Raw genomic sequence first — 91,058 nt, forward strand, 5'->3', positions numbered from 1 at the left:
AGGGTCAGGCGCAGACGGCCGGGGACACCCGCTCTCGCCGCCGCGTCGGCCGCGTTCTGGGCGAGCTCGACGACGAGGCGGTCACGGTAGCCGCCGAGGACGAGATCCTCCTCGGCGTTGGCGTCCTCACGGAAACGGGCCGGGCTCGTGGCCCAGGCGTCCAGGACCCCTCGGCGCAGGCGTGCCGTGCCGAAGGGATCCGCGCCCTCGGGTGCCGGCCGCACGAACTTGCTCACGTTCACTCTCCTCATCGGCGTGAGGACGAAGGTACCGCCGCGAGCCCCTTGCCCACCCACCCGCCCGACCCGGGAGGCCGAGCGGGGCCACGCCCCTGAGTCCCGGGCCCCCGCGCGCGGATTGCCGGCCTTCGGGGCCGGGCTACGAATGCCCCAGTTCCGCCGTGTCCTCGTCGGAGGCGGCCGGGACCGAGCCCGCGTCCGCGGACGGGCGGAGGGGGAAGGGATCCACCTGGGTCTCGTCGATCACCGGCGGGGACGGCTGGGGCGGCTTCGGCATGACCGCCGCCTCCGAATGGCCGCCGCAGCCGTACGCCAGGGACACCACCCTGCCGTCCGCCGGGGCGAACTCGTTGGCGCAGACACCGAAGGCCTGACCGAGGGAACCGCCGATGGGCTGGAGGAAGCCGCAGCTGACGCAGGTCGCGGGGGCCGCCTGGGCCATGGGGGTCTTGGCGCCGAAGGCGTCCTCCCAGCGGTCGGCCGCGGTGTGCAGGCCGTAGCGGGAGAGGACCCGGGCGCGGCGCAGACCCAGTTCCTCCGCGACCGCGGCGATCGTGCCGCGGAGAGGGGCCTTGGGCAGGGCGGTGGTCAGGTCCGCGTCCTCCGCCTCGGCCAGCTCCGCCATCTCCCGCGAGACCAGGGAGTTCGGCGGCGGCTCCTCCTCGCCCGTGTAGCCGGGTTCCAGGCGGAGATCCTCGGCGTCGGTGGGAAGAAGGTCGCCGGGGCCCATGTCGCCGGGGCGCAGGCGCTCGCTCCACGGGACCCATTCCGGGGCGAGGACCGCGTCCGCGCCCGGGAGGAGGACCACCTCGTCGAGGGTGACGACCTTCGCACGGGAGGCCCGGGCCACCGTCGCCGCCCAGCGCCAGCCCCGGTAGCCGAGTTCCCTGCACTCGAAGTAGTGCGTGACCACCCGGTCACCCTCGGAGACGAGCCCCACATGTTCGCCGACCACGCCGGGCGCGGCGGCCTCCTCTGCTGCGGCGCGTGCGAGGTCGACGGCCTCGGCGCACAGGCGGTCGGGGGTGCGGCTTCGCGTGGTCGCTGCGCTCACAGGTATCGCTTCTCTCCTACGCCGTCTCTCGGGTGCGCCGACCTGAAGGCGGCGGGTGCGGACGGAGCGGACCACAGGACCGCGTCGACGTCCGCGCCCGATCGCGCTCGGGCGCACCTGCTGTCATCCATTCTGCGGGATGGCCGGGAGGCGCGCGGCCGAGAACGATCGCCACGGCGCGCTACGCACGCTACCTGCTCTCGGACGCTCGGCCTACACCGACGGGACGTTTCCCCACACCCGAAGGTGCCGGAAAGCGTCTCCGGCAGTCGCCGGAAAGCCCCTGCAGACCCACTCGTAGCCCTCCATCCGTGCGGTAAGCGCACTACGCACGGCCTTCTCGGGGCACTATGACGGAGTGGCAGCCGCGAAAGCATCTCAAGGTGCCACCGGGATCGGTGGGACGAAGGGCTTGAAGGGGAGGAGCCGGATCAGCGGTTCGGGCCGGGTCGGCGGTTCCGTCCGCGCGGTCGGCCGTGCCCTGCACTTCCCGTTCACCGGCACCGCCCGCGGCATCAGAAAAGCCACACACGCGCACGGCGCCGGGGAGTCCGGGCTCGGCAAGCTGATCGAACTGCACGCCGTGAACGGCGCGGGTGACGTCATGATCACCGTCGCGCTCGCCTCCACCGTGTTCTTCTCCGTGCCGACGGACGAGGCCCGCGGCCGGGTCGCGCTCTACCTCGCCATCACCATGGCACCCTTCACCGTCCTCGCCCCCGTGATCGGCCCGCTGCTGGACCGGCTGCCGCACGGACGGCGGGCCGCCATGGCCGCCTCGATGCTCGCCCGGGCCCTGCTCGCGCTGATCATCTCCGGGGCGGTCGCCACCGGCAGCCTCGAGCTGTATCCGGCCGCGCTGGGCGTCCTGGTCGCGTCGAAGGCGTACGGGGTGGTGCGCAGCGCCGTCGTCCCCCGGCTCCTCCCGCCCCGCTTCTCCCTCGTGAAGGCCAACTCGCGGGTCACCCTCGGCGGACTCCTCGCCACCGGTGTGGCGGCACCCGTGGGCGCGGGACTACAGGCGATCGGGCCGCGCTATCCGCTCTACGGCGCCTTCGTGATCTTCATGGCGGGGATGTTCCTGTCCTTCTCGCTGCCCGGCAAGGTCGACTCCGCCAAGGGCGAGGACATCGCGCTGCTCGCCGCGGACGAGGGCCATCTGCACGGGCCGCACCGGCAGCCGGTCAAACGCCCCGGTCTCAGGACGGTCGGCATCGCCGTGACCCACGCGCTCGGAGCCAACGCGGCGCTGCGCTGGCTGTCCGGTTTCCTCACCTTCTTCCTCGCGTTCCTGCTGCGCGAGCACCCGCTGACCGGTTCGAGCGCCGCGTGGTCGCTGGGCATGGTGGCCGTCGCGGCGGGCGTGGGCAACGCGCTCGGCACGGCGGTGGGAGCGTGGCTGCGGTCCCGCGCCCCGGAGATCATCATCGTGACGGTCCTCGCGGCCGTGCTGGGCGCGGCGATCACGGCGGCGGTGTTCTTCGGCGCGTTCCTGGTGGCCTGCCTCGCGGCAATGGCCGGATTCTGCCAGGCGCTGGCGAAGCTGTCGCTGGACGCGCTGATCCAGCGGGACGTGCCGGAGCAGGTGCGGACCTCCGCGTTCGCCCGCTCGGAGACGATGCTGCAGATGGCCTGGGTGCTGGGCGGCGCGATCGGGATCGTGATGCCCCTCAACGGCACGCTGGGCCTGTGCGTGGCCGCCGGCGTGATCGCGCTCGGCTGGGTGACCACGGCCAAGGGGCTGCTCACCTCGGCCCGGCAGGGCGGCACCGCCAAGCCTCGCGTGGCGTAACGCACAGCCACGCCGCACCCCGCGTAGAGAGACCGTACGACGTGCCCGATAGCCTTCGCCCCATGACCTCGATGCAAGCCGCCCTGCGACGCCGCCGCGCCGTCGCCGCCGCCGGCGCCGTTTCCGCCGGACTGCTCGTCCTGTCGGCCTGTGACAAGCCGACGCCCCTGTCGACGATCACCGTCGGCCGCGCCTCGGTCAGCTCCGAGGCCACCTGCGGCGGCGAGGGCGAGTCCCTCAAGACCGCGGCCCTGACCAAGTGCCTGGGCGACAAGGACATCAAGTCCATCAAGGTCGACCCGGACGAGACGGTCCGCTTCGGCGTCGACCCCGACGTCGCGGACAAGCGCTGGACGATCCTGATGAACGGCCAGCCGCTCACCGAGGACAGCGACAAGACGTACCGCACCATCCCGGGCAGCGTGTTCTTCAACGCCCAGTACGGCGCCCAGGGCAACTCCACGCTCGTCACCATCAAGGCGGGCGACGGCAAGAAGGACAGCCAGTCGGCGACCGGCCTGTGGTCGTTCAAGCTGGAGAAGGACGACTAGTCACGTCCGCCGCCGCCCGCATCCTCGTGGCCACCGCGGTCCCCGCAGAACGGGACGCGGTGGCACGGGCGTTCCCGGAGCCCGGCCGGGAGGTCCGCCGACCGGGCGTGAGCCTGCACCGCGTCGGTGAGACCTGCGACCTCCTGGCCGCCGGGGTCGGGCCCGCCCTCGCCGCCGCTTCCGTCTCCGCCGCGCTGACCGCCGCCGCCCTGGAAGGGGCGCCGTACCGCCTGGTCGTCTCGGCGGGTATCGCGGGCGGGTTCCTGCCCGGGGCGCCCGTCGGCTCCCTGGTACTGGCCGACGAGATCATCGCCGCCGACCTGGGCGCGGAAGGCCCCGACGGTTTCCTTCCCGTGACCGAGCTGGGCTTCGGCACCGTCACCCACCGTCCGCCGCCGACCCTCGTGCGGGACGCCGCGGCCGCCACCGGGGCCCGCGCGGGGGCCGTCCTGACCGTCTCCACGGTCACCGGCACCGCCACCCGGGCCGCCGCCCTGCGCGAGCGCCACCCCCGGGCCCTGGCCGAGGCCATGGAGGGCTTCGGGGTCGCCGAGGCGGCCGCCGCGCACGGCACGGCCGTCCTGGAGCTCCGCGCGGTCTCCAACCCGGTGGGCCCCCGCGACCGCGCCGCCTGGCGCGTCGGCGACGCGCTGACCGCCCTCACGACCGGCTTCGGGAAGCTCGCACCCGTCCTGGAGAGTTGGAACCCACATGACCGGTGACCCGGTGAAGATCGCGTACTCCCCCTGCCCCAACGACACCTTCGTCTTCGACGCCCTCGCGCACGGCCGGGTGCCGGGCGCGCCCGCGCTCGACGTGACCTTCGCCGACATCGACGTCACCAACGGCATGGCCGAGCGCGGCGAGTACGACGCCCTGAAGGTGTCGTACGCCGTGCTGCCGTACGTCCTCGGCGAGTACGCGCTGCTGCCCTGCGGGGGCGCGCTGGGGCGGGGCTGCGGGCCGCTGGTCCTGACGAAGGAGCCCGTGGCCGACCTGACCGGCCGTACCGTCGCCGTGCCCTCCGAGAGGTCGACGGCGTACCTGCTGTTCCGCCTCTGGGCGGCGGACACGTTCCCGGGAGGGGTCGGCGAGATCGTGGTCCTGCCGTTCCACGAGATCATGCCGGCCGTCCGGGACGGGAAGGTCGACGCGGGCCTGGTCATCCACGAGGCCCGTTTCACGTACCAGAACTACGGGCTGCACAGGCTCGCGGACATGGGCGAGCACTGGGAGTCCACCACCGGTCTGCCCATCCCCCTCGGCGCGATCATCGCCAAGCGCTCACTGGGAGCCGGCAGGCTGACCCAGCTCGCCGACGCGATCCGCACCTCCGTACGCGCCGCCTGGGACGCCCCCGAGGTCTCCCGTCCGTACGTCATGGAACACGCCCAGGAAATGGACCCGTCCGTCGCCGACCAGCACATCGGTCTGTACGTCAACGAGTTCACGGCGGACCTCGGCGAGGACGGCTATGCGGCCGTCCGCGGACTGCTGACCCGCGCGGCGGCCGAGGGGCTGGTGCCGCCCCTCGGCCCGGACGCGTTGGCCTTTCCCTGAATCACACGTCCAGCTGGTCGGCGACGGCGCGCAGCAGACCCGCGATCTTCTTGCCGGAGACCTTGTCGGGATAGCGGCCCTTCTCGAGCATCGGCGTGATGTTCTCGAGGAGGGTCGTCAGATCCTGGACGATGGAGGCCAGTTCGTCGGGCTTCTTGCGCTGGGCGGCCGCGACCGAGGGGGTCGGGTCGAGGAGGACGACGGAGAGCGCCTGGTCACCGCGCTGTCCGGCGACGACGCCGAACTCCACTCGCTGGCCCGGCTTCAGTGTCTCGACTCCGGCGGGGAGGACCGAGGAATGGACGAAGACGTCACCGCCGTCGTCACGGGAGAGAAAGCCGAAGCCTTTCTCACTGTTGAACCACTTGACCTTGCCGGTAGGCACGTCTGTCCTCGTCCTCGTACTCGTCGGAAAACTGCTTCTGACTTCTGACTACTGCGAACTGCTTCTGAAAACCGCGTCGGAACGGCTCTTGACAGCACTTGGGCGGGTCGACCACGACCCGCCGGTACCAAGGCTAATGGTCTTGGGGCGGCTGACAAGACGTCGCCCGGTTGTTCCTTCGCGGTGGGAACTACCCTGGTCGGGTGCGTGACAAAACCCAAACGAATTCCGCCGCTCCCGGTGACCGACTGATCCGAGCCGGTGCGATCGTGTTCTTCGCCGGCGCCGTGGCCACCCTCGTCACGGTCGCCCCGCTGTTCCTCGGTACGACGCCTTTGCCGACGTACATGTTCGCTCTGAGCATGCTCATGGGCGTCGGCTTCCTCATCGCGGGCGCCGGTGTGCTGCGTTCCGTCGCGGCGGGCCGGCGTCAGGCGCGCGGCGACGCCAGGTAGCCGGCCAGCCAGCCGGGGAACGCGGTCAGGTCGGCGAGCACGACGTCCGCACCCGCCGTGCGCAGTTCCTCCGCGCCGCAGGGCCCGGTGGGCACGGTGACGGAGAGCGCCTCGGCGACCCGTGCGCCGCGCACGTCACCCACGTGGTCGCCGACGTAGACGCTCGCGCCGTGCTCGCGCAGGGCCTGCGCCTTCTGTTCGGCCCAGAGGTTGCCCACGACCAGGTCGGCGTCGATGCCGAGGTGCTCCAGGTGCAGCCGGGCGTTGGGCTCCCACTTCGCGGTGACCACGATCGCCCGGCCGCCGGCCTCCCGGACGGCGGCGACGGAGTCATGGGCGCCGGGCATCGCGAGGGTGCCGGTCACGGCGTACGCCGGGTAGATCCCCCGATAGAGATCGGCCATGGCCGCGACCTCCCCGGCCGGGAACCAGTGCGCGAGTTCCTCCTCCAGCGGCGGCCCGAGCCGGGTGACCACGAGATCGGCGTCGACGTACACGCCCGTCCGCTCGGAGATCTCCACCCAGCAGGCGTGAATGCCGGGCCGTGAGTCGATGAGGGTCATGTCGAGATCGAAGCCGACGGTGAGGGCGGGTGCGGGAGTGGTGGTCATGGGGGCCATTCTGCCCAGTCGGGTCCCCCGGTCTTCCGCCGCCCGCCTCGCTCTTCCCGCGGGCCTACCTGGGTTTCTGCGACCGCCAGATGAGGAACAGGGCCGATGCCACGGCCGCGCCCCGGACCACCCACGGCCAGGTCTGCGCGATCGCGTCGTTCATGTGCCCCTCGGCGATGGGATCGCCCCAGCGGCCCTCGCTGCGGCCCCACAGCCACACCAGCCCCGCGGTGACCGACAGCCCCGGCAGCCACATGACCGCCAGCTTCGTCTCCCGTTCGGTCAGCCGGCGCGAGGCGTAGGCGATGGCCCAGCCCACGATCAGCGCGAACCAGTTGCCGAGCACCGCACCGGCGACGAGCGCGGCGGCGGCGAGCAGCAGGAGGGGGTTGCTCCAGCTGCCGCCGCCGCGGACGGAGGGCAGCAGGCGGCGACGGCGGCGCTCTTCAGGCGCCGCGGTCTCCCCGGTCTCCCCGGCCGCCCCGGCGACCGCCGGTCCGTCCGCCTCGGGCTCCTTCTCCTCCTCCCGCGGCGGCGGTTTCAGCACCGCCGGGATCTCGACCCCGCCGACGAACCCCGGCACCTCCTCGCCGCCCCCGAAGGGATCCGGCTCACGCCGCCACCAGTCGGGCGCCTCCACCCCGCGGTCGAAGCCGTCGGAGGGGGGCGCGGGGTCCGCGGCGGCAGGAGGCCTGCTCGGGCGGGGGCCGGGAATCCGCCTGCGGAGCCCCTTCGGCTTCGGCGGGTCCGCCTCGTCGCCGCGTCGGACGGGCGCGGGCTGCAGGGGCACGGAGGGCGTCGGCGGCTGGGGCGCGCCCCCGCCGCCGTCGGCCGCCGCGGCGACGACGTCGTCGGGACTGCCGATGCGGTCGATGATGCGGCGGACGGCGGCGGGCGAGTCGACGACCGCCTTGGACCGGCGCCGGTCGATCTCGTTGCGCAGCTCGGAGACGAGCCGCATCCGTGTCGCCGACGACAACTGCCGTTGCTGGGCGATGTCACCGACGCGGCTCAGATACTCGTAGACGACCTGGTCGCTCTCGATCCCCACGAGGGCACGTTATCGCGCACGGTGTCCGAAGGCCGGGGGTCCGAGGGCGCGGCCCCCAGGACCCGCACCCGCTAACGTGGGCAAGATGAGCACCGAGGACCACCCGGCCCCCCGGTCCCTCGCGGAATCGCTCCGCGGCAGGGACGACTCCTCCCTTGCCGCCCTTCTGCGCAGTCGCCCCGACCTCGTCAACCCGGTCCCCACCGACCTCACCCAGCTCGCCACCCGCGCGGGTACCCGAGCCTCCGTCGTGCGGGCCCTGGAGCGCCTGGACCGGTTCGCGCTGCAGACCGCGGAGGCGCTGGCGGTGGCCGGCGACCCGGCGGCCTACGACGAGCTGCTCGCGCTCATGGCCGGGGACGAGCGCGACGCCGGGGTCACCGCCGCGCTCCCCGCCGCTCTGACGGCGCTGCGCACGCAGGCCCTGGTGTGGGGCGCCGACGACCGGCTGCGGCTGGTGCGCACGGCGCGTGAGCTGCTCGCGCCGTCGCCGCAGCACCCGTCCCCGACCGGGCTGGGGCCGAGTGTGCGGGAGGCGACGGCGGGGATGTCGCCGGGGCGGATCCAGGAGATCGTGGCGGCGGCCGGGCTGCCCTCCACGCACGACTCGGTCACCGCGGTGGACGCGCTGACCTCGCTCTTCACGCACCGCCGGAAGATGGCCCGGCTGCTCAAGGCCGCGCCGGCGGAGTCCGTCGAGGTCCTGGAGCGGCTGGTGTGGGGGCCGCCGTACGGCCAGGTCACCCATGATCCCGCCCCGCGGCTGCGCTGGCTGCTGGACCGCGGCCTGCTGCTGCCGACGACGCCCGGCACGGTCGTACTCCCCCGCGAGGTGGCTCTGCATCTGCGCGGCGGGCGGGCGCACCGGACGCCGGAGCCGGTGCCGCCCGCCGTTGAGCCGGCCGTGACCCATCGTCCACAGGTTGTGGACAGTACGGCGGCCGGGCAGGCGTACACGGCGCTGGCGACCGTGGAGGAGCTGCTGAAGGACTGGGACGAGGGCGGGCCCTCGGTGCTGCGGGCGGGCGGCCTGAGCGTCCGGGACCTGAAGCGGACCGCCGTCGCCCTCGACGTGCCGGAACCGGTGGCGGCGTTCTGGGTGGAGCTGGCGTACGCGGCCGGGCTGATCGCCTCCGACGGCGAGGCCGACGAGCGGTACGCGGCGACCCCGGCCTATGACGAGTGGCTGGAGCGGCCGGCGGCCGAGCGGTGGGCGCGGCTGGTGGAGGCGTGGCTCCCGGCGACCCGGACGTCGGGGGTGGTCGGCGGGCGGGACGCGAAGGAGCGCGCGCTGTCGGCGCTCGGCCCGGGCCTCGACCGCTCCGCCGCGCCCGAGGTGCGGCACCGGGTGCTGGCGTTGCTGGCGGCGCTGCCGGAGGGTGCGGCGCCCGGCCCCGACGCGGTGCTGGCCCGGCTGCGGTGGGAGCGGCCGCTGCGGGGACCTCAGGGCCAGGACGATCTGCGGGCGCGGCTGGCCCGCTGGACGCTGACGGAGGCCGAGTTGCTGGGGGTGACCGGCCGGGGCGCGCTGTCCGCGCAGGGGCGGGCGCTGCTCGGCGCACCGGCTGCATCGACCAGGCCCCCGAAGGAGTCGGCGGGGCCGGCGGGGCCCGGCGACAAGCTGCCCGTGCACCATCACCGGTCGCCCGCTCCCGTCCTGGAGCCGCTGTCCCCGCCCGAGCAGACCGTCGCCTGTGCGGCCGCGGCCCGGCTGCTGGCCCCCCTCCTGCCCGAGCCTCTCGATCACGTCCTTCTCCAGGCGGACCTGACCGCGGTGGCGCCCGGCCCGCTGCGCCGCCCGCTCGCCGATGTGCTGGACGTCCTCGCGGACGTGGAGTCCAAGGGTGGCGCGACCGTCTACCGCTTCACGCCGGCCTCCGTACGGCGGGCTCTGGACGCCGGCCGCAGCGCCTCCGACCTGCACGCCTTCCTCACCGAGCACTCCCGTACGCCGGTGCCGCAGCCGCTGGCCTACCTGATCGACGACGTGGCGCGCAGACACGGCCATCTGCGGGTCGGCGCGGCTTCGGCGTACGTCCGCTGCGACGACGACACCGTGCTGAACGAGATCCTCGCCGACAAGCGGGCGGCCGCCCTGCGGCTGCGACGCCTCGCGCCCACCGTGCTGGCGGCCCAGGCGGACCCTGCGACGCTGCTCGAGGGACTGCGCGCGATGGGCTACGCGCCCGCGGCGGAGTCCGCCGAGGGCGATGTCCTGATCACCCGTGCCCACGCCCACCGCACCCCGCCCCGCACGGCTCCCGAGCCGGTGCCGGAGGGTCCGCCGGTCCCCGACACGACCCTGCTGACGGCGGCTGTCCGCGCGATCCGGGCGGGCGACCTGGCCTCGACGACGCCCCGCAAGCCGGCCGACCCGGCGGTCCCGGCGGCCCCGGGCGAACTCCCCCGTACCGGCTCCGCCGAGACCCTCGCCACCATGCAGGCCGCCGTCCTCACCGGCGAGGCGCTGTGGATCGGCTACGTCAACGCCGAGGGCGCCGCGAGTCAGCGCGTCATCGCCCCGGTACGGGTGGAGGGCGGCTTCGTGACGGCGTACGACCACACGGCGGACGAGGTACGGACCTACCCGCTGCACCGGATCACGGGCGTGGCGGAACTGGCCGACGACTAGTGCCGCGGCAGGCAACGTTTGCCCGTCAAGGAGCGGCGTCCGGCGCGTGCTCTCGGCGTGCCGGGTGCAAGCCCTCGTACTGGACGTACTTGGGCTTGTGCCCGGTGCGGCGGTGGGGGCCCCTCCCGCTCGAGCGAAGTCGAGAGTGGGGGAGCGTGCCGGGCGTCGCGACGGGGCGAACGTTGCCTGCCGCGGCACTAGTAGCCAGGGCCCTAGCAGTCCTTCACCGGGGACCCGGCCGGCAGGCTGAAGTAGGTTCGGGCCCGGGACTCCAGGCGGGACGAGTCGACGGCGTCGCCGAGCCGGGAGGCCGTGGAGGAGCCGAAGTGGTCCTCCGCCCATTCGGCGGAGCCGGCGCCGTCCGGCGCCTCCTCCTGCGCCACGACGCGATAGCGGCTCCCCGTCTCCCGCTCCAGACGCATCACCTGCGGGACGTCCGCGCCGCTGCACTCCACGAGGGCGCCCTCGCGCACCCCGTACTCCATGCACAGGGTGTCGACGCCCGCCCGCACCAGGCCGTCGCTCTCCTGGAGGTCCAGTGCCTCCGCCTCGCAGAACCACTTCGCTCTGAGCGCGGGCTCACTCTCGCCGTACCCGTCGCCCTGGGCCTGTGCCACGAGCCGGGCCTCGATCGCGGGCCGTACGTCGGCCCACAGTCCGGCGTCCACCCCGGTCGACCCGCGCGCCCACGCCCCGGTCGCCACCAGCACCACCACGGCCCCCACGCCGGGCCCCCAGACGCGTACCGAAGTCACCGCGAGCTCCTCACCGAGCCGCGCGCGCTGCGCGGCTTCCCCCGGACAAGACAGTCGAGACGGGCTCGGGGTTGCCTGCGGGATGGGGCACACTGGACGTTTGGCCACGACGTCTGGCCGTGCGGAAAGGATGTGCGTACCACGTGAACGGACCGCTGATCGTACAGTCGGACAAGACCCTGCTCCTCGAGGTCGACCACGAGCGGGCCGACGACTGCCGTCGGGCCATCGCGCCGTTCGCCGAGCTGGAGCGGGCGCCTGAGCACATCCACACCTACCGGGTGACTCCGCTGGGACTGTGGAACGCGCGGGCGGCGGGACATGACGCCGAGCAGGTGGTGGACGCGCTCGTGGAGTACAGCCGCTACCCGGTTCCGCACGCTCTGCTCGTCGACATCGCGGAGACGATGGACCGCTACGGCCGGCTGACGCTCAGCAAGCACCCCGCGCACGGGCTCGTGCTCACCACCACCGACCGGCCGGTCCTGGAGGAGATCCTGCGCTCGAAGCGGATCATCCCGCTCGTCGGGGCCCGGATCGACCCGGACTCGGTGGTCGTGCACCCCTCCGAGCGCGGGCAGATCAAGCAGACCCTGCTGAAGCTGGGCTGGCCGGCCGAGGACCTCGCCGGGTACGTGGACGGCGAGGCGCACCCGATCGAGCTGGCCGAGGACGGCTGGGCGCTGCGGCCCTATCAGAAGCAGGCGGTGGAGAACTTCTGGCACGGCGGCAGCGGGGTCGTGGTCCTGCCCTGCGGTGCGGGCAAGACGCTGGTCGGGGCGGGGTCCATGGCCCAGGCGAAGTCGACGACCCTGATCCTCGTCACGAACACGGTCTCGGCGCGGCAGTGGAAGCACGAGCTGGTGAAGCGGACCTCGCTGACCGAGGACGAGATCGGTGAGTACAGCGGGACGAGGAAGGAGATCCGCCCGGTCACCATCGCCACGTACCAGGTGCTGACGACGAAGCGGAAGGGCGTCTATCCCCATCTGGAGCTGTTCGACTCCCGGGACTGGGGCCTGATCGTCTACGACGAGGTGCACCTGCTGCCGGCGCCGGTCTTCAAGTTCACCGCCGATCTCCAGGCGCGGCGGCGCCTGGGGCTGACGGCGACCCTCGTCCGCGAGGACGGCCGGGAGTCGGACGTGTTCTCGCTCATCGGGCCCAAGCGGTTCGACGCGCCATGGAAGGAGATCGAGGCGCAGGGGTACATCGCACCCGCCGACTGTGTCGAGGTCCGGGTGAACCTGACCGACTCCGAGCGGCTGGCGTACGCGACCGCCGAGGCGGAGGAGAAGTACCGCTTCTGCGCGACGACCGCGACGAAGCGGAAGGTGACGGAGGCGATCGTGCGGCGGTTCGCCGGGCAGCAGATCCTCGTCATCGGGCAGTACATCGACCAGCTCGACGAGCTCGGTGAACACCTGAACGCGCCCGTGATCAAGGGGGAGACCTCCAACGCCCAGCGCGAGAAGCTCTTCGACGCCTTCCGGGAGGGCGAGATCAGCGTCCTCGTGGTGTCGAAGGTCGCCAACTTCTCCATCGACCTGCCCGAGGCGACGGTCGCCGTGCAGGTGTCGGGCACCTTCGGCTCCCGCCAGGAGGAGGCCCAGCGTCTCGGCCGGGTCCTGCGGCCCAAGGCGGACGGCCACCAGGCGCACTTCTACTCGGTCGTCGCCCGCGACACCATCGACCAGGACTTCGCCGCGCACCGCCAGCGCTTCCTGGCGGAACAGGGCTACGCCTACCGCATCATGGACGCGGACGAACTCCTCGCGGAGGGCTGAGCGGCCGCCTACCTGCGGCGGACGCCAGCCTCCTCGCCGTACTCGCCGAGGATGACCACGTCGAAGGCGGCGCCGGCGAAGACCTTGATCGCGCGCAGGGCGTCGCCGAGGCGGTGGTGGTGTATGTCGGTCAGGGGGGTCGCGCCGGACGGGCGACCGGGGGCTGGGGTGATGGTCGCTGCACTCATGTGTCCATGATGGGATCCGAGGCGTAAAGGGGGCATCGGTCCAGGGTCCCGACCTTGTGTACTACTTGGGTACCCCCTGGGGTACCGACCTCCCCCACCGGGGGTACCGGTCTCCCCTAGGGGGAGGAGCGCGGCGGCTCGGGGGGCCGCGGGCGCCGGGAAAACCGTTCGCGCCCGTCTCCCCCGCTCACCTACAATCTCCGCTCTTGCCCGCCTCCCTCGACGGAGTGCCGTCGTCCGGACGGAAACCGGACGGCATCGCCGTAGCCACACCTTCAGCAGGCCCGGAGGCACCTCCTTGTCCACGTCCGTGCACGACGACGACCCCCTCGCGCGCGAACGCGCCCACCTCGTCTCCTCCCGGTCCGCGCTGCGGGCCATGCGGGAGGACGTCCAGTCGCTGGACATCAGCGATGTCACCGCGAACTGGGTGAACGCCCAGATCCTGGAGCGCCAGATCGAGGACCGCATCAAGGCGCTCGCCGACCTCAGCGACACCCCGCTGTTCTTCGGCCGGCTCGACTACCTGCACGCGCCGGGCGCCGAGCAGGCGGAGGGCGCGGAGGGGGAGCGCTTCTACATCGGGCGCCGTCATGTGCACGATGGCGGGGGCGATCCGATGGTGATCGACTGGCGTGCGCCGGTCTCCCAGCCGTTCTACCGGGCGTCGAAGAAGGACCCGATGGACGTCGGGCTCAGACGCCGCTTCGGCTACACCGGCGGGGACCTCACCGCGTACGAGGACGAGCACCTCTCCGACCCGCGGGAGAGCGCCCGCGCCAGCAAGCTGCTCCAGCGGGAGATCGAGCGGCCGCGTGTCGGTCCGATGCGGGACATCGTCGCCACCATCCAGCCGGAGCAGGACGAGATCGTCAGGTCGGGGCTCGGCGGGACCGTGTGCGTGCAGGGCGGGCCGGGGACCGGGAAGACCGCGGTGGGCCTGCACCGCGTCGCCTACCTGCTGTACGCGCACCGGGAGCGCCTCGCCCGTACCGGCACCCTCGTCATCGGCCCGAACCGGTCCTTCCTCCACTACATCGAGCAGGTGCTGCCCGCGCTGGGCGAGTTGGCGGTCCGCCAGGCCACGGTGGACGACCTCGTCGCGCATGTCGAGGTGCGCGGCACGGACGACGCGGCGGCCGCGGTGGTCAAGGGCGACGCGCGGATGGCGGAGGTGCTGCGCAGGGCCGTCTACTCGCATGTGGCCTTGCCCACCGAGCCCGTCGTCGTGGTGCGCGGGTCCCGGCGGTGGCGGGTCCCGGCGTATGAACTCGAGGAAATGGTGCGGGAGTTGCTCGACCGGGACATCCGCTACGGCGCCGCCCGCGAGGCCCTGCCGCAGCGCATCGCGCACGCCGTGCTGGTGCAGATGGAGCGCTCCGGCGAGGCCCCCGACGACCGGGTGCAGGACGCGGTGGCCCGCAACGTGGCGGTGAAGGCGGCCGTGAAGGAGATCTGGCCGCCCGTCGACCCGGCGAAGCTGGTCCTGCGGCTGCTCACGGACGCGGACTTCCTGGCCGTCCACGCGGAGGGCGTCCTCGACGAGGACGAGCGGAAGACGATCCTGTGGGCGAAGCCCGTCCGGAGCGTGAAGTCGGCCAAGTGGTCCGCGGCGGACGCGGTGTTGATCGACGAGGCGACGGACATCGTCGCGCGCACGCACTCGCTCGGGCATGTCGTGCTCGACGAGGCGCAGGACCTCTCCCCCATGCAGTACCGCGCCGTGGGGCGCCGCTGCACGACCGGCTCGGCGACCGTCCTCGGCGATCTGGCGCAGGGCACCACGCCCTGGGCGACCCGGAGCTGGGCCGAGGCACTCGCCCACCTGGGCAAGTCGGACGGTGTGATCGAGGAGCTCACGGCCGGTTTCCGGGTCCCCACGGACGTCATCAGCTACGCCTCGCGGCTGCTCCCGCACATCGCGCCCGGTCTCACCCCGGTCGCGTCGGTCCGGGAGAACCCCGGCTTCTTCGACCTCCGCCCGGTCACCGGCACCGCCGAAGTGGTGGCGGCCTGCGAGGAGTTGCTGTCGAACGAGGGCTCGACGGGTCTGATCGCCGCCGACGCCCGCGTCCCGGCGCTGGCCGAGGCCCTGACGGCGGCGGGGATCCCGTATCTGGCCCCCGGCGAGGAGACCACCGCCGAGACCCGCCTCACCCTGGTCCCGGCGTCCCTCGCCAAGGGCCTGGAGTACGACTACGTCGCCCTGGACGAGCCGCGTGCCGTGGTCGACGGCGAACCCGACGAGCGCACGGGCCTGCGGCGCCTGTACGTGGCCCTGACCCGGGCGGTCTCGGGCCTGATCGTCACCCACACGGCGCCGCTGCCGCCCCAGCTCGGGTAGGTCACCCGCCGTCCAGCGCCCCCCGCCACTCCGCCACCGCGTCGGCCGACACCGGCTCGGTCCAGCCGTCCGGGCGGGCCGCGCCGCCGATGTGGAAGGCGTCCACCCCGGCGGCCCGCAGGCGGGGGACATGGTCGAGGCGGAGGCCGCCGCCGACGAGGAGTCGCTGCTCGTAGCCCGGTTGTCCGGTACGGGCCGCCTCGGTGAGCAGGGTGAGGAGCCCCTCGTCGACGCCCGCCGCCGAGCCGGCGGTGAGGTAGGTGTCCAGGCCGGGCAGGCCGTCGAGCTGTTTGCGCAGGGCGTCGCGGTCGGCGGCGTGGTCGAGGGCGCGGTGGAAGGTCCAGCGGCAGCCGTCCAGCTCGGCCACGACCCGCTCCACGGCGGCGAGGTCCACCCCGCCCTCCGCGTCGAGGAAGCCCAGCACGAACTCGTCGGCGCCGGCCAGCCGCAGCTCACGGGCGACGCGCACGAGCCGTTCGACGTCCCCCGCCGCGAAGCCGTCCGCCAGCCGCAGCATCACGCGCAGGGGGAGGTCGACGGCGGCCCGGATCCCGGCGAAGGTCGCGACGGGTGGGGTGAGGCCGTCCGCGGCCATGTCGGTGACCAGCTCCAGCCGGTCCGCACCCCCGGCCCGGGCTGCGATCGCGTCCTCGGCGTCGAGGGCGATCACCTCCAGCACTGCACGCTCGCTCATGGGACCCCATCCATCGAAGACAACAGGTCTAAACCAATTTTAGGGTACGCGCGCACACGGGAGAATGGGGCCATGGCCGACCTCGACGCCCTGCGCACCCGCTTCACCCACGCCCTGGAGGCAGCCCGGGGCCCCGGCGGCCACGGCGACCGCCCCGACCCCGCGCGCTACGCCGACGACCTCATCGCCCGCTGGCGGGAACCGCAGCGCCGCTACCACACGCTCACCCACCTCACCGCGGTCCTCGACCACATCGACGTCCTCCGGGAGCACGCCGACGACCCGGCCGCAGTACGCCTCGCCGCCTGGTTCCACGACGCCGTCTACGCCCCCGACCGCTCCGAGAACGAGGAGCGCTCCGCCCGGCTCGCCGAACGCGCCCTGGCCGAGGCGGGGGTGCCCGGGGAGCGGACCGCCGAGGTGGCCCGGCTGGTCCGGCTCACGGTCACCCACGACCCGGCCGACGACGACCGCGACGGCCAGGTCCTGTGCGACGCCGACCTCGCGATCCTCGCCGCGCCGCCCTCCGTGTACGCCGCCTACACCGCCGCCGTCCGCGAGGAGTACCACTTCGTCCCGAGCGACGCCTTCCGCGCCGGCCGCGCCGCGATCCTGCGCCGGCTCCTCGACCTGCCGAGACTGTTCAGAACGCCCTACGGGCAGGCGGAGTGGGAGGCGACCGCACGGTTCAACCTGCGGGGCGAGCTGGAGCTGCTGGCCTCGTGAAGCCTTCCGGCATCCCCACCGACCGCCTCACCCTCGAAGCCGCCGGCCCCCAGGCCCTCGCCGCGCTGCGGACCGGCGACGGCGGGTTCGACTGGCTCGGCGACGGCCCGTACGCGGGCACCCGGGAGGCCGCCGGGATGGTGCTGCGGGCCCACGAAAAGGGCGTACTGCGGCCGCGGTTCGGCCTCTACGTGCTCGTCCGGCGGGAGGACCGGCGGGCGATCGGCAGCATGGGCTTCCACTCCGCCCCCGACGAGGACGGCCGCACCGAGATCGGCTACGACCTGGTCCCGGCCGCCCGCGGCCACGGCTACGCGACCGAGGCGCTGCGCGCGCTGGCCGGCTGGGCCCTCGCCCGGGACGACGTGCGACGCCTGTTCGCCACCGTCGCCCACGACAACGCCGCCTCCCGGGCCGTACTCGAGCGGACCGGGTTCGTCCGGGTCTGGGACGGCGAGGGCGAGTACGCCTACGAGCTGCGCGGCTGAGCCCGCGCTCACCGGCCGGGCTCGACGCTCCCCTTGCGTCTGCGCAGACCGGCGCCCAGCAGCAGCCGCACCACCTCACGGCTGCTGACCTCGACCGCTCCGGCGGCCACCACCTCGCCGTAACGATGCGAGGGGACGTCGTAGTGGTCCCGTTCGAAGGCCCGCCGGGGCACCCCCAACTCCTCGGCGAACCGGTGCAGTTCCTCGTACGAGACATCGCTGACGAGGTGGGACCAGAGCCGGCCGTGGCCCGGCCAGTCCGGCGGATCGATGTAGATCGTCACGGCTGCCTCACGACGACGGGGTCCCGCCCGTGGCGGAGCCCAGCGTGCCCACCGCCGCGACCTTCACGCCCGCCTTGTGGCACACCCAGTGCGGGTCGGGGCCGAGCTCGGGCTCGACGTCCAGGGCGTGCGGATCGCCCGAGCCGCAGACCGGGCACAGCGGCCAGCGCCCGTGGCGTTCGAGGAGCGCGTCCTGCACGTCCTGCGCCACCAGCCCGGCCACGTAGGGCGCGCCCTCCGGCCACTGTTCCACCCACCAGCGGCGCTGCACGACGGAGTCCTCCACCATCGACACCACGTCCGCCACGGCCACGTCACCCGCGGCGAGATCGGCGAGCACGAGGGCGCGCGCGGCGTGCAACGCCTGTTCCAGAGGGCTGACGGAGCGGCCCGGGGACGCGTCGGAGAGGTCGCTGGACGGGCTGTGGGAGGAGTCGTCGGAAGGGTCGTGGGAGGGGTCGTGGGAGGGATCCATGCACCCATTGTGCGCATCCTTGACCGCGGTCCGAGCCGAAAATACCTTTCGTACGTGCCCCGTGACGTGAAGGAAAGTTTCAGCCCGGGCCCCGGCCCCGGCCCCGCGCCCGCCGCCCTCGCCGCCAAGGTCCGCACCCTCGCCCCCTCCATGACCCGCTCCATGCAGCGCGTCGCCGAGGCCGTCGCGCACGACCCCGCGGGCTGCGCCGCACTCACCGTCACCGGCCTCGCCGAACGCACCGGCACGAGCGAGGCGACCGTCGTGCGCACCGCCCGTCTCCTCGGCTATCCCGGCTACCGGGGCCTGCGGCTCGCCCTCGCCGGGCTCGCCGCCCAGCAGCAGTCCGGCCGCGCGCCCGCCCTGACCACCGACATCGCCGTCGACGACTCCCTCGCGGACGTCGTCGCCAAGCTCGCCCACGACGAGCGGCAGACCCTCGCCGACACCGCCGCCGGTCTCGACACCGCGGCGCTCGATGCGGCGGTCACCGCGGCGGCGGCCGCGCGCCGGGTCGACGTGTACGGCGTCGGCGCGTCCGGTCTTGTCGCCCAGGACCTCGTCCAGAAGCTGCTGCGGATCGGGCTCACGGCGCACGCCCACAGCGACACCCACCTGGCGGTGACCAACGCGGTGCAACTGCGGGCGGGGGACGTGGCGGTCGCGATCACCCACTCGGGGTCAACGGGTGACGTCATCGAGCCGCTGCGGGTGGCGTTCGAGCGGGGGGCGACGACGGTGGCGATCACCGGCCGCCCTGCGAGTGCGGTGACCCAGTACGCCGATCACGTGCTGACGACGTCGAGCGCGCGGGAGAGCGAGCTGCGGCCGGCGGCGATGTCCTCGCGGACCGGGCAGTTGCTGGTGGTGGACTGTCTGTTCGTGGGGGTGGCCCAGCGTACGTACGAGCGGGCCGGGCCGGCGCTGGCCGCGTCGTACGAGGCGTTGGCGCACCGGCACAGGTAAAGGTGTCGCACCGGCCCGTCGCAGAAAGACCGGTATCGGAAAGACCCGCATCAGAAAGAACCGTCTCCCATGGCCTCCACCTCCCCTTCCGACGATCTGCGTGCCCAGCTGGACTCGCTCACCACCGAAGCCTTCCGGCCCGAACTCGCCGACATCGACCGGCTGCCCACGCTCGATCTCGCCCGGCTCATGAACGGCGAGGACGCCGGTGTGCCCGCCGCCGTCGCCGCGCAGCTGCCCCGGATCGCCGCCGCCATCGACGCCGTCGCGGAGCGGATGGCGCGCGGTGGGCGGCTGGTCTACGCGGGGGCCGGGACCGCCGGGCGGCTCGGGGTGCTCGACGCCTCGGAGTGTCCGCCGACCTTCAACACCACCCCCGGGCAGGTCGTCGGGGTCATCGCGGGCGGGCCGGAGGCGATGGTCACCTCCGTCGAGGGTGCCGAGGACTCCCCGGAACTGGCCGTCCGCGATCTGGAGGGCCTCGCCCTCACCGCTGACGACTCGGTGGTCGGCGTCTCCGCGTCCGGGCGCACACCGTACGCGGTCGGCGCGGTGGAGTACGCCCGTGCCCGGGGTGCTCTGACCGTGGGGCTGGCCTGCAACCGGGGCAGCGCGCTGGCGGCCGCCGCCGAGCACGGCATCGAGGTCGTGGTCGGCCCGGAGCTGCTCACCGGCTCGACCCGGCTGAAGGCGGGCACCGCGCAGAAGCTGGTGCTGAACATGCTGTCGACGATCACTATGGTCCGGCTGGGCAAAACGTACGGAAACCTGATGGTCGACGTCCGTGCCTCGAACGAGAAGCTGCGGGCCCGGTCCCGGCGGATCGTCTCGCTGGCGACCGGGGCGGACGAGGAGGAGATCGAGGCGGCGCTCGCGGCCACCGACGGCGAGGTCAAGCACGCCATCCTGGTGCTGCTGGCCGGGGTGGACGGGCTGTCGGCCGCCCGCCTTCTGGAGGAGTCCGGCGGTCATCTGCGTGCCGCGCTCGCCGCGGCGGCCCGCTGAGCCGCACGCTCGGCGGGTGGACACCTCTCCCCCGAACGGCACCTCGCCCGCGAACGCTCTGGCCGCCGCACTCCTCCCCCTGGTCGGCGGCCCCGCCAACGTCACCTCCGTCGCGCACTGCATGACCCGGCTGCGGCTGGGCCTGGCCGATCCCTCCCGGGTCGACGAGCGGCCACTGCGGGCGCTGCCCGGCGTGCTCGGGCTCGTCCTGGACGGCGGCACCTGTCAGGTGGTGCTGGGACCGGGCGTGGTCGGGCGGGTGACGGAGGAGTTCGGGAAGCTGACGGCCGCGGACCCGCTCGCCGCACCGGGCGCCGAGGAGCGGGAGGCGCGCGGCCGGCGCGACGCGGGCCCGGCCAGGGCCGCCCTGCGGCGGCTCGCCGCGGTCTTCGTCCCGCTGATCCCCGCGCTCATCGGCTGCGGCATCCTCGCCGGTGTCAACGGCCTGCTCCTCAACGCCGGCCTGCTGCCCGGTCTGACCCCGGCGCTGACGGCCGTCGCCGCGGCCTTCATGGCGCTGATCGCGGTGTTCGTCGGATACAACACGGCCGGAGAGTTCGGCGGTACGCCGGTGCTGGGCGGTGCGGTCGCGGCGATCGTCGTGTATCCCGGGGTCGCGAAGGTGACCGCGTTCGGGGTGCACCTCTCCCCCGGCCAGGGCGGGGTGCTCGGCGCGCTGACGGCGGCGCTGCTGGCGGCGCGGGTGGAGCGGTGGTGCCGGGGCAGGGTGCCGGACGCCCTGGACGTCCTGTTCACCCCGGCCGTGACCGTCCTCGTCGCGGGCCTGGGCACGCTGTACGGGATCATGTACGCGGCCGGCGCGGTGTCCGCCGCGATCGGTACGGCGGCGAACTGGCTGCTGGCGACGACGGGCGCCTTCGCCGGACTGGTCCTGGGCGGTCTCTTCCTGCCGCTGGTGATGCTGGGGCTGCATCAGGCCCTGATCCCCGTCCACGCCACGCTCATCGAGCAACAGGGCTACACGGTCCTGCTGCCGGTCCTGGCCATGGCGGGCGCGGGCCAGGTGGGTGCGGCGGTCGCGGTCTACGTCCGGCTGCGCCACCACACCTCGCTCCGTACGACGATCAGATCGGCGCTCCCGGCCGGTCTGCTCGGCGTCGGCGAACCCCTCGTGTACGGCGTCTCGCTGCCGCTCGGCCGCCCCTTCCTCACCGCCTGCGCGGGAGGCGCGGCCGGCGGAGCGTTCGTCGGGTTCTTCGCGATGCTCGGCGACCGGGTGGGCGCGACGGCGATCGGGCCGTCCGGCTGGGCCCTGTTCCCCCTGCTGGCGGGCAACAGGGGGCTGGGCACGACGGCGGCGATCTACGCGGGCGGGCTGCTGACGGGGTACGCGGTGGGCTTCGCGGCGACGTACGCCTTCGGCGTCACCGACCGTGTGAAGGCCGCAGCCGCCGCTGTCCCGGCCGCCGCCGCTCCTTCCGCCTCCGGCGCCCCGGCACCTTCGCGATCCAGCTGACGAAGTCGCCCGGGTCCGGACCGGCACCGTGGCCGGCGTCCCAGTCCGGTGCCTGGCGCGGCGCGGGTCGGGCTAGTCCTGGTTGACCGAGAGCCACCGTCCGCGGCGCGCGCCCCTACCCTGGGTCCCATGAACCACGCCCAGCTCACCGCTCTGGGCCGTGCTCTCCGGCTGGTCGGGGAGCACGGCGAGGCACTCGACGCCGACACGCCCGACGCGCGGCTGCACGAGGTCAAGGCCGATCTGCGGCGGGCGCTGGAGCTGCTCGACGAGGGCGTGACCAGCGCCGCGCCCACCACCCGCTGCGCCGAGCATCCGAACGGACCGGTCGACGAGGCCGCCCCCGACCTGTGCCTGCTGTGCGAGACACGGCGCCGGGCGGCCCGGCGGGCCGAGTTCAACGGCCCGCCCCCGCAGGGCCCGCACACCTCCCCCGCCCCTTCCCGCTACGGCACCCGCGGCGACCGGCCTCAGCCCCAGCAGCGCTGGCTGCCGGAGCTGTGGAACGGCCAGGAGTGGCAGCTGTGCGGCACCCCGAGGCGGGACCGCCGCGAGGCCGAGCTCTACCTCGCCGCCCTGCGCCGGGGCTCCCGCCCCGCCATGGCCTACCGCCTGGTGCACGAGTTCACCGACTACGAGGTCCTGCGCATCTGGGGCACCCCCGTGAAGGTCGACATCGAGCCCCTCGGGAATCTCTGAGGGCTGTGACCGGAAAGGTTCAGGCGATCACCTGCCGGCGGTGTCGTCCCCGAGCAGCGGCAGCGGCGGGAACTCCCGGCCCTCCCAGAGGCGGCGGGAGCTCTCCTCCGGGTACGGGGCCGTCTTCGGCTCCGTGTCCAGTACCCGTACGAGACGCCGGTCCGCGTCGTACACCGGCCAGCCCGGGTCGCCGGTGCGGGCGAAGGACGTCCACGCCGTCTGGAACTGCGCGGTCAGCGACCGGGCCTCGGCGGTCACCTCGGCGCCCGCGAACAGCAGGTTCCCCAGGTCCGCCTGGTAGGTGCCGAACAGCAGGGGGATGTCCAGGCCGTGGCAGGCGCCCAGGGCGCCGCCCATGCCGGGGGCGGGCCAGGTCAGTTCGTAGACATGGGCCCGGCCGCCGCCCGCAACCTGGGCCTCCGCCAGGCGCAGGGACGGTATGTGGAACAGCCAGTCCGACTGGACCTGTTCGAACAGGTCGGCCGGTCCCGCGTCCGGGAAGGCCTGCCGGTAGGCGCGCTCGCCGGCCTCCCCGCCCGGGGCGAACAGCCGCAGGACCGCCGAGGCCTGTTCCTCCGTCACCTTGGGCCGCAGGTCGCCCAGGGTCATGAACAGCCGGAACTCCTGGGCGTTGTGCCCCACGACCAGGTCGATGTCCCGGGCCGCGCCCGCCGCCAGCGCCTGCCAGGGTGTCGTCGGCAGCACCTCGCCGTCGACCACGGGTGAGAACGGGGTGACCGTCGGCGCCACCCGGCCCCAGCGGTCCACCCGCTGCCCCATCTTCGCGCCCAGCGCGGCCCCCGCCTCGGGCAGGGTCCGCGGATCCACCGTCGCCAGGTCCGCGGCCGTGGGGCGCAGTCCCGCCTCCGCGGCCATCGCGGCGGCGAGGTCACGGGCCAGTTCGTCGGAGAAGAAGGTGCCGGGCACGCTCTGCGCGATCGCCCGCCCGAACAGCCCGCGCGCGGCCGGCATCGCCAGCAGCGACGCCACTGAACCGGCGCCCGCCGACTCGCCGAAGACCGTGACCTGGCCGGGGTCGCCGCCGAACGCGGCGATGTTGTCCCGCACCCACTCCAGGGCCGCCACCTGGTCCAGCAGCCCCCGGTTCGCGGGCGCCCCCTCGATCCGGGCGAAACCCTCCATCCCGACGCGGTAGTTGAGCGTGACGACGACGAGGTCCCCGGCGCGGGCCAGGTGCTGCGCGTCGTAGCCCGGGCTGCCGGAGTGGCCGAGTTTGTAGGCACCGCCGTAGATCCACACCATCACGGGGCGGGCGGACCGGCTGTCGGCCTCGGGGGTCCAGACGTTCACCGTCAGCCAGTCGTCGCCGGCCGGGGCGTCGACGATGCCTGTGCGGCCCTGGATGCCGGCTTCCTGCGGGGGCGGGGGGCCGAAGGCGTACGCCTCCCGTGTGCCGTCCCACGAGTGGGGCGGGCGCGGCGCCTGGAAGCGGGCCTCGCCCACCGGGGGTGCGGCGAACGGGATGCCCCGAAAGACCGTCAGACCGCTTTCGCGGCGGCCGCGGACGGCTCCGGCGGCGGTGCGTACGACGAGGCCGGCGTCATCTGCTGTCGTCATCGATCACTCCTGAAGTGGGGGGCTGTCCGTGGAACGGGCGGTGCCCGGGGAAAGTGCCGGAGGCGGCCGTCACCCCTCGTGTGGGTGACGGCCGCCTCCGACGGCTGTGGATCGGCCGCTCACGCCTTGACCGGCGTGGTCTCCTCGGCCTCTTCGGCGACCGACGGCTGGACCGCGGTCTGCTTGTTCTTCGGGATGAAGCCGGCGAGCAGGAAGGCCACGAGGGCCGCGCCCGCGCCGATCGCCATGACGACCTTGAAGCCGTTCTCCGAGGGGAGGGCGTAGCCGCCGAAGTCGGTGGTCATCTGGGCGAGGATGACGCCCGCGATGGCGCTGGCGAAGGAGGTGCCCAGGGACCGCATCAGGGTGTTGAGGCTGTTCGCGGCGCCGGTCTGGGAGGGGTCGACCGCGCCCATGATCAGGGCGGGCATCGCGCCGTAGGTGAAGCCGACGCCGGCGCCGATGACGCAGGACACCAGGACGAGGTGCCAGACCTCGCTCATCAGCAGGATGTTCAGCCCGTAGCCGGCGGCGACGATCAGCGCGCCGATCATCAGGGTGACCTTGGGGCCCTTGGCCTTGGTGATCTGGGCGGACACGGCCGACATGACCATCATCACGAAGCCCTGCGGGGCCAGCACCAGGCCGACGGTCATCATCGACTTGCCCAGGCCGTAGCCGGTCTGCTCGGGCAGCTGCATCAGCTGGGGCAGGACCAGGGACATCGCGAACATCGAGAAGCCGAGGGCGATCGAGGCGAGGTTGGTGAACAGGACCTGCGCCTTCGCGGTGGTGCGCAGGTCGACCAGCGGCTGCTCGGCCTTCAGCTCCCACCAGCCCCACGCGGCCAGGATCACGACGGCGGCGGCACCGAGACCGAGCGTCGTACCGGAGGTCCAGCCCCAGTCGGCGCCCTTGGACACGGCGAGCAGCAGGGCGACCAGACCGGCGGAGAGGCCGAGCGAACCCACGAGGTCGAAGCGGCCGCCGGTGCGGGTCTTCGACTCGGGGACGACCACGAGGACGAGGAGGAGGGAGACGACGCCGAGGGCGGCGGAGGTCCAGAAGAGGACGTGCCAGTCCCAGTTGTCCGCGATGAACGCGGCGGTGGGCAGACCGAGCGCGCCGCCGACACCGAGGGAGGCGCTCATGACCGCGGTCGAACCGGCGAGCTTGTCGGCGGGGACGGTGTCACGCAGGATGCTGATGCCCAACGGCACCACGGCGGCCGCGAGGCCCTGCAGGGCGCGGCCGGCGATCATCGGGACGAGGGAGTCGGCGAGGGCGCAGACCAGTGAGCCGGCGATCAGCATCACGATGCTGACCAACAGCATCCGCCGCTTGCCGACCATGTCACCGAGCCGGCCGACCACCGGGGTGGCGACGGCCGCGGCGAGCAGCGTGGCGGTGACCGCCCAGGCGGTGTCGGAGGCGGGCGCGTCCAGGAGCTTGGGCAGTTCGGGGACGATCGGGATGACCAGGGTCTGCATCAGAGCGACGACGATCCCGGCCAGGGCCAGCACCGCCACCACGGCGTTCGACCTCGGCGGGGCGGATGTTCCCGCCGCGGCGGGTCGGGCAAGGGCGTCGGACATGACAGGGCCTCCGTCGGTTGCACAGGGAGTGAACTGCTTGACTCAAGCAAGCTTATGCAGATTGATTGAGTTAAGCAAGTGAAATCTGGACACAACCTGCCCCTACCTGCCCTGACCAGGGGAAAGAGCGAAATCCGACTCAGCCGTGCCGCTCGATGAGCTCCCGGGTCCGCTCCTCGTCCAGCTGGTAGACCGTCTCGTGGGCTCGCGGATCGCGCGCATGGAAGGTGTGGAACATCGGCCCTCCCGCCCCGCCCAGCTCCACCAGCGACGCCGACGCCCCCCGCACCGCCCGCTCGGTGCCGGGCGCGGTGGTCAGATCGATGCGGTTGACGACCCCGGGCGTCACCCACACCGGCACCTCCGCCAGGAAGCCGCACAGCTGGAGATGGAAGTGCCCGGTCAGCAGGACCCGGACGTCACTCCCGCGGATCACCTCCGCCAGCGCACCGGGGTCGCGGAGCCCGAAGACCTGCTGGGTGGCGGACACCCCGAGGCTGATCGGGGGGTGGTGGAAGGCGAGGACGGTGCCGTGTTCGGCGGGGGTGCTCAACACCTCGCGCAGCCATTGGAGCTGGCCCGCTTCCAGCCGGCCGTACACCTTCCCCGGCACGAGCGAGTCGAGGGTGACGAACCGCAGGCCGCCGAGGACGCTGACGGCGGCCCGCTCCGCACCGGGGAACTCGAGAACGGCCTCCGCGTGCCCGCTGCCCAGCACCTTCGCGAACGCGTCCCGCTCGTCGTGGTTGCCGGTGGTGTAGAGGACGGGCGCGTCGAGGGAGCGCGCGAAGTCGCCGATCAGCTCCCGTACGGTCGTGTACGCCTCCACCGACCCGTCGTCGGCGAGATCACCGGTGACGACCACGACGTCCACGTCCCGCAGATGACGCAGCTCGCGGAGGATGAGCCGCAGGGAGTCGGTGGCGTCGACACCGTGCCGGTCGGGGCCGTCGGTCCGCCGGACATGGGTGTCCGAGAGATGAAGGATCCTCATCTCCCGGACGATACCCGTGCCGTGCCCGGGAATGCGGGCTCAGCTGAGACTGCCGAGCGCGGCGGCGTCGAACGGCCTCAGCTCATGGGTGCGGCCGGCGAGGACCTTCGCGGCCCACTCGGGGTCCTGGAGCAGCGCACGCCCGACGGCGACCAGGTCGAACTCGTCGCGCTCCAGGCGGTCGAGGAGCTCGTCGATGCCCTTGAGCGGGGAGCCCTCCCCCTTGAAGCCCTTGATGAAGTCGCCGTCCAGTCCGACCGAGCCGACGGTGATGGTGGGCCTGCCGGTCAGCTTCTTCGTCCAGCCCGCGAGGTTGAGGTCGGAGCCGTCGAACTCCGGGAGCCAGTAACGGCGGGTGGAGGCGTGGAAGGCGTCGACACCGGCCGCGGCGATCGGGGCGAGGACGGCATCCAGCTCCTCGGGCGACTCGGCGAGCCGGGCGCCGTACGCCTCCTGCTTCCACTGCGAGTAGCGGAAGATGACCGGGAACTCCGGGGAGACGGTCTCGCGCACGGCGGCGACGATCTCGGCGGCGAACTTGGTACGGGCCACCGGGTCGCCCCCGTAGGCGTCGGTGCGGCGGTTGGTGCCCGCCCAGAGGAACTGGTCGACCAGATACCCGTGGGCGCCGTGGATCTCCACGCCGTCGAAGCCGATGCGCTCGGCGGCGGCCGCGGCCTCGGCGAACGCGCCGATGACGTCGTCCAGATCACGCTGGGTCATGGCGTGACCCTCGCCCTCGGTGCCGTCCAGGCGGATCCCGGAGGGTCCCACGGCGGGCGCGTCGGCGAAGGGCGGCTCCCCCGCCTTGCGCACCATCCCGATGTGCCACAGCTGCGGCACGATCGTGCCGCCCGCCGCGTGCACCCCTTCGGCGACCTTCGCCCACCCGGCGAGCTGCTCCGCCCCGTGGAACCGCGGCACCCGGTCGCTCTGCCCGGCGGAGTCGTGGCCGACATAGGTCCCCTCGGTGACGATGAGGCCGACCCCGGCGGCCGCGCGCCGCGAGTAGTACGAGACGACGTCCTCGCCGGGGATCCCGTCCGGCGAGAACATGCGCGTCATCGGCGCCATCGCGATGCGGTTCGGCACGGTCAGACCGTTGATGGCGACGGGCCGGGAGAGGATGTCGGCGGCGCGGGAGGCGGTGGGCGGGGTGACGCTCACGAAGGAACTCCTTGCGAAGGGGACCAAGCGGTATGTGCACATGCATTCAGTACGCGTGATCCGTTCAACCCGCGCGCGCACGCCGGACATTCCGGCTCCGGCCGGCCCGCCCTGTGATCCCGCACACGCCGGAGCCATGACGCCGGGTCGGACAATGACCGCATGAAGAAGCAGCGGGCGCTGGTCACGGCCGTCGACCTGGAACGGTCCCCCGTAGTCGCCAACAACACGATGAACCGCGAACGCGGCCTCACCGGGGTGAACAGCTACGCCCGTGAACTGGGCATCGACCCGCTGACCCACCTCGCGGGCCGCCCCGCCCCCTCGTGGCTGGACCTGTGCAGCGGCGAGGGCCGCGCCCTGCGGGAGGCCGCCCCGGCCCTGCCCGACGACGCGGTCCTCACCGCCGTCGACCTGGTGGGCCCCCTCGCTCCCCTGCCGGCCCCCGCCTCGATGCAGGAGGTGATCACCTCCGTCTCCTCCTGGACCCCGGCCCGGACCTACGACCTGATCACCTGCGTCCACGGCCTGCACTACGTCGGCGACCAGCTCGGGCTCCTCGCCCGCGCCGCCGCCTGGCTGACCGCGGACGGTCTGCTCGCCGCGCACTTCGACCCCGACTCGGTGCGGTGGGCCGACGGATCGGCGGCGGGGAGGGCGGCGGTGTCGGCCCTGCGCGCGGCGGGGTACGAGTACAGCCCCCGGCACCATCGGCTCACCCTCCGGGGCGGACGGGGCATGGGGCTGCCCTTCCGGTACCTCGGCGCGGACCCCGACGCCGGCCCCAACTACACGGGCCAGCCCGCGGTTGGCTCCTACTACACCCGCCGCGCGCTGTAACGTACGCCCCGTCAGGAACGAACTGCCCTGCCAGTCACGCAAGTTGATCGTGGCCGGCATTTCACAGGAACACCAAAGGGGCCGCCTTGATCGGGGCACGTATCGGGGACTACGCGATAGAGCGTGAGCTGGGCAGCGGAGGCATGGGCTCCGTCTATCTCGCGCGCTCACGCTCCGGGCGGGCCGTCGCCATCAAGGTGATCCGCCCCGAGTACGCGGCCGACCCCCGGTACAGGGACCGCTTCCGCAAGGAGGTCGAGGCCGCCCGCAGGGTCGGCGGTTTCCATACGGCCGCGATCGTGGACGCCGATCCCGACGCGCCGCTGCCGTGGATGGCCAGCGCCTACATCAAGGGTCCGACGCTCGCCGACGAGATCGACAAGAGCGGCGGACTGGACGAACCCCGGCTGTGGACGCTGGCCGCTGCCCTCGCGGAGGCACTGGTGGCGATCCACTCGTGCGGGCTGGTGCACCGCGACCTGAAACCGGGCAACATCGTGCTCGCCGACGACGGCCCGCGCGTCCTGGACTTCGGGATCGCCCGCATCACGGACGGGCAGATGCTGACCAGCGCGGGCCTGATGATCGGAACCCTCGGTTTCCTCTCGCCGGAGCAGGTGCGGGGCACGACGGTCACCGGGGCGTCGGACGTCTTCAACCTCGGTGCCGTGCTGGTCGCGGCGGCCGGGGGCAGCGCGTTCGGGCAGGGCACGCTGGACACGATGACGTACCGCGCGCTGCACGAGGAGGCGGACCTGTCCGCCGTACCCGAGACGCTGCGCCCCGTCGTCGAGGCGTGTCTGCGCAAGGATCCGGAGCAACGGCCCACGGCACGACAGTTGCTGGACCGGTGCGCGGACGCCGCCGTCCCCGCGGCGCCCTATACGCCGACCATGGCCGACACGGCCGGCTTCGCCCCGTACTCCGCCACCACCACACCGGAACCCCAGACCGGCACAACGCCCACGGCCACTCCCACGGCCACGCCCTCGACCTCGACCCCGAGTCCGACGTCGGCCCCGACCTCCGCCCCGGCCCCGACTCCGGCCCCGGTCGGATACCGGCACAATCCCTGGCACGTCGCCCTCCTGGTCCTGCGGAACGGGCTGATCCTGTCCGTGTCCGGCGTGGCGGCCCTGGCGACCGTGTTCGTCGGGAGCTATCCGCCCATGGTCACACTGGTGGCCGCGGTCTGCGCGGTCGCCGCACTCCTGCGGCTCGTCGCCGTGTTCGGCACCGTCCGGCACAGACTCACGTTCGGCGACGCGGGCATCGGGCTGGGCGCCCCGGACAACGCTGTCGTCCTGCCCTGGACCGCCGTCAGGTCCCTGGCGATCGAAGCACGCGGCAAGGAGACCTTCGTGGCCGTGCTGCTCGCCGAGGGCCGGACCCTCCCCACCGGCTTCAGGAAACCCCCGTGGGTCCGCACCCGGCGCAAGGGCCTCGTCCGCATCCGCACGACACGACTCGCCCCGGTCACCGACACGCCCCCGCTCCCGCTCCCGGAGGCGGTGCGCACGTACGCCGCCCAGCACGGCGTCCCCCTCACACAGACGACTCGTCCCTGACCTCCCGGGCTCGGGGAACGGACCGCGGGACGGTCGCAGGCCTCCGGAAACGCCCGAGGGCGGTACCCCTGTCGGAACAGGGGTACCGCCCTCGGTGTGAAGGACAGTCGATCGACCGGGGTCGATCAGAAGTCCATGTCACCGCCCGGCATGCCGCCGCCGGCCGGGGCCGCGGCCTTCTCCGGCTTGTCGGCGATGACGGCCTCGGTGGTGAGGAAGAGCGCGGCGATGGAGGCGGCGTTCTGCAGGGCAGAGCGGGTCACCTTCGCCGGGTCGATGATGCCTTCCTTGACCAGGTCGACGTACTCGCCGGTCGCGGCGTTCAGGCCGTGGCCCGGGGTCAGGTTGCGCACCTTCTCCACCACGACACCGCCCTCGAGGCCGGCGTTGACGGCGATCTGCTTCAGCGGGGCCTCGAGCGCGATGCGCACGGCGTTGGCGCCGGTCGCCTCGTCACCCTCGAGCTCCAGCTTCTCGAAGACCTGGGAGGCCTGCAGCAGGGCCACGCCACCACCGGCGACGATGCCCTCCTCGACGGCCGCCTTCGCGTTGCGGACGGCGTCCTCGATGCGGTGCTTGCGCTCCTTGAGCTCCACCTCGGTGGCGGCACCGGCCTTGATGACGGCCACGCCGCCCGCGAGCTTGGCCAGGCGCTCCTGGAGCTTCTCGCGGTCGTAGTCCGAGTCGCTGTTCTCGATCTCGGCGCGGATCTGGTTCACGCGGCCCGCGACCTGCTCCGAGGAGCCGGCGCCGTCGACGATGGTGGTCTCGTCCTTGGTGATGACGACCTTGCGGGCCTTGCCCAGCAGGTCGAGGGTCGTGTTCTCGAGCTTGAGACCGACCTCCTCGGAGATGACCTCGCCGCCGGTGAGGATGGCGATGTCGTTCAGCATCGCCTTGCGGCGGTCGCCGAAGCCCGGGGCCTTGACCGCGACGGACTTGAAGGTGCCGCGGATCTTGTTGACGACCAGGGTCGACAGGGCCTCGCCCTCGACGTCCTCGGCGATGATCAGCAGCGGCTTGCCCGACTGCATGACCTTCTCGAGGAGCGGGAGCAGGTCCTTGACGTTGCCGATCTTGGAGTTGGCGATGAGGATGTACGGGTCGTCGAGCGACGCCTCCATCCGCTCCATGTCGGTGGCGAAGTACGCCGAGATGTAGCCCTTGTCGAAGCGCATACCCTCGGTGAGCTCCAGCTCCAGACCGAAGGTCTGGGACTCCTCGACGGTGATGACGCCTTCCTTGCCGACCTTGTCCATGGCCTCGGCGATGAGCTCGCCGATCTGGGTGTCGGCGGCGGAGATGGAGGCCGTGGAAGCGATCTGCTCCTTGGTCTCGACGTCCTTCGCCTGCTCGAGCAGGGCACCGGAGACGGCCTCGACGGCCTTCTCGATACCGCGCTTGAGGGCCATCGGGTTGGCGCCGGCGGCTACGTTGCGCAGGCCTTCCTTGACCAGGGCCTGGGCGAGAACGGTCGCCGTGGTCGTACCGTCACCGGCGACGTCGTCCGTCTTCTTGGCGACTTCCTTGACCAGCTCGGCGCCGATCTTCTCGTACGGGTCCTCGAGCTCGATCTCCTTGGCGATGGAAACACCGTCGTTGGTGATCGTGGGGGCGCCCCACTTCTTCTCGAGGACGACGTTGCGGCCCTTGGGGCCGAGCGTCACCTTCACGGCGTCCGCGAGCTGGTTCATGCCGCGCTCGAGGCCGCGCCGCGCCTCCTCGTCGAACGCGATGATCTTGGCCATGTGAAGTGGTCCCTCCAGGACTGGGGGTGATTCCTTCGGACCGCGCCCGCGCCCGCGACGGACGGCTCGCATGCCCCGTGGTTCCTTGCCCCACCTGGCCTGCGGGCCTCACCGACCCGGTCCATCTTTGTCACTCTCACCTTCAGAGTGCTAACGCCAATGATTAGCACTCGGCATGCCCGAGTGCAAGGTGCGCCCGCGAAGCGGGCTCGATGAGGGGTCCGGGGCGTGGGCCGTCCGGGCGTGCCGAAGGGCCCGTACCCCGGGAGGTACGAGCCCTTCGAAGATGAAACAGAAGAACGTCGCTGTCAGTCGGCGCGTGCTTCAGCCGGTCGCCAGCCGGACCATGTCCGCCTGCGGCCCCTTCTGGCCCTGCGAGATCTCGAAATCGACCCGCTGACCCTCTTCCAGGGTGCGGTACCCGTCCATCTGGATCGCGCTGTAGTGGACGAAAACATCCGCACCACCGTCGACCGCGATGAAGCCGTACCCCTTCTCCGCGTTGAACCACTTGACGGTGCCCTGAGCCATGCCTAACTCCCCTATTACTGGCCCTTGCACAGATCCACACTTCGCGGATCCGGGTCAGACCTCACCCCCCAGTTGGTTGGGGGCGTGCGCCGGAACGCGTCGACCGCGGCTGAATGTATCTGTCCAACTGCCGTCTGCAACAGGTCAGTCGGACGAGAATTCTGGACGCACGCGATCCGGAATGTGGCGAGAATTCGCCTGAATTCAGGGCAAGTCGGGCCCCGTAAAAGCCACAAATGCCACGCAAGAGACACACACTTTGGCTACTTCTTGTCGGGCCAGGGCAGAAATCAAAGGCTCCGGATCAAGGGCGCGCGACCCGGTTCCCCAACTGTACCGCGCTCAACCACACTGAATTGCCCCCTCCACTTCTCTCACGGAGGGGGCAATTCGATGAACACTCGGTAATCACTGTTACCGACGGTTACTACCAATGAGTACTACTCGCCGGTACTGAACGTGGGTCAGCATCCGCCGGCGACGGCCGGAATGATGGAGACACCCGCGCCGTCCGGGGTGGCCGTCTCCAGTCCCTGTTCGAAGCGGACGTCGTCGTCGTTGACGTACACGTTGACGAACCGGCGCAGCTTGCCCTGGTCGTCGAGAACGCGGGCGGCGATACCGGTGTGGTTCTTCTCCAGATCGGAGATGACCTCCCCGAGGGTCGCGCCCTCGGCGGTCACCTCGGCCTGGCCGCCGGTGTAGGTGCGCAGGATGGTGGGGATGCGAACGGTCACGCTCATGCGAGGCCAGCCTCTCGGAAAGAGTCCAGGTTGGGGCGGATGGTCGCGGTGAGGCCGGTGCCTGCCACCGCGTCCAGGGTCTTCAGGCCGTCGCCCGTGTTGAGGACGACCGTGGTCTTCGTCGGGTCCAGCAGACCGTTCTCGATCAGCTTGCGGGTCACGCCCACGGTCACGCCACCCGCCGTCTCGGCGAAGATGCCCTCCGTCCGCGCCAGCAGCTTGATCGCGTCGACGACCTGCTCGTCCGTCACGTCCTCCACCGCGCCGCCCGTGCGGCGCGCGATGTCCAGGACGTACGGTCCGTCGGCCGGGTTGCCGATCGCCAGCGACTTGGCGATGGTGTTCGGCTTCTGCGGGCGGACCACGTCGTGACCGGCCTTGAAGGCCACCGACACCGGGGAGCAGCCCTCCGCCTGCGCACCGAAGATCTTGTACGGCTTGTCCTCGACGAGCCCCAGCTTGATCAGCTCCTGCAGACCCTTGTCGATCTTCGTGAGCTGGGAGCCGGAGGCGATCGGGACGACCAGCTGGTCGGGAAGCCGCCAGCCGAGCTGCTCGCAGATCTCGTACGCGAGGGTCTTGGACCCCTCCGCGTAGTACGGCCGCAGGTTGACGTTGACGAAGCCCCAGCCCTCGCCCGCCGGGTCGCCGATGAGCTCCGAGCAGAAGCGGTTGACGTCGTCGTAGTTGCCCTCGATGCCGACGAGCTCTCCGCCGTAGATCGCGGCCATGACGACCTTGCCCTGCTCCAGGTCGTGCGGGATGAACACGCAGGAGCGGAAGCCGGCGCGGGCCGCCGCGGCGCCCACCGCGCCGGCCAGGTTGCCGGTGGAGGAGCAGGACAGGGTGGTGAAGCCGAAGGCGCGCGCCGCCTCGATGGCCTGGGCGACGACCCGGTCCTTGAAGGAGTGGGTCGGGTTGCCGGAGTCGTCCTTCACGAAGAGGTTGCCGGCCTCGACGCCGAGCTCGCGCGCCAGGTTGTCGGCCTGGACCAGCTGGGTCCAGCCCGGGTTGATGTTCGGCTTGTCCGCCACGTCGGCCGGGACGGGCAGCAGCGGCGCGTAGCGCCAGATGTTCGCGGGTCCCGCCTCGATGCGCTTGCGGAGCTCCTCCGTCTCGTAGGCGGAGAAGTCGTACGCGATCTCGAGCGGGCCGAAACACTCCTCGCAGGCGAAGACCGGCCCGAGCGGGACGCGGTGACCGCATTCGCGGCAGGAAAGAGCAGCGGCGGGACCAAGGTCCACGGTGGAGTCGGTGGTGCTTGCAACAGTCTGCGCAGCCATGTGAGGCGAGGCCCTTTCTCCTCATCTTCCTCACGACGCATCTCGCCGTGAGACGGATTTGGCACCTTCCCTAGCCGGGAGCCTCACCACATCGACGTGGTCAGACCGGCTGGAGGGTTGCCGGGGCTTCATCGGGCCGTATCCCTCTGCCCCTCTGGATGAGCGGTATGCGGTTGTTGATCTGAAATGAACGCCGATGACCCCGGACATGCGATGGTCATCCGCGTTGTTCAAGACTGTAACCGAAGGCCAGGACAGTTGAGATAGTCGTCCGAACCGCGAGATGGATCACACGGTCACCTGCCGTGCACCCGGTGTGATCACGACAGTGAGGAGCCGCAGACTGTGCTTCAAGAAACTGAGCGCTGGCTGGCCACCCGCTCCTGGTCCGTGACCGATCGCCCGCTCCACCGGATACTCGCGGCCAAGCGTGCCACGGGCCAGTCGGTGTCGGTGGTCCTGCCCGCACTGAACGAGGAGGATACGGTCGGCGACATCGTCGCGATCATCCGTCACGACCTCATGCACCAGGTCCCGCTCGTCGACGAGATCGTCGTCGTCGACTCGGGATCGACCGACCGTACGGGTGAGGTCGCGGCGGCCGCGGGCGCCCGGGTCGTCCACCGCGACGCGATCCTGCCCCGGATACCCGCCGTGCCCGGCAAGGGCGAGGTCCTGTGGCGCTCCCTGCTCGTCACGACCGGGGACGTCGTCTGTTTCATCGACGCCGATCTGAAGGAGTTCTCCTCCGACTTCGTCTCGGGCATCGTCGGCCCCCTGCTCACCGACCCGGGCGTGGACCTGGTCAAGGGCATGTACGACCGTCCGCTCGGCGGCGCGGCCGGCCAGGGCGGGCGGGTCACCGAGCTCATGGCCCGGCCCCTGCTCAACCTGCACTGGCCGCAGCTGGCCGGTTTCGTGCAGCCGCTCGGCGGTGAGTACGCGGCCCGCCGCAGCCTGCTGGAACAGCTGCCCTTCCCCGTCGGATACGGCGTCGAACTGGGCATGCTGGTCGACGCCCTGCACCTGGTGGGCCTCGACGCCCTCGCCCAGGTCGACGTCGGCGTGCGCAAGCACCGCCACCAGGACGGCCAGGCCCTGGGCCGGATGGCCGCGGCAATCTACCGCACCGCCCAGCTCCGCCTGGCCCGCGGCCACCTCGTGCGCCCCTCCCTCACCCAGTTCGAGCGGGGCGCGGACGGTTTCGAACCGCGCACCTACTCGGTGGACACGGAGGAGCGGCCGCCGATGGCGGAGATCTCGGAGTACCAGTCCCGCAAGGTCGCGTGATCCGTCGCGTAACACCGGGGGCGGGCCGTATACGGCTGGATACGGCTGGATACGGCCCGTCCACGGGGAGCGACCGTACGTTTGAGCGTTTCCCGACCGGGCTAGGTTGAGGCGTATGGCTTCCATGCACGACGCTGTTGCTGCTCGGGGTGCTCAGGTGCTGGTCGCGTCGAACCGGGGCCCGGTCTCCTACACGGTGGGTGAGGACGGCTCGCTGCACGCGAAACGCGGGGGCGGCGGGCTGGTCTCCGGCCTGTCGGCCATCGGCCCCGAAGCGGGCGCCCTCTGGGTGTGCTCGGCACTGTCCGAGGGCGACCGGGAGGCGGTCTCGCGCGGCGTCGGCGAGGAGGGCGTGCGCATGCTGCCCATCGCCGCCGACGTGCACGAGGACGCCTACAACGGCATCGCGAACTCGGTCCTGTGGTTCATCCACCACCTCCTCTACCAGACCCCGCTGGAACCCGTCTTCGACACGGAGTTCCGCCGCCAGTGGGCGTCGTACGAGACCTACAACCGCGCCTTCGCCGAGGCGCTCGCCGAGGAGGCGGCCGAGGGCGCGGCGGTCCTGGTGCAGGACTACCACCTGTGCCTGGTTCCCGGGATGCTCCGCGAACTCCGCCCCGACCTGCGCATCGGGCACTTCTCGCACACGCCGTGGGCGCCGGCGGACTACTTCGGGCTGCTGCCCCGGGACATCCGGGAGCAGTTGCTCGGCGGCATGCTCGGCGCGGACCGCCTGGGCTTCCTCACCCGGCGGTGGGCGGACGCGTTCGGCGCGTGCTGCGCGGAGTTCGTCGGCGGCACCGGAAAGACCCTGATCGGCGTGCACGGTCTCGGCGCCGACGCCGACTTCCTGCGGGAGCGCTCGCACCGGCCGGACGTCGAGGAGCGCATGGCCGCCCTCCGGGAGGAGATCGGCGGTGCGGGCCGGAAGACGATCGTCCGGGTCGACCGCACCGAGCTGTCGAAGAACATCGTGCGCGGCCTGCTGGCCTACCGGCAGCTGCTCGAGGACCACCCCGAGTGGCACGAGCGGGTCGTGCACGTGGCCTTCGCCTACCCGTCCCGCCAGGACCTCGCGGTCTACCGCGACTACATGGCGGAGGTGCGGCGGCTGTCGGACGAGATCAACGAACGGTTCGCCACCCCGGGCTGGACACCGGTCCTGCTGAACCTCAAGGACGACTTCGCCCGCTCCCTCGCCGCCTACCGCCTCGCGGACGTCGCCCTGGTCAACCCCGTCCGGGATGGCATGAACCTGGTCGCCAAGGAGGTCCCGGTCGTCTCCGACGAGGGGTGCGCGCTGGTGCTGTCGCGGGAGGCGGGGGCGTACTGGGAGCTGGGCGAGGACGCGATCGTCGTCAACCCGTACGACATCCTGGAGACCGCCCGTGCCCTGCACGAGGGCCTGTCGATGAAGCCGGAGGAGCGCGCCGACCGCGCCAAACGGCTGGCGGCGGCCGCGACCGCGCTGCCTCCGGCCCAGTGGTTCCTGGAACAGCTGACCGCCCTGCGGGAGCTTCAGCCGAGCTGACCGGCCAGCTCCCGCAGCAGCCCCACGACCCCGGCGGGGCCGTCGACGACGAGGTCCGCGCGTTCGGCCAGTTCGCCGACCTCCGCGCTGCCGCTGCACACCAGCAGGCCGGGCACTCCGTCGGAACGGAGTTTCCCGACGGCGGCGAACGCGGGGAGGTCGCCGAGGTCGTCGCCCGCGTAGAGGACGGAGCGGGCGCCGGTCTCGCGGACGTGCTCCAGCAGGGCGGCGCCCTTGTCCATGCCGGGCGGACGCAGCTCCAGGACCAGCCGGCCGGGTTCGACGATCAGGCCGTGCCGGGCGGCGAGGCCGGTGAGGGGCTCGCGGAGGGCGTCGAGGGCGGCCTGCGGTTCGGTGGCGCGGCGGGTGTGGACGGCGACGGCCCGGCCGCCCTTCTCCTCCACCCAGATGCCGGGGTCCCGGCCTTCGAGCAGGGTGGTCAGCTCGGTGCGGGCGGTGGCGACGCCGGGGTGCGGGGGCGGTGCGGTGACCTTGCCCGTGCGGGCGTCCCAGCGCTCGGCACCGTAGTGCCCGAGGACGGCGAGATGCTCGAGGCCCTCGGCTCCCGCGAAGCCGCCGTGGTGGACGGCCACCTCGGCGGGGCGGCCCGTGATCACGGCGACGGCGGCGACCTTCGGGGCGAGGGCCCTGAGGGCGGGGAGGGCCTCGGGGTGGGCCCGGGCGTCCTCGGGGTTCTCGACGATCGGGGCGAGGGTGCCGTCGAAGTCGAGGGCGACGAGGGTGCGGGAGGGTTGGTCGATGATGGCTTCGAGTGCGGCGCGTCCGGCTGCGGTGGTCGGTACGTGGTTGCCCATAGGGCGACGATAACCACGCCTCACCGATCCGCTCGCCGTGTCTCCCGCACCCTTCTCAGCCTGTTCACCGTCACCGGATCATGGGCCAGGGCCCTCGGGTCGTCCAGGAGGGCGTTCAGGAGCTGGTAGTAGCGGACCGGGGAGAGGTGGAGTTCCTCGCGAATGGCGCGTTCCTTCGCGCCGGGGCCGGTGAAGCCCCGGCGCTCCAGCGCCAGTATGTTCCGCTCGCGTGCGGCCAGCTGTTCCTCCATTCCCGCACCGTACCGCCGGGCACCGACAGAGCCTCAGCTCCTGGCGGCGATCTCCGCGGTGGTGGCTGTCGACTGCAGGTTCTCCAGGACCGTGGCGGGGTTGCCGGACGGGGCCACGGCGGCGCCGATCCGTTTCTTGATGGCCGCGCTGACCTGCGCCCACGAGGTCCGGCCCACGGGATACAGCTCGGAGAGCGTGAGTTCGTCGAGGAACGGCCGCAGCCCGGCGTCCGCCTTGTCCTCGCTCATGGCCTGGGAGGCGGAGCTGGTGACGGGCAGCAGGTCGTACTCGCGGGAGAAGGCGAGGACGTTCTTCTCGCTGTAGACGAAGTCGAGGAACCGGCCGATCTCCTTGGCGTGCCCGCCGCGCCGGAAGGCGGTCATCCAGTCGGCGACGCCCATGGCGACCTTGCTGGGCCCGTCGATGCCGGGCATGGGCACCATGCCGAACTTCACGCCCTTCTCCTCCGCCGCCTTCATCAGGGACGGATGGCCGTTGAGCATGCCCACCTCACCGGCGGTGAACGCGGCGAAGGCGTCGGCCCGGTTCAGCCTGCCCGGCGCGACCGGCCCGGTGAGGCCCTTGCCGACCAGCTTGTCCTTCAGCCAGGTGAACGTCTCGACGTTCTGGACGGAGTCGATGCTGTAGCTGCTGACGGTCTGGTTGTAGCCGCCCCCGCCGCTGATCAGCCACTGCATGGTCTCGGCCTGCGCCTCCTCGGGCCCGAGCGGCAGCGCGTAGGGGTACTTCACCCCTTCGGCCTTGAGCGCCCGGGCGTCCTCGGCGAGCTCGGCCCAGGTGCTGGGCGGGGTGATGCCCGCCTTGGCGAAGAGGGTCTTGTTGTAGAAGAGCAGCCGGGTGGAGGAGGCGAACGGCATGCCGTACTGCACGCCCCGCACCTTGCCCGCCTCGGCGAGCTGCCGTACGAAGTCGGCCTCGACGGGGATGGAGAGGAGGTCGCTCGTCCGGTACAGCTGGTCGGCGGCCGCGTAGTCGGCGTACGAGCCGATCTGCGCCATGTCGGGCGCGTTTCCGGCGTCGACCATCTCCTTGACCTTGGCGTCGACGTCGTTCCAGGAGAGGACGGTGACGTCGACGGTGACGTCCGGATGTTTCTTCTCGTAGGCGTCGACGACGTCCGCCCAGTACTTCTTGGAACTGTTGGCCGCGCTGTCGCCGTAGTCGGCCGCGACCAGTCTCAGGGTGACGTCGTCGGAGCCCCCGGTGAGTCCGCAGCCGGTGAGGACCGCGGTCATGCCCAGTACGGCCACCCCCGCGATCGTTCCCGTCCTCGTCCCTGACCTGACTGCCCGCCGCTGCACCGTGCTTCGTCTCCTGTACTGGCTGTCCGGATGATGGACAACTGATTGTTCATACCAATGGGTCCGTATTCCGCCATAAGGTCTACACCACACAAGAGGACTAGACCTTTTGTGGGTCTCTGGGGCGGCACCGTACCCCCAAGACGCGGCAGTGGACTAGACCTCTTGCGGGTCATGGGGCCACACTGTTCCCGTGAGACATGTCATCGCCCTCGACGTGGGCGGCACCGGGATGAAGGCCGCCCTGGTCGGTGCGGACGGCACCTTGCTGCACCAGGCCCGCCGGGCCACGGGCCGCGAGCGCGGCCCCGACGCCGTGGTCGCCGCCATCCTCGACTTCGCCGCCGAACTGCGCGCCTACGGCACCGAGTACCTCGGCGCACCCGCGGCCGCCGCCGGGGTCGCCGTACCCGGCATCGTGGACGAGACACACGGCATCGCCGCCTACGCCGCCAACCTGGGCTGGCGGGACGTACCCCTGCGCGACCTGCTCACCGCCTCGCTCGGCCTGCCGGTGGCACTCGGCCACGACGTGCGCACCGGCGGGCTCGCCGAGGGCCGGATCGGCGCGGCCGCCGGTGCCGACCGGTTCCTCTTCGTCGCCCTGGGCACCGGCATCGCCGGCGCGATCGGCCTCGACGGCCGGGTGGAGGCGGGCGCGCACGGCTTCGCGGGCGAGATCGGCCACATCGTCGTACGGCCCGGCGGGACCCCGTGTCCCTGCGGGCAGCACGGCTGTCTGGAGCGGTTCGCCTCGGCGGCGGCGGTCAGCGAGGCGTGGGCGGCGGAGTGCGGGGACCCGGAGGCGGACGCCGCGGACTGCGCGAAGGCCGTCGCGTCCGGCGACCCGAACGCCGTCCGGGTCTGGCAACGGGCCGTGGACGCCCTCGCCGACGGTCTGGTCACCGCCCTCACCCTGCTGGACCCGCGCACGCTCGTCATCGGCGGCGGGCTCGCGGAGGCGGGGGAAACGTTGTTCACACCGCTGCGGGACGCCGTCCGGCGGCGGATCACCTTCCAGAAACTCCCGGAGATCGTCCCGGCGGCCCTGGGCGACGAGGCAGGTTGCCTCGGCGCCGGACTGCTGGCCTGGGATCTCCTCAACCAAACCGACCGTACGGAGGTAACCGCGTGACGGCAACGCCCCTAGGGGCGCGGGACAGCGCTGATCTGCGGCTTCGCCGCGGGGCGCGACAGGGCACACACCGCCCGCAGCCCGCGACCGGCAAAGCGCCCATGATCCTTTCCGGCGCGCACGTGGTCCTGCCCAACGGAACCGTCCCCGGCGGAAAGGTGTTCGTCGACGGCACCCGCATCACCGCCGAGGCTCCGGCCGACGCCCAGGTGGTCGACCTCTCCGGCTGGCTCCTCCCCGGCTTCGTCGACCTGCACAACCACGGCGGCGGCGGAGCCTCCTTCTCCGGCCCGCCCGAGGACGTGCAGAAAGCGATCCACACCCACCGCGCGCACGGCACCACCACCCTCGTCGCCTCCACCGTCACCAACGACATGGACGTCCTGGTCCGCCAGGCCGGCCTGCTCAGCGAGTTCACCGAGCAGGGCGACCTGGCCGGCATCCACTTCGAAGGCCCCTTCATCTCGCCGTGCCGCAAGGGCGCGCACTCCGAGGCGCTGCTGCGCGCCCCGGACCCGGCGGACGTGCGCAAGCTGATCGACGCGGCGCGCGGCCAGGCGCGGATGGTCACCCTGGCGACGGAACTCCCCGGCGGCCTGGACTCCGTACGGCTGCTCGTGGAGCACGGCGTGATCGCCGCCGTGGGGCACACGGACGCGACGTACGAGCAGACGGTTTCGGCCATCGACGCGGGCGCCACGGTCGCCACCCACCTCTTCAACGCGATGCCGCAGCTCGGCCACCGCGCCCCCGGCCCGATCGCCGCCCTCCTGGAGGACGAGCGGATCACGGTGGAGCTCATCAACGACGGCATTCATCTGCACCCCGCCGCGCTGGAGCTGGCGTTCCGTCACGCGGGCGCGGCGCGGGTGGCGTTCATCACGGACGCGATGGACGCGGCCGGCATCGGCGACGGCCGCTATCTGCTCGGCCCGCTGGAGGTCGAGGTCCTGGAGGGGGTGGCCCGCCTGGTGGAGGGCGGTTCGATCGCGGGTTCGACGCTCACTCAGGACCGTGCCTTCAAGCGCGCGGTGACCGTCGACGGCCTCCCGGTCGAGGACGCCGTCGCCGCCCTGTCCGCCAACCCGGCCCGGGTACTGGGCCTGTACGACCAGGTGGGGTCCCTGGAGCCCGGCAAGGACGCCGACCTCGTTCTGCTGGACGAGAACTTCGACCTCAAGGGCGTGATGCGCAAGGGGGAGTGGATCGTGGAGCCCGACCGGTCTGATCCCCGGCCGGCCTGAAATACCGCCCTCCCGAGGCACGGTGACCGATCCGAGGTCTGGGCCGGTCACCGTCCTTTTGGCATGATCGGACCTCCGGACATGGGGGAGGTCGGACGAGGTGATCCTCACGGTCACACTGAACATCGCGCTCGACGTGACGTACCGTGTCCCGGCCCTGCGCCCGCACACCACCCACCGCGTGACCGACGTGTGGGAACGCCCCGGCGGCAAGGGGCTGAACGTGGCCCGGGTACTGACGGCCCTCGGCCACGAGGTGACGGTCACCGGCTTCGCGGGCGGCGCGACCGGCCGGATCGTACGGGAGCGCCTCACCGGCGTCACCGACGCGCTCGTACCGGTCTCGGGGGCCACCCGCCGCACGCTCGCCGTCGTCGACGCCAGTTCCGGCGACACCACCCAGCTCAACGAACCGGGCCCGCTGATCACCCCCGCCGAGTGGTCCGCCTTCCTGAAGGTCTACGGCGAACTGGTCGCCGGCGCCGACGCGGTGGCCCTGTGCGGCAGCCTGCCGCCGGGGGTCCCGGTGGGGGCGTACGCGGGCCTGGTCCGTACGGCGCGCGCCGCGGACGTACCCGTACTGCTGGACACGAGCGGTGAGGCGCTGCGCCGGGGCGTCGCCGCCCGCCCGGACGTCATCAAACCGAACTCCGACGAACTGGCCGAACTGACCGGCTCCCACGAGCCGCTGAGGGCGACTCAGGACGCCCGCAGGCGCGGCGCCCAGTCGGTGGTGGCCTCCCTCGGCCCCGAGGGACTGATCGCCGCGACCCCTGAGGGCCGCTGGCGTGCCGCCCCGCCCGCCCGGATCCACGGCAATCCGACCGGCGCCGGCGACTCGGTCTCGGCCGGTCTGCTCTCGGCCCTGGTCGAGGGCCGCCCCTGGCCGGACCGCCTGGCCCGCGCGGTCGCCCTGGCAGCGGCGACGGTCCGGTCCGAGGTGGCGGGCGAGTTCGACCGGACGGTGTACGAGGAACTACTGGGCCGGATCACGGTGACGGGGGACGCCACCGCGGCCTGAGACCCGAGGTCAGCTCGTGACCCGCCCCTCCTTCAGGTACAGCTGGTCGAGCAGGACGTTGCACTTGTCGCCGTCCTGGCAGGAGATCGACAGCGTGTTCGTGCCCTTGGTGAGAGTGGGCCAGGAGTAGGTCGTGGTCCAGCCCTTGGTGAAGTCGCCGTCCTTGGCGTGCGCGTAGTTGTCCAGGCCGATCTTGCTGCCGAAGACCTTGCCGTTGACGGTGAGCGTCATGGCCTGGTCCTCACCCGCCGTGCTGTAGTGCGCGAAGAGGGTGTACGTGCCGTCCTCGGGGATGCTGTTGACCGTCCAGGTCACCGACGCGCCCGTGTTGTTCAGGTTGTTGACGTAGATGCCGCCGTCCGCCTGCGCCCCCGTGACGTCGGAGGCCAGCGAGGCGCCGCCGTCCAGTTTCAGGGCCTTCGCGTCGACCGTCTGCTGTTCGAACTCGGTCGCCTCGCCCGTGGACGACGCGCTCGGCGAGGCGCTCGCGGAGGTGGAGGGCGCGGCGGAGGTCTGGCCGCCGGCCTGCTTGTCGTCGTCGGTGCCGGAGTCGCCGTTCGCCATGGCCACCGCGATGCCGATCACGACGGCGGCGACCACGGCGACCGCGCCGATCAGCAGCCCCTTGGTGTTGGGCCCGCGGCCACGGCCGCCGCCACCGCGCTGGACCGGCTGACGGCCGGTGGGGCCCCCGCCGCCGGGGAAGGTCTCCGGGGCCGCGTAGTTCGCGTTCGGCTGGCCGAAGGTGCCCTGCTGCTGCGGCACCTGGCCGTAGGGAGCCGTGGGAGCCTGCTGGGCGGCCTGCTGGCCGCCGTAGGTGCGCTCACCGACGGCACGCACTCTGCTGACCGAGTTCGGGTAGCCGTAGCCACCGCCGGAGGGCGGCTGGGCGCCGTTGGCCTGGCCGTCGGCGTAGAGGTAGCCGAACGGGTCGTCGTCCTCGGGCGTACTCGCGCCGTTGTTGCCGGGCGTCATCGGCGTCGTACTCCTCAACAGGTGCGGGGCTGATGCAATACGGGATCGGAGTGTCGAGCCTACCCGCTCCGGCTGCCCCAAACAGGTGACTCGGATCGCATCAGGCGGCTGAGCAGGCCCTCATCCCGCACGTCTGTGCTGTTTGGGACGAGATCGTTTCTCGACGTACATGCGTTCGTCGGCGGACTTCAGCACCTCGTCGGCGGTCATCCCGCAGTGCGCCCATCCGATGCCGAAGCTGGCGCCCACCCGGACGGCCCGGCCCTCGGCGCGGATCGGCTGGATGATCTCGTTGCGCAGCCGTACGGCGAGGTCGGCGGCGTCGGCGCGGCCGAGCCCGTCGGCGAGGATCACGAACTCGTCGCCGCCGAGCCGGGCGACCGTGTCGCCGTCCCGGACGGCCCGCGACAGGCGCCGGGCGACCTCGATGAGGACCGCGTCGCCCGCGTTGTGCCCGAACCGGTCGTTGATCGACTTGAAGCCGTCGAGGTCGCAGAAGAGGACCGCCAGCCCCTTGGCTCCGTCGTCGCGGGCGCCGTCCTCGGGGGCGACGGTGTGCACATGGTGGTCGTAGGCGTCGTAGACCTCGGCGCCGGGGGGCCGGTAGTCGAAGCCGTGGCCGTTGGCGTCGAACGCGGCGTGACCGTACGTCTGGTCCATGGCGTCGACGGCGGCGGGGTGGGCCGACTGCGGGCGCGGGCAGATCCGGGCGGACAGGCGCGAGCGCAGTTCCGCGGAGTTCGGCAGGCCGGTGAGGGAGTCGTGCGAGGCGCGGTGGGCGAGCTGGAGCTCGCGGCGCTTGCGCTCCTCGATGTCCTCGACGTGGGTGAGGAGGAAGCGGGGCCCGTCGGCGGCGTCGGCGACGACGGAGTTGCGCAGGGAGACCCAGACGTACGTCCCGTCCCGGCGGCCGAGGCGGAGCTCGGCGCGGCCGCCCTCCGCCGACGTGCGGAGCAGGGTGCCTATGTCCTCGGGGTGGACGAGGTCGGAGAAGGAGTAGCGGCGCATCGCGGACGCGGGCCGGCCGAGGAGGCGGCACAGCGCGTCGTTGGTCCTGAGGATCCGCCCGTGCTGGTCGCCGCCCATCTCGGCTATCGCCATGCCGGAGGGGGCGTACTCGAAGGCCTGCCGGAAGGATTCCTCGCTGGCGCGCAGTGCCTGCTGGTCGCGCTCGAGCCGGACCAGTGCCCGCTGCATGTTCGCACGTAGACGCGCGTTGCTGATCGCGATGGCGGCCTGGAACGCGTACATCTGGAGCGCCTCGCGTCCCCACGCGCCGGGCCGTCGGCCGTTGCGCGGCCGGTCCACGGACAGGACGCCTATCAGCTCGCCGCAGACGCCTCCGCTGCCGGGCGTGGCGGGGGTGTACATGGGGGCGAAGAGCCGGTCCGAGGGGTGCCACTCGTCCTCGAAGCGGGGCGCGGGCCCGTCGGTGTACCACTGCGGGACGTCGTCGTCGTCGAGGATCCAGCCCTCGGTGTGGGGTATGAAGATCAGGTCGCCCCAGGTCTCGCCCATGCTCAGGCGCCGCTCCCAGGACTCGCGGGAGCCGACCCGGCCGGTGATCAGGGCCTCGGCGGCCGGGTTCCCGGAGAAGGCGGCGACGACGAGATCCCCGTCGGGGCGCACCAGGTTGACGCACGCGAGCTCATAGCCCAGTGCGGTGACGACACCATCGGCGACGGTCTGCAGTGTGTCGGCCAGGCTGCGGGCCGTGTTCATGTCGGCCATGACCTGGTGCAGCTGTCGCAGGGACGCAAGGCGGACGTACGGCTCCGACTCGGTCTCCATGCTTCGCCCTCCCCCCGAGACTTCGCAGCGAATCAAGGGTTGTCTTCGGCGTAACGTTCGTTTCTGTCGTTCCAGTCGTTGCGTATGTCCTAGTGACACCTCCGCCACTGAATCACAGCGCGCTGCCCACTCGGTACACAGGGTCAACAATTAATGCGTCTTGTGACTCAAGTCACAGATAAACGTGAACATCGGAGTGGGGTTTCTGCGTTTCTCCTGTGCGGTCGCGGAACACAGCAGACATACAGAAAATCGGCCGACGATCCCGCGCCCGGCCCTAGGCACGGTCCTACTCCGGGTCCTAAGACCCTACTCGGACCGGAGCCCGATGCGGTGCGCCCGAGGTCGCCACTAGCGTTTCGGGCGTGGCTTCCGACGTACTGAACACCTCCCCCTTCCCCTCCCCCTCCCCCGCCTCTTCCGCCGCGTCCGGGCATGCTGTGGGCGTGAGCAACGACGAGTTCCGCGCGGTCATGTCCCGGCTGGCCGGCGGTGTGGTCCTGGTGACCGCGCAGGAGCCGCCACTGGACCCGGACGACCCCACGGCACCGGCCGGCGAGTACGCCGGCATGACGGCGACGGCCTTCCTCTCGGTCTCCCTGAACCCGCCTCTGGTGCTGGTCAGCCTGCGCACGGGCTCCCGCATGGACGACGTGCTCGACGAGCAGCCCCTGTGGGCGGTGTCCGTGCTCGCCGAGAGCCAGCGGCACATCGCGGGCCGCTTCTCGATGAAGGGCCGGCTCAGCGACCGGCTGCTGTTCGAGGACATCCCGTACGTCCGCGGCGAGGCGACCGGCGCGCCGCTGGTGGGCGGCGCGCTGGGCACCCTGGAGTGCCGGACCGAGCAGCGGATCGAGGCGGGCGACCACGCGCTGGTGATCGGCCGGGTGCTGACGGCGCGGATGCCGAGCGAGGAAGGCGGCCCGCTGGTCTATTTCCGCGGCAGGTACCGGCAGTTGGGCTGAACTTCGGACCGGCAAGTCGGATTGACGGAAATTCAGTGGCTCCCGGCCGACCGCCCGCCTTACTTTGCGCGGATGGCGACGACATCGACTTCGGCGTCGGGGACTTCTCTCAGGCTCGAAGAAATCACCCCGGCGAATATTGACGCGGCCCTTGCCGTCAAGGTCCACCCCGAGCAGGAATTCGCAGTCGCACCGGTCGTGAAGTCTCTCGCGGAGGCGTACGTGCACCCGGGTGTCGCCTGGCCCCGTCTGATCGTGAAAGGCGACCGTCCCGTCGGTTTTCTCATGGCCTTTTTCGACATCGACTGGAACCTCGACGGCACCGTGATCCGCTCCGGCCTGTGGCGGCTGAACATCGCGGCCGGGGAGCAGGGCCGCGGTTACGGCCGTTTCGCGGTGGAATCGGTCGCGGCCGAACTGCGCGACCGGGGCGGCAGAGAACTGTGGGTCACCTGGCACGAGGGGGAACAGGGCCCCGAGAACTTCTATCTGGGGCTCGGTTTCCGGAAGACCGAGGAGCGGGTGGAGGGCGAGGCGGTGGGCGTACTGGCGCTGGACTGACCGTCAGGCCTCCGCCCGGGCCCGGCACTCCTCCAGGAAGTCCAGCAGCCGCAGGTGGTGGCGGCGGGCGGTGCGGCCGAGGCTGATGTTGTGGCCGGCCCCCGGCTCGTGGTCGACCCGGACCAGCGGGGCGGTGAGGGCGCTCGTCAGCTCCCGCAGGGCCGGGGGGTCCCAGGCCCACAGCCGCTCGTACTCGGCGAAGGTGAACCGCACCGGGACCCGGATCCGGCCGGCCACCTCGGCGTACCGGCCGGGCCAGTCGGGGATCTCCTCGGCCTCCCGGCGCGGGACCGGCGTGACGAAACCGCGCGCGAGCCGGAAGGTGTCCGGCGGGTACAGCGTCAGCGGCCCCCAGTGCAGCCTGGGATCGGGCCGGCGGCCGAGCGCGGCGAGCTGTTCGACCGGCACGGCCCAGCGCGCGCCCACCCCCGAGACGTCCACCCCGAGGAGCCTCTCCTCCCCGACCGAGACCGCCGAGACGGCCGAGACGGAGGAGACCGCCGACACGGACGAGACTGCCGAGACGCTCGAGACGGCCGACACCGCCGAGACGGTCGACACAGCCGACACCGCCGATTCGGTCGATACGGTCGATACGGTCGAGAACGCCGACACGGTCGATTCGGTCGATTCGGTGGAATCGGTTGATTCGGTCGATTCGGTCCAGGCGGCCGCCGTGCTGAGCGCCACCTTGCCGCCCATGGAGTGGCCCACGAGGAGGAACCCGGCCCCCGTCTCCCGTTCGGCGGCGTACGTGCGCAGTGCCGCCCCCACGCACCGGGCCTGCTCGGCGACGCCCAGCCCGTGCGGCAGCAGGCGCGCGGAGACGCCGTAGCCGGGGCGGTCCAGGGCGAGGGCGGCGTACCCGGCCCGGGCGGCGAGGGAGAGCAGCGAGACGGACGGCTCGGCCTGCCCGTGGAAGTACCCGGCGGCCATCCCGCTCCCGTGCAGGGCGACGACGACGGCACGCGGCGTGACGTCGGGGCCCGGCGGCAGGGCGAGCAGCCCGGAGAGCCGTACGTCCCCGGCGGCGAGCTCGACGCGCCGGACCTGCTGCTGCACCTGCTGAACGGCCATGGGGCGTCTCCTCGCTCGCGGGCTCTGCCGTCCAATGTCACATCCGGGTGGGTGACGTGCGAGGCGACGGGGTCCGCCGGGGAAGGGCCGTCGTCAGGACCAGTCGCGTCCGGTCCTGCCGCGCTTGGTCTCGGACCTCTGCTTCTTCTCCCGCAGCCGCCGTTCGTTGATCCCGCGGGGGATCCGGGTCGGCCGGCGGGGCTTGGGCGGCGGTGCGGTGGCCTCCGCGAGGAGCGCGGCGAGGCGTACGGCGGCGGCCTCGCGGTTGCGCCACTGGGAGCGGTGCTCGGAGGCGCGGACGCTGACGACGCCGTCGACGAGGCGGCCCGCGAGGCGCTCGAGGGCCCGCGCCTTCCACACCTCGGGCAGTGCCTCGGTGCGGGCGAGGTCGAAGCGCAGCTCCACCTGGGAATCACTGGTGTTGACGTGCTGCCCGCCGGGCCCCGAGGACCGCGAGAAACGCCAGACGAGCTCCGCCTCGGGCAGGGCGACGGAACCGCGGATGAGATGGGGACCGGACATGCCGTACATGTTCCCGCCCCTGACCGGTCCACGTCACCCCAATATCGCCGACCAGCCCTTCCCGTTCGGTAAAGAAAGTAAAGAAACGGGGAGTCGAAGGGAACCTTGGACACCCTTGCCTGCGTTCATAGGGATAGCTGTAGCTTCGTGCCCGCAGGAAGCTACGTACGTCTCCGTACGCACCGAGGGAAGGACTCCCAACCATGGCTGTAAGCCTGTCCAAGGGTGGCAACGTCTCGCTCACCAAGGAGGCTCCGGGCCTGACCGCCGTCACCGTGGGCCTCGGCTGGGACGTCCGCACCACCACCGGCACGGACTTCGACCTCGACGCCTCGGCCATCGCGGTCAACCTCCAGGGCAAGGTCTACTCCGACGCCCACTTCGTGTTCTTCAACAACAAGCAGACCCCGGACAGCACGATCGTCCACACCGGCGACAACCGCACCGGCGAGGGCGCGGGCGACGACGAGGCGATCAACGTCAACCTGGCGGGCCTCCCGGCCGACATCGACAAGATCGTCTTCCCGGTCTCGATCTACGACGCGGAGAACCGCTCGCAGAACTTCGGCCAGGTCCGCAACGCCTACATCCGCATCATCAACCAGGCCGGCGGCGCCGAGATCGCCCGCTACGACCTCTCGGAGGACGCGGCCACCGAGACGGCCATGGTCTTCGGCGAGCTCTACCGCAACGGCGCGGAGTGGAAGTTCCGCGCGGTGGGCCAGGGCTACGCCTCGGGTCTGGTGGGCATCGCCCAGGACTTCGGCGTCAACGTCTGACCGACGCCCGTTCCGCACCGGAGCCCCCGGTTCCCCTTGGGGAGCCCTGGGGGCTCCGCGCGAGCTCAGTCGGACGCCTACCGCGACATTCTCTGGACGACTGGTCTACTCGACTGGGCCGACCCGGGCGGGACGCGCGGGTCACGTGTGGATCGGCTCCTCGGTGAACACCTCGCGCAGCCAGCGTGCGGCCCCCTCTGCGGAGTCGTCCGGGCCGCCGCCCGCCCCCGGGAAGGACCGCCCCCAGGCCGCCGCCCGGCCGACCGCGCCGAGGCGGGTGGCCAGGACGACCGCCCGGCGCAGCTCGGCCGCCGACAGTCCGGTGTCCGTCCAGGGTTCGAGGTAGGCGTCCCGCAGCCGCGGCAGCACGTCGGCGCCGAACCGCCGCGCGGCGATCCGGCTGGTGACCAGCAGGCTCGTGAAGGGGTGGGCGACGGACGCGTCCCCCCAGTCGAAGAACAGGAACCGCTCCAGCGGCTCGCGCGCGAAGATCTGGCCGTCGTGCAGGTCGGAGTGGTCGAGCGAGTCGGGGATCCCGGTGGCGGCCAGTTCCGCACACCAGTCCACCAGCCGGGGCCGCAGCGCCCGCAGTTCGGCGCGCCCCCGGGCACCGAGCACGCCGTTGCCGTCGAGGAGCCGGTCGAAGAGGGCGGGGAGATCGGCCGTACGCCCACTCGGCACTCCGAGCGCCTCGATCGCGTCGACGTGCGGCACCAGCATCCGCTGCACCGCGGCGTACTGGCGCAGCATGTTCTCCCAGTCGCGCGCGTCGGCGGCACCGCGGTCGAGCAGTTCACGGAAGAGCGGGCCCCCGTCGGGCAGCAGGGCCCAGCCGCGGTCGGCCCGCACGGCGAGGGGACCCTGGACATGTTCCGGCACCCACGCGGCCAAGGCCTCGCCGAGGCTCGCCTCGAACCGGCTGTCCGGCGGATTGGCCTTGAACCACACCGGGCCCGCCCCGTCGACAGCCCCGTCGACCGGTCCGTCGACCGGGAGCCGGACGAGCACGGACCACGGCCGCAGCCGCACCGCCCGCTCACCCGACACCCGCAGGCCCAGAGCGGCGAGCTCCCGCTCCGCCCAGCCGAGCGCCGCCGCCCGCCAGTCCTCGTCCTCCCAGGGGGTGACCGCGTCCGGGTAGTCCCCGCGGTCCACCGTCACCGGCACATCAGTCCACATCACGCCATCAGAGCATCCGGCCGGTCCTCACCTCCACCGAATTCCGGAGAGTCCCCCGCAGCCGCCGGGCTAACCTGCGCCCCATGATCCTGACCCCCCTCCCCCTCACCCCCGACCACGACATCCCCGGCCCCCTCCTCACCGAACTCACCGCACTCTACGCCTCCAACCGCGAGTTCCAGGCGCTCAGCGGTGACTTCCCGGACCCGGACGACATCCGGCCGGAGCAGGTGGCGACGGCGCTGGCGGAGGAGCTCGCGAACCCCGGGGTCGAGGTGCTGCTCGCGCGCAGCCAGGGGCGGCTCGTCGGGGTGGTGATCACGCTGGCCCGCCATCCCGACCCCGCCGACCCCGACCCGTGGATCGGGCTGCTGATGGTCGACGCGGGTCAGCACGGGCAGGGGCACGGCCGGCGGATCGCCGAGAGCGTCGAGGACCGGTTCCAGGACAGCGGTCGTGCGGGTGTACGGCTCGCCGTTCTCGACGCCAACCCGAAGGGGCTCGCCTTCTGGACCGCCCTCGGGTACGAGGTCGTCGGCCACCGGCCGGATCTCCGACTCGGCCGTCCCTGCGCCGTGTTGCGCAAGCCGCTGCCGAGACTCCGCCTCGCCGGCCGCGTCGCCGTCCTCGACCCCGACGGCGCGGTCTTCCTCTTCCGGTACGACAGCGACGACACCGGCCCGCACTGGGCGCTGCCCGGCGGCGGCCTGGAGGAGGGCGAGACTTCGCGCGAGGGGGCCCGGCGTGAGCTGCGCGAGGAAACGGGGTGGGCGGATCTGACGCCCGGCCCGTTCCTCACCCTGTGGGACCACGACTTCACCCGCTTCGGACACGTCATCCGCCAGCACGACTACATCTACGTCTCCCCCGGCCCGCACCGCGAACCCACGGGTCCGCATCTCGCCGCCGAACACGCCTCGGACGGCATCCTCGGCTGGCGCTGGTGGAGCCGGGAGGAGCTGCGCACGACCACCGAGCTCGTATGGCCGCCGCACCTGGGCCGGCTGCTCGACGAGTTCGACCGGCGCGGCGAGGAGGGCTGAGCCCGCCATGGAGTGGACCACACTGGCCGCCACCGGCCTCGGCGCCCTCGTCGGCGTGGGCTCCACCCTCCTCGCCGACCGGGTCCGCTGGCGCCGCGACCTCGCCGAACGCACCCGGCAGGAACGCAAGGAGATCTATGTGACCTGCCTGACGAAGTACCGGCAGGCGTACGAGGACATGTACGCGGCCGCCCGCCACCCCCCGGCCGGTGCCGGGCGGGAGGCCGCCGTGCGGGAGGCCTTCCGCGCCTCGGGGTGCGACGAGGTCCGCGAGTCGGCGCTGATATGCGCCCCGCAGGAGCTGTCCGACGTCATCGAGGGCGTGTACGAGACCCTGCGGGAGCTGCTCGAGATCCTCGCACTCGGCGAGCCTCCCCTCGACTCCCCCGCGTTCCAGGAGCACCGGCTCCGGCACGGGCAGGCCGTGTGGGCGGCCCGCGCGGCGATGCGCAGCGACCTCGGCCTGCGGGCCTGAGCCCGGACGGCGCCCCTACGGCCGCCGCGGTCTTCCCTTCCCGTACAGCCAGTCGTCCCAGAGGGACGTGAAGTCCTTGTCCGGGGCCATCCGCTCCACGTACGCCGTGAAGTCGTCGGTGCTCGCGTTGCCGTGGCGGTGCTCCGCCGTCCAGCCCCGGACGATGTCGTGGAAGAGGTCGTCGCCGACCGTCCGGCGGATGCGGTGGATCACCATCGCGCCACGCTGGTAGACGGGGGAGTCGGAGATGTGCGCGGCGGAGGTGGGCCGGCCCGGTGGGAAGGACCACAGGTCGTCGTACGTCTCCTCGCCGTGGTCGTACACCTCGGTGAACGTCTGCTCCGCCGTGTCGCCGCCCTCGTCCTCCGTCCACAGCCATTCGGCGTATGTCGCGAAGCCCTCGTTCAGCCACATGTCCCGCCAGGTCTTCGGCGTGACGGAGTCGCCGAACCACTGGTGGGCCAGTTCGTGGACGAGGGTGACCGTGTCGGGGGCGCCGGGGTACACCGGGCGGTTCTGGGTCTCCAGGGCGTAGCCGGAGTCCTCCGGGCGGTCGACGATCGCGCCGGTGGAGGCGAAGGGGTACCGGCCGAAGTTGTGCTGCGCCCACTCCATCACCTCGGGGAGCCGGGCCAGTGCCTCGCGGCCCGGCGCGGCCTGCGTGGGGTCGACCGCCGTGTACACCGGCAGGCCGGACCGCAGGGTCGAGCGGGTGACCTCGTACCGGCCGATCGCCAGGGTCGCGGCGTGGCTCGCCATCGGCTCGGCGGTGTGCCAGGTGAAGGTCGTGCGGTCTCCCGTCGTCCGCTCGCCGCGCAGCTCGCCGTTCGAGACCGCCGTCAGGCCCTTCGGGACGGTCACCGCGATGTCGTACGACGCCTTGTCGGAGGGGTGGTGGCTGCCGGGGAACCAGGCCATGGAACCGGTCGGTTCACCGAGCGCCAGCGCGCCGTCCGCCGTGCGCAGCCAGCCCTCCTCCGAGCCGTCCGGGTCGGTGATCGTCCGCGGGGTGCCGGAGTAGGCGACGGTGACGTGGAAGGTCTCTCCCGGGCGGAGGGCTTCGCTCGGTTCGACCTTCAGTTCCTGGCCGCCGCGGCTCCATCGGGCCCGGCGGCCGTCGACGGTGACCCGCGTGACGTCGAGGCCCTCGAGGTCCAGGTGGAAGGAGGTCAGGGCCTGTTCGGCGCGGGCGGTGACCGTCGCCTGTCCGGTGAGGCGGTTGCCCGCGGGGGTGTAGGCGAGGGTCAGGCCGTAGTGCGAGACGTCGTAGCCGCCGTTGCCCGACTTCGGGAAGTACGGGTCGCCGGCGCCGGCCGGTCCTCCGGTCTCCCGTACGCCGGTGCCCGAGCAGGCCGCGAGGAAAAACGCCAGACAGCAGACGGAACGTGCGAATCGGGACACGTCCACGATCCTACGAGGGCATGACACCATCACCCTCGTGCTCGACATCGGTTACGCCCTCTCCAACCGCTTCCCGGACCCACCGCAGACGGACTACCGCCGGGCCGACTCCCGCGCCCTGCGCCACGACCTGTTCTGTGGTGACGTCTACCTCGCCGACACCAAGGCGGACCGGGAGCTGTCCACAGCCTGGGGATGGGTGCCGGTGCTGGACTTCGCGTGGGCGCTGTGCGACATCGTGGAGCGCATCGACCAGGACCCGGCGGGCTCCCGCGCCTCCCGCCCCCAGTACGCCGAACTCGACTTCACCGAGTCCACCGACCGCATGCTCTTCGAGCGCCGCTTCGGCTGGGTGGACATCGAGGCCGACTGGATGCAGGCCGAGGAGCCCCCGCTCACCTTCTCCCACGCCGAACTGCGCCGCGAGTCCCGCGACTTCCTCCACGACCTCCTCGCCGACCTGACCGACCTGCACGAGGACCTGGGCGAGAACCCGACGATCTGGACCCTCCAGGCCCGCTTCCCGAGACTCGGTTAGGGCGCCTCAGCCCTCCACCCTGATCCCGAGCTGTGCCGCCAGCACCGGTGCCAGGTCCAGTAGTTGCCCGGTGCTGATCACCGCGCCCGCCAGCCGGTCGAGGCCCGCCGCGATGCCGAGCTCCGCCGCTCCGCGCAGATCGACGTCCGTCAGGGTCGCCGCGGTGAAGTCCGCCGCCTTCACCGCGCTGTCCACGAACTCCACCCGCTCCAGCCGGGCCCCGCCGAAGTCTGGTTCGACCAGCACGCAGCCCTGGAACACGACGTCCCGCAGCTTCGCCTGCCGGAGATTCAGGAAGTCGATCTTCCCGCCGCGGATCAGCACCCGCTCCAGTACGGCGCCGAACATCTGCGTACCACCGAGCCGGGCGTCGAGCAGCTGGACATCGCGCAGGTTCGCGTCCGCGAGGTCGGTGCCGACGCCGCGGACGCCGGTGAGCACCGAGTCGAGGACGCGGGCGCCTCTGAGTCTCGTGCCGTCCAGCACGCACTCCGTCAGGGCGCAGTCCATGAAGCGGGCGCCCCCGCCGTCCTGCCCGGCCAGGTCGGCCTCCCGGAACTCCACCCCGTCGTAGTCCCCGTCGGGCTCCAGCTCCCCGCCGGTGTACGGCTCGAGCGGCGGAAGTCTCACCTCGGGCCGCCGCGCCCCCTTCACACCCTTCCCGACACCCGTCCCGCCGCTCGCTCTTCTCGCCATGCCCCCATCCTGCACCCCACCACTGACAGCGCCCCGATCGTGGTGCTGGAGCCATGGCCGGCCACCGGCCGCCGAACTTCACACAAGGGGATGCAATACGTCAGGATCCATGGTCTTCTGGGCGAATGAGTGTCACCCGGACAGGTGAACCCTCGACGACAGCGGACGAGCCCGACCCCCGCCGCTGGTGGGGCCTGGTGATCATCGCGCTCGCCCAGCTGATGGTCGTCCTGGACGCGACGATCGTGAACATCGCGCTCCCCTCCGCCCAGCATGACCTGGGCATGTCGGACGCCAACCGCTGGGGGCACCTCCCACGCCCTTAAGGCAGTGGGGGAGGGTCATCACCGCCTACACCCTCGCCTTCGGCGGCCTGCTGCTGCTCGGCGGCCGGATCGCCGACCTGGTGGGCCGCAAACGCACCTTCGTGATCGGGCTGATCGGCTTCGCCGCGGCCTCCGCGCTCGGCGGCGCCGCCGTCAACCCGGGGATGCTGTTCGGCGCCCGCGCCCTCCAGGGCGCCTTCGCCGCCCTCCTCGCGCCCTCCGCCCTGTCCCTGCTGACGACGACGTTCACCGACCCCAAGGAACGCGGCAAGGCCTTCGGCATCTACGGCGCCCTGGCCGGCAGCGGCGCCGCGATCGGGTTCATCGTGGGCGGGCTGCTCACCGAGTACCTGGGCTGGCGCTGGTGCCTGTACGTGAACGTGCCGATCGCGATCGTCGCCGTCTTCGGCGCGCTGTCGCTGCTGCACGCCCGCCCGGGCCACGCCGGCGTACGCCTCGACGTGCCCGGTGCGGTGCTGGGCTGCGGCGGCCTGGTCGCGATCGTCTACGGCTTCAGCGAGGCCCAGCCGCGCGGCTGGACCGACCCGCTGGTACTGACCCTCTTCGCGGGCGGCCTCGCCCTGCTCACCGCGTTCGTGTGGTGGCAGACCAGGGCGCCGAGCCCCCTCCTGCCCCTGCACATCGTCAAGGACCGCAACCGGGCCGGCTGCTTCCTGACCATGGCTCTGGCCGTCATCGGCATGTTCGGCCTGTTCCTGTTCATGACCTACTACCTGCAGGTCATCCTCGGCTACTCCCCCGTGAAGACGGGCCTCGCCTTCCTCCCCCTCACCCTCGCGATCATCATCGGCTCCACGCAGATCTCCGCGCGGCTGATGAACCGGGTGCCGCCACGCGGTCTGATGGTCCCCGGCATGGTCCTCGCCGCCGGCGGCATGGTGATCCTCACCCGGCTGACGGTGGACTCCTCCTACCCCACCGAGATCCTGCCCGCGCTGCTCCTGATGGGTCTCGGCATGGGCCTGACCTTCATGCCGGTGTTCTCCACGGCCACCGCCGGAGTCGCCCCGTGGGACGCCGGTGTCACCTCGGCCACCGTCAACACCTCGCAGCAGGTCGGCGGTTCCATCGGTACGGCGCTGCTCAACACCATCGCCACCACCAGCAGCACCGCCTACATCGCGGCCCATCTCACCAACCCCGCCGACCGGGCGGAGATCACGCGTGCGGGCGTCGTCCACGGCTACACGGTCGCCATCTGGTGGGCCGCCGGGATCATGCTCCTGGCGGGCCTGATCGCGGGCCTGATGGTGACGACCAGGCCCCCGAAGCGCGAGGCGCAGGCGGAGACGGCCGTGCCGGAGCCGGTGGGCTGATAGCCCCCCAGGCCCCGGCACGCCGCCCGCCCGGTGCTCTACCGGGCGACCGCCTTGGTCGCCTTGCTCACCGCCGACCCGTCCTTGTGCCCGGTGCGGTGCGCGACCACCTTCACGGTGATCTTCTTGCCCTTCTGTACCGCCTTCAGCACCAGCGAGGACTTGGTCGCCCCGCTGATCGCACGGCCGTTCGCGTACCACTGGTAGGCGTACGACGTGGCCGCCGGGCTCCAGGTGCCCTTGGTGGTCTTCAGCGTCTTCCCGACCTTGGCGGTCCCGCTGATCACCGGTGCCCTGGTCGCCTTCGGCGCGTCCCCCTTGGCGACGGTCACCGCCGCCGAGGTCGCCGACGCGCTCGTCCAGCCGCTCCGGACCGCGGTGACGGTCACGGTGAGCTTCTTGCCGACCAGCGCGGCGGGGACGGTGTAGGTCGTCGCCGTCGCGCCGGAGATCGCCTTGCCGTCCGCCTGCCACCGGTACGTGTACGAGGACGGGGTCGCCGACCAACCACCCGGCGTCGCCGTGACCTTGGCGCCCGCCTTGGCCGTGCCGGTCACCTTCGGAAGCGCCACGCCCGTCAGCTGGGGCTGGGTCACGGTGAAGGTGCCGCGCGGGTACTCGCAGCACGTGGTGAACACGCTGACGTTCCAGCTGCCGGTGGCCGCGCCCGTCAGGTCGAGGGTCGCGGTCAGGGTCCGGTTGTCCGCGGAGACCGAGTCCACCGTGGCGGTCAGGGTCCTGCCGCTCTGTGTGAGCCGGACCGTGGCGTTCGGGGGCAGCGCGGTGCCGGTGACGGTGAGCTCGACCTTGCCGCCGGCGACACCGGTGGTGGGGCTCACCGAGGCGACACTCACCTTGTCCGGGCCGCACAACGTGGAGGTGCAGGTCAGCTTGGCGCTGTAGGAGGTGGTGGACGCCTTCTCCGGCAGGCCGAGCACGAACACGGTCGGCGCGGCCGCCGAGGAGGAGCCGCCCGCCGCGCACTGGTAGCCGCTCGGGATGTACAGCACACAGCCGTTGTTCCAGGCGCTGTTGTAGAGGGCGGGCACCGCCGTGGTGGTGGCGCCGGTGGTGTCGGTGATCTCGGCGTTGAAGCGGTCGAACCCGGCGGTGGGCAGGACCGCGCACACCGCGCTGTGCGCCTCGTCGAGTGTGCCGGTGACCGGGCCGTAGCCGTAGGACACCGACGGGACCCGGGTGCACTCCGGTGCCGGACCGGCCGCGGTCGCCACCCGCAGGGCGTCCAGGTGGTACGCGGGGGCCGCCTTGAGGGTGGCCGGGGTCTGCACCAGGACCTGGTGGCTGGTGGACCCGGTGACCGCGCAGGAACGGTTGCGGAAGGAGCACTCCGTGGTGCCGTCGCCGCCGAACACGGCGATGTTGGCGGTGCCCAGCGCGTCCCGGACGTCGACGTGCAGGACGTCGGTGGCCGCGTCGGTGGTGATCCGGTGACAGTTCAGGGTGCCGGGCTCGCCGTAGGCGCCGGGCACGGAGGGGCCGCCGACCTTCGACGCGGCGGCCGTGGTGCAGCCCGCCGAGGAGGCGGTGGAGGTGACGTCCCGCCGGGCCAGGGTGTAGCCGGCGGTCTGGTCGCGGCCGGTGAACAGCACGGTGTGGGCCAGGCCCGGCGTCAGCGGACACAGCGTCCAGCCGTTGGTGGTGGCGGTGCGGTCGCAGACCTTCTTCCCGGTGGCGTCCAGCACCGAGAACTTCGCCGCCACACCGCCGGACGTGGCGATCAGCTGGAAGACCTCCCCGGTGGTGTGCGCGTCGGCCGGGATGCCCAGGCAGTGCGAGAAGACACCGTCACCCGTGGCCAGCGTGGCCTTGGCGCCGTCGGCGGCGAAACTGCCGGCCGGCAGGACCGGGCAGTCGGCGGCGGCGTCGGTGCGGTGCAGGGCGACCGAGTACGGGCCCGTCGCGTCCTCACCGCCGTCCTCGGTGTGCACCAGCGCCCGGAAGGGGGCCGTACCGGTCAGCGCGCAGTCGCCGTCGGCCAGGTCGGAGGAGTCGCACTGCGCCACGCCGTCCCGGTCGAGGACCTCCACCTCGGCGTCCACGCCGGAGGAGACGAGCGGGGTCAGCGCGGCGATCCGGGCGCCCTGCGGGGCGTCCAGCGTCAGACAGTCGTACTGCCCGGCCGTGCTCAGCTCGCCCCGGTGCAGCCCGGTCCCGGTCGCCACGCATCCGGCGTCCGAGGCCCGGTCCAGGACGACCAGCCCGGCGCGGGTGTCGCGGAACGGGTATGTGCCGTCGTCGAGGACGGCGGTGTAGGTGCCGGGCGTCTCGATCCGGCACGGGTCGGCGCCGTAGCGGCACACGCTCAGCCCGGCCGCGTCGTACACCCGGGCCACCCCTGCCTCCTGCTCCTCGCTCACGGAGTGCACGGTGTACGGGCCCGCCGCGGTGGCGGTGAAGGTGAAGCAGGGGTTGGTGGTGAGGTCCTGCGGCTCCAGCGCGCCGTAGGGGCGGACCGGGGCGGTGGTGCAGCCCTGCGGGTCGTTGAGCCGGCGCACCTTCACGGCGTACTCGGCGGGGAAGCCGCTCTCCGCGCGCGAGACGGTGGAGATCACCCGGTAGGGGCCGTCACCGGGCAGGACGCAGCTGTCCTCGTCGTCCTCCGGGAACCGCTCGCAGATCCGGGCACCGCTCGCGTCGGTGATCCAGGCGAGGGAGTCGCCGTAGGTCTTCGAGCCGTGGGTGAGCCGGACGCGGTCGCCGCGCTCGCCCTCGAAGGGCTGGCAGTCGACCTCCACCCGGCTCGCGGTCGTGCGGGTGATGTCGGGCTGGTCCCAGTTCGTGCCGACCGGGTCGGCGCAGCCCCGGCCCGTGCCGAGCGGCACGAAGGTGACGGAGGTGTCCTTCGCCGCCCAGTAGTCGGTGTTGAGGACCTTGAGCGTGTAGATGCCGGCGGCGGGCACCGCGCACATGCCGTTGGTGGCGTACCCGTCGCCGTAGCAGTCGACCTCGCTGCCGTCCGCGGCGAGCAGCTGCCTGGTCACGGTGTTGCCGCCGTCGTCCAGCGCGGGCGCCAGGTACAGGCCGGGCGTGTCGACGGTGACGGTGTAGCAGACGCTGGAGTCGGGCGGGACGGTCGCCCTGCCGACCGCGTCGCCCGGATCGCCGAACGGCGCGAGCGCGAGCGACGCGCACGCCGGGTCGGCCGGGTCGTCGGCGCGGGCGGTGCCCGCGGTGGTGAGGCCGAGCAGCGAGGCGAGCAGCGGCACCGCGGCGAGCAGTGCGGCCGCCCGCCGGCGTCTCGCGGGCGGGCGGGATTCCGCGTCGGTCATCCGAGTTCCCCCTGGTTCAACTTAACTCCCCCTGTATCAACGGTTGTTGCCGTGATGGTCGCACACAGGTACGACACAGCACCCGTTGGTTTCCAGGGGTCGTCGGGGTGTCAGTGCCGCCCGGCCACCCGGTCCGCGAGCCGCGCCAGCCGCGACGACCCGGCGCTGTGCGACGCGCTCTCCCGCCGGTCGGCGGCCCGGTAGGTCGCGTACATGCCCTGCACGCCCAGCCAGCGCAGCGGCTCGGGCTCCCACCTGCGGACCTTGTGGCCGACCCAGGGCAGCACGGTCAGCCCGGTGTTCCCGCCCCGGCCGGAGTCGAGCAGCACGAGGTCGCGCAGGGTCCGCCCGGCGAGGTTGGCGGTGGCGACCCCCGATCCGACGTACCCGCCCGCCCAGCCGAGCCCGCTCCCCCGGTCCAGGGTCACCGTGGCGCACCAGTCGCGCGGCACCCCCAGCACCCCCGACCAGGCGTGCGCCACCCGGACCCCCGCCAGCGCGGGAAAGAAGCCGACCAGGATCTCCCGGAGCGCCGCCACCGTCTCGCGCTGGGTCCGCCCGTCGTTGTCCGTCCGCGACCCGAAGCGGTACGGCACTCCGCGCCCGCCGAGCGCGATCCGCCCGTCTGCCGTGCGCTGGGCGTACATGTAGGCGTGCGCCATGTCGCCGAGCGCCTCGCGCCCCTCCCAGCCGACGGCCGCCCACTGCCCGGCGCTCAGCGGCTCGGTGGCGATCATCGAGGAGTTCATCGGCAGCCAGGTCCGTTTCTCGCCCTTCAGCGCGGCCGTGAACCCTTCCGTGCAGCGCAGCACGTACGGCGCCCGCACGGTCCCGTACGGCGTCACGGCCCGCCCGGCGAGGACCTCCGTCACCGGCGTCGACTCGTGCACCCGCACCCCCAGCGCCTCGACGGCCGCCGCGAGCCCCTTCACCAGCTTCACCGGGTGCACGCGCGCCCCGTGCGGGGTCCACGTCGACCCGACGGCCCCGGCGACCCGCACCCGCTCGGCCGTCTCCCGGGCGCCGTACAGCTCGCGGTCCCGCTCGCCGTACGACAGCTCGTGCGCGTGGAAGTCCTTCAGCCGGGCCAGCTGCGCGGGCGTCCGGGCCACCTCGAGCACTCCGCCCGCCACGACATCGGCGTCGATGCCCTCCTCCTCCGTCACCCGCACCACCTCGGCGACCGTGTCGTTCATCGCGCGCTGGAGCCGTACGGCGGCCTCATGGCCGTGCAGGGCTGCGTACCGGTCGCGGCCGGCGATCCCGTTGTAGAGCCAGCCGCCGTTGCGCCCCGAGGCCCCGTACCCGCAGAACCGCTGCTCCAGGAGGGTGACCCGCAGGTCCGGGGCCGCCTTCTTCAGGTAGTACGCGGTCCACAGCCCGGTGTACCCGCCCCCGACGATCACCACGTCGGCGGTCCCGTCCCCGGCGAGCGGCTCCCGCACGGCCGGAAGGCCGTCGTCCGCGTACCAGAAGGAGACCCCGCCGTTCACGAAACCGCTGCTCATGCGGGCGACGCTAACCCGGCCGGACGGCCGCTGTCTCCTTCGGATTCCGTTGTCCTCCCCGCCCCCGGGCCAGCGGAAAGCAGGCGAACCCGATGAGGACGGCGACGAAGTGGCCGAAGTCGGTGAAGGTCGGACCGGCGGCCAGCGGCACGGTGTAGACGGCGAGCACGACCGCCAGATACCCGTACCGCCACGGCGAGCGGATCCGGTACACGAGGACGGCCACGGCGCCCGCCAGCGCGTAGCTCACCCCGACGTCGAGGGTGTTGACCGCCGACTCGGGCGCCATCCCGTCCCGGATCGCCTTCAGCAGCGCGCCCTCGCTGATCAGCGTCGCCAGGACGTGCGCCGCCCCGCACACCACCAGCCAGCGCAGGGTCCCGAGCCACCGCTCCACCTGGGCGTGGAACACGGAGTACAGCACCGCGTACGGCGCCCAGTACCCGCCGTCGATCCACATCGCGCTCGAGATCAGCACCCGCACGGGATGCCGGGACAGCTCGTGGAGATTGGTCGACCGCTGCCGCAGGAACTCCTGTTCGAACTCCGGGGACATGTGGTGCAGGGCGACCGTGGTGAAGAACAGGATCGCCAGCCACACGTAGGTGCCGGGCGCGCTGCGGACGTACGCCCACACCGCCCGCCGGGCACCGGAAATTCGCGGGAGCGGATTCACACGCGCAAGTATCGTCCGGAAGGTGATCGACATTCCGCCCGCACTCGTGACAGAACAGGTAAAGATCAACGGCACGGCCGGGCGGGAGTTCATCGCCGCTCTGCCCGCGCTGGCGGAGGGCTTCCTCGATCGCTGGGAGCTGCGGATCGACGGCCGGTCCATGCACGGCGTGTGTGCGCTGGTCCTGCCGGTGACGGCCGCCGACGGCACCCGGGCGGTGCTCAAGCTCCAGATCCTCGACGAGGAGACCGAGGGCGAACCCCTCGCCCTGCGGGCCTGGGGCGGCGACCACGCCGTACGACTGCTGCGGCACGACGAGCCGACGGGCGCCCTGCTCCTCGAACGGCTCGACCCGGACCGGATGCTGTCGTCCGTCGCGGACATCCACGAGGCGGTGCTCGTCATCGCCGGTCTGCTGGCGCGGCTGACGTCCGTCGCCGCCCCGGCCGGGCTGCGCGGGCTCGGCGACATGGCGCGGGACATGCTGGCCCGGACCCCCGGGGCGCTCGCCAGGATCCCCAACCCCGCCGAGCGGCGGCTGATCGCCGACTGCGCGGCCGCCGTCCGGGAGGTGGTGGCCGAGCCGGGCGACCGGCTGCTGCACTGGGACCTGCACTACGAGAACGTCCTCGCCGCGGAGCGCGCCCCCTGGCTGGCCATCGACCCCAAGCCCCTCACGGGCGACCCCGGCTTCGAGCTCTGGCCGGCCCTCGACAACCGCTTCGACCCGGACGACGTCCACTGGCGCTTCGACGCGATGACCGACGTGCTGGGGCTGGACCGGGAGCGGGCCCGGGCCTGGACCCTGGGCCGGATGCTGCAGAACTGCCTGTGGGTGATCGAGGGCGGCCGCTCTCCGGCCCCGCACCACCTGGAGATCGGCCGCCTGCTACGGGACCGGTGAGCCGGTCTCCGCGAGGGCGAGGCCGATGTCCAACGGGTCGCACCGGCCGTTGCGTTCTTCGTGCAGGGCCATCGCCAGTTCCGGGGCGGCGAGCAGCGGCGGGCCCGCCGGGTGGCCCGTGGCGCGGGCGGCGAGCGCCAGGCCGACCCAGCTCTCGGGATCGCCCTCACCCCGGGCGATACGGGCCCGGAACGCGGCGAGTGCCTCGTCCCAGCGGCCCGTGACCAGGGCGACGTCCTCGGGACGGGCCCCTTCGACGACGGCGCCGGGATCGTCGCGCAGGCCGGTGAGACCACCGGGACCGGCCAGCATCCGGCGCAGCAGCACCGCCCGGGTGTCCAGGCCGCGGACCGGACTGCCGGGGAGGAGTCGGGGTGCGGGGGCACCGGCGGGCGGCGCGGTCCCCTGGGTCAGGGCACGGGCGTGGGCGCGGACCGTGCCCGGGTCGGGCCGCAGGTGGTACGCGCGCCAGGTGGCGCGGTGGTCGGCGGCGGCGAGGCCGGCGGCGGCCAGACAACGGGCGTCCACCGGCTCCCCCAGCCAGGGTTCCAGCCGTCCGGCGAGCTCGGCCACCAGGCGCCGGCCGAGGTCGGTGAGCTCCTCGGCACCGGCGATCGAACGCAGCGCGTGGGCCGTCTGGTCCCGCCACAGCGCGAACTCGAACCGGCCGAGCGGGTGGGCGCGCCGCCGCCAGAAACCGGTGACCCCGTGGAAGGCGTACACCCCTTGCAGCAGCCCGCCGAGGGGGCGCGGGTCGTCCCGCCAGGGCGCGTAGTGGAGACGGGCGCCCTGCTGCTCACGGGGGGCCGCGTAGAGGGTGAACAGGTGCATGAACGCGCTGAGTTTGTTGTGCTGGAACTCGTGCACCAGGGTGGCGGCGAACTGTTCCGCGTCGTCCGGGACCGAGGCCAGCGCCGCCCCGAAGGCGTCACCGGAGGAGGCGCTGTGCGGGCGGAACGGCTCGGCGCGCGGCCGGGGCACGACCGCGATCAGCCCGCCGACCAGCGCCCGGGCCTCCTCGGCGCCGGTCTCGCACAGCACCTCCCAGGCCCCGGCGAACAGTTCGCGCCAGTCGTCGGCGCAAGCGAGCGGCTCGGGGGCCGCGGGGGTGCGCAGGGTGCGGTAGGGGTCGAGATCGTCCAGGACGAGGACGCATCCGTCGGCGGTCAGCTCCGTGAGGGCGTGCCAGCCGGGTCCGGGCACGGGCATGCCGCCGACCGTGACTTGGCCTCCGTCGCGGGCCACCTCCGTGGTGGCCCATTCGGCTCCGCCGTCCACCCGCATCGCCCCGACGAGGGGCAGGACCGCCCAGCCCCGCCGGACGGGAACCTCGGTGCGGAACTCCAGCCCGGCGAGGATCGCCGCGCTCGCCGCGAGGGCGTGGAGATGGCCGGTGTGCACCCACAGCGGCGCGTCGTCGCGGGCGCTGCCGCGCAGCCGGCGCAGGGTGTGCGCGGCCCAGACGCCGACCGCGGGGTACGCCAGCACCCGTTCGGCGGCCGCCGGGTCCGCGGCGCCGGCCCGGGCCAGCAGACGCCAGGCGTCGGCGGGCGGGGGGAGCGGTCCGGTGGGGGCCGTCGCGGCCGCGTCCAGCAGGGCCCGTACGACGAGCAGCCGCCAGCTGCGCTCACTCGCGCACAGGTCGTCCACGGCCGCCGTCCCGCCCCCGCCGCCGAGCAGTTCCTCGAAGGAGCGGGAAGGGAGGACGTGGGATCGGGAGGTGGTCTGCCGCACGGGTCTACGCGTCGTCGCGCTGCGGGTTGTAGCCGCCGAGACTGCTCGCGGAGTCGTCGATGCGGCCGAGGAGGCGGCGCATGGAGGGTCCGGCCGACGGAAGGTCCAGGGTGGGCCAGGCGTCCAGCGGAACCCCACCGAGGTCGACGAGCTCGGACTCGACTCCTGACTTCTCCATGGCGCCATCCCTAAGGGTGAAAGACATGACGGAAAACCACCTTTTCGGCGGTTTTCTCACTACTTGATCGACTCTAGTGCATCGCCGACGGCACCCGAGCCCCACACGTCCCGGCCGCACGGAATCTTCCTGAATTGGGTCCTCCGGCGGTCGGAACGGGTAAGAACGTGTGCGTGACTGAACTGGAAGGACTGGACCCGATCCGCGCGGCGGAGGTGATGGTCCGGCCGTCCACGGGCGCGCGAGGTTCCGGCCGACGCGGCTCCGGTTACCGGGTGGGGCCGCGCTGGGTACTGACCGCCGCCCATGTCGTGCGCGACGTCGAGGACGGCGACACCCGGGTCCGGTTCGAGGCGGACCGCGCCGACGAGTGGACCGCCCGCGCGACACTCGTCCTGGCCTCCGACAAGGCGGACGTGGCGCTCCTGGAGATCACCGACGCCCCGCCTCCCGGCCCGCATTCCGCCCCGGCCGCTCCGCCCGTCTACGCCGACCTGCCGGACGCCGACGTCCATCTGCCGTGCAGCGCGCTGGGCTTCCCCCGTTTCAAGCTGCGCACGGACCGGATGCGCACCCTCGACGACGGCTCGCCCGCCCAGTACCGCGACTCCTGCCATGCCACGGGGCTGACCTCCGTGCTGTCCAACCGCCGCGAGGGCACGCTGGAACTGGCGGTCACCCCGCCCGCCGCCGACCCCGACCCGGCCCGCTCCCCCTGGGAGGGCATGTCGGGCGCGGCCGTCTGGCACGGCGGCACCCTCGTCGGCCTGGTCAGCGCCCACCACCGGTCCGACGGCCTCGGCCGGCTCGCCGCGGTCCGGGTCCGCCGCTGGTACAGCCTCCTCAGCCCCGGCGAACTGGCCACCCTGCACACCCACGCCGGGCTTCCGCCGGCCCCGGACGGCCTGGACCGTCCCGCCGCCCCGCCGGGAACACCGGCCTCCCCCACCCTCCTCGCCCACTTGCCCTCCGACCTTCCGCTCGGCGAACTCGCGGGCCTGGCGGGTGCGTTGGTCGCCCTGCCCACCGTCGCCCGGCGCACCACCCTCGACCTGGTCCTGTCCGGCATCGACCCGTCGGTCGCCGCGATGAGCCCCCGCTCGGACTCACTGCGCCCCGATGTGTTCGGGATCCTGCGGACCTGTCTGCGCTACCGGGGCACACTCGACCAACTCCTGGAAGCGGTACGGCTGCTGGAGGGCAACTCGGCCGGAGTGGCCCGGATGGACCGGGAGGCCGCGGCACTGTCCCGGCGGCATCCCGGCACCGGGGACGGCGTGACCTGATATCGCGCGCCCCGGCGGGCTCGGGGTTTCATCCTCCGTACGGTGGGTCATCATCAGGAAGATGTGAGCAGCCAGCATCCAAACACAGCCGGGGGGAAGGGGTTTGGCCGCCATGGAGCCGACTGTGTCCGCCGTCGAGTCCAGCCTGGTCGATCTCGCGGGGGTATCTCTTGAAACGCTGCGCTCCATTGACGATCGGGTTCTCGCCGCGTCGCTTCAGGAACTGTTGCCGGGAATCGACCACCAACTGGCCACGGTGGCCGGTGTCGACGGCGGCGCCATGCGCTTCGACTGACACGGCCGGGGCCGCTCGTGAGTGCTGAGCCGTCCCTGCCGCATCATCGCCTGCCCGTCGGCGGCGTGACGGAGCTGATGCGGGGCGAGGGGGGCGCCGACACCCTCGACCACCTGCTGAGGGCCGAGCGCAGCCGCCGTCTGCTGCTGTTGCGGATGCTCGACGACACCACGGACCTGGGGCCCGCCTGGGACCTGCTCAGCCGGGCCCAGCGGCACGCCCCCCAGGTCGTCGAGGACCTGCTCATGTACCCGCAGACCGGGATGTGGCTGGCCGCCACCCTGCGCAGGCTGCGCGGCTCCGCACCGGAGGACGAGCCGCCGCTGTGGGTGATGCTCGGTCACGCCTCCGCCCTCGCCGCCGTCGCGGGACTGCGCGCCGGACTGGACTTCGCCGTCGACGTACCGGTGCGGCACGGCCGGGTGCCGCTGCCGACGCTCGGCTGCGCGGTGCTGCCCGTGACCGAGCCGTGGACGACGGCCACCGTACGGGCCGAGGGCGGAAAGGCCGCGCTGGAGGCGCCCGGGGCTACGGTCCCCGTGCCGTTCCCGCTCGGCTCGTCCGGACCCGGGTGGCATCCCCTGCGCCGGCTCGCCGTCGGCCCCGGGGACCGCCGGCTCGAGATCGTCCTCGACGACACGGACCCCTATCGGACGTATCCGCTGCCGACCGAGCCCCACCCGCTGTCCGCCGAGGCGGCGGCGCTCTGGCGGCAGTTGCTGGAGCAAGCCTGGGCCGTGCTCCTCGAGGAACAGCCCGAGACGGCCGACGCGATGCGCCGGAGCCTGTTCTCGCTGACTCCGACCGCCCCAAGGGAAAGGTTTCGGCCACGTAGTGTGACGTCCGGGGACGCGTTCGGCGGCATCGAGGCCTCGGAACCGGACGACGCCGTACAACTGGCCGTCACGCTCGTGCACGAGTTCCAGCACACCAAACTCGGCAGCCTGCTGCACCTGGCACCCCTGCTGACCCGCGACACCAGCGCCGCGCCGGAACTGTGGTACGCGCCCTGGCGGGACGATCCACGGCCCCTCGAAGGTTTGCTCCAGGGCATCTACGCGTTCGTGGGCATCGCCGCGTTCTGGCGCCGGCACCGCACGGCCACAGCGGACCGGAACGCCCTGGCGCACTTCGAGTTCGCACTGTGGCGCACCCATGTCACGACGACGATGGAGCAGATCCGGCACCATCCCCGTTTCACCCCGCTCGGCGCGGCCCTGCTGAGCACGCTGCGCGACCACACCGGGCGGTGGCCGGCGGAACCGGTGCCCGACGAGTGCCTGGCCCTGGCCCGGCTGTGCGCCGACGACCGCCGCGCCCGCTGGCGGGCACACCACCTCCAGCCGCCCGCACCGGCCGTCGACGCAGCCGTACACGCCTGGCTGGACGGGGCGGGCGGGCCGCCCGCCGCGCTGGCGGCCGACCCCGAGGTCGTACCCGACCCCTCGGCGCGCTGGCTGGACAGTCTGGCCGTCCTCGTCCGCCACCGCCTCGCCGGCCCGGACGACGACCGGATCCCACCCGACGCCCCCGAGAAGACGGCGGCCCGGGTCGGCGGCGCGCTGACCGCGGACGCCCTCCTCGCCTGGGGCGACGCCAAGGCCGCCCGGCACGCGTACCTGACGCACCTCGCCGCGGAGGCCGGTCCGGCCGGCGCCTGGGCGGGCCTCGGCAGCGCGCTCACCCTGGCGGGCACCGACCCGGAAGCGGCCCGCCTGCTCCGTCACCACCCGGAACGAGCCCGGGCCGTGCACGACGCCCTGCTCCGCGCCACGGGCACCGCCCCCGACCCGCTCCACCTCGCCACCTGGCTCGCCTCCACCGAGCCGTGACGGGCCGTGAAAGGGGCCGGAGAAAGCCGCGGGACGGCTGGGCGAGGGCCGAGGCCCTGAGAGGGCCGGAAGACGGCCGCCGGCCCCGCCCTACATCGGCATCGGGTCGATGTCGCAGTCGCTGCGGCGCCTGGCTCGGGCCTGCGCCGTGGCCGGGTGGGGGATGGACTCCGCGGAGGTGAGGCGCGGCTCGTCGAGGGCCCGCTCCATACGCGTCAAGGTGTCCTCGCGCAGCTCCTCGCCCTCCGCCTCCTCACCCAGGGCGACCAGATCCAGGGAGAGGTTCGCCGCGCACACCAGGGTCGTCGGGTGGTTCTCGCCCAGCCGCGTCCGGCACAGCCCCAGCGTCCGCTCCCCCAGTTCACGCGCCTCGGCCACCAGCCCCAGCGCGCTCAGATCGCTCGCCAGGTTGATCGCGCAGGCCAGCACGATCGGATGGTCCTCCCCGAGACGGCCGGTCAGAGCAGCGAGCGCCGCCTCGTCCAGCTCCCGGGCCTCCTCCGCCCGCCCCACCAGCCGCAGTGTCACCGCGAGGTCGACATCCGCGGCCATGACGTGCGGGTGGTCCGGCTGGAAGATGGTGCGGAAGCCCTCCACGGCCTTCTCGCCGCGCTCCAGGGCCCCGTCCAGGTCGCCGTTGTGGCGCAGCGCCACCGACAGGGCGAGCGCGGCCGTCAGGGACTCCGGATGGGTGTCGCCGTACCGGCGGGTGAACTGGTCGTAGGTCTCACGGGCCAGCGCCAGCGCGGTGACCTGGTCGCCCTCCTTGCGGCAGGCCTCGCTCAGCTGCCGCATGCTCTTCAGCGTCGTGGGGTTCTCCGGCCCGAACGTCGTCCGGTAGCCGTCGACGACGGCCTGCTGGAGCGAGCGGGCACCGACGTAGTTGCCCGTCTCCCGCACGTCCACGGCCACGCTCGCCTCGGTCACCAGCGCCTGCTGGTGGTCACGGCCGAACAGTCGCACCTTCATCGCGTGCGTGCTGCGGTCGAGCTCCAGCGCCCGCTGGAACTCGCCGACCACCCGCAGACTCACCCCGAGGTTGTGGGCGGTGACGAGCGTGGTGGGGTCGTCCTCGCCGAAGGCGCGCCGGGCGCGCTGATAGGCCGTCTCGTCGAGTTCGGCACCGGCCAGGAAGTCGCCCTGGTGGCGGCGCACCGCGGCCTCGAGGTTCAGCGCCACCAACGCGTCCTCGCGCGTGTCCTCCTGGTTGGCGGGCGCCGTGCGCGCGTACACCGCCTGGAACGCGCCGACGACCTGCGACGCGTCGTCGTGCCGGCCCACCATCAGGTACAGGAACCCCAGCCACCAGCCCATCAGCAGGGTCTGCTGGTCCTCCTCGCCGAAGAGCCGCCGCCAGGTCTCCCAGGCCTGCTCGGAGAACTCGATGGCGACCCGGTGGTCACCCCAGTACCAGAGGTACTTGGCGACGTTCATCACCAGTTCCCGCACCCACGGCTGGTCGGACTCGACCGCGGTGGACGCGATCACATGACCGTAGAGCTCCGCGTAGCGAGGCCAGTTGGCCGCCTGGTTCGGTCCCTTCGGGTCAGCGGCGGCGAGCAGTGTGTGAGCCCCATTGCGCATGCGTTCCTGTTCCTCGGGGGTCATCCGGTGGATCAGCACGGCCTGGACCAGGCGGTGCATCTCGATCGAGTTGGTGCGGTGGTCGATACGGGCGAGGGAGTAGCGGTTGATCTCCCTTATGGCGCGAGCCAGCCGCATCGGGTCGTTCAGGGCCCGGTCCAGATCGGGGTCGATCCTGGAGCCGCCCAGGCCGGAGAAGATCGACCGCGAGATGGGGTCGGGCGCGAAGAAGGAGCACAGCTGGAGCAGACGGAGGGCGGTGCGGCTGCGGGTCTCGAGGTGGTCCAGGGAGACGTTCCACGCGGCCGCGACGGGAAGCTGGTAGTCCGGAGGCGGGGAGACCTCGAGGAGCTCACTGCGCTTGTGCTCGAACAGCCGCAGGTACTCCGAGACCGGCATCCCGGTCTCCGCGCGCCAGGCCGCGGCCTGCTCCAGGGCGAGCGGCAGGTCCCCGAGCGCCTCGGCGAGCAGATCCGCGTCGGCGTCCGTGAGTTCCTCGCCGTAGGCGCTGGACCGGCGCAGCAGCTGCTTGCTCTCCTCCCGGGTGAAGACGTCGACCTCGAGCGAGGGGCCCACCACGCTCCAGCGCCGGTTGCGGGAGGTGACCAGGATCGTGCCGCTCCCCCCGGTGGGGAAGTAGTCGCGCACCCGCTCCGGACTGTCCGCGTTGTCGAAGATCAGCAGCCAGCGGGAGTACGGCCGCCCCTCGCGCAGCGCCTCCCGCACCGCCGGTCCGGCGATGTTCGCCTCGCCGGTGTTGACCAGCCCGAGCCGCTGGGCGAGTTCCACCAGGGCCTGGCCGATCTGGCCGGGGCGTTCGGCGGGGATCCACCACACGACGTCGTACTCGGACTGGTGGCGGTAGGCGTACTCGATGGCCAGCTGGGTCTTGCCCACGCCGCCCATGCCGTGGATCGCCTCGGGCAGCACGGTGGTCGTGCCCTCCCGCAGCCGCTCGCCCAGACGTTCGAGGAGGTCCACGCGGCCGGTGAAGTTCGGGTTGCGCGGGGGGATGTTGCCCCAGACGCGCGGTGTCGTGTGCCCCGTCTCCACCGTGGGCTGCTGCGTGGTCGCCATGACCGTGGCTCCTTCTGAAGTTGTCCCGGACCCCCTGGGGGCTGGTGCGGATTCGTCGTGCGCCCATGCGTCGCCCGCCGGTCCGGAGGCGTCTGGATCCGCCGTCCCGGCCGGCCGGCGGCCCTCGCCCTTGCGCAGGCTCACGGTGTTCTGACGGTCGTACTCGCGCAGTGCCCGGCCCAGTTCCCCGGCGCGGGTCAGGAAGCGGCCCGACAGCGCGCGCAGCGCCATGCGCTCGATGCGCAGGAAGGTGACGTTCCGTTCGGTGACGGGCGGCACCGCGGCGGTGTCGAACGGTTCACCGGTGTCGGGCAGCGCCGGCTCCTCGCCCTCCCGTGCGGCGGCCGCCACCAGTGCCCGCACGTCGTGCAGCACACGGACGGTGTCCCGCCGCCGGGACAGGGCCAGTAACTCCTGCCGGATGTTCGGGCCGAAGGTGAAGACCACACCGGCCGCCCGGTCGGCGTCCGTCCCGGCGGGCCGCACCAGTCCGCTCATCAGCAGTTCGGTGACATGGGCGGGCCCGGCCCCCGGCACGGAGGCGGTGACGGCCGTCATCACCGGCAGCGTCAGCGGGGCCGCCGCCAGCCGGGTGGCGAGCGCGAACGCGGTCGGCGACGCCGCCGCCCGGAACTCCGAGACCCGGTCCTTCGGCGGTACGGCGCTCGCGGGATCCGGTACGTCGTCGATCCACGGCACGGCCCGCGCCGCGTCCCTGCGCCGCTTCCACTCCCGGGCCCGGACACCGGAGGTCTCCGTCCACTGCGGCGCCCGCCCGGTGACCAGCTCCACCCAGGAGGCGAGGGAACGCTCGGTGGCCTCCAGCACGGGCACCGGCACCACACCGGCCCGGGCGGCTGGAGCGTCGTCGACCGACTCCAGCGGCGAGGTCTGCAGCTCCCAGACCAGCTCACCGTTGGGCGCCCACGGGCGCGGCGTGCTCAGCCGCATCCGGTGGACGTCGAGACCGGTCCTGAACCACAGCCGCTGCGGCGGCAGTTGGAGCACCGCGAGCGGCTGGGTCCGGCCTAGTTCACGCAGCAGGGGCAGCACCGCGTCCGACCGCCAGCCCCCGGCGAGGCCGTCGGTCAGCACCAGCACTGCCCGCCGGCCGGCCCCGTCCGCCGGCAGATCGGCCAGCCGGATCCGGGCCGGCTCGGTGTCGTCCGAACACAGCAGCCGCGTGCCGGACACCGGTCCCAGCATGTCGAGACCGGTGAGGCCGTCGACGAGTCGGTCGATCAGCTCGTCCCACACCCGCATGGTGACGTGGTCGTCCACGACGATCAGCACACCGCGGCGGCCGGCCGGGTCCGGGGTGCCGAGTCCGCTCAGGGCCCGCAGCGCCGCCTCGATCGACGCGTCGTCAGAAGTCGGTGCCATGGCTGATCGTGAGTCATCGTCACACCGCATAAGCACTCTCTGAGCGTCCCGGGCTGCTGGCGGCCGCGGAAAACGGGAGGAGGCCCCGCATCGCGCGGGCATGCGTGACATCCACGTGCCCAGACTGGCAGCGGTCTGCCCGGGGTGCAAGGCGGCAGGCCACGAGGGGTGAGACATCGGAACACAGACACGCGGCCGTACCAGCGTGGCACCGCCCTCAGCACCGCGCAAGGGTGCCTCCGGCGGCCCGCCGTCCGACCGTGTGCGGGGCTCGCCGCCCGACCGCACGAGGGGTGAAACCTCGCCTGACGCGCAGGCCGGTGCGGGCGCCGGTCCGGGTAACGGACCGGTGCCGGCCTCCGACCGCGTCCCTCCGCCCGGCACCATGGCGGCCTACACCGGGCCCGGCGGAGTCGGCTTGCGTTCCGGATCGTCCAGCAGGATGGCCAGATGCCGTCCCACGTGCCCGTCCCAACGCCCGGGCCCGAGCTTCAGCGCGTCACCCCGCCACTTGCGGACCTGGTCCTCCAGGCTGCCCAGCCCCCGGTCCTGGAGGATCTGCTCGATGGCCTCCTGGAAGGACGGGTCGGAGCAGTCGCTGCGGTGCCAGATCATCGCCGGCACCCCCGCCCGCAGCCCGGCCAGCACCTCGCGCCGCCCCGCCCCCGAGTCGTCGCCGGGCGGCTCGCTGAGCACCAGGCACACCGCCTGCGGGTCCTCCTTCAGCTCACGCTCCAGCTGGAAGAAGGACGCCCCGTCCTGCGCCGGGCGGCTCCAGTGCGGGTGACTGTCCGCCGGACGCTCCCGCAACTGCCGCCACTTGGAGTGCCAGGGCCGGTGCCAGGCGGCACGCTGCAGCCGCTCGAGACTGCGCACCACCACCGGGTAGTCCAGGGCGAGCGGCGTCGGATCGGGGGAGTCGGACTCCCTCCACCACCACTCCACCGGCTCGTTGAGCAGCTCCCAGGGCAGCACGAACTCGAGGATGACCGGCTGGCGCAGGTTCGCCCATCTCGCCTCGGTCTCCTCGATCAGCTTCTCCACCGCGCCCGGCAGCTCCTCCCGCCGCAGATGAACGGTCTCGCCGCGCACCGGGTGCCAGCCCTCGGAGTCGGACTGCCGCCAGTGCGAGAGGTAGTAGCGGTCGGCCTCGACCCGGTCCGGCTCGAACTGGATCAGCAGATACGCGGGCACGAGCGAGGGCTCCGGCTGCAGGAACTCCGCGTGCTGCCAGTCCGCCAGCGCCGCCTCCAGCCCCAGCAGCCCGGCCTGGTCGCGGTTGAAGCGGCGCAGCCGCTCCGCGACCTCCGGACGGCCGTCCTCCACCAGCCACTCCGCGCACAGCGACAGGAACGCCATGCTCGGCGGCAGTTCGTCGGGCGGGGTGTTCTCCCCCGCGAGCCGCAGGAACACCTGCCAGGCCGTCCGGCACCAGGAGGGCAGCTCCTGCACCCGGGACCGGCTGGCCCGGCGCGCCATGGCCGGCAGATCCACGGAACCCACCGACTCCAGTACGGGGCGCAGACCGCGCAGGTCGGCCGGGCTGAAGAAGTCGACCGCCTCCCACTCGTCGACCAGCGGCCACAGCTCCACGACGGACGCGGACTCCTCCTCCACGTACTCCAGGGAGCGCACCAGACAGGCCAGCCCGTCACCGACGCCGGTGCACGACTTCACGACCATGAGCAGCCAGGGCCGCAGCCGGTCCCCGGTCAGCGGTTCCACGGGCGCGCCCAGCTCACCGGAGAGCAGGTCGCGCCAGACTTCACGGCCGGCCGCCTGGCTCACCGTGCCCGAACGCTGGAGCGCGTCCACGATGGAGACGACCAGCTCGTTGCGGACCCGTTCCAGACTCCGCTCTCCCACCCCGTTGCCTCCAGACAAGCCTGCGCGGTTCTCTGACGGTGCCGACCAGAGTAAGGCCGGGGGCGGGGAAAGGGCAGGAAAGTACGGGTCACCGGCGCGACCGACCGGAGACCCGTACCATGCGAGCCCCCTGTCGGACTCGAACCGACGACCTTCGCTTTACAAGAGCGGTGCTCTACCAGCTGAGCTAAGGAGGCCTGCACGGACGTGCGTGACGTACGTGCCCGTGCAGTGTACCCAGGTCGCCGGGTGTGCCCGGCGAGAATTTCCCCGAAGTTCACAGCCCTCCGGGTACTGACAGATCAGGCGAACGCGAGGTAGCGTCCTGAGCCAGTTCACCTGTGTGGACTACACCAGCTCGTGGACCGCACCTGTACGCGGACCACGCTCACCACCTTCCTACAACGGATCGTCCGGCACGTTCCTGCCGGTAGAAGGGGGCCCATCACCATGGCCACTGTCACGTTCGACAAGGCGACCCGGATCTACCCGGGTTCCACGAAGCCCGCCGTCGACGGCCTCGACATCGAGATCGCGGACGGCGAGTTCCTCGTCCTGGTCGGCCCGTCCGGCTGCGGCAAGTCCACCTCCCTGCGGATGCTCGCGGGTCTCGAGGACGTCAACGGCGGCGCCATCCGCATCGGTGACCGCGACGTCACCCACCTGCCGCCCAAGGACCGGGACATCGCCATGGTGTTCCAGAACTACGCGCTCTACCCGCACATGACGGTCGCCGACAACATGGGCTTCGCGCTCAAGATCGCCGGCGTCAACAAGGCGGAGATCCGGCAGAAGGTCGAGGAGGCCGCGAAGATCCTCGACCTCACCGAGTACCTGGACCGCAAGCCGAAGGCCCTCTCCGGCGGTCAGCGCCAGCGTGTCGCGATGGGCCGCGCCATCGTGCGTGAGCCGCAGGTCTTCCTCATGGACGAGCCGCTGTCCAACCTGGACGCCAAGCTCCGTGTGTCGACGCGTACGCAGATCGCGTCCCTGCAGCGCCGTCTCGGCATCACCACCGTCTACGTCACCCACGACCAGGTCGAGGCCCTGACGATGGGCGACCGCGTGGCGGTCCTCAAGGACGGTCTGCTCCAGCAGGTCGACACCCCGCGCAACATGTACGACAAGCCCGCCAACCTGTTCGTGGCCGGCTTCATCGGCTCCCCGGCGATGAACCTCGTCGAGGTCCCGATCACCGACGGCGGCGTGAAGTTCGGCAACGCGGTGGTGCCGGTGCAGCGTGACGCGCTCTCCGCCGCGACCGACAAGACGGTCACCGTCGGCGTCCGCCCCGAGCACTTCGACGTGGCCACCGGCGTCGAGAAGGGCCTCGCGGTCGTCGTGAACGTGGTCGAGGAGCTCGGCTCGGACGCCTTCGTCTACGGCACCGCCAAGGTCGGCGACGAGTCGAAGGACCTCGTGGTCCGCGTCGGCGGCCGTGACGTCCCGGAGAAGGGCAGCACGCTGCACGTCGTCCCGCGCGCGGGCGAGACCCACGTGTTCTCCACGTCGACGGGCGAGCGCCTCTCCGACTGACCCGCACTGACCCGCACATCGCGCGAAAAGGGCCCCGCAGCAGGCTGCGGGGCCCTTTTCGATGTCCTCCGGACCGCGTCCGTCAACGCCCTACCCAAAAAGAGGCACACCTTCATCCCCCGTCCGGGTGACTTAATGTCGCCAATTCATTACCGGGCGCTACCCTCTCACGCGTGAAGCACTCCGCGAACCACTCCACCACCCAGCGCACGCGAAGCGGCCGGGGCGGCCCAGCCCGCCGGATCGGCCGCTCGCTCGCCCTCGTCCTGCCCGTCGTCATGGTGCTCTCGGGGACCCTCGCGGTCACCCGGGTCAACTGGTCGGGGAACCCCTCGGACTCGGTGCTCACCGCCTCCGACGTGTCCGCCGCCCACGGGTCCTCGCAAGGCGCCGCCCAGGCCCCGCAGGACGTCCTGCGCGACCGGCTGCTGGCCGAGCTCCAGGAGAAGGACCCGGCCACCGCCCTGACCCATCTCCAGGCGGCCGTGAACGGCAGGCCGTCGCTGGCGAGGCACTGCACCTCCATCGCCCGCGCCCTCGGCCGCGCCGCGGTCCGTATCTACGGTCCCTCCCGCGCCCAGTCCTACGCCCGCCCGGTCTGCGACACCTCGTTCGCCTCGGGCGTCCTGGCCGCCCACAGCTGAGCCCCACGCGTCCCGACACGCACTCCTGGTGACCTGCGGCTCCCCTTCCCGACGGGGGAGCCGCACCTCAGGCGACCCATGCCGCGTACAGTGCGCGCATGACCCATCCGCACGCCGCGTCCCGCCCCACGCAAGCCGTCATCCTGGCCGGTGGCCAGGGATCCCGGCTGCGTCCGTACACCGATGACCGGCCCAAGCCCATGGTCGAGATCCCCGGCACGGGGACGCCGATCATCGGCCACCAGCTCAACTGGCTCGCCGAGGAGGGCGTGACCGACGTCGTCGTGTCCTGCGGGCATCTCGCCGAGGTCCTCCAGGACTGGCTGAAGGCGACCGACCTGCCGGTGCACGTCACCACGGTCGTCGAGACCGAGCCCCTCGGCCGCGGCGGCGGCCTGAAGTACGCGGCCGCCCACCTCCCGCACCCCGACGGGCCCTGGTACGCCACCAACGGCGACATCTGGACGCGTTTCTCGCTGCGCGAGATGGCCGATTTCCACACCGAACGTGACGCCGTGGCGACCCTGGCGCTCGCGCGGCCGCGCATTCCCTGGGGCGCCGTGAAGACCGACGGCTTCGGCCACATCACCGACTTCATCGAGGCCCCGCCGACGACGTACGAGATCAACGCCGGCGTCTACGTCTTCTCACCCGAGTTCGCCGGGCTGCTGCCCGAGCGCGGGGACCACGAGCGGACCACGTTCCCGCACCTGGCCCGGGAGCGGCGCCTGGCCGGGTTCCCGATTCCGCAGGGCGCGTACTGGCGGGCCATCGACACGGCGAAGGACCTGACGGAGGCGGCGAAGGAACTGGCGGCGCAGTCGCTCCGCGGGTAGGGCAGTGGTTCGGCCGCGGGCCGGTGGGGCTGGTCGCCCCACCGGCCCGCGGCCGAAACCGGGCGGGCTACCCGAGCAGCCCGCCCACCAGTCCCGGCTGGCCGGAGGACGAGGACGAGCCGCCGCCGTCCGAGCCGCCGGTCGTCGCCGTGCCGCCGCCGCCGCTCGTGCCGCCGCCCGTCGACGGGCCGGCGCTGGTCGCCGGGGCCTGCTCCACCGGGGCGGACTGCTGAGGCGGAACCTCGCCCCCTGTGCCCTGGGTCTGGCTGGGCGCGCCCGTCGTGGCGCTGCCGGTGTCCCGGGCGGCCGGCGAGCTGTCCGTACCGGCCGTCGGGGCCGCCGCGGTCGCGCTCTGGGTCGGCGAGGCGGACGCGGCGGGCTTGCTGGAGGCCTTGTGGGTGCCGGACTCCTCCGGGAGCGGCGAGCCGGGCAGCTCGTTGCGCGGGGCCTCGCCGGGGCCCGGCACGACCACCCGGTCGGCGTCGCGCACGGCTCCGCCGAGCAGGGAGCCGACCAGCAGGGTCAGGCCGACGGCGATCGTGGTGACCAGGGCGCCGCGGCGCAGGACGTACCGGCGCAGCTCCCACAGGTCGGTGCGGGGGCCGAGGCGCCGCCAGGCTCCCGCGGCGAGCCGGCCGTCGACGGAGTAGACGGGGGCGCCGGCGATGATCAGCGGGGACCAGGCGGCGAGGTAGATGATGTCGGGGGTGTCGTAGGCCGGGACGGTCTTCCAGCTGACGGTGACGATGAGCGCGGCCGAGAGACCGGCGCCGACCACCGCGGCGACCCGCTGCCAGCAGCCCAGGACGGTGAGGACGCCCACGACGACCTGGAGGAAGGCGATGACGAGCCCGGAGCCGACGGGGTGGTGCAGGGCGAACTGGCGGAGCGGCTCGGCGACTTCCCAGGGGTGCAGGGTGTTGAGCCACTTCACCATGGAGCCGCGCTTGCCGCCGTCGAAGTAGACGGGGTCGCACAGCTTGCCCATGCCGGCGTAGATGGAGATGGAGCCGAGGAAGACGCGAAGCGGGAGGAAGACCACTCCGAGGTTCATCCTGCGGCCGGGGAAGTAGGCGTGCCGGGCGGCGTCGGTGTCGCCCTGCCGTCTGCCGCGTGACTCGGCGGCCTCCGCGAGCGTCTCCCCGAAGTCCTCGAACTCGGCGTCGCCGTAAGGGGGTTCGTCGTAGGGGGGTTCGTCGTAGGCGCTGCCGACGGTGCGCATGGCCGGCAGGAGGCGGTGCTCGCCGGCTGCCGGGGAGCGCTGGGCGCCGACCACGGGTGTCTCGAGGGTCTGCGTGGTGAGGTCGCCGTCGTAGGCGTCGCTGACGCGGGGGATGACCTGGGTGGCTCCGGCGTCGGCCACGGGCGAGTCGCCGTGTCCCACGCTGCCTGCCCGCACCGCCTGCAACAGCCGATGGGCGCCGGTGTCGTCCGGCGCGGTCTGACCGCTCCAGACGACGGGCCGGCGGCGGGCACCGGAAGCGGCGCCCGCTCTGCCCGCCGCCTGGACGACGGGGATGCGCGCGGTGTCCTCGGCGGCGCTGAAGTGCCGGGCGATCCGCGGGTTCGGGTTACGCCGCGCCGACGCGCCCAGCTGCACGCGGAAACTCGCGTGATTGACGATGATCTGCGCCGGGTCGCTCGGCACCTTCACCATGCTCAGCGCGGGAGCGTCGTCGAATCCCGACGAGCGGTCCCCCGTGGGTGTGCGGGGTGTTCTGGTGTCCACACTCATCTAACCGAGTGACGTGTGGTTAGGACACTGCTTTGACCCGCCTGATCTGTCCGGACTCCGTCAAGGTTGCCCGGCCCTCTCGCCCACCGCCGGAATCGACCCGTCGGGGTGATGAAGCGGAAACCCGTTCAGGCCCGGCGCCGCGCCGCCTCGTACAACACGATCCCCGCCGCCACACCGGCGTTGAGCGACTCCGCGCCACCGGGCATGGGGATCCGCACCCGGTAGTCGCAGGTTTCGCCGACCAGTCGGGACAGGCCCTTGCCCTCGCTGCCGACGACGATGACGACCGGGCCGTCCAGGGCCTCGAGTTCGCCGATCTCGGCCTCTCCGTCGGCGGCCAGGCCGACCACCGCGACACCGGCCTTCTTGTACGCCTCCAGGGCGCGGGTGAGGTTGGTGGCGCGGGCGACGGGTGTACGGGCCGCCGTACCGGCGGACGTCTTCCAGGCACCGGCGGTCATGCCGGCCGCGCGGCGCTCGGGGACGACGACGCCGTGGCCGCCGAAGGCGGAGACGGAGCGGACGACCGCGCCGAGGTTGCGCGGGTCGGTGACGCCGTCGAGCGCGACGATCAGCGGGTCCTCGCCCTCGTCGTGCGCCGCCGCGACCAGGTCCTCGGGGTGCGCGTACTCGTACGGCGGGACCTGGAGGACGAGGCCCTGGTGGTTGAGGCCGTTGGTCATCCGGTCCAGCTCGGGGCGGGGCGCCTCCATGAGGTTGATGCCGCCGCGTTCGGCCGCGAGCTGGAGCGCCTCGCGCACCCGCTCGTCGTTGTCGATGAACTGCTGGACGTAGAGGGTGGACGCCGGCACGCCCTCGCGCAGCGCCTCGACGACCGGGTTGCGGCCGACGACCATCTCGGAGGTGCCCCTGCCGCCCCGGCCGCGCGCGACCGGACGGCGCTGGACCTGCTTGGTCTTGGCGGTGGCGATGCGGTTCTTCTTGTGCCCCTTGCGCATCTCGGCGGGCGGGGTCGGCCCCTTGCCCTCGAGGCCCCGGCGCCGCTGGCCGCCACTGCCGACCTGCGCGCCCTTCTTGCCGGACATGCGGCGGTTGTTGGCTGCCATGACCTACCTGTTCTCTGCTGAGGTTTTCGTGACGGAGGTACGCGTACGTCTGTGCAGTGTGCCGCCCGGAGGGCCGGGCGGCACAATCGATCAAGAACGATCCGCCGGGACCCGGGGAACTACCGGGGTCCCAGCGTCCAGCGCGGTCCCTGCGGGCCGTCCTCGATGGTCAGTCCGGACTGGCCCAGCTGGTCGCGGATCGCGTCCGCGGTCCCCCAGTCCTTGCGCGCGCGGGCCGACTCCCGCTGGTCCAGGACCAGGCGTACGAGGCTGTCGACCACGCCGTGCAGATCCTCACCGCGGTCGGACTCGCCGGCCCAGTGCGGGGCGAGCGGGTCGAGACCGAGGACGCCGAGCATGGCGCGGACCTCGGCGAGGCGGGCCACCGCGGCGTCCTTGTCGTCGGCGGCGAGGGCGGAGTTGCCCTGCCGGACGGTGGTGTGCACGACGGCGAGGGCCTGCGGGACGCCCAGGTCGTCGTCCATCGCCTCGGCGAAGGCCGGCGGCACCTCGGCGGCGGGCTCGACGACGCCCCCCGCCTTCTCGACGACGCGCTGCACGAACCCCTCGATCCGCGCGAACGCCGACTCGGCCTCGCGCAGCGACTCCTCGCTGTACTCGATCATCGAGCGGTAGTGCGGGGTGCCGAGGTAGTAGCGCAGCACGATCGGGCGCCACTGCTTGACCATCTCGGAGACGAGGACCGAGTTCCCGAGCGACTTCGACATCTTCTCGCCGCTCATGGTGACCCAGGCGTTGTGCACCCAGTACGAGGCGAAGTCGTCGCCGTAGGCCTTGGCCTGCGCGATCTCGTTCTCGTGGTGCGGGAAGATCAGGTCGAGGCCGCCGCCGTGGATGTCGAAGGCGGAGCCCAGGTACTTGTGCGCCATGGCCGAGCACTCCAGGTGCCAGCCGGGGCGGCCGCGGCCCCACGGGGTCTCCCAGTCGGGCTCGCCGGGCTTGGTCGCCTTCCACATGGCGAAGTCGCGCGGGTCGCGCTTGCCGGTGATGCCCTCCTCGGCGGGCTGGCGCAGATCGTCGATGTCCTGGTTGGACAGCGCCAGATAGCCGGGGAAGGAGCGCACGTCGAAGTAGACGCTGCCGTCCGCCTCGTAGGCGTGACCGCGCTCGATGAGGCCGCGCATCATCTCGATCATCTCGGGGACGTGCCCGGTCGCGCGCGGTTCGTACGTCGGCGGCAGGCAGCCGAGGGCCCGGTAGCCGTCGTTGAACGCCTGCTCGTTGTCGTAGCCGATGGACCACCAGGGGCGGCCCTGGTCGTGCGACTTCGCGATGATCTTGTCGTCGATGTCGGTGACGTTGCGGATGAACGTGACGTCGTAGCCGCGGTACTCGAACCAGCGGCGCATGATGTCGAAGTTCAGGCCCGACCGGATGTGCCCGATGTGGGGGGCCGCCTGCACCGTGGCGCCACACAGGTAGATCGAGACACAACCCGGCGTGAGCGGGGTGAAGTCACGGATCTGCCGGGCGCTGGTGTCGTACAGGCGAATAGTCACGACACCAGGGTAGTGGGCGGCACGGCGTGTCCTCACCCCTGTCTGACCACCAACGCCGTCGCCACCGCCATCAGCCCCTCGCCCCGGCCCGGAAAGCCGAGGCCGTCCGTGGTCGCCCCCGACACCGACACGGGTGCTCCCGCCGCCTCCGACAGGATCTTCTGCGCTTCCTCCCGCCGTTTGCCGATCTTCGGCCTCGGGCCCACGACCTGTACGGCGATGTTCCCGATGCGGAATCCGGCGTCGCGCACGATCCGGGCCGCCTCGGTGAGGAGGGTGACGCCGGAGGCGCCGGACCACTCGGGGCGGCCGGTGCCGAAGTGCTGCCCGAGATCGCCGAGGCCCGCCGCGGAGAACAGCGCGTTGCAGGCGGCGTGCGCGACGACGTCGGCGTCGGAGTGGCCGGCCAGCCCCGGCCCCTCGCCCTCCCATTTCAGGCCCGCGCACCACAGTTCGCGGCCCTCCTCGAAGGCGTGGATGTCGGTGCCGATGCCGACCTGGGGAAGGAGCACCGGCTGCTCAGAAGCCATCGTTGAGCCTCCTGCGGGCCAGGACCGCCTCGGCGAGGACCAGGTCCAGTGGACGGGTGACCTTGAACGCCTCCTCGTGGCCGGGCACGACCACGACCGTGAGACCGAGCTGCTCCACCATGCTCGCGTCGTCGGTGACGTCCCCGGTGACCGTCTCGTGGGCGCGGACCAGGGTCGCCCGGTCGAAGCCCTGCGGGGTCTGTACGGCGCGCAGGCGGGCGCGGACCGGAGTGGCGACGACCGGCTCGGGGTCGCCGGGGGCCGCGGCCGGCTCGACCTCCTTGACGGTGTCGGCGAGCGGCAGCGCGGGGACGACGGCGGGGGCGCCCTCGCGGACGGCCTCGATGACGGCGTCCACCGTGTCCACCGGGACGAGCGGCCGGGCCGCGTCGTGGACGAGGACGATGTCGTGGTCGGGCGGCAGCGCGGCCAGGCCCAGCCGCACGGACTCCTGGCGGGTCTCGCCGCCGGGCACGACGACGAAGTCGGTGCGGTCGGGCAGCGCGTGCGCGTCAAGCAACGACTTCACCTCGGTCGCGCCGTCCGGCGGGGCCACGACGACCACCAGGGAGACGGCACGGGAGGCGGCGAGCGCGCGCACGGCGTGGATCAGCATGGGCGTGCCGCTCAGCGCGCGGAGTGCCTTGGGGGCGCCCGGACCAAGGCGTACGCCCCGGCCGGCGGCCGGAATCACCGCGGCCGTGCGGGCGGGCGCGGGCGAAGGACGCGAATCGTCAGACATCGGTTCCTGTCAGGTTTGTGTGCTCGGCCTAGTTGGGTACGACAGACAGCGTGCCGGGCGCGACGCCTTGACCGGACCCTTCCGTGACGCGCCGGTCGAGCGTTGCCCGGGCTCGGCACGCAAAAGTATCGGGGTTTCCCCGAAGTGGATGATGGTTGCTGCAACGCTTCCCGGAGCACTTCCCGGACCGCTGCCGGGATGTGCGCGATACACCCGTCGCGCACAGGCGCTCCGCATCAGGACGCGGACATGCCGCAGCGCCCGGCGACGGGAAATACGTCATCGGGCACCGCGGCATTTCGGTGTTCTTCTACGCGCTGCTGAGGTCGGCTCCCGCCGAGGTCAGGACGCCGGCATCAGGACGCGAGAACCTCGTCGAGCAGAGCTTCGGCCTTGTCCTCGTTGGTGTTCTCCGCGAGTGCGAGCTCGCTCACCAGGATCTGGCGGGCCTTGGCGAGCATGCGCTTCTCACCGGCGGACAGTCCGCGCTCGCGCTCACGACGCCACAGGTCACGCACGACTTCCGCGACCTTGATGACATCGCCGGAGGCGAGCTTCTCCAGATTTGCCTTGTAACGACGCGACCAGTTCGTGGGCTCCTCGGCGTACGGCGCGCGCAGCACCTCGAAGACCCGGTCCAGTCCGTCCTGACCGACCACATCACGCACGCCGACGAACTCCGCATTGTCCGCTGGCACACGCACCGTCAGGTCACCCTGGGCGACCTTCAGCACCAAGTAGGTCTTGTCCACGCCTTTGATCTGGCGAGTTTCGATGGCCTCGATCAGCGCGGCCCCGTGATGGGGATAGACCACGGTGTCGCCAACCTTGAACGTCATGTGACAGGTACCCCTTCCGTGGCTATCCAGGGTAACACGGAAACGGCGGTTCCTGAATGGCGTTTTCGCAGGTCAGGGCATATCTCGGGGCTTGACAACAGCAACAGGAACGTGCTTCGACCGACCCGCGGAAGCAGGTATTCGCAGGTCGGAGCGGCTCTCCGAGGGGGGTGAAACGCGTACGTTACACGCATCCGGAGCCCCCGTCAGGCGGCCGAACATCCACATATGTCCGCTTCCAAGTGTGCGACTTACGCTACTCCGTTCGGTGTCCGTGACCGGATACCCGCCGTTTCCGGAATTGATCAACGGCGGTTCGGCCGGGGCCGCCGTGATCAATTTCCACGGCCGCGCATTCCTTCACGGAAAATCCGCGAGCGGAGCGCGACAGTGCTTAAGCGAGCGCCGGTCGCGCTTATGTGAATGACGGACGACCAGGAAGAGCACCGGTGAAGTCGAAGTGGCCGGTGGGTCACTTGGGGGTGCCGTGACGGGTGTGCCGACAGGGCCGTGCCGGGGCCCGGGGAGCCCCCCGAACGCTCTAGAGGCGGGTCGGGTGCGGCGGCCCGGGAACGGCTCGGTAACCTAAGGCCGCTGACAGACCCTTAGGGCGGCTTTATCACCAGGTGAGCTGCCCGTGTGCGTTCAAGGAGATGCCGCCGCCGTGAGCAGCAGCCTTCGACGCGGCGCCCTCGCCGCCTCCGCCCTCGCGTTCTCGATCGCCACGCTCGCCGCCTGCGGCGCCGGCAACGACTCCCAGACCCTGGAGATCCAGCCGGACAACGCCGCGACCAGCGTCGGCACCATCAAGATCCAGAACGCGCTCGTCATCACCCAGCCGAACCCCGCCGGCAGCGGGCCGGTCGCCGTCTCGGCGACCATCTTCAACACCGGCACCAAGGCCCAGACGCTCGACTCGATCGACGTCGAGGGCCTCGGCGCCGCGAAGATCTCGCCCGCCAAGGGCGAGGGCGCACTGACCGTCCCGGCCCACGGCTCCGTCGTCATCGGCGGCGAGGGCAACGCCTCCGCCGTCCTGGAGCACTCGGGCGAGGACTCCATCGACGGCAACGCCCAGAAGACCACCTTCACGCTCAGCGAGACCGGCGCGGTGAGCCTGCGGGCCTTCGTCGTGCCCGCCGAGCACTACTTCGAGAGCTGGGGCCCCAGCGAGATCCCCAGCGCCCCGGCGGAGTCCTCCTCCCCCAGCGCGACGACCTCCGGCTCCCCGAGCGAATCGCCGTCCCCGACGGGCACGGCGACCGCGACCTCCACGGCGTCCGAGACGGCGACGACCGGCTGAGCGTCTCCGCGGGCACACGGACACGTACGCCAAGGGCGGCACCCCCGTACGGGGGTGCCGCCCTTGGCGTACGTGCGGGTCTGCCGGCCTACGGCTCGAACTTGTAGCCCAGGCCGCGGACCGTCACCAGGTACCGCGGGGCCCCCGGGTCGGGTTCGATCTTGGCGCGCAGGCGCTTGACGTGGACGTCGAGGGTCTTGGTGTCGCCGACGTAGTCGGCACCCCAGACGCGGTCGATGAGCTGCATACGGGTGAGGACGCGGCCGGCGTTGCGCAGCAGCATCTCCAGCAGGTCGAACTCCTTCAGGGGGAGGTCGACCTTGGAGCCGGAGACCGTCACGACGTGGCGGTCGACGTCCATCCGGACCGGGCCCGCCTCCAGGGCGGCCGGAGTCACCTCCTCCGGCTCCCCGCGGCGGCGCAGGACGGCCCGGATACGGGCGACCAGCTCACGTGAGGAGAACGGCTTGGTGACGTAGTCGTCGGCTCCTATTTCGAGGCCGACAACCTTGTCGATCTCGCTGTCCTTGGCCGTCACCATGATCACGGGAACGTTGGAGCGGCCGCGCAGCTGACGGCACACCTCCGTGCCGGGCAGTCCCGGCAGCATCAGGTCGAGGAGGACGAGGTCGGCGCCGTTGCGCTCGAACTCGTCGAGTCCGTCGGGCCCGGTGGTCGCGACGGCGACCTCGAAGCCCTCCTTGCGGAGCATGTACGACAGGGCGTCGGAAAAGGACTCCTCGTCCTCGACGACGAGCACTCGGGTCACGGAAGGACCTCCGGGGCGGAAAGCGTGTGGTACGCGGTCGAATCGGGGGATGAGGCGCGGGACGACGTGGGGGTATGGGGAGTATGAGCAGTATGGGGGGTACCGCCGGTCTGTCCGTCCTCCTCGTTGAGGTCGTCCAGGTCGTCGAATCCGTCCAGGCCGTGGGGGCCGTCCGTCTCGTCGGGGTCCGGGTGCTGGTGCGCCCGGTCGCGGTCTCGGGCCGCCGCGGCCGCCTCGGGCAGCCTCAGCGTGAAGGTGGAGCCCTGTCCCTCGGCGCTCCACACCGTGACCTCCCCGCCGTGCGAGGCGGCCACGTGCTTGACGATCGCGAGCCCCAGGCCCGTACCGCCCGTCTGGCGGGAGCGGGCCGGGTCGACGCGGTAGAAGCGCTCGAAGATGCGCTCCTTGTCCTTGTCGGAGATGCCGATGCCCTGGTCGGTCACGGCGATCTCGATCAGGTCGCCGCCGGGCGCGTTCACCCGGTGGGCGGCTATGCCGACGCGGGTGCGGGCGGGCGAGTAGTTGACGGCGTTCTCGACCAGGTTTCCGAGGGCGGCGGCCAGCTGTCCCCGGTTGCCCCAGACACGCAGGTCGGCGGTGCCGCCGGCGGCCATGGTGATCTGCTTGGTGCCGGCCTGGTGGCGGCAGCGGTCGACGGCTTCGGCGACCAGTTCGTCGATGCCGACCGGTTCGGCGTCCTCCAGCGGGTCGTCGTTCTGGACCCTCGACAGGTCGATGAGCTCCTGGACCAGGTTGGTCAGCCGGGTGGCCTCGATCTGCATCCGTCCGGCGAAACGTTCTACCGCCTCGGGGTCGTCGGAGGCGTCCATCACCGCCTCGGAGAGCAGGGAGAGCGCGCCGACCGGAGTCTTGAGCTCATGACTGACGTTCGCCACGAAGTCCCGGCGTACCGCCTCGATACGGCGGGCCTCGGTGAGGTCCTCGACGAGGAGGAGGACGAGCCGGGAACCGAGCGGGGCGACCCGCGCGGAGACCGCGAGGGCTTCCCCCCGTCCGGTGCCCCGCCTGGGCAGATCCAGCTCGACCTGGCGTATCTCCCCGTCGCGTCGGGTGTCCCGGGCCATCTTGAGCATCGGCTCGACGGCCAGCTTGCCGCCGCGGACGAGCCCGAGGGCGTAGGCCGCGGAGCTGGCCTTGACGACGGCGTCGGCCTCGTCCAGGACGACGGCCGACGAGCGCAGCACCGACAGGACGGTGTCCACCCCGGGTGGGAGCATGGGATCGGTGTGCAGGGAAGTACGGGTGGGGCGGGCCTGGTCGCGTTCGCTCCAGCGGAACGCCAGCATGGCGATGACACCGGTGAGCACCCCGGCGATCGCTGCCGCTGCGGCGACCGCCGCGTTCACGTCCATGCGTCCAGGTTAGGCACGGGATCCGGCCTGGCCACAGCCATCAGCATGCGAGCTCGAACACTCGTCGCCCAGAGTTCACCTTGGAGCCAGTGGTGGTTCATTTGGGGTGACGGAATCCGACGCGTAAGGGGCGGAGCGTGGCACCGTGGGGTTTCCGGGACCCTGTGACCTCTGTGACCTGCGTGACCTCCCCGAACTCCGGGAACCGGGAACCCGGAGAGTTCCGGGAGACTTGGAGCTGCACGAAGCATCCAGCTCTCCCGGAACAACGGATCTTCCAGAACAACGGATCTTCCACAAGACGGATCCGTAGAACACAGAGCTGTAGAACACAGAGCCGGAGAACACAGATCTCCCAGAACGCAGAGCTTCCAGAACACTGAGCTTCCGGAACACGGATCTTTCAGAACCCAGAACCCAGAACCCCAGAGACCCAGAAACCCCAGAACTCCCAGAACGACGTACGAGAGGGAACCCTGATGCGGGACGCGTACCACGAGGAACTGGACTCGATCGGCGACAGCCTGGTGGAGATGGCCCGGCTGGTCGGGTCGGCGATCGGGCGCGCCACGACCGCCATCCTCGACTCCGACCTGAAGCTCGCCGAGAGCGTCATCGAGAACGACCAGAGGGTCGACGAACTGCAGCACGACCTGGAGGCGAAGGCGATAGCCCTGCTCGCCCGCCAGCAGCCGGTCGCCACCGACCTGCGGATCGTCGTCACCTCGCTGCGGATGTCGGCCGACCTGGAGCGCTCCGGCGACCTCGCCCAGCACGTGGCGAAGCTCGCGCGCCTGCGCTTCCCGGGCCGTGCCGTGCCGCACGACCTGCACGCCACGATCCTGGAGATGGGCCAGCTCGCGCAGCGCCTGATGGCGAAGGCGGCGGAGTGCATCATCACCAAGGACGTCGACCTCGCCCTCCAGCTGGAGGCGGACGACGACGCGATGGACCTCCTGCACCGCACGCTCTTCCAGCACCTGATCGACGACCGCTGGAAGCACGGCATAGAGACGGCCGTCGACGTCACCCTGCTGGGCCGCTACTACGAGCGGTTCGCCGACCACGCGGTGGCGGTCGCCAAGCGTGTCGTGTTCCTGGTGACCGGTGAGCACGCGGACGAGCTTCAGGCGGACATCCAGCCGGACATCCAGCCGGCGACGGGTACCGAGCCGGTGTGACCCGTAGGCGTACGGGCGCCACCGTGCGCCGTTGACGCGCCCGACACACCGGGCATGCAATGGGCACAGGCCCTACGCCTCCGGGAGGAACCATGGCAGAGTCCCCCAGCACTCCCCAGCCCGACCCCACCCAGGAACGCCCGACCGAGCAGCCCGCCGAGATCAGGAACCTTACGCTGATCGGTGCGTGCGGCTGCGGCTCGGGGTGCGGCTGCGGGTGCCAGTCGGGCAGCCCGTGCCAGTGCGGCTGAGCGGGTTCGTACGACCTGACGGGGCCCCGGTGAACCCACCGGGGCCCCGTCGTCGTCCGCCCGCCCCCGAAGGTCCGGTGGCGGCCGGGCCCGTGCGGGGCGCAGCATGGAACCAGGGACTCGTACGAAAGGGGGTGGCCGCCATGGCCAGGTTCATGGACGTCCACCACGGCATGGAGGGCATCACGGCCGAAGAGCTCAAGCAGGCACACCGGGCCGACCTCGCCATAGAAGGGGAAGAGGGCGTGCACTTCGAGGCCGCCTGGGCCGACCCGGACTCCGGCATCGTCTACTGCCTCTCGGAGGCCCCGTCCGCGGAGGCGGTCCAGCGCATCCACGAACGCACCGGCCACAAGGCGGACGAGGTCCACCCGGTACCGCTGGCGGTGTAGGTGTGGGGGTAGGGGTGTAGGGCTCCGGACATTGTCCGAAACAGCGAAACCTGCATCATGGTCCATGGACGTCATCACGGGAGGGGGACGACCATGGACAGGTCGGAATCTGGGGCGGCGAATCGGTCCGGCACGCTGGTCAGCCCGGAACGGATGATCGCGGAGGCGCGGAAGGCGTTCTTCGTGATGTTCGGATTCCTGGCGTTGATCTGGCTGGTGCAACTCGTCAACTTCACGGACGACTACGCGCCGGCCCGCGAGTACGGCGTGGTCTCGGGCGACCTGGACACACTCCCCCACATCCTCACCGCGCCCTTCCTGCACTGGAGTTGGGCGCACATCGAGAGCAACTCCGGGCCTCTGTTCATCTTCGGCTTTCTCGCCGCGTACCGGGGAGTGGTGCGTTTCCTGGGGCTGAGCCTGCTGGTCGCGGTGACCAGCGGTGTCACGGTCTGGTTCTTCGAAGGCGGGAACGCGGACACGGTCGGCGCCAGCGGCCTGATCTTCGGCTACTTCGGATACGTCGTCGTCCGCGGCCTCTTCGACCGCCATCTCGTCGACACCCTGATCGGCATCGTGATGGCGGCGTCCTTCGCCTACATGCTGACGGTGGCGGTGCCCGGCACCCCGGGTGTGAGCTGGCTCGCCCATCTGGGAGGCCTGATCGGCGGGTTGGCCGGAGCCTGGCTGTTCCGCGACCGCAAGCGCGCGACCGCGACCCCGACCTCGACCAAGGACATCGACAAGCCCTCGAACCCGGGCACCGGCACCGGCACCGGCACCGGCACCGACCGAGCGGACCTGTACAAGGAACTCGGCGACCTGGGGCTTCTGTAGGACCGGCAACGCCGTTGATCTCGGCCGGTGTTGTCGGGTTCGATGGCACGGTGGAGCATGTGAAGACGGAGCCGGCGGCCGCCGACGACAACACCGCGGCCTGCCTGCCCGAAGACTCGTCGGACGGCGTCACCGACCTGATCCACCTGGCCGACCGGCCGGACACCGGCGGCCACAGCGTCTCCGTACGCGTCCTCGGCCGTTTTCAGCCCGGAGTCCTCTTCGGCCACGACTTCCTCGAAGGCGAGATCGTCATAGCCGCGGAGTCCGTGAACGCCTCCTTCCCGGTCACTCTCCTCCCCGAGGACCTGGAGGACTGGGACGAGGCCTTGGAGACGCTGGAGTCCGGCCGGTCCACCGTATGGCTGGCCTCCGGGCGGACGCCGTCGATGTAGTTCGATCCCGACGAGAACGGCGGCCTCTGGGTCTCCGTCCACGACGGCCCCTCGTCAGGCGTCACGGTCACGGTCCCGTTGTTCGTCCCACGACAGGAATGGATCGACGAGCAGCGAACCCTCCTGTCCCGGGTACGCGAGATCCACCCCTCCGAAGTCATCGAGACGTCCCCCAACGCCTTCGCCTGGCGCCGCCACAGCAACCCATGACGTGTGGGCGCCACGTTGGCCCTCGATGGGGCCATGACGGCCCAGCCCGCATCCACCGATGCTCCCGCTGTCCGGGTCGGAGACGTCGGCCTCCAGTTCGGAGACGGACGTCCCCGCCGACGCGCAGCCCACACAGCCCCGGCCCGCGCCGGGCGAGACTCTCCCTCGCCTCGCCCGCACAATGACGGGATCCACGCCTACGCTCCGGCTCATGGAGGCGAGTACTCTGCCGACGTGGCCGACGAGAAGGACAGCGGGAACGGCTCGATCCGGCGACGTCCGTGGGACCTGGTGGTGTCCACCGTCTTGCTGGAACTCGTCGGCCTCGCTTTCTCCGGGCTCGCCATCCTGATCGCGTGGCCGTTCGGGTGGCTGCCCGACCCCACTCTCGTCGCGTTGCCGACGGGCATGCTCGCGATCGGGCCTGCAGCCGAGTTGTACCGTGCGGGGCCGCCCCGACGACGTGCCGTTGTTGCCGCTGTCCTTGCGCTGGCAACGGTGACACTGCTCGTGGCCGCAGCAACGAACTGGGCCCTTCCGGCGCTGACCGACCCGAACGTCCACATCCTCATCGGCTACCTTGTCGCGGCACCCGTCGCCGCGGCTGTGCTGGCATGGTTCCTCAACAGGGCGAACGCCGGCCTCTAGTGCCGCGGCAGGCAACGTTTGCCCGTCAAGGAGCGGCGTCCGGCGCGTGCTCTCGGCGTGCCGGGTGCAAGCCCTCGTACTGGATGTACTT

General features: G+C 72.1%; 82 protein-coding genes, 1 tRNA gene, 2 pseudogenes and 1 riboswitch (1 of these 86 running past the window's edge). Of the genes and pseudogenes, 41 read left to right on the forward strand and 44 right to left on the reverse strand.

Annotated elements, in window-relative coordinates; translation table 11 throughout:
- Both ABT057_RS29225 and ABT057_RS29230 read right to left on the reverse strand, forming a co-directional pair.
- Nucleotides 1-236, reverse strand: the 5' end (the start) of a protein-coding gene (locus ABT057_RS29225; protein WP_352346603.1) for a sacsin N-terminal ATP-binding-like domain-containing protein. The gene continues 2,902 nt to the left of window position 1, outside the view; 236 of the gene's 3,138 nt are visible here — the first part of the coding sequence; its start codon is at nt 234-236; its stop codon lies beyond the left edge, outside the window.
- 142 nt (nt 237-378) lie between these two features.
- On the reverse strand, nt 379-1,293 hold the full coding sequence (locus ABT057_RS29230; protein WP_352346604.1) for a DUF3027 domain-containing protein: 915 nt from the start codon (nt 1,291-1,293) through the stop codon (nt 379-381).
- A 412-nt stretch (nt 1,294-1,705) separates the two neighbouring features.
- On the opposite strand from ABT057_RS29230, the gene ABT057_RS29235 reads away from it, so the two are divergent.
- The 4 genes from ABT057_RS29235 (at nt 1,706) to ABT057_RS29250 (ending at nt 5,196) form a co-directional block, all read left to right on the forward strand.
- Nucleotides 1,706-3,085: an MFS transporter gene (locus ABT057_RS29235; RefSeq protein ID WP_502973975.1), complete on the forward strand. Its 1,380-nt coding sequence runs from the start codon at nt 1,706-1,708 to the stop codon at nt 3,083-3,085.
- An 83-nt stretch (nt 3,086-3,168) separates the two neighbouring features.
- The gene (locus ABT057_RS29240; RefSeq protein ID WP_352346677.1) at nt 3,169-3,636 is read left to right on the forward strand and encodes a DUF2771 domain-containing protein; all 468 of its coding nucleotides are present in this window, start codon (nt 3,169-3,171) and stop codon (nt 3,634-3,636) included.
- Nucleotides 3,637-3,662: 26 nt separating this feature from the next.
- Nucleotides 3,663-4,358 (forward strand): futalosine hydrolase, encoded by a 696-nt coding sequence (locus ABT057_RS29245; RefSeq protein ID WP_502973976.1) that lies wholly within the window; start codon nt 3,663-3,665, stop codon nt 4,356-4,358.
- Entirely contained in the window at nt 4,348-5,196 is an 849-nt protein-coding gene (locus ABT057_RS29250; RefSeq protein ID WP_352346607.1) for a 1,4-dihydroxy-6-naphtoate synthase, read from the forward strand. The genes ABT057_RS29245 and ABT057_RS29250 overlap by 11 nt, the downstream gene beginning before the upstream one ends.
- A 1-nt stretch (nt 5,197) precedes the next feature.
- Here the strand turns inward: ABT057_RS29250 and ABT057_RS29255 are convergent, their stop codons facing one another.
- A complete protein-coding gene (locus ABT057_RS29255) occupies nt 5,198-5,581 on the reverse strand; it encodes a cold-shock protein (RefSeq protein ID WP_352346608.1) in 384 nt (127 codons plus the stop codon).
- 203 nt (nt 5,582-5,784) lie between these two features.
- Between ABT057_RS29255 and ABT057_RS29260 the strand changes: the two genes are divergently transcribed.
- On the forward strand, nt 5,785-6,036 hold the full coding sequence (locus ABT057_RS29260) for a hypothetical protein (RefSeq protein ID WP_352346609.1): 252 nt from the start codon (nt 5,785-5,787) through the stop codon (nt 6,034-6,036).
- Here ABT057_RS29260 and ABT057_RS29265 read toward each other — a convergent pair.
- Together ABT057_RS29265 and ABT057_RS29270 are read right to left on the reverse strand one after the other, a co-directional pair.
- Nucleotides 6,012-6,647: an HAD family hydrolase gene (locus ABT057_RS29265; RefSeq protein WP_352346610.1), complete on the reverse strand. Its 636-nt coding sequence runs from the start codon at nt 6,645-6,647 to the stop codon at nt 6,012-6,014. The genes ABT057_RS29260 and ABT057_RS29265 overlap by 25 nt on opposite strands.
- Before the next feature lie 64 nt (nt 6,648-6,711).
- Complete coding sequence (locus ABT057_RS29270; RefSeq protein ID WP_352346611.1) at nt 6,712-7,698, reverse strand: hypothetical protein; 987 nt, start codon at nt 7,696-7,698, stop codon at nt 6,712-6,714.
- An 85-nt stretch (nt 7,699-7,783) separates the two neighbouring features.
- Between ABT057_RS29270 and ABT057_RS29275 the strand changes: the two genes are divergently transcribed.
- A complete protein-coding gene (locus tag ABT057_RS29275) occupies nt 7,784-10,330 on the forward strand; it encodes a helicase-associated domain-containing protein (protein ID WP_352346612.1) in 2,547 nt (848 codons plus the stop codon).
- A 212-nt stretch (nt 10,331-10,542) separates the two neighbouring features.
- On the opposite strand, the gene ABT057_RS29280 is transcribed toward ABT057_RS29275, so the two are convergent.
- Nucleotides 10,543-11,085: a hypothetical protein gene (locus ABT057_RS29280; RefSeq protein WP_352346613.1), complete on the reverse strand. Its 543-nt coding sequence runs from the start codon at nt 11,083-11,085 to the stop codon at nt 10,543-10,545.
- Nucleotides 11,086-11,228: 143 nt separating this feature from the next.
- Between ABT057_RS29280 and ABT057_RS29285 the strand changes: the two genes are divergently transcribed.
- Entirely contained in the window at nt 11,229-12,872 is a 1,644-nt protein-coding gene (locus ABT057_RS29285) for a DNA repair helicase XPB (RefSeq protein ID WP_352346614.1), read from the forward strand.
- Between the two features lie 8 nt (nt 12,873-12,880).
- Here the strand turns inward: ABT057_RS29285 and ABT057_RS29290 are convergent, their stop codons facing one another.
- Nucleotides 12,881-13,060: a hypothetical protein gene (locus ABT057_RS29290; protein WP_352346615.1), complete on the reverse strand. Its 180-nt coding sequence runs from the start codon at nt 13,058-13,060 to the stop codon at nt 12,881-12,883.
- Nucleotides 13,061-13,358: 298 nt separating this feature from the next.
- Between ABT057_RS29290 and ABT057_RS29295 the strand changes: the two genes are divergently transcribed.
- On the forward strand, nt 13,359-15,404 hold the full coding sequence (locus ABT057_RS29295) for a HelD family protein (RefSeq protein ID WP_352346616.1): 2,046 nt from the start codon (nt 13,359-13,361) through the stop codon (nt 15,402-15,404).
- Nucleotide 15,405: 1 nt separating this feature from the next.
- Here the strand turns inward: ABT057_RS29295 and ABT057_RS29300 are convergent, their stop codons facing one another.
- Entirely contained in the window at nt 15,406-16,098 is a 693-nt protein-coding gene (locus ABT057_RS29300) for a copper homeostasis protein CutC (protein ID WP_352346617.1), read from the reverse strand.
- A gap of 72 nt (nt 16,099-16,170) precedes the next feature.
- Between ABT057_RS29300 and ABT057_RS29305 the strand changes: the two genes are divergently transcribed.
- Entirely contained in the window at nt 16,171-16,824 is a 654-nt protein-coding gene (locus ABT057_RS29305; RefSeq protein WP_352346618.1) for an HD domain-containing protein, read from the forward strand.
- Complete coding sequence (locus tag ABT057_RS29310; protein WP_502973977.1) at nt 16,821-17,312, forward strand: GNAT family N-acetyltransferase; 492 nt, start codon at nt 16,821-16,823, stop codon at nt 17,310-17,312. The genes ABT057_RS29305 and ABT057_RS29310 overlap by 4 nt, the downstream gene beginning before the upstream one ends.
- 8 nt (nt 17,313-17,320) lie before the next feature.
- Here ABT057_RS29310 and ABT057_RS29315 read toward each other — a convergent pair whose 3' ends face one another.
- Both ABT057_RS29315 and ABT057_RS29320 read right to left on the reverse strand, forming a co-directional pair.
- Nucleotides 17,321-17,596 (reverse strand): DUF4031 domain-containing protein, encoded by a 276-nt coding sequence (locus tag ABT057_RS29315; protein ID WP_352346619.1) that lies wholly within the window; start codon nt 17,594-17,596, stop codon nt 17,321-17,323.
- A 7-nt stretch (nt 17,597-17,603) separates the two neighbouring features.
- Entirely contained in the window at nt 17,604-18,071 is a 468-nt protein-coding gene (locus ABT057_RS29320; RefSeq protein ID WP_352346620.1) for a DUF8819 family protein, read from the reverse strand.
- Nucleotides 18,072-18,125: 54 nt separating this feature from the next.
- Here ABT057_RS29320 and ABT057_RS29325 point away from each other — a divergent pair, with 54 nt between their 5' ends.
- The 4 genes from ABT057_RS29325 (at nt 18,126) to ABT057_RS29340 (ending at nt 22,218) form a co-directional block, all read left to right on the forward strand.
- Complete coding sequence (locus tag ABT057_RS29325; protein WP_352346621.1) at nt 18,126-19,037, forward strand: MurR/RpiR family transcriptional regulator; 912 nt, start codon at nt 18,126-18,128, stop codon at nt 19,035-19,037.
- A 69-nt stretch (nt 19,038-19,106) separates the two neighbouring features.
- The gene (gene murQ / locus ABT057_RS29330) at nt 19,107-20,042 is read left to right on the forward strand and encodes an N-acetylmuramic acid 6-phosphate etherase (protein ID WP_352346622.1); all 936 of its coding nucleotides are present in this window, start codon (nt 19,107-19,109) and stop codon (nt 20,040-20,042) included.
- 16 nt (nt 20,043-20,058) lie between these two features.
- Entirely contained in the window at nt 20,059-21,519 is a 1,461-nt protein-coding gene (locus ABT057_RS29335) for a PTS transporter subunit EIIC (RefSeq protein ID WP_352346623.1), read from the forward strand.
- Between the two features lie 129 nt (nt 21,520-21,648).
- A complete protein-coding gene (locus ABT057_RS29340) occupies nt 21,649-22,218 on the forward strand; it encodes a hypothetical protein (RefSeq protein WP_352346624.1) in 570 nt (189 codons plus the stop codon).
- A 27-nt stretch (nt 22,219-22,245) separates the two neighbouring features.
- Here ABT057_RS29340 and ABT057_RS29345 read toward each other — a convergent pair whose 3' ends face one another.
- The 4 genes from ABT057_RS29345 to ABT057_RS29360 form a co-directional block, all read right to left on the reverse strand.
- Nucleotides 22,246-23,796, reverse strand: a complete 1,551-nt coding sequence (locus ABT057_RS29345; RefSeq protein ID WP_352346625.1) for a carboxylesterase/lipase family protein — start codon at nt 23,794-23,796, stop codon at nt 22,246-22,248.
- A gap of 119 nt (nt 23,797-23,915) precedes the next feature.
- Nucleotides 23,916-25,391 (reverse strand): MFS transporter, encoded by a 1,476-nt coding sequence (locus ABT057_RS29350; protein ID WP_352346626.1) that lies wholly within the window; start codon nt 25,389-25,391, stop codon nt 23,916-23,918.
- Between the two features lie 139 nt (nt 25,392-25,530).
- A complete protein-coding gene (locus ABT057_RS29355) occupies nt 25,531-26,385 on the reverse strand; it encodes a metallophosphoesterase (protein ID WP_352346627.1) in 855 nt (284 codons plus the stop codon).
- Between the two features lie 39 nt (nt 26,386-26,424).
- Complete coding sequence (locus tag ABT057_RS29360; protein WP_502973978.1) at nt 26,425-27,594, reverse strand: NADH:flavin oxidoreductase; 1,170 nt, start codon at nt 27,592-27,594, stop codon at nt 26,425-26,427.
- Between the two features lie 120 nt (nt 27,595-27,714).
- On the opposite strand from ABT057_RS29360, the gene ABT057_RS29365 reads away from it, so the two are divergent.
- Nucleotides 27,715-28,392, forward strand: coding sequence for a class I SAM-dependent methyltransferase (locus ABT057_RS29365; protein WP_352346629.1), 678 nt, complete (start codon nt 27,715-27,717; stop codon nt 28,390-28,392).
- Between the two features lie 86 nt (nt 28,393-28,478).
- Nucleotides 28,479-29,960 (forward strand): serine/threonine-protein kinase, encoded by a 1,482-nt coding sequence (locus tag ABT057_RS29370; RefSeq protein WP_352346630.1) that lies wholly within the window; start codon nt 28,479-28,481, stop codon nt 29,958-29,960.
- Between the two features lie 125 nt (nt 29,961-30,085).
- Here the strand turns inward: ABT057_RS29370 and groL are convergent, their stop codons facing one another.
- From groL to thrC, 4 genes are all read right to left on the reverse strand, one after another.
- A complete protein-coding gene (groL, locus tag ABT057_RS29375; RefSeq protein WP_352346631.1) occupies nt 30,086-31,708 on the reverse strand; it encodes a chaperonin GroEL in 1,623 nt (540 codons plus the stop codon).
- 324 nt (nt 31,709-32,032) lie between these two features.
- Nucleotides 32,033-32,239: a cold-shock protein gene (locus ABT057_RS29380; protein WP_007493268.1), complete on the reverse strand. Its 207-nt coding sequence runs from the start codon at nt 32,237-32,239 to the stop codon at nt 32,033-32,035.
- A 464-nt stretch (nt 32,240-32,703) separates the two neighbouring features.
- Nucleotides 32,704-32,982, reverse strand: coding sequence for a ubiquitin-like small modifier protein 1 (locus ABT057_RS29385; RefSeq protein ID WP_352346632.1), 279 nt, complete (start codon nt 32,980-32,982; stop codon nt 32,704-32,706).
- Nucleotides 32,979-34,265, reverse strand: a complete 1,287-nt coding sequence (thrC, locus tag ABT057_RS29390) for a threonine synthase (protein ID WP_352346633.1) — start codon at nt 34,263-34,265, stop codon at nt 32,979-32,981. Before thrC ends, ABT057_RS29385 begins: the two co-directional genes overlap by 4 nt.
- Before the next feature lie 18 nt (nt 34,266-34,283).
- Nucleotides 34,284-34,430: riboswitch (SAM riboswitch) on the reverse strand.
- Between the two features lie 180 nt (nt 34,431-34,610).
- On the opposite strand from thrC, the gene ABT057_RS29395 reads away from it, so the two are divergent.
- Nucleotides 34,611-35,555 carry a glucosyl-3-phosphoglycerate synthase gene (locus ABT057_RS29395; protein ID WP_352346634.1) on the forward strand — a complete coding sequence of 315 codons (945 nt, stop codon included), beginning with the start codon at nt 34,611-34,613 and terminating at the stop codon, nt 35,553-35,555.
- Nucleotides 35,556-35,670: 115 nt separating this feature from the next.
- Entirely contained in the window at nt 35,671-37,089 is a 1,419-nt protein-coding gene (locus tag ABT057_RS29400) for an alpha,alpha-trehalose-phosphate synthase (UDP-forming) (RefSeq protein WP_352346635.1), read from the forward strand.
- Here ABT057_RS29400 and otsB read toward each other — a convergent pair.
- Genes otsB through ABT057_RS29415 form a run of 3 tightly spaced genes read right to left on the reverse strand, consistent with a single transcriptional unit; the run spans nt 37,077 to nt 39,478 of the window.
- On the reverse strand, nt 37,077-37,904 hold the full coding sequence (otsB, locus tag ABT057_RS29405) for a trehalose-phosphatase (RefSeq protein WP_352346636.1): 828 nt from the start codon (nt 37,902-37,904) through the stop codon (nt 37,077-37,079). The two genes, ABT057_RS29400 and otsB, sit on opposite strands and share 13 nt — an antisense overlap.
- A gap of 20 nt (nt 37,905-37,924) precedes the next feature.
- Complete coding sequence (locus ABT057_RS29410; protein WP_352346637.1) at nt 37,925-38,155, reverse strand: DUF3263 domain-containing protein; 231 nt, start codon at nt 38,153-38,155, stop codon at nt 37,925-37,927.
- Between the two features lie 33 nt (nt 38,156-38,188).
- Nucleotides 38,189-39,478, reverse strand: a complete 1,290-nt coding sequence (locus ABT057_RS29415) for an ABC transporter substrate-binding protein (RefSeq protein WP_502973979.1) — start codon at nt 39,476-39,478, stop codon at nt 38,189-38,191.
- Between the two features lie 193 nt (nt 39,479-39,671).
- Between ABT057_RS29415 and ABT057_RS29420 the strand changes: the two genes are divergently transcribed.
- From ABT057_RS29420 to ABT057_RS29430, 3 genes are all read left to right on the forward strand, one after another.
- Nucleotides 39,672-40,613, forward strand: a complete 942-nt coding sequence (locus tag ABT057_RS29420) for an ROK family protein (protein WP_352346638.1) — start codon at nt 39,672-39,674, stop codon at nt 40,611-40,613.
- Nucleotides 40,614-40,714: 101 nt separating this feature from the next.
- Nucleotides 40,715-41,857 (forward strand): N-acetylglucosamine-6-phosphate deacetylase, encoded by a 1,143-nt coding sequence (gene nagA / locus ABT057_RS29425; RefSeq protein WP_352346639.1) that lies wholly within the window; start codon nt 40,715-40,717, stop codon nt 41,855-41,857.
- 100 nt (nt 41,858-41,957) lie between these two features.
- Entirely contained in the window at nt 41,958-42,878 is a 921-nt protein-coding gene (locus ABT057_RS29430; protein ID WP_352346640.1) for a 1-phosphofructokinase family hexose kinase, read from the forward strand.
- A gap of 9 nt (nt 42,879-42,887) precedes the next feature.
- On the opposite strand, the gene ABT057_RS29435 is transcribed toward ABT057_RS29430, so the two are convergent.
- Nucleotides 42,888-43,853 (reverse strand): carbohydrate-binding protein, encoded by a 966-nt coding sequence (locus tag ABT057_RS29435; RefSeq protein ID WP_352346641.1) that lies wholly within the window; start codon nt 43,851-43,853, stop codon nt 42,888-42,890.
- 120 nt (nt 43,854-43,973) lie between these two features.
- The gene (gene cdgB / locus ABT057_RS29440; protein ID WP_352346642.1) at nt 43,974-45,644 is read right to left on the reverse strand and encodes a diguanylate cyclase CdgB; all 1,671 of its coding nucleotides are present in this window, start codon (nt 45,642-45,644) and stop codon (nt 43,974-43,976) included.
- Nucleotides 45,645-46,090: 446 nt separating this feature from the next.
- On the opposite strand from cdgB, the gene ABT057_RS29445 reads away from it, so the two are divergent.
- Both ABT057_RS29445 and ABT057_RS29450 read left to right on the forward strand, forming a co-directional pair.
- Nucleotides 46,091-46,609 carry a flavin reductase family protein gene (locus tag ABT057_RS29445; RefSeq protein WP_352346679.1) on the forward strand — a complete coding sequence of 173 codons (519 nt, stop codon included), beginning with the start codon at nt 46,091-46,093 and terminating at the stop codon, nt 46,607-46,609.
- A gap of 72 nt (nt 46,610-46,681) precedes the next feature.
- On the forward strand, nt 46,682-47,170 hold the full coding sequence (locus ABT057_RS29450; protein WP_352346643.1) for a GNAT family N-acetyltransferase: 489 nt from the start codon (nt 46,682-46,684) through the stop codon (nt 47,168-47,170).
- A gap of 3 nt (nt 47,171-47,173) precedes the next feature.
- Here the strand turns inward: ABT057_RS29450 and ABT057_RS29455 are convergent, their stop codons facing one another.
- Both ABT057_RS29455 and arfB read right to left on the reverse strand, forming a co-directional pair.
- A complete protein-coding gene (locus ABT057_RS29455) occupies nt 47,174-48,247 on the reverse strand; it encodes an alpha/beta hydrolase (protein ID WP_352346644.1) in 1,074 nt (357 codons plus the stop codon).
- A gap of 93 nt (nt 48,248-48,340) precedes the next feature.
- Nucleotides 48,341-48,778, reverse strand: coding sequence for an alternative ribosome rescue aminoacyl-tRNA hydrolase ArfB (gene arfB, locus ABT057_RS29460; protein ID WP_352346645.1), 438 nt, complete (start codon nt 48,776-48,778; stop codon nt 48,341-48,343).
- Between the two features lie 194 nt (nt 48,779-48,972).
- Between arfB and ABT057_RS29465 the strand changes: the two genes are divergently transcribed.
- Nucleotides 48,973-49,548 (forward strand): TerD family protein, encoded by a 576-nt coding sequence (locus tag ABT057_RS29465; protein ID WP_352346646.1) that lies wholly within the window; start codon nt 48,973-48,975, stop codon nt 49,546-49,548.
- Between the two features lie 141 nt (nt 49,549-49,689).
- Here ABT057_RS29465 and ABT057_RS29470 read toward each other — a convergent pair whose 3' ends face one another.
- Nucleotides 49,690-50,727, reverse strand: a complete 1,038-nt coding sequence (locus ABT057_RS29470; protein WP_352346680.1) for an aminoglycoside phosphotransferase family protein — start codon at nt 50,725-50,727, stop codon at nt 49,690-49,692.
- Between the two features lie 83 nt (nt 50,728-50,810).
- Between ABT057_RS29470 and ABT057_RS29475 the strand changes: the two genes are divergently transcribed.
- Entirely contained in the window at nt 50,811-51,770 is a 960-nt protein-coding gene (locus tag ABT057_RS29475; protein WP_352346647.1) for a bifunctional GNAT family N-acetyltransferase/NUDIX hydrolase, read from the forward strand.
- Nucleotides 51,771-51,777: 7 nt separating this feature from the next.
- Nucleotides 51,778-52,245 carry a hypothetical protein gene (locus ABT057_RS29480; protein ID WP_352346648.1) on the forward strand — a complete coding sequence of 156 codons (468 nt, stop codon included), beginning with the start codon at nt 51,778-51,780 and terminating at the stop codon, nt 52,243-52,245.
- Between the two features lie 15 nt (nt 52,246-52,260).
- Here ABT057_RS29480 and ABT057_RS29485 read toward each other — a convergent pair whose 3' ends face one another.
- The gene (locus ABT057_RS29485) at nt 52,261-53,676 is read right to left on the reverse strand and encodes a M1 family metallopeptidase (RefSeq protein ID WP_352346681.1); all 1,416 of its coding nucleotides are present in this window, start codon (nt 53,674-53,676) and stop codon (nt 52,261-52,263) included.
- A 7-nt stretch (nt 53,677-53,683) separates the two neighbouring features.
- Here ABT057_RS29485 and ABT057_RS29490 point away from each other — a divergent pair, with 7 nt between their 5' ends.
- Nucleotides 53,684-54,184, forward strand: coding sequence for a hypothetical protein (locus tag ABT057_RS29490; RefSeq protein WP_352346649.1), 501 nt, complete (start codon nt 53,684-53,686; stop codon nt 54,182-54,184).
- 6 nt (nt 54,185-54,190) lie between these two features.
- On the opposite strand, the gene ABT057_RS29495 is transcribed toward ABT057_RS29490, so the two are convergent.
- The gene (locus tag ABT057_RS29495; protein ID WP_352346650.1) at nt 54,191-54,880 is read right to left on the reverse strand and encodes a pentapeptide repeat-containing protein; all 690 of its coding nucleotides are present in this window, start codon (nt 54,878-54,880) and stop codon (nt 54,191-54,193) included.
- A 125-nt stretch (nt 54,881-55,005) separates the two neighbouring features.
- Here ABT057_RS29495 and ABT057_RS29500 point away from each other — a divergent pair.
- Nucleotides 55,006-56,543 (forward strand): annotated as a pseudogene (locus ABT057_RS29500) (MFS transporter).
- 38 nt (nt 56,544-56,581) lie between these two features.
- Here the strand turns inward: ABT057_RS29500 and ABT057_RS29505 are convergent.
- From ABT057_RS29505 to ABT057_RS29515, 3 genes are all read right to left on the reverse strand, one after another.
- A complete protein-coding gene (locus tag ABT057_RS29505) occupies nt 56,582-59,833 on the reverse strand; it encodes a Tat pathway signal protein (protein WP_352346651.1) in 3,252 nt (1,083 codons plus the stop codon).
- Between the two features lie 110 nt (nt 59,834-59,943).
- Nucleotides 59,944-61,341: an NAD(P)/FAD-dependent oxidoreductase gene (locus tag ABT057_RS29510; RefSeq protein ID WP_352346652.1), complete on the reverse strand. Its 1,398-nt coding sequence runs from the start codon at nt 61,339-61,341 to the stop codon at nt 59,944-59,946.
- Between the two features lie 10 nt (nt 61,342-61,351).
- Nucleotides 61,352-62,050: a rhomboid-like protein gene (locus tag ABT057_RS29515; protein ID WP_502973980.1), complete on the reverse strand. Its 699-nt coding sequence runs from the start codon at nt 62,048-62,050 to the stop codon at nt 61,352-61,354.
- Here ABT057_RS29515 and ABT057_RS29520 point away from each other — a divergent pair.
- Complete coding sequence (locus tag ABT057_RS29520) at nt 62,028-62,921, forward strand: aminoglycoside phosphotransferase family protein (protein ID WP_502973982.1); 894 nt, start codon at nt 62,028-62,030, stop codon at nt 62,919-62,921. The two genes, ABT057_RS29515 and ABT057_RS29520, sit on opposite strands and share 23 nt — an antisense overlap.
- On the opposite strand, the gene ABT057_RS29525 is transcribed toward ABT057_RS29520, so the two are convergent.
- Entirely contained in the window at nt 62,907-64,655 is a 1,749-nt protein-coding gene (locus ABT057_RS29525) for an HEXXH motif domain-containing protein (protein ID WP_352346654.1), read from the reverse strand. The genes ABT057_RS29520 and ABT057_RS29525 overlap by 15 nt on opposite strands.
- Nucleotides 64,656-64,659: 4 nt before the next feature.
- Entirely contained in the window at nt 64,660-64,833 is a 174-nt protein-coding gene (locus ABT057_RS29530) for a hypothetical protein (RefSeq protein WP_352346655.1), read from the reverse strand.
- A gap of 173 nt (nt 64,834-65,006) precedes the next feature.
- Between ABT057_RS29530 and ABT057_RS29535 the strand changes: the two genes are divergently transcribed.
- The 3 genes from ABT057_RS29535 to ABT057_RS29545 all read left to right on the forward strand — a co-directional run bounded on the left by ABT057_RS29535 (nt 65,007) and on the right by ABT057_RS29545 (nt 68,246).
- A complete protein-coding gene (locus ABT057_RS29535; protein WP_352346656.1) occupies nt 65,007-66,119 on the forward strand; it encodes an effector-associated domain 2-containing protein in 1,113 nt (370 codons plus the stop codon).
- 124 nt (nt 66,120-66,243) lie between these two features.
- Nucleotides 66,244-66,414, forward strand: a complete 171-nt coding sequence (locus ABT057_RS29540; RefSeq protein ID WP_352346657.1) for an FxSxx-COOH-like cyclophane-containing RiPP peptide — start codon at nt 66,244-66,246, stop codon at nt 66,412-66,414.
- Between the two features lie 17 nt (nt 66,415-66,431).
- Nucleotides 66,432-68,246, forward strand: coding sequence for an HEXXH motif domain-containing protein (locus ABT057_RS29545; protein WP_352346658.1), 1,815 nt, complete (start codon nt 66,432-66,434; stop codon nt 68,244-68,246).
- A 90-nt stretch (nt 68,247-68,336) separates the two neighbouring features.
- On the opposite strand, the gene fxsT is transcribed toward ABT057_RS29545, so the two are convergent.
- The 3 genes from fxsT to ABT057_RS29560 form a co-directional block, all read right to left on the reverse strand.
- On the reverse strand, nt 68,337-72,290 hold the full coding sequence (fxsT, locus tag ABT057_RS29550) for an FxSxx-COOH system tetratricopeptide repeat protein (RefSeq protein ID WP_352346659.1): 3,954 nt from the start codon (nt 72,288-72,290) through the stop codon (nt 68,337-68,339).
- 393 nt (nt 72,291-72,683) lie between these two features.
- A complete protein-coding gene (locus ABT057_RS29555; RefSeq protein WP_352346660.1) occupies nt 72,684-74,156 on the reverse strand; it encodes a VMAP-C domain-containing protein in 1,473 nt (490 codons plus the stop codon).
- A 124-nt stretch (nt 74,157-74,280) separates the two neighbouring features.
- Nucleotides 74,281-74,353, reverse strand: a tRNA-Thr gene (locus ABT057_RS29560).
- Between the two features lie 253 nt (nt 74,354-74,606).
- Between ABT057_RS29560 and ABT057_RS29565 the strand changes: the two genes are divergently transcribed.
- The 3 genes from ABT057_RS29565 (at nt 74,607) to ABT057_RS29575 (ending at nt 77,172) form a co-directional block, all read left to right on the forward strand.
- Complete coding sequence (locus ABT057_RS29565; protein WP_352346661.1) at nt 74,607-75,692, forward strand: ABC transporter ATP-binding protein; 1,086 nt, start codon at nt 74,607-74,609, stop codon at nt 75,690-75,692.
- Nucleotides 75,693-75,865: 173 nt separating this feature from the next.
- A complete protein-coding gene (locus tag ABT057_RS29570; RefSeq protein ID WP_352346662.1) occupies nt 75,866-76,336 on the forward strand; it encodes a hypothetical protein in 471 nt (156 codons plus the stop codon).
- A 98-nt stretch (nt 76,337-76,434) separates the two neighbouring features.
- The gene (locus tag ABT057_RS29575; RefSeq protein ID WP_352346663.1) at nt 76,435-77,172 is read left to right on the forward strand and encodes a nucleotidyltransferase family protein; all 738 of its coding nucleotides are present in this window, start codon (nt 76,435-76,437) and stop codon (nt 77,170-77,172) included.
- Nucleotides 77,173-77,239: 67 nt separating this feature from the next.
- Here ABT057_RS29575 and ABT057_RS29580 read toward each other — a convergent pair whose 3' ends face one another.
- The 6 genes from ABT057_RS29580 to ABT057_RS29605 form a co-directional block, all read right to left on the reverse strand.
- On the reverse strand, nt 77,240-78,907 hold the full coding sequence (locus tag ABT057_RS29580) for a DoxX family membrane protein (RefSeq protein ID WP_352346664.1): 1,668 nt from the start codon (nt 78,905-78,907) through the stop codon (nt 77,240-77,242).
- Between the two features lie 128 nt (nt 78,908-79,035).
- Nucleotides 79,036-79,977 carry a 23S rRNA (guanosine(2251)-2'-O)-methyltransferase RlmB gene (gene rlmB, locus ABT057_RS29585; RefSeq protein WP_352346665.1) on the reverse strand — a complete coding sequence of 314 codons (942 nt, stop codon included), beginning with the start codon at nt 79,975-79,977 and terminating at the stop codon, nt 79,036-79,038.
- 119 nt (nt 79,978-80,096) lie between these two features.
- Entirely contained in the window at nt 80,097-81,497 is a 1,401-nt protein-coding gene (gene cysS / locus ABT057_RS29590) for a cysteine--tRNA ligase (RefSeq protein WP_352346666.1), read from the reverse strand.
- Nucleotides 81,498-81,529: 32 nt separating this feature from the next.
- Nucleotides 81,530-82,027, reverse strand: coding sequence for a 2-C-methyl-D-erythritol 2,4-cyclodiphosphate synthase (ispF, locus tag ABT057_RS29595; protein ID WP_352346667.1), 498 nt, complete (start codon nt 82,025-82,027; stop codon nt 81,530-81,532).
- Nucleotides 82,017-82,769, reverse strand: coding sequence for a 2-C-methyl-D-erythritol 4-phosphate cytidylyltransferase (gene ispD, locus ABT057_RS29600; protein ID WP_352346668.1), 753 nt, complete (start codon nt 82,767-82,769; stop codon nt 82,017-82,019). Before ispD ends, ispF begins: the two co-directional genes overlap by 11 nt.
- Before the next feature lie 356 nt (nt 82,770-83,125).
- Nucleotides 83,126-83,608, reverse strand: a complete 483-nt coding sequence (locus ABT057_RS29605; RefSeq protein WP_003953493.1) for a CarD family transcriptional regulator — start codon at nt 83,606-83,608, stop codon at nt 83,126-83,128.
- A gap of 664 nt (nt 83,609-84,272) precedes the next feature.
- Here ABT057_RS29605 and ABT057_RS29610 point away from each other — a divergent pair.
- Nucleotides 84,273-84,911: a DUF461 domain-containing protein gene (locus ABT057_RS29610; protein WP_352346669.1), complete on the forward strand. Its 639-nt coding sequence runs from the start codon at nt 84,273-84,275 to the stop codon at nt 84,909-84,911.
- An 88-nt stretch (nt 84,912-84,999) separates the two neighbouring features.
- Here the strand turns inward: ABT057_RS29610 and phoP are convergent, their stop codons facing one another.
- Nucleotides 85,000-85,671, reverse strand: coding sequence for a two-component system response regulator PhoP (phoP, locus tag ABT057_RS29615; RefSeq protein WP_004000192.1), 672 nt, complete (start codon nt 85,669-85,671; stop codon nt 85,000-85,002).
- 5 nt (nt 85,672-85,676) lie between these two features.
- Nucleotides 85,677-87,053, reverse strand: a complete 1,377-nt coding sequence (gene phoR, locus ABT057_RS29620) for a two-component system sensor histidine kinase PhoR (RefSeq protein WP_352346670.1) — start codon at nt 87,051-87,053, stop codon at nt 85,677-85,679.
- Nucleotides 87,054-87,532: 479 nt separating this feature from the next.
- On the opposite strand from phoR, the gene phoU reads away from it, so the two are divergent.
- The 5 genes and pseudogenes from phoU to ABT057_RS29645 all read left to right on the forward strand — a co-directional run bounded on the left by phoU (nt 87,533) and on the right by ABT057_RS29645 (nt 90,967).
- Nucleotides 87,533-88,234: a phosphate signaling complex protein PhoU gene (gene phoU / locus ABT057_RS29625; RefSeq protein WP_352346671.1), complete on the forward strand. Its 702-nt coding sequence runs from the start codon at nt 87,533-87,535 to the stop codon at nt 88,232-88,234.
- A 394-nt stretch (nt 88,235-88,628) separates the two neighbouring features.
- Nucleotides 88,629-88,877, forward strand: a complete 249-nt coding sequence (locus ABT057_RS29630; protein WP_352346672.1) for an SCO4226 family nickel-binding protein — start codon at nt 88,629-88,631, stop codon at nt 88,875-88,877.
- Between the two features lie 93 nt (nt 88,878-88,970).
- Entirely contained in the window at nt 88,971-89,714 is a 744-nt protein-coding gene (locus ABT057_RS29635; protein ID WP_352346673.1) for a rhomboid family intramembrane serine protease, read from the forward strand.
- A gap of 59 nt (nt 89,715-89,773) precedes the next feature.
- Nucleotides 89,774-90,319: pseudogene (locus ABT057_RS29640) on the forward strand (DUF5959 family protein).
- A gap of 234 nt (nt 90,320-90,553) precedes the next feature.
- Nucleotides 90,554-90,967: a hypothetical protein gene (locus ABT057_RS29645; RefSeq protein WP_352346674.1), complete on the forward strand. Its 414-nt coding sequence runs from the start codon at nt 90,554-90,556 to the stop codon at nt 90,965-90,967.
- Nucleotides 90,968-91,058 lie beyond the last annotated feature (91 nt).

The organism is Streptomyces sp. NPDC002588 (genome assembly GCF_040295925.1).
Taxonomy (GTDB): Bacteria; Actinomycetota; Actinomycetes; order Streptomycetales; family Streptomycetaceae; genus Streptomyces.

What these genes read in the sequence shown, in the direction of transcription:
- ABT057_RS29530 (WP_352346655.1), bottom strand. Translation starts at nt 64,833, where the DNA reads ATGGAGAAGTCAGGAGTCGAGTCCGAGCTCGTCGACCTCGGTGGGGTT.
- ABT057_RS29455 (WP_352346644.1), bottom strand. Translation starts at nt 48,247, where the DNA reads ATGGCCGTTCAGCAGGTGCAGCAGCAGGTCCGGCGCGTCGAGCTCGCC.
- ABT057_RS29565 (WP_352346661.1), top strand. Translation starts at nt 74,607, where the DNA reads ATGGCCACTGTCACGTTCGACAAGGCGACCCGGATCTACCCGGGTTCC.
- ABT057_RS29385 (WP_352346632.1), bottom strand. Translation starts at nt 32,982, where the DNA reads ATGAGCGTGACCGTTCGCATCCCCACCATCCTGCGCACCTACACCGGC.
- ABT057_RS29630 (WP_352346672.1), top strand. Translation starts at nt 88,629, where the DNA reads ATGGCCAGGTTCATGGACGTCCACCACGGCATGGAGGGCATCACGGCC.
- ABT057_RS29300 (WP_352346617.1), bottom strand. Translation starts at nt 16,098, where the DNA reads ATGAGCGAGCGTGCAGTGCTGGAGGTGATCGCCCTCGACGCCGAGGAC.
- ABT057_RS29265 (WP_352346610.1), bottom strand. Translation starts at nt 6,647, where the DNA reads ATGACCACCACTCCCGCACCCGCCCTCACCGTCGGCTTCGATCTCGAC.
- ABT057_RS29355 (WP_352346627.1), bottom strand. Translation starts at nt 26,385, where the DNA reads ATGAGGATCCTTCATCTCTCGGACACCCATGTCCGGCGGACCGACGGC.
- ABT057_RS29510 (WP_352346652.1), bottom strand. Translation starts at nt 61,341, where the DNA reads ATGAGCAGCGGTTTCGTGAACGGCGGGGTCTCCTTCTGGTACGCGGAC.
- ABT057_RS29360 (WP_502973978.1), bottom strand. Translation starts at nt 27,594, where the DNA reads ATGTGCACATACCGCTTGGTCCCCTTCGCAAGGAGTTCCTTCGTGAGC.
- ABT057_RS29320 (WP_352346620.1), bottom strand. Translation starts at nt 18,071, where the DNA reads ATGGATCCCTCCCACGACCCCTCCCACGACCCTTCCGACGACTCCTCC.
- ABT057_RS29485 (WP_352346681.1), bottom strand. Translation starts at nt 53,676, where the DNA reads ATGGTGTCATGCCCTCGTAGGATCGTGGACGTGTCCCGATTCGCACGT.
- ABT057_RS29290 (WP_352346615.1), bottom strand. Translation starts at nt 13,060, where the DNA reads ATGAGTGCAGCGACCATCACCCCAGCCCCCGGTCGCCCGTCCGGCGCG.
- ABT057_RS29380 (WP_007493268.1), bottom strand. Translation starts at nt 32,239, where the DNA reads ATGGCTCAGGGCACCGTCAAGTGGTTCAACGCGGAGAAGGGGTACGGC.
- rlmB (WP_352346665.1), bottom strand. Translation starts at nt 79,977, where the DNA reads ATGGCAGCCAACAACCGCCGCATGTCCGGCAAGAAGGGCGCGCAGGTC.
- arfB (WP_352346645.1), bottom strand. Translation starts at nt 48,778, where the DNA reads ATGTACGGCATGTCCGGTCCCCATCTCATCCGCGGTTCCGTCGCCCTG.
- ABT057_RS29495 (WP_352346650.1), bottom strand. Translation starts at nt 54,880, where the DNA reads ATGGCGAGAAGAGCGAGCGGCGGGACGGGTGTCGGGAAGGGTGTGAAG.
- fxsT (WP_352346659.1), bottom strand. Translation starts at nt 72,290, where the DNA reads ATGGCACCGACTTCTGACGACGCGTCGATCGAGGCGGCGCTGCGGGCC.
- ABT057_RS29340 (WP_352346624.1), top strand. Translation starts at nt 21,649, where the DNA reads ATGAACCACGCCCAGCTCACCGCTCTGGGCCGTGCTCTCCGGCTGGTC.
- otsB (WP_352346636.1), bottom strand. Translation starts at nt 37,904, where the DNA reads ATGGGCAACCACGTACCGACCACCGCAGCCGGACGCGCCGCACTCGAA.
- ABT057_RS29505 (WP_352346651.1), bottom strand. Translation starts at nt 59,833, where the DNA reads ATGACCGACGCGGAATCCCGCCCGCCCGCGAGACGCCGGCGGGCGGCC.
- nagA (WP_352346639.1), top strand. Translation starts at nt 40,715, where the DNA reads ATGATCCTTTCCGGCGCGCACGTGGTCCTGCCCAACGGAACCGTCCCC.
- phoU (WP_352346671.1), top strand. Translation starts at nt 87,533, where the DNA reads ATGCGGGACGCGTACCACGAGGAACTGGACTCGATCGGCGACAGCCTG.
- ABT057_RS29635 (WP_352346673.1), top strand. Translation starts at nt 88,971, where the DNA reads ATGGACAGGTCGGAATCTGGGGCGGCGAATCGGTCCGGCACGCTGGTC.
- groL (WP_352346631.1), bottom strand. Translation starts at nt 31,708, where the DNA reads ATGGCCAAGATCATCGCGTTCGACGAGGAGGCGCGGCGCGGCCTCGAG.
- cdgB (WP_352346642.1), bottom strand. Translation starts at nt 45,644, where the DNA reads ATGGAGACCGAGTCGGAGCCGTACGTCCGCCTTGCGTCCCTGCGACAG.
- ABT057_RS29435 (WP_352346641.1), bottom strand. Translation starts at nt 43,853, where the DNA reads ATGACGCCCGGCAACAACGGCGCGAGTACGCCCGAGGACGACGACCCG.
- ABT057_RS29410 (WP_352346637.1), bottom strand. Translation starts at nt 38,155, where the DNA reads ATGGAGGAACAGCTGGCCGCACGCGAGCGGAACATACTGGCGCTGGAG.
- ABT057_RS29575 (WP_352346663.1), top strand. Translation starts at nt 76,435, where the DNA reads ATGACCCATCCGCACGCCGCGTCCCGCCCCACGCAAGCCGTCATCCTG.
- ABT057_RS29470 (WP_352346680.1), bottom strand. Translation starts at nt 50,727, where the DNA reads ATGTGGACTGATGTGCCGGTGACGGTGGACCGCGGGGACTACCCGGAC.
- ABT057_RS29580 (WP_352346664.1), bottom strand. Translation starts at nt 78,907, where the DNA reads ATGAGTGTGGACACCAGAACACCCCGCACACCCACGGGGGACCGCTCG.
- ABT057_RS29305 (WP_352346618.1), top strand. Translation starts at nt 16,171, where the DNA reads ATGGCCGACCTCGACGCCCTGCGCACCCGCTTCACCCACGCCCTGGAG.
- ABT057_RS29450 (WP_352346643.1), top strand. Translation starts at nt 46,682, where the DNA reads ATGGCGACGACATCGACTTCGGCGTCGGGGACTTCTCTCAGGCTCGAA.
- ABT057_RS29250 (WP_352346607.1), top strand. Translation starts at nt 4,348, where the DNA reads ATGACCGGTGACCCGGTGAAGATCGCGTACTCCCCCTGCCCCAACGAC.
- ABT057_RS29365 (WP_352346629.1), top strand. Translation starts at nt 27,715, where the DNA reads ATGAAGAAGCAGCGGGCGCTGGTCACGGCCGTCGACCTGGAACGGTCC.
- ABT057_RS29275 (WP_352346612.1), top strand. Translation starts at nt 7,784, where the DNA reads ATGAGCACCGAGGACCACCCGGCCCCCCGGTCCCTCGCGGAATCGCTC.
- ABT057_RS29605 (WP_003953493.1), bottom strand. Translation starts at nt 83,608, where the DNA reads ATGACGTTCAAGGTTGGCGACACCGTGGTCTATCCCCATCACGGGGCC.
- ispF (WP_352346667.1), bottom strand. Translation starts at nt 82,027, where the DNA reads ATGGCTTCTGAGCAGCCGGTGCTCCTTCCCCAGGTCGGCATCGGCACC.
- ABT057_RS29350 (WP_352346626.1), bottom strand. Translation starts at nt 25,391, where the DNA reads ATGTCCGACGCCCTTGCCCGACCCGCCGCGGCGGGAACATCCGCCCCG.
- ABT057_RS29465 (WP_352346646.1), top strand. Translation starts at nt 48,973, where the DNA reads ATGGCTGTAAGCCTGTCCAAGGGTGGCAACGTCTCGCTCACCAAGGAG.
- ispD (WP_352346668.1), bottom strand. Translation starts at nt 82,769, where the DNA reads ATGTCTGACGATTCGCGTCCTTCGCCCGCGCCCGCCCGCACGGCCGCG.
- ABT057_RS29480 (WP_352346648.1), top strand. Translation starts at nt 51,778, where the DNA reads ATGGAGTGGACCACACTGGCCGCCACCGGCCTCGGCGCCCTCGTCGGC.
- ABT057_RS29400 (WP_352346635.1), top strand. Translation starts at nt 35,671, where the DNA reads ATGGCTTCCATGCACGACGCTGTTGCTGCTCGGGGTGCTCAGGTGCTG.
- murQ (WP_352346622.1), top strand. Translation starts at nt 19,107, where the DNA reads ATGGCCTCCACCTCCCCTTCCGACGATCTGCGTGCCCAGCTGGACTCG.
- thrC (WP_352346633.1), bottom strand. Translation starts at nt 34,265, where the DNA reads ATGGCTGCGCAGACTGTTGCAAGCACCACCGACTCCACCGTGGACCTT.
- ABT057_RS29515 (WP_502973980.1), bottom strand. Translation starts at nt 62,050, where the DNA reads ATGTCGATCACCTTCCGGACGATACTTGCGCGTGTGAATCCGCTCCCG.
- ABT057_RS29345 (WP_352346625.1), bottom strand. Translation starts at nt 23,796, where the DNA reads ATGACGACAGCAGATGACGCCGGCCTCGTCGTACGCACCGCCGCCGGA.
- ABT057_RS29475 (WP_352346647.1), top strand. Translation starts at nt 50,811, where the DNA reads ATGATCCTGACCCCCCTCCCCCTCACCCCCGACCACGACATCCCCGGC.
- phoR (WP_352346670.1), bottom strand. Translation starts at nt 87,053, where the DNA reads ATGGACGTGAACGCGGCGGTCGCCGCAGCGGCAGCGATCGCCGGGGTG.